We start from the raw sequence: 84,392 nt of genomic DNA, 5'->3' as shown, positions 1-84,392 counted from the left end.
GATTTCCCATAGCGCAAGCTAGTAAGAACCCTGAAAGATGATCAGGTTGATAGGTCAGAGGTGGAAGCGTGGTAACATGTGGAGCTGACTGATACTAATCGTTCGAGGACTTAACCATTTTTAAGGCTTTCTCGAGTTTACAACTTCTTCTGCATTATCTAGTTTTGAGGGAATGAAACCTCAAACCAAATAGTCTGGTAATTAAGGCGAGAAGGTCACACCCGTTCCCATACCGAACACGGAAGTTAAGCTTCTCAGCGCCGATGGTAGTTGGGACACGCGTCCCTGTGAGAGTAGGACGTTGCCAGGCACGAAAAAAACAACCTGAAAAGGTTGTTTTTTTGTATTCAATTTCTATATTCTAATCCCCTTTTTATGTATTAAACTCTAATAATCCCTGGGTTATAAGGAAGCCTCCATCATTGCCCGAGCTGTCGAATATTTTGGCAGCAAGGTAAATGAACCGCCTTTTCATTTACCGAGAAGACATAATATTGTACAACAAGGTAAATGAAACGTCTCTTCATTTACCGAGAGGGCAAATTTTTGTGTAACAAGGTAAATGAACCTCCTCTTCATTTACCGAGAGGGCAGATTTTTGTACGACAAAGTAAATGAACCGCTGCTTCATTTACCGAGATAGCAGATTTTTGTACGACAAGGTAAATGAACCGCCTCTACATATAACTAGAAGCTAAATTTTTGTGTAACACAGGAAATGAAGGCAACAAAAATTAGAAAAAAACCGTGAAAAATGACTCCAATGCGATGAACTTCAACAAAATAAGCCAATAAAAATAATAATACCTATAAACAAAAAAAGGGCAATGAATTCAAAAAGTTCATTGTCCTTTTCCACGTCCTTACATATTGATACTATCGCTTCAATCGTCTTAATACCTTATCTTCAAAATCATCATGATTGATATCCAATCCTATTACTTCATTTCGAAAGGTCTTGAACCGTCCATTTGCTACTTCAAGTGTGAAATATCCTCTTTCACTTAAAAGGTTAATATCCCCAATAATATTTTTCCTGAGTACAGGGTCAAATAAATTTACTAAATTAGGGTTACTTGGATGAGGTTTGAACATACATCCTTTTTCTATACATGTTCTTACAATGTTTTGGACCTTTGGATGTGCAATGCTTTCAATTTTTTTATTTACTTCGGTACTATACATAGTCATTTGGCTCCTTTCCCGTCTTAAAACGATATGCATATGCAAAGACAAATATGCAATATCCTCTTAGCAACATACTAGTATATGTGTATATTAGAAGAGTAATTGCATTTACGTGTTAAAATAGAGGAATGCAAGTAACATCTTTTTCTATTGAATGAAAACAAGAAAAGAGGTTTAAATATGATTCATCTAGTGAATGGGGATGTTGTGGGCAGTAAGCTTGGAAATCTTCCAGGAGATGTTCTCGTTTGGCGGGAAATGTATGATTTTGGTCCACTCTGCAATGACATTTCAGATGAAATTTGGATCAGACGCAGGGCCGATTTTTTTGAAAAAAAGGTAGCTATACCGGCTCCTTTATTCATTCAGAATTGTGAAAATCAAAATCGATTTCTAGCTGGGGTTCCAAGGGAAACAGAGATGATCCTCTGGTTTGAACATGATCGATATGATCAAACGATGTTAATGTATTTACTAAATGAACTATATAATAAAGAGTTTAAGAACTTATCAATGGTGACTATCAATGAGTATCCGGGGGTAGACACCTTTTATGGCCTGGGTCAATTATCCTCACAGCAATTAGAGGAACTTTTTTATACTAAAAAACAACCTATAACAAATGAGCAAATAAATGAAGCGATTACGTGCTGGGAGGCATATACCTCAAAGAATCCAACGGAGATAGAAAAATGGATTGCCGCTTCAAATACAAAATTACCTTTTTTAAGACAAGCATTACAATCTCACTTAAGCTACTTTCCTTCAGTACACACAGGGCTAAATGAGGTAGAAACTTTTGTAGTAAATTATCTTGAACGAAATACTTGCTCCTTTGTGGAACTGTTTCAAGCTATTGCCGAACAAAGAAGTAATGATGGTATGAGTGATCTTTATTTTGCAGCTATGTTAAACCAGCTGATGGATGCGTCATATCCATTGTTGGAGTGTGATAGTCCATTACCAAATTTTCATAATCCAGAACCGAAAGCCAAACTTTGGCTTTCGTCTAATGGTTTAGATATTTTAACTGGCCATAAAATTCATTTTGAATTTGATTCACGTGATTGGTGGATCGGAGGAATAAACATTAAAGAGGACCATTGGTTTTGGGATGGGAACAAACTTATTAATAATTTATAGGATTTGGGTCAGTCTCTCACACATTTGTAGTGGGGGGCTGACCCTTTATACGTCTTAGGGCTGAGTTAAAAATCAAGCTTAGGCTCAATTATGATAACTCAATAAAAAAGGTAAGATGATATCAAGAAATACAAAGGAGGAAAAACAAAATGAAAAAATTTGGATTACTTGTAGCAGGTGGAATTGCAGCCATCGTTCTACTTTCAACAATAGGTCCGATGGTAGGACTCGTACTAAGTGTGGCGTTGTTATATTTCATCTACAAAAAGTTCTTAAAAACAGAATCCACAGGCTGGAAAATTGGTTTAGGGATTATTGGTGGGATAGTCTTGATAGCTTCACTACACAATATTCCAGCAATTATTGGTGTCGCAGCTGCTTATGTTCTATACCTTGTTTATAAAAATTGGAATAGGAGCAAGCCGGTCATTGGGAAGGAAGAGTCAGATCCATTCATCAATTTTGAAAAGCAATGGAATGAATTACAAAAATAGAGAGTGATTTGGTGTTTATGACAAACCAAGCAATAAAAATACAATTTACCTAAAAAAGGAGAGAATAACATGACAAACTTATTTACAAGAATTAAAAACACAATTACAGCTGATTTACACGAGGCTCTTGATCATAAGGAAAAGAAAAATCCCATTGCCAATCTTAATCAATACCTTCGCCAATGTGAGTTGGAAACAGAAAAGGTTCGAAAGTTAGTAGAACGCCAATATACCTTGAAGGATGAATTTCAACGAGAATACCAACAGGCAGTTGAACTAGCTGAAAAAAGAACCTATCAAGCGAAAGTGGCTTCAAAAGCAGGGGAAACTGAGCTATATCAATTCGCATTGGCGGAGCAACAACAATATACCGAACGAGCAGAACGTTTACGTACTTCTCTTGAACAAGTTAATGCGCAGTTGGGTGAATTAGAAAGAAAATATGAAGAAATGAAGCATAAGGTAAAAGATATGCATCTGCGTCGGATGGAATTAATGGGTCGTGAAAATGTGACACGCGCGAATCTTCAAATTAACCAAGTGCTTGATTCCAATTCATACTCTGATAAATCTTATTCAAAGTTCAAGGAGATCGAAACCTATCTTGACCGCTTGGAGCATCATGTGAACAGCTCATTTTACCGCAGTACAATCGATGCCCGCGTAGCACAATTGGAAAAAGAAATGAAAAAAGAAACCATTTCATAATCGCTGACCTGAACAAAGAGCGAGGCATCATTGCCTCGCTCTTTGTTTAATTTCAATATAAACCATACTTATTCTTTGATGAATTCTATGCTACTTCTGACGGTATCAATCGGCCTAACCAATTTCTCGATTTGTGCTCGTTTTGGTTCTAAGAACGGTGGTAAAGATAATTTTTCACCGAGTGTTTCGTAAGGTTCGTCACCCATAAATCCTGGGCCGTCAGTGGCAAACTCAAAGAGAATCTGTGGTGCCACTCTAGTATATAAGGAACCGAAAAAGAAACGATCGACGAAACCGGACGTTTGGAAGCCGAAGCTTTCCATGTGCCCTATCCATTCTTCTAAAACTGAGCGATCATCGACACGGAAGGCGGCATGGTGGACAGTCCCGAAACCTTGTCGTGCTTGTGGGAGGATCGCATTATACTCAACAATTACTTGTGCGCCATTTCCGCCTGTACCTACTTCAAATAAATGAAACGAGCCTTCTTGTGCGATCTCTTTAAATAAAAGGACTTTTTCCATCATTTCTTTAAAGTAATCAAAATTGGCAACACGAACAAAGATTGGTCCTAATCCTGTAATCGCAAAGTCCAGTGGAACGGGGCCTTTTTGCCAAGGGGTCCCAGCTGCAACCCCTTGATTATGTTCATCTGAAATTAATTGGTATTGCTGGTCGTCAAAATCAACAAACGAGATTGTTTTTTTACCAAATTGTTCTTTAATGCCTGTATGTTTTATTTCTAAACGATCAAATCGTTTCTTCCAGTATTCAATCGCTGCATCACTTGGAACACGGAAGGATGTTTTTGAAATTTCATTGGTTCCATGGACGCCTTTAGGAATGCCGGGAAAATCAAAAAAGGTCATATCGGTTCCCGCGCTGCCAACATCATCGGCAAAGAATAAGTGATAGGTTTGAATATCATCTTGGTTAACGGTTTTCTTGACTAGGCGCATCCCTAAAACATAGGTGAAAAATTGATAATTTTTTTCTGCACTGCTCGTAATTGCTGTTACGTGATGTATGCCTTTTAATCCATTCATTGTAAATCCTCCCATTACCCTCAATAATGAACAATTATATAAATAAAGAATTCATAACTAGTATCTACTAAATTACATGAAACTATTGTCTTTAATTCATTTATCTTTAATTCGAGATAAATATACCATGAATTTATGATGTTGTCAAAAGTTATGGTAGAGTTTAAGGCTGATAAGAATTCAGACTTACTATTTCGTAAAAAAGGTAGAAGTCTCTTTGGATTTGATCTATTTTTATCTTCAGGAAGAGAAATGAAATAATATTCTGAAAAAAACAGGACTAATTACATACATTCAGAAGACAAAAAAGTAATAAAGGCCTATTCTTATCAAAATAATGATGATGAGATAATAACAAGAGGTAAGCGTTTTCTTTATTTAATTGCGCAAACGTTTGCTCAAAAAATATTACTTATAGGGGAGGAAAATGCATGAAAGGAAAAGTACGTAAGTCTATCAGTTATCTGGCACTTTTCATTTTGATTGTGCAAACGATTGCAGGAACGACTTTTTTTCACCCAATGCCAACCAGTGCGGAAGGGAGGGTTGTGACGCTAGTCGGTAACCTACAAGATGAACTCGGCGGTTCTAGTGAATGGAATCCTGCAGAATCCGCAACACAAATGAAGCTGCAGGAGAATGGGAGGTACATACTGTCAGGAACATTGCCTGCAGGAAACTATGAATATAAAATTGCCATAAACGGTTCATGGGATGAAAACTATGGAGTGAACGGCGCGCCTGGAGGCGATAATTACAAGTTGTCTCTTGAAAAAGAACAACAGGTTACGTTCCTCTATGATGATCGTACGCATCGCGTAACGATACCGATTGAACTGCCAGATGATCAAAAGCCAAGGATTGTCGGTGACATTCAGCCAGAGCTAAATGCTGGTGGAGAGTGGGCGCCTGATCAATCAACAGCGATTTTACAGGATGATGATCATGACAATCTATATACGTTAACTGCTCATGTTCCTAAAGGAAAGCATGAATTTAAGATCGTCCTTGGGAACAATTGGAGTGCACCAGCGTATCCAGACAATAATTTTGTATTAAATGTATTAAAAGACGCAACGGTTACGTTCTTTTATAACCATGATACAAAAGAAGTATACACTGATTATGACCCAGGTTTACCAGACGGAAATGTTCAGGGGGATAAGCTTTATCACAATACTTGGGATTCGGCATACCGTTCACCGTTTGGGGCCATTAAAGCTGGGGACATAGTTAAACTTCGTCTCCAAGCAAAGAAGGGTGACTTAACCGGGGCAAAGGTTCAGTTGAAGAACTACAACACGGGTAATACCGTAACAGTAGATATGGAGTATGCGGGCTGGCTTGAGCAAAAGGGAGGGCCAGTTGAGTTTTGGGAGGCAGAAGTAAAGCCTATAGAAAAGGGTGTTTATGGGTATAAATTTATAGCGCGTGACGGAGAGGGTCAGAAAGAGTACGGGGAAGACGTCCAAGAAGGGGGAAAAGGAACGGCCGCTGATTCTAATGCTTCATTATTTCAGTTAACTGTGTATGATCCAAACTATAAGACACCTGATTGGATGAAGGAAGCGGTTGTGTATCAGATTTTCCCAGATCGCTTTAACAATGGTAATAAAAACAATGATCATGCAAAAACCAATGCACGCGGTAACGAGCCAATCGAGGAAAAGGATTGGACCGATTTACCGGATAATCCTCGTCTAGAAAATACGGATGGATATGATGATGATGCAATTTTCTCAAATGATTTCTTTGGGGGAGATATTGCAGGAATTCAAAAGAAATTAGATTATATTCAATCTTTAGGTGTCAACACACTCTATTTAAATCCTATTGCTGAAGCAGCTTCAAACCATAAGTATGATGCAGCAGACTACAAATCGGTTGACCCAATGTTTGGATCTCCTGAGGAATTCCAAGCGTTTGCTAAAGAAGTAAAGAAACGCAAAATGCATTTAATCTTAGACGGCGTGTTTAATCATGTTGGTGACGATTCGATTTACTTTGACCGTTATGGAAAATATCCAACAGTTGGTGCGTATGAATATTGGTCAGCCATCTATGACCTTGTCAATAAAGGGGTAGCAGAGGAAGCAGCTAAAAAACAAGTGGAAGAAAAATTCATTGCGGAAGGACAAGTATTTAGCCCATACGGCTTCCAAAACTGGTTTAACATTCAAAATGAAAAGGTAGACGGTGTTTATAAATACCAAAGCTGGTGGGGCTATGATTCTCTTCCGGAAATCAAATCGATTCCTGGTGAAGCAGTGGATTATCCATCCGAGCTAAATAATAAGTCATTCGCGAATTATATTATGTATGATGACGATTCAGTGGCCAAAACATGGCTTAAAAACGGTTCATCAGGCTGGCGATTAGACGTTGCAAACGAAGTGGACCCTGAGTTTTGGCGTGAGTTTCGTAAGGAGCTGAAAACAGGCAAGAAAGACGAACCATTAATTTTAGGTGAAATCTGGGATGATGCTTCTGAATATTTCCTTGGGGACTTATATGATTCCGTCATGAATTACAGATTCCGCGGTGCAATGATTGATTACTTAAAAAGTGGAAATGCAGAAGGAGCAGAAAATCAGCTCAATGCCGTTTATGAAGACTATCCCAAGGAAGCATTTTATGCCCTTATGAACTTAATGGGCTCTCATGATACCGCCCGAGCTTCATTTATTTTGGGGAACGGTACAGATTCTTATGAAAGGGCCGAGTTTGATAAAAATTATAATCCGAAGCTTGGGAGTCAGCGCTTAAAGCTTGCTGCCATCCTGCAAATGGGTTATGCAGGTGCACCTACGATTTATTATGGCGATGAAGCTGGAGTAACTGGTTCAAAGGACCCGGATGACCGACGAACCTATCCATGGGGTAACGAGGATAAGGATTTGATCAAACATTATCAAACGATTGGAAAAGTAAGAACTGATTATCATGATTTGTTTAGTTATGGAGATTTGACCCATCTTTATGCCAAAGGCGATGTTCTTGCCTTTTCCCGTTCTGACAAAAAGAATGTCGGTGTTGTGATTACAAACCGAAGCAATGTAGAGAAAACAGTTGAGCTTAATGTTGAAGATTTATTGATTAATGGAATCAAGTTTACTGATCAGCTTGATCAAAAGTACACAGCTATATCTAAAGACGGACATCTTACCATTACTGTTCCGGCAATGAGCGGGCGCATGCTTGTATCCGATAAAGGCCAAAACTTAAAACGTCCGTCAGTGGTTACGGCATTAACAGCTAAAGAAGGAAGCCATACGGCAACGTTAAAGTGGGAAGGCGATGCGAAAAAGTATGCGATTTACCAAACGACGATTTCAGGAGCTTTTTATCAAAAAGTAAAAGAAACCTCTAGTAACTCAGTAACCATTGACGGCTTAGACAATGGTCGTAAATATTACTTTGCTGTTGTTGCGCTAGATAAAAATGGGAATAGTTCTGAAAAGATAGAAACCCAATCTGCTATTATTCCGCATGTGGAGTTAACAGAAGAAAATTACAAGATTGATAACGTTACAGCCCTAGAATCTAGTATTATCGACCTTTCCAAGCAGGAAACGATCACAGCCAATATATACATTAAGGGTGAAACAGAAGCAGGACAAATAGACGGCTTGCAGGCAAAGCTAGAAGTTAAAAGGCCAGGAAGTGATCTCTGGACCTCTTATAAGGCTAGTTATGTGAGTCAACAGGAAACGTCCAATGTCTTTAGTGCTAATTTCCTTCCATTTAAAGAAGGATCTTATGAGTATCGTTTTGCTTTCTCCAACGATTTGGGACGAAGCTGGGTAGCAAGTAAAACACAGTCAGTAAGCTTCACAAAAGGAGACGATACGAAAGCACCCGCTGAAAAAGTAACTCTAGAACAGCCGGAAAAGGAATCTGGTCAGGTCAATCTTTCTTGGAAGGTCGAAGGCGCGAATGACCCTTATATGATGGCGATAGTCCGCGATGGTGAAGTGATTGATCAATTGTTGGATATTTCAAAGCAATCATATCGAGATATCAACGTAACAAATGGAAAATCGTATACGTATGAAGTTCAGATTTATGACCGGGCTGGAAATATGGTGAAATCCAACTCGGTTACTGTCATCCCTGAGCTAGTAACCGTAAAGGTAACATTTAAAGTGAATGCACCAGCCTATACTCCGCAAGGCATATACATCACGATGCCTGGCAGTAAAAACGGCTGGAATACCGGTGCATGGCAGATGACACGCGGCGGAGCTGTCACCAATGATTATGAATATACGGTCGAAGCACAGGAAGGCGAAGTGCTAACTTACAAATACGTAAAAAATGGCACATGGGATCAAGAAGGCTTACCTGACCATACAGCAGCAAACACCAATGATGATGACGTCAGCTTTTATGGGTACGGAGCACAAGGTACTGACTTGTCAGTAGCCGTCACAAACCAAGGCGGCAATCAAATGGTGGTCCAGGATAAAATTCTCCGCTGGATTGATCAGCCGATTGTGGTGACATCTCATACAGACGGGCAGACAGTCTCTTCAGAGAGCATCACTTTACAAGGAAATGCAATTAAAGATGGAGTTCTTACCATCAATGGAGAGCCTGTAGCAATCAATAGTGATATGAGTTTCTCTCATACCATCAAGCTAAATACAGGTGAAAACAAACTTAGCATTCACATCGAACCATCAGAAACTAGTAAATCAACAATCTTTAAAAATGATGGCGGGGCAATTGCTAAAGCTACAAAGACGATTGATTTTATTATTAATAAAAACTAATAGAAGTGCCTCTTTCCTAGAGATAGGAGAGAGGCTTTTTATACTTTTTTATGCTAGAAGAAATTTCCTTTTCTTTGTTAAATAAATTCATTTTTCGTCCTAGAAGATTTCACCATTACCATGTACTAATGATGTAAATCACAAACAAACATTTTAGAAGGTGTTAAGTTATTAATGAGAACAAATATCAAAAGTATTATGCAACAGTGAAGGAGAATCCTGATATGAGTGAAATCATTAATAACCGTGAACAACTGACCAATAAAAATACAGAACGCTTAGCAATATTAAAAGAACTCTTTGTCGATCTTCATCATGGCAGAAACCTGGATGAGGTCAAAGCTCATTTTGATGCCTTTATTGGAAAAATAACCATCGATGAAATTACTCGACTCCAACATGAGTTTATCGAAGTGGGAAGTATTCCTTTAGCAGAACTACAACATATTTATCAACAGCATAGGGCTATTTTTCAAGGAGCGATTGACTTCGAATCACACGATAATGGCAAACAAGAAGACCAGCCAGGTCATCCAGTTCACACCTTTAAGCTTGAAAATCAAGAAATTGATAAATTGTTATCAACGAAACTTCAAGGCCATTTAGACGCGTTTGCAAAAGAAGATTCCGCTGAAAATATCTATCAGCTAATCGAAGATATCAATCTTTTGCTCGATATTGATAAGCACTATAGTCGAAAAGAGAATTTGATTTTTCCCTATTTAGAAAAGTATGGAATCTACGGTCCAACTACCAATATGTGGAGAATCGATGATTTCATCCGGGATGCCATTAAGGATGGCAGGCAACAACTTGCTAATTATCTCGGTGATAAGCAGGCTGTTATCAATGTATTAAATTTTGTGATTCATGAAGTGGCAGGGATGATCTATAAAGAAGAGAATATCCTTTTCCCGATGGCTTTAAATCATTTTACCGAAGATGAATGGGTGAAAATAGCCCATGAAAGTGATGAAATTGGTTATTGTCTGATTGCACCTGCCCAGTTATGGAAGCCGGAGAGAAAAGCATTAGAAGAAAAGGCAATTTCTGAAGGATTTATTAAGATGGAAACCGGTATTCTCTCATTAAAGCAGTTAGAGTTATTATTAAACCATTTACCGGTCGATATCACCTTTATTGACCAGGATGATGTGGTCCGTTATTTCTCTCACGGGAAGGAACGAATTTTTGCCCGGACGAAAGCTGTCATTGGCCGAACTGTTCAAAACTGTCATCCGCCAAGAAGTGTCCATGTTGTAGAGAAACTGTTGGCAGATTTTAAGTCCGGTAAAAAAGAGAGTGAGGATTTCTGGATCCAGTTTAAGGATAAATACGTTTATATTCGCTATTTTGCCGTTCGTGATGAGAACGGGAACTATATCGGTACCCTTGAATTTACCCAAAATATCGATCCTCTCAAAGCGATTGAAGGGGAAAAACGAATCTTATATTAGCATACGGTGACAAAATAAACTGCTATTTCAACGACGAAGATAATCGCCGAGAAATGGCAGTTTTTATTTAATTGGAAAAAGTTCTTTATCTAATATTACGACAATACTAGCTAATTTTAGAGTGAGCTTCCTTGTTAGTGTCGATAAAAAAGCTGGACATTTTCACAAAGGTGTAACAGGTTCAACGGAAAAATGGAAGAAAACGGAGATAATAAAAGTATAAGAAGTTGCAATAACGTGCACTCACGAAAGGACTAAATTTACGAGGAGGGAAACAATGAGAAAACAGAAATGGATTGCTTTGTTATTGGCAGGTGGAAAGGGAACAAGATTAAACCTGTTAACAAAATCACTAGTTAAGCCAGCGGTCCCATTTGGTGGGAAATACCGCATCATTGATTTTGCTTTAAGTAACTGCAAGAATTCTGGAATTGAGACGGTGGGCATTTTAACACAATACAGACCATATGTGTTGCATTCACATCTTGGTCATTACAGCTATTGGAATTTGTATAGTCGATACGGGGGCTTAACCATTCTCCCGCCATTTCAGCGCAATAACTCTGGAGTAGAATGGTATGAAGGTACTTCCCATGCTGTCTTTCAAAATATTGAATTTATCGAGCAGCAAAATCCTGAGTATGTGCTTATTCTATCAGCAGACCAAATCTATAAAATGGATTATTCTTTAATGCTTGAGCAGCATATTGAAACAAAAGCGGATTGTACCATAGCCGTAGTTGAAGTTCCCTGGGAGGACGCGAGCCGCTTTGGTCTCATAAAAATAGATAAGAATAGCTATAAAATTATCGATTTTGAAGAAAAACCGGAAAATCCGACGACAAATTTAGCATCCATGGGTATTTATATTTTTAAATGGGCCGTGTTAAAAGAGTATTTGCTACAAGAGGAGCAAAAAGAATTTACCAATCGAGATTTCGGCAGGGATATCATTCCTTCCATGCTTTGTGATGGTTTGCGGCTCTATGCCTACTATTTCGATGACTATTGGAAGGATGTAGGAACGGTCCGAAGTTATTGGGATGCAAATTTGGACCTTTTGGATCGAGAGAGTAACATCTTCCTTCACAATCCGGAGTGGCAGATCCATACCGTCGAACATAATGCACCCCCATTATTTATGGATGAGGGTGCAAAAACACAGCAGAGTTTACTGAGTGATGGCTGTGAAATATATGGAACGATTGAAAAATCAGTTCTGTTTAGCGGAGTGAAGGTGGGAAAGGGGGCACGAATCAAAAATGCCGTTATCTTGCCGAATACGATCGTGGAAGAGAACGCCTGGATTGAAAATGCTGTCATCGGCAGCCAAACGGTCGTCAAGAATGGTGTCATCATTGTCTCTATGGATTCCAAAGCGCATTTAATGGTTGTCGGAAATAATGTAACTGTGGACCCTGCCATCTACGATTTAACAGCCAAAAACAATGTGTTAACATTATCATCATAATTTTTTTATTGTAGCTGATCTTCGCTTTATAAAAAATAAAAAATTCAGAATCATATATTTTTAATTTTTAAAATGGTAAACTATTAAAATATATCTTTTGAACAAGGAGAAGATCACATGATTAAAGCGATTTTTTTTGATTTAGATGATACACTGCTTTGGGATCAAAAAAGTGTAAAGGAAGCTTTTGCAGCCACGTGTCAAGTGGCAAAGGAACGGTATGGAATTGACGTGGATCAATTAGAAGAGGCCGTTCGAGAGGCTGCGAGAGAATTATACTCTTCCTATGAATTTTATCCTTTCACGCAAATGATTGGGATCAATCCTTTTGAAGGTCTTTGGGGAAATTTTTTAGATGAACATGATGATTTTAGAAAAATGAAGGAAACGGTCCCTGCCTATCGGAAAGATGCCTGGACAGCGGGATTGAAGGCTCTTGGTGTGGATGACGCTGATTTTGGCTTGGAGTTAGCGGAACGGTTCCCACAAGAGCGCAGGAAATTACCGTTTGTATATGAGGAATCATTTAAAATTCTTGATAGATTAAAAGGGAATTTTCAACTGTTGCTGTTAACCAATGGTTCACCAGATCTTCAAAATACAAAATTAGAGATCACACCGGAGCTTGTTCCATATTTTGATCAAATTGTTATTTCAGGTAATTTTGGCAGAGGAAAACCAGATCCGACCATCTTTGAACACGCCCTGGAATTATTGTCGGTTCAAAAAGATGAGGTCATCATGGTAGGGGATAATCTCATGACCGATATCCTTGGTGCAAATCGGGCAGGGATCAAAACGGTCTGGATTAACCGTCACGACAAAGTCAGAAATGAAGTTATTCCAACTTATGAGATTAAACATTTGGAAGAACTTTTTCCTTTATTAGAGGAATTGCTGGCGAATTAGAATGTATTTTTCATTAAATTGCTGTAAATGTAGGGACTTTATCTATATTTATGGCAATTTTTTTATTTTTTGTGGAGCTAATCGAATTTAATTAATATTGAAAAACATGTAACTTTGTTCTCCATTTCGGCGACTATATGGCTAAGACCTACAAATTTCCTTTTGGAAAAGGGGAGAGAAAATGCGAAACAAGAAATGGTTCCCTATTATCGGTTCTGTATTGGTGATTGGCTTGTTGACGGGGTGTGGAATGGGGGATGCTCCAAAGGGCAGCTCAGAAGGTACTAAGAGAAAGGCTCCTGATCAAAGTGAAATCGCCGCTAAGTTTCATGCCACGATTGAAACGAAGCCTGAGAACCATTCGATGATTGTCCAATACACGGTAAAAAATCTTTCAGTCAAAGCACAGAAACTAACTTTTACTAGTGGTTTAGAGGCTGATTATATTGTCTACGATTTACAAGGAAAGAAAGTCAGACAATATTCGGATGAGGTCATGTCAACACAAGCGATCAAGATACTAGATTTAGGAAGTAATCAGGAAATAGCTAAGAAATTTACGATTTCAGATCTTCCCAATGGCCATTATAAAATCGAGGTGTTCTTAACAGCAAAAGAAGAGGAAGCCAAAGTGGTGACCGACTTACTCATTAAAAATTCGTTTAGCAAAGGATCCGGTGTTCTGGTAGGTCAAATGGATCCGCATACGATAGAAATCGATATAGAAGGTAAGAAAGTAGCCTTCCAGTTAACAGAGGAGGCGATAAGGCAATTATCATCACTGAAAGAAGGCAATCAAATTTCCTTTTTATACACGGAAAATGAAACTGGACAAAAGTTGATTTATAAGTTTGTCAATGAATAAATGTTAGTGTTTTTTCTAAGAGGCCCTTGCCGAAAAGTCGGACAAAGGTCTTTTTTTATTTTTCTAATCTTAATTATTAATTATATTAAAATAACATCGATTAGTTAGTAGGATACATGTATTTTTTTGTCTATTTAGGATAATTCCAGTAAATTGGTTGCGAACTAGTAGATTATTCCTTTCGAAATTATCAAATTAATCTCAAAAATAGGTTGATATTAAGTGTTGTGGATAGTAATATTATTGTCGGAATATATTGAATCCAAACGGATTAAACATGTAGGTAGGAGAAGCAAATATGCAAAATAAATTACCATTTTCAAGGTATTTCGTGATAGGAGTCATGTTGTTTGCCTTGTTTTTCGGAGCAGGGAATCTAATTTTTCCCGCAGCACTCGGTCAGAATGCAGGGTCAAATGTATGGATGGCCATCACTGGCTTTTTAATAACTGGAATTGGATTGCCGTTTCTAGGAATCCTGTCGATGGGGTTCTCAGGAAGTAAGAACTTAGAGGAACTTGCAAGCCGTGTCCACCCGCTCTATGGGGTAATCTTTACATCGCTTCTTTATTTGACGATTGGGCCATTTTTTGCAGCACCAAGGACAGGCGCTGTCGCCTATGATATCGGGATTGCACCGTTCGTAAGCGAAGGTTATGGACAAATTGGCTTGTTCGTGTTCACCTTGCTATTTTTTATCGTGACCCTTTGGTTTTCGTTAAACCCAGCCAAGCTAGTGGATCGGGTCGGGAAAATTCTTTCTCCTGCGATCATCGTCCTTATTTTTATCTTATTAGTAATGGTTATTGTCAAACCGCTTGGTTCGATACCAGCTCCGCAGGCGGCTTATGCAAACGGGGCGTTCTTAAAAGGTTTTATGGAGGGCTATAACACGATGGATGCCCTTGCATCGCTTGTCTTTGGGATCATCGTTATCAATTCGATTCGTTCGATGGGTGTAACATCAACAAGCGGTGTCCTATTAGCTTCAGCTAAATCTGGACTAATTGCGACCATTTTTCTTGGTATCATCTATGTGGGCGTTGCCTATTTAGGGGCAACGAGCACTGATGCATTCGGACTTTTTGATACGGGAGGTCCCGTCCTAGGGAAGGCATCTTCGTATTACTTTGGAACGTTTGGAACGGTAATGTTATCGGTTATTATCCTGCTTGCTTGTCTGACAACGAGCATCGGCTTGATGACTGCGTGTGGTGAATACTTTCATACACGGCTACCTAAAGTCAGTTACAAAATATGGGTGGTTTTCTTTTCACTCGTATCGTTTGTGATCGCAAACTTTGGTTTATCAAATATTATTAATTTTTCCATTCCTGTTTTAATGTTTCTTTATCCATTGGCGATTGCGTTAATGCTGTTGACATTTTTGTCAAAGCTGTTTAACCATTCACGGCTTGTTTATGTAGCTGCGATTTCTGTCACTTTCATGATCAGTATTATCGATGGCTTTAAAACATTATGTGACCTGCTTGGAATCGAATATTTCGGCTGGCTTGCTCATATTATCAGGGTTTATGAACAAATATTACCTTTCTATAACAATGGCCTCGGCTGGCTGATACCAGTTTTGGTTACGATCTTAATTACGGGAATATTCGCCAATGTACAGAATTTCTCTGGAGTCCGTGTTTAAAAAAACTGAAAGTGCCAAAATAGCATTTGAAATACATCTCCCACCCCTGTAGGAGATGTTTTTTTGAAATGATTTCATTTCTAGTAGATTTTAAAGCTTACTGTCGTAGCCTTTGTGGTGCCTGACACCAAAAAGAACACAAAGTAAAAAACAAATTTGCATTTCTATCAATTCTCTGTTATAGTTAGGAAGAATTATTTTTGTTAGTTGTAGGATAATAAGTGCTAAACTTTCTGTCTTGAAGAACTGAGCAAGGATAGTAACACAATGTGTGCAAAGCACACGAGGAGGAAACAACAATGGAACAAGGTAAAGTAAAATGGTTTAATGCAGAAAAAGGTTTCGGATTCATCGAACGCGAAGCAGGAGACGATGTATTCGTACACTTCTCAGCTATCCAAAGCGAAGGTTTCAAAACTTTAGACGAAGGTCAAGCTGTTACATTTGAAGTAGAACAAGGTCAACGTGGACCTCAAGCTACTAACGTTCGTAAAGCATAATTGAACCTAACTATCAAAAGACTCTCTTAGGGGAGTCTTTTTTTGTGCGTATAAATAGAAAAAATTCTACTCTGCAGTTGAGTAGGGCAGGCTTTTAAAATGTTCCCTCCTATATTAAATTGATAGAATTGCTTGAAAAGAATTATAATGGAAATATATCCAATTAAACCAGTTTAGCAGTTGATGTAACTGTCATTCTTTAGCATCCTAAAATAACCACTAGTAGAAAAAAGGAGACTTAATAAATTTGACTAATAATACTTTATTAGAAGCCTATAAACAAGCAAAATATAAGGTCCCTGGTCATGGTTCTAGGGACATTCATACGTTAAAGTCTGTTTTAGATACGATCGATGGACAACTTGAGAGTGACACCTACGGGAAGGGAAAGATTATTGAAGACTTTCAAGGAAAGATGGCAAAGTATTTAGGGAAAGAAGCAGCTGTTTTTTTTCCTAGTGGAACAATGGCCCAGCAAATTGCCTTAAGAATTTGGTGTGATCGAAAAGGAATAAGAAAAGTGGCCTATCATCCGTTGTGTCATTTAGAGATTCATGAAGAAGACGGCTTGAAAGAATTGCATCATATCGAAACGATTTTCCTGGCAGATAACGATCGTGTGATTCACTTGAAAGATGTTCAGGATATGAAGGATGAAATTTCCTGCTTATTGTTGGAATTACCACAACGTGAGATTGGCGGGCAACTACCAGATTACAAAACTTTAGAGGAGATATCAGCCTATTGTCGTGAAAAAGAAATTAAACTCCATTTGGATGGTGCGAGACTTTTTGAAATTCTTCCCTACTATGAGAAGTCTGCAGCTGAGATCTGTGCTCTATTTGATAGTGTTTATGTTTCTTTTTACAAAGGAATTGGCGGGATTGCGGGAGCTATTCTTGCAGGAGAGCAAACTTTTACAGATCAATCAATGGTTTGGAAACGGCGGCATGGCGGAGATTTGATCAGCCTTTATCCATATATTCTTAGTGCGGATTATTACTTTGATCAAAAAATCGGTAAAATGAAACAATATTTTGATGAAGCGAAGGAACTTGCAGGATACTATAATCACTGTCATGGAATAGCGACCAAACCGTTGGTACCTGTTTCTAATATGTTTCATGTTCATTTTCAAGGTTTAAAAGAGGACATCGAGTCAATTCTTGTCGATCTTTACAAGGAATCAGGGATTGGTTTAACTGGTAATATAAGAGAAGTTAACCATACATCATGTTACTCTGAAATAAGCGTAGGTGACTTGTTTTCTAAAATTCCGAAGACTGAGTTAGAAAAGGTCTTTAGACTTCTTAATGAGAAGATGAGGGAATACCAAGCTAGAGTTAATTGATCAGAGGTGTAAACTTTGGAATTTAGACAGTTACAACTATTTATTGAAGTCGCAAAGCATAAAAGTATCACAAAAGCAGCAGAGCATATACATCTCTCACAACCAGCTTTGAGTAAGTCTGTCCGGGCTTTGGAGGAAGAGTTAGGGATGACGTTGATTATTCGTACCAATAAGACAAGTGACCTGACTGATGCCGGAAAAATTGTTCTTGACTATGCACAGAAAATGGCTGGAATTCTAACTGAGATGAAAACCACTTTAAATGATATCACTAACTTGACTAGAGGGCAGATTAATATTGGGCTGCCCCCCTTTATAGGCAGTTTATTTTTTCCAAGAGTGATCGCGAAGTTTCATCATACCTATCCAAATATAAAACTGAATATTACTGAGTATGGTGGAGCAAGAGTGGTAAAGAGTGTCGAGGAAGGGGAGTTTGAGCTCGGTGTGGCCGTTCTCCCTATTGATGAGCAGGAATTTGATGTGTACCCCATTGTTGAAGAAGAAATGAAGCTATTGGTTTATAAAGATCATCGTTTGGCACATAAAGAAGTAGTCGATATTAAGGAATTAAAGGATGAAGAGTTTATTTTTTATCATGAGGAATTTGCCTTGAATCAAATCATGCGAAATCATTTCATTGCAGCTGGTTTTGAGCCTAACATTTTATTTATGAGTTCTCAATGGGACTTGATGACAGAAATGGTTGCTGCAAACCTCGGAATTACGATTCTGCCTCAATCGATTTGTAATCGGGCATTTAACACAGATATTAAGATTATCGATCTTGAACAACCGATTCTGTGGAGGCTGGCGGTCCTAACTAAAAAAGAACGCTATATTTCTAACGCCGCGCGAACTTTTATTGATTTTATTTTAAAAGATCCATTATAACTTTCAGTTATGAAAATCATTCGGAATATGTATTTTACGAATAGTGATAATCAGCGTACTATTACTCTATAGTTATTTTCGGAATGAAAAGGAGTCTTAAAGCTCCTTTTTTTTGCTTTGAGGAGGGGATTATTTCGATGAAACTTGGAGTAATTATCGTACAAGTACTATTAATACATGTGTTTTTATTTCTAGGAGCGGCACTGAAAGAGATGATTCCACTTCCAATCCCTGCTTCGATGTTCGGAATGTGCCTTCTGTTTCTTGCGCTTTATTTCAACATTGTTAAATTAGATTGGGTGGAAAAAGGTGCAAATTGGCTGTTAGCTGAGCTGTTGCTTTTCTTTGTGCCTTCAGCAGTTGGGATTGTAAATTATGATGAAATTCTAAGTGTACAGGGCGCAGAAATCGTCGGTTTGATTGGCATTAGCACGATCATTGTTATGGGAATCACGGCACTAATTGCCGAAAAAATAACGGGTGGGAATAGGGGTGAGCAGCATTGATGATGATTTTATTTACCATATTAACGTTCCTTATTTATCGTTTGTCCAAAAAGGCCCATGCAAAATGGAGCCTGTTCTTTTTCCATCCCTTATTGCTTGCACCGTTCCTATTAATAACCTTGATATCAGTGACTCATGTCTCAGCTGATCAATACCTCGAGGATTCCCAATGGCTGACACATATGCTCGAACCAGCAACAGTTGCATTTGCAGTACCGATTTATAAAAACTTAAGCATTGTAAAAAAATATGTGGGTACCATTATCATTAGTATTAGCACAGGATCACTAGTAGCGATTTTTTCTACATTTGGTTTGTCAAAATTGCTCCACTTGAAATATGACTTTATCACATCGATCCTTCCAAGGTCGATTACAACGCCGATTGCCATTGAGGTTTCAAAAGAAATTGGCGGTCTGCCAACATTGACAACTGTTTTCGTCATTTTAACAGGTATTATTGGGAGCATTGTTGGCCCATCGGTGATCAAAGGGCTATCGATTAAAACACCAATTGCCAAAGGCCTTGCACTAGGCATGGGCGCACATGGTGCAGGAACAAACAAAGCGTTTGAATACGGGAAACAAGAAGCAACATTCTCATCCCTGGCCATGATCTTCGCCGCATTGATTACCTTAATTTGGGGAGCACTCCTCATCCCGCCCCTAATGAACTTCAATATCCATCATCTTTTTTAAGACAAAAAAACTAAAAAGGTGTCAGGCACCATGTGAAGAATTCACATGGTGCCTGACACCTTTTCATGTATTTATAGGTATTGTTTTATGAGTTATTAGGGACACGATTTTGTTTTTGATAGCGCGTTTTAAACATGCCCGTTGGCTTTTCCCAAAAGTACGGTAAGTGATCTATATTCTGATTGCAAAGTTCAATTAATTCGTGAAAATTCTTCATTTCATATAGAGTAAAGGCAATGCCATTTTCTGTTTTTACCTGGAAATAACATGTGGTAGTATTATTTTCACCTGCAGATTCTTTCTCATAATAGAGAGTTTCGGTTACGTCCTCCCATGAATATTCATTAACAGATATACCTTCTCGCTTGTTTGCGATCGTGACAGTAAAACCATTTTCATGACAGATAACGGTGGTGTCATTGCCAAAGTAATACATAATTAGAAAGATGACAAGGGCAATAATAATGATAATCGACCCAATCAAGACATTAATGAACATGAATCCAATACCGATAAAACAGAAAATAAGTCCAAAAATACCGGAAGATTTTGAAGACGTTTTATTTGAGAATTCTCTGTTCATAAAAAATCCCTCCTTTAGTAAGAAGGGTATGCTCTCCACTATTTTAAATGACTTCACAAGTCTTCTAGACTATCTGAAATTAATCGACAAATTTTGCGGAGTTACATTCTATTATTGTATCTTCTCTTTGGTGTTTAATAACTGTAACAACTCCCGTACTGCATAGGAAAAACCATCTTCGTCATTAGTTTTAGTGATGATATCGGCCTTTTGTTGGACATGGACAGGTGCATTTCCCATTGCGACGGATGTGGTGGCCACTTCAAACTGGGCAAGATCATTACCGCCGTCACCAAAAGCGATAATTTCATCAAAAGTAAGATTCATCATTTGTTGATAACGTAATAATGCTTTACCTTTATGAGCTTCACTTGACGTTATTTCCACATTATTTGGAAAAGAGGAAGCCATTGAAATATCAAATTTTCCTGCTAAAGCTGTTTTAACCTCTTCAATCGTTTCTAATTCGTCCGGGTGTACCAAGGCAATAAGTTTATAGATTTTTAGATTGTCTTTTTCAAGAATGTCATCATAGTTAAATTCTTGAAAAAGGGTGTCAAGCTCTTGTTTACTTTTGCCATGTAATGGCGGCAATGTGGATGGAAAACCACCATAATTGGTGTAAACCAAAATGCCAACACCCAATCCTTTTAAAATCGTAAATATATTTTTGTACATAGAAGTGGTCACCGTTGCTTCGTACATCAGTTCTCTAGTTTCTGAATATAATACTGAACCATTGATACAAAATATCGGAATCTCCATATTTTGAACAGCTTTTAATTTAATGACATCTGCGTAAGCACGGCCCGTGTTCAAAATAAGGCAGTGACCTTGATCCTTTAATTCATTTAGGACAATCTCATTTTGCTCTGAAATTTCATGTTGAGAGTTTAATAAGGTACCGTCTAAATCAATTGAAATACATTTCATAGTCTTTATATTCCTTTCCATTCCATCATAATGACTACTATATCAGATTAATCCACGAAAAGGTGATTCCAAATTTATGATGAAGGGAGAAATTGCGGGCCTGACACCAATTGTCAGGAAAAGATGGTTGGATATTTAACATTTTGGTTGAAATAGCATTTTTTTCCTTCTATAATCAATACAATAACTTTATTAGTAAATGTAGTTTTTCCCTCTTCCTCACCGTACCTTTTTCATGCATTCTTTTTAAGAATTAGAGATCAGGAGTGAGTAGTGATGATATTAAGAATTAATGAAATATCTGGATTTCTTCATGACTTTGAAAGATATGCTCAACATGATGGTACGAAAAACTTTCTTACATTAAACACAGTCAGGCCTAATGGAACACTTACGATTATGAAGTATCCAAGTGGAAAATTTACTTACCATCGAAAAAATGAAAATTATTGGGACATTAAAGAAATCGATATTGAACTGGATATGTTATCCGATATCATTTGGGGATTTAGGAATACCATTAACGAAATGATCGTAAAGAGCACAATTGCACAATAGTTGTTTTTGGAAAACCTACGAGGCCTTTGCCTATACAAAGGCTTTTTTCTTGTTCATTTAAAGTATTTTACCGGAAAATTATGGACAATCTAATGTCGAGGTGATGGAATGGCAACGGCAAAAATTGGCGATGTAATTTCCTTTCAACGGGATGGAAAGAAATTAGAAGGTGTCGTTTCTGGGATTAGAGAAAATTCTGTTATGGTCCAATATGGTTTCTCGAAAGAAAAAGATGAACCACTGACAACCATTGTAAACCATAAAAATTACAAAATTAAGAAGTAGGATAATCGAGTGTGGGACTAATGTCTCCGCTCGATTTTTTTTAAGGCTATGTTAGAGCTTATTGTTGATTTTGGCACCCTGTTGATCTACGTTCCATGCGCGAAGACTCCTACGGGAGAACCGGACAAAAGGAGACCCCGCAGGAGCGCAGCGACGTGGAGGCTCCCCGGACCGCCCACGAACCGCACGCGCCTGGAGCGGAAATCAACAGGCAGGTTTAACAGGGCCTTTATTAAAAATTAATCCGATAAACATTTTCAGAAAAATCAATTTATTGATTGACAAACTGCTACTTTGGGACAAGAATAGACTTGTGATGTAAACATCAAAGGGAACAATACGCGAAAAAATTATCCATCACTCTCATTAAAAATAGAGGAGTTGGTGAAATGTTTTCCCCATTAACCCCATTAGACTGGAAACGCAGGGCGGTAAAGTATTATCCCAATAAAATAGCCGTCATCGATGGAGACAAAGAATTTACATATCAAGAATTTGGCAGGCGCGTCGATCAGCTCTCTGCTGCCTTGCACCAAGCAGGGATCGGCCAAAGTGATCATGTAGCAGTCATGCTGCCCAACACGCATTATATGCTTGAGTGCTTCTATGGTATCTGCCAACTTGGTGCTGTTATGGTACCACTAAATTACAGACTTTCAAGTGGTGATTTGGAGTATATCATTCGCCATAGTGATGCGAAAATGTTAATTGTCGATGAGGAATTTTGCGGCCCAATCGAAAAAATCATTGATAATCTTTCGCTCGAACAAATTATTACTGTTTCAGTCCCAGGACAGGAAACAGCGTTAGCTGGTGTGGATTATGAAGATTTTTTGCAACATAGTTTGGAAACGTTTACACTACCTGAAGTAGATATCGATGAAAATCAACTTCTGACTTTAAACTATACAAGCGGTACAACGTCAAAACCTAAGGGAGTCATGCTTACCCATCGTGGGAATTATCTGAATGCAGCTAATTTCATGTATCACTTGGGTGTCAATCATGATGATGTTTATCTTCATACGTTGCCAATGTTTCATGCCAATGGTTGGGGCGGTGTGTGGGCACTTACCGCAACAGGTGGGACTCATGTCTGTTTAAGAAAGGTTGACCCGCAGCTGATTCTTGATTTATTTGAAAAAAGGAAGATCACACTATTATGCGGTGCGCCTACCGTTGTCAATATGCTGGTCAATGAGCCAAAGGCCAATGAAATAAAGATTGAAACGAACCCTCGGATGGCAACAGCTGGGGCACCTCCAGCGGCTGCCTTGATTCAAAAAGCACAAGAGCTCCTTGGCTTAAATATGATCCATGTCTATGGGCTAACGGAAACCTCACCGTTTATACTATACTGTGAGTGGAAAAAAGAATTCGACTCAAAACCAGCCGAAGAACAAGCAGCAATCAAGGCACGACAAGGAATTGAACTTGCTTTTAATGGTGAAACAAAGGTTATTCATCCGGACGGGGAAGATGTAGCCTGGAACGGTGAGGAACTAGGAGAAATCATAACAAGGGGCAACGTTGTGATGGCAGGATATTACAAGGATCCCATTACGACAGCTGCGGCGATTAGGGATGGATGGTTCCATACGGGTGATTTGGCTGTTACCCATCCCGATGGGTTCATTGAAATACGAGACCGGGCGAAGGATTTGATCATTTCCGGGGGCGAAAATATTTCTTCCACAGAAGTGGAAGGAGTACTTTATAAGCATCCTGCTGTCTTAGAAACGGCTGTGATTGCGATTCCTGATGAAAAGTGGGGCGAGGTTCCAAAGGCAATTATTGTCTTACAGCCTGAGGCAAAAGTAACCGAAGAGGAGATTATTCAGTTCTGCCGTTCACAACTTGCACATTTTAAAGCACCGAAATCAGTTGAATTTGTAGAGGCTTTACCAAAAACAGCTACAGGTAAATTGCAAAAATTTCGATTAAGAGAAATGTACTGGGCAGGTCCGAAAAGAGTCAATTAACTAGCCTATATTTGGAGTTCTTTCCTCTTTAGTGGGGGAAGGGACTCCTTTTTTGTTTTCGACAACCAGATGGATAAGAGGTACTAACCTAATACGATAAGCATTTCATTAGCACTTAATGGATAAATCAGGTAATCTGTAAAAGTACGTTTTTAGCTTTGACTCATGGTGATAATCACCATCATGACGAAAATTGAAGGGGAATGGGGGATGGATTGATGGCGATATCAGGGAATAAGCATTCGACCATTATTGTGCTTTTGCTTGCAGGGACGTTTATTGCTATTCTAAATCAAACATTAATGATCACAGCGATACCTCCAATTATGGAAGAAATGCACATCACCGCCAACAGCGCGCAATGGCTGACAACGGTCTTTATGTTAGTAAATGGGATCATGATTCCGATTAGTGCATTTCTATTAGAGCGGTTTACCACAAGACAGCTGTTTCTCTCGGCAATGAGTATTTTTGCTATTGGTACACTTGTAGGGGGGATTGCTTCTAATTTTGAGTTACTGCTTTTAGGCAGGATCATCCAGTCTTGCGGCGCAGGAATTATGCTTCCATTAATGACAACAGTATTTTTGATGATTTTTCCAATCAATAAACGCGGTGCTGCAATGGGGTTGGTCGGTCTAGTCATATCTTTTGCACCAGCAATTGGTCCAGCCTTGTCGGGATGGGTGACATCACATTACTCTTGGAGAGTACTGTTTTTTATCATTTTACCAATTGCACTTATCGATATTCTTGTTGCTTTCATTGCTTTAAAAAATGTAACAGAGATATCAAAACCAAAAATGGATGTTTTTTCGATCATTTTATCGACCCTAGGTTTTGGCGGTCTGCTGTACGGATTTACTTGTGCAGGAAATTATGGATGGTCAAATACCACCACGCTGCTTAGTTTGGGGATTGGTGGAGTGGCACTTGCCCTGTTTATTACTAGGCAATTAAAACTGAAACATCCCATGCTTGAATTGGGTGTTTTTAAGTATTCAATTTTCCCATTTGCAATAATCATTGGTATGATCGGCTTTATGGGTCTTATAGGGGCGGAGACTATCATTCCTCTATTTATGCAGAGGATGAGGGAATTTACGGCAGTAGAGGCAGGCATTGCCCTTTTACCTGGTGCTCTAATAAGTGGATTGATGGCACCCATTATTGGGAGAGTCTTTGATAAAATCGGCGCGAGATGGTTAGTGATGATTGGTTTATCTATTATGACAGCTTCATCGTTTGCTTTTACTAATTTAGGTCCTTCTACTACGATGACCTATATTACGGTCTTATACGGGGTCAGAATGTTTGGTTTTTCGATGGTGATGATGCCGGTCGCAACATCTGCATTGAACCAGTTACCAAAACAATTAATACCTCACGGAGCTGCTGTCGATAATACGATGAAAATGATCGCTGCCTCTGTTGGTACTGCCATACTTGTCACAGTCATGACGACAACAGCAGAAAATGCGCAGGAGCGACCAGAGATTTCTCATCCGGATATGTATGGAGCCAATATTGCTTTCATGGTAGTTTCCTTCCTGTCATTGCTCGGTCTCGTACTTTCCTTTTTTATCAAAAAAGACCGTGCGTCAGAAGTCGAAGGGAAGCACCAAAGGAAGGTAAACGTTAAGTTGCAGGAGTAGACAATCTAAATAACATCAGTGAACTCTGAGAAACAAAGTTAATTTGTTTTTTGGAGTTCTTTTTTTTTAAAACTTTTTCGTGATCACAGATGTTGAAAGAATGAACCTTTTAGTTAGGTTCATAATAAAACCAAAAGGAGGGAGCAACATGGATAAAAAAGCCAATACAGGCGATGATGCTACTTTTGAATTAAAGAGGGCATTAAACAAAAGTCAACCCAGAAGCAACCCAAATATGAGCGAAGCTGAACGGAAACTGAAATTTCCAAATAAGCAAAGCTAAATAGTTTATTTTGTTAATGTGGGATTTGGGGGGAGGTGAGACAATGCCAAAGAATAATCCAATTGAATATACTGGGAAAGTTCTAGACCAAAGAAATGATCTTACCGGGCCCGATGCAGGAAAGGGTTCCTATCCAGAACGGCCACAGCATGTACAAATTCAGGACCCAACTATCAATAATAATAAATAATAGAGGAGGGAGATTTTTTGGAAGAGTCACTGAAAGTTGGTGACCTGACTCCAGACCTTTCTTTAACGGCAACGACAAAGGAAAAAATTGCCTTTGCCTTGTCTGATTATCGCGGGAAGAAAAATATAGTCGTTGTCTTTTATGGAATGGACTTTACGCCCGGCTGAATTAAGGAAATTTCCTCTTGGAAAGAGGATTACAAACGATTTGAGCAATTAGATTCAGAAGTACTGGGGATTAGTGTGGATCATATCCACTCCCATAGAGTCTTTGCTGCAAGTATGGGAACGCTGCCATATCCCTTATTATCAGATTGGTTTAAACAAACGGTAAAAAGCTATTATGTGTTCAACGAAAAAGGCGGGACGGCGATTCGTTCAGTCTTTGTGGTGGATAAAGCTGGCGTGATAACCTACATAAACACCTCATTTAAAGCAGATAAGAAAGAAGATTATGAAGCAGTTTTTAATACACTTGAAAAATTAACAAGTCAGTAATCGTTATTAAAATGGCTCTGTTAAACTTGCCTGTTGATTTCCGCTCCAGGCGCGTGCGGTTCGGGGGCGGTCCGGGGAGCCTCCTCGTCGCTTCGCTCCTGCGGGGTCTCCCCTGCCCCGTCCTCCCGCAGGAGTCTTCGCGCCTTCCGCTCCAATCAACAGGGTGCCAAAATCAACAATAAGCTTTAACATAGCCATAAAAAAAGGTGTCAGGCACTAATCGCGTGCCTGACACCTTTTTTTATTTAATAGTCGGTAACTATGAAACCTCTTTCAAGAAAATCTTCAATGACTTCACTAATTTGAAAGGAAATCTGCGGAGAATCATAATTTTCAAAGGCATGTTCACAGCTGTTTTTATAGTTCATGGTTTCATCATAATGGGCCATGTGGCGGGCAATGTCTTGATCATTATCTTGTCGTTCCTTTTGTCTCTCAATAACCGTATCGCGGTCGGCATAGATGAAGAAGCGCATGACACGATCACCGTACATTTGTTTTAATTTTTCGGTTCCTTCAGGATTTAATGTGAGGTAGACGAGGTTGTGGGATTCGAATGCTTTAACAATGTCCTCTTCGCGAATGCCATAATGGATTCCATCGATTTCGACGCATTCAAGAAATTCTTGTTTCTCTTCCATCTTTTTGAATGTTTCCTCGTTAATAAAATGGTAGTCTTCCCCATTCTTTTCATAATGACGAGGAGAACGAGTCGTGTAAGAGATAACTGTTTCCATATCAAACGCTGTCGCAACCATTTTGGCAATTGTTTTTCTTCCTGAACCATCTGGTCCTGTGTAAATGAAAAGTTTTTCTTTATTCTTGATTTTATACATAGATAACCTCCTGAAATGGATTATATAAAAAAGGATTTACATCATTACACCATAATATGGACGAATTGGAATAATTTAATTATAACAGATAGATACCGAAAGAGAAGGTTGACTTTTCTGCTTTTTGAAAGTCGATACTATAGTACTAAATCTATTCAAAAATTAATGGAAGCTCACACTCACTTGGGTGATCAAGACAGATTGTGAGCTTTTTTGATCTTTACAATTATCCTTTGCGGTACAGCCCCATTGCATCTACGTCTTAGGACTTAGTAGAAAATCAAGCTAAAGCGCAATTATGAAAAGAAGTGGAAAAAGGTAAGATGGAATTAAGATAAAGACAAAAGAGTGAAACGAAGGAGGAACATAACATGAAAAAATTTGGTTTGCTATTAGCGGGCGGTATTGCGGCATTTGTATTACTAAAAATGATTGGTCCGATGATTGCGTTACTTGTAAGCCTAGTGATTCTCTATTTAATTTATAAACAGTTTTTGAAGACTGAATCGATAGGGTGGAAAATTGGGTTAATCATCATCGGCTTAATGGTTCTTTCAGCAACGATTCACCATATCCCAGCTCTAATTGGTGTAGGTGCAGCTTATATCCTATTTCTAGTTTATAAACAGTGGAATAAGAACAAAAAGCCGCCTGTGAACAAGGAGTCAGATCCTTTTACAAATTTTGATAAACAATGGAATGAATTAAAAAAATAATAATTTCAAAGGGGAAATGAATAATGGCAAACTTATTAACAAAAATTAAAGATCTAATTATTGCTGATTTAAATGAATCGATGCAACACAAGGGACAACAAAATCCGATTGCCTTACTCAATCAATATCTTCGTGAGTGTGAGCAAGAGACAGAAAAGGTTGGCAGGCTTGTTGAACGTCAAGCTAGCTTGAAAGCGGAATTTACAAGAGAATATTTTCAGGCGACCGAGCGATCGGAAAAACGAAAGCATCAAGCAGAGATTGCCTTAAAAGCTGGAGAAACAGAACTTTATCAATTTGCTGCAGCAGAGCATCAGCAATATGCAGATCGTGCAGAGCGCTTGAATATTTCTCTTGCCAACGTAACGGATCAACTCATTGAATTAGAAAGAAAGCATGAAGAAATGAAGCAAAGGTTAAAGGATATGCATTTGCGCCGGATGGAATTAATGGGCCGTGAAAATGTAACACGGGCTAATCTAAAAATAAATCAGGTTTCAGAATCCAATTCATTGAGTGAACAATTTTCCTCGAAGTTTAAGGATATCGAGAACTATCTAGAACGATTAGAACAAAGGGTGAACCATTCCTTTATCCACAGCACATTTGATGCGCGCGTGGAGCAGTTAGAAAAAGAAATGGCTAAACAGGACGATCCATCTGTGAAGTTAACCAAAGAATAGCGTTAAGAGGGTAGTGATTTTGCGATCACTGCCTTTTGTTTTGAACTCATAGCATTCTGAAGAACAAAACTTACTTCAGGAGCAAGAGAATTGTCTATCATAAACGTGATGAAGGACAAAACTTACTTCAGGAGCAAGAGAATTGTCTATCATAAGCGGGATGAAGGACAAAACTTACCTCAGGAGCAAGAGAATTGTCTATCATGAGCGTGATGAAGGACAAAACTTACCTCAGGAGCAAGAGAATTGTCTATCATCAGCGGTATGAAGGACAAAAACTACCTCAGGAGTAAGAGAATTGTCTATCATAAGCGTGATGAAGGACAAAACTTACCTCAGGAGCAAGAGAATTGTCTATCATAAGCGGGGTGAAGGACAAAACTTACCTCAGGAGCAAGAGAATTGTCTATCATAAGCGGTATGAAGGACAAAACTTACCGCAAGAGCAAGAGAATTGTCAATCATAAGCGGTATGAAGGACAAAACTTAGCGAAGGAACAAGAGATTTGTCCTTCATAAACACAATAAAGAAAAATCCACAGCGATATTATCTTGCATACTTTATTAATCTCCACCTGAACTACTTGATGCAACAGTGGCAGCTGTAATGCTTGCCGTCATTGCAGCCTGTTGAGCCTGGATCAAAATTTCTATTGTAGTATTTAAGGTTGTTTTGGCCGCATCGCCCAATGTAGTCAAATGACTCATTAAAAACAGAACGCTCATCATAAAATTGATATCTTTATTCCATTTAAACATCTTATCTTTATTTAAACTTTCATTTATTTCATATAAGGTCTTGATCTTTTGTTCAATATGGTCCAAATAGGTCAGCATCCCAATATAGGGGTAATAGGCTTTTTTTGTTTTTAAATTGTTTTCTTTCAGCAGTTTTTGAATGTGGCTGCATTGATTCGCTTTTTCATTTGGATGATGTTTTGCATCTAATGCAAGGATGTGGCTTAAAAATTGGAGATCATTTCCGATTGAAAATCCTTCATCTTTGAGTGCATTGTAATAGTCTTCCACCTTGTTAATGATCTCCGCTGGTTCATAATTAGATAAGGCAAGGATGGCTGATAATGGGTAATCAGCTGAATTGGTAAGGAAGAAATGATGCTCCTTCATCCCTTTATAAATGATGCTTGTCTTTTTTGTGATTTCATCCACTTGCGTCTGCTCCACTTTTAAAAGGGTTCCAGCCGCTATATAGGTATAAATCTGACGGCTGAAGCCATTTTCAATAAGTTTTTCATAGAGCTTAATAAAATGGTTAAAGCTCGATTTAGGATCATCTGTCAGCGTATCGAGGGTGGCAGCCGTGGTATATCGTGTCACAGATTTTAATTGCGAAAAGAAGCCTACTTCGCTTTTAATATAGTCAGCAAGGTCCATGAATCTCTTGAAGTTAAATTCTTTTCCGTTTGTGACATACATCGCTGCAATTAGCATTAATGATCTCTTATCCGTTTTCCACTTTAATCCTTTATACAATTGTGAATAAATATCTTTATATATGTCGATTTTTACCATTCCTGCTTTTTCAATCACGTATGTACCCCTCTCCATGATCTTCTATTAAATAAAGACGAGAAAAAGTGAACTAAGTTTCAGGTGAACCAATTTCTATCGCTGGAAAATGGTCTTATTCTACAAAACCTACGTATATGTATCATGAATCCAGTTATGAGAAAGAGGGGAATGTATTATGTGGAATTATCCCAATCATCTAAATGGTCCATTAAATATTTATAGTTACTATGTAGGTTCAAACCCGATAACTACCCTAAATCCAACTCCCATTTTTCCAAAAATTAATAAAACGACTTTTTTAAGTCCGTTCACCTATATCGTCGGCGATGTCACGATTCGGAAAAATACGTTTGTCGGTCCTTTTGTCAGTATTCGTGCAGATGAAGGGACGCCATTTTATATTGGAAGCAACTGTAATCTACAAGATGGTGTAATCCTTCACGGCTTAAAAAACAAACATATCGAGATTAACCAAAAGAAATACTCAATCTATATTGATGACGAGGTTTCCTGTGCCCATGGGGCGCTGATCCATGGTCCCTGTCAGATTGATCAAAAAGCATTTATCGGGTTTAAGACAATTGTTTATCATGCCCATATCGGAGAAGGGAGCTTCATCGCCTCTGGAGCCGTTGTTACCGGTGGAGTTACTCTTAAGCCAGGTAGTTTTGTTCCACCAGGAGCACATATTGATAACCAGAAAAAGGCTGATTCCTTATCGCCTGTTCCTAAGAATGAAGTGGAGTTTGCACTTGAAGTCCAGCGAGTGAATCAAGAATTTCCTTCTGCCTATTCGATGTTATTCGGCAAAGACCGATGCACTTGCGGTTTATCTTGTTGAAGCCCACCCTTAAATTTTAACTGATGGAAATATTAACTTTTTAAAGGTTTTCAATCCTATTTTGTTGAAATTAGAATAAAGAATATTTGGGTGAGGTGGGAGAATGGACGATATCCAATTGGCGTTTATGGAAGAGTCTGGTGATTATAGTTTTGATTTTGAAAATAATGATGTCTCGACCCACTTTATTATCGTTGCTATTCTAGCAAAAGAGTCTAATAAAGAATGGCTAGAACGTGAAGTTGATAAGGTTAGACAAAAATACTTTCAAACCGAAGAAATGCAATCTGACAGAATCGACAACCCTCATCTTAGAATTCAACTATTAAATGAACTGAAGGAGTTACCGTTTAATATATATGCCTATGTCATCGACAAAAGAAAAATAAGAGAAGATAGCGGGATTACTTTTGAAAAGACGTTTATAAAATACATGAATCGATTGATCTATGCTGATTTAAAACGAACGTTTGACCAACTCGATCTTGTTTTAAATCAGCAGGGTACGAAGGAATTCATGACTGAATTTAAGACCTATATCACCGAAAAAAGTATTCCTGATTTATTTAATTATTCGTCTTTTGGATTTAACAATCGCACATCAGAAAACCTCCTTCAATTGGCGAATATAATCGCAGGGACGATTGCGATAGGTTATAATCAAACCCAGGATTCGGAACATTATCTTCTATTTAATAAAATCATCAAAAAGAAAATCATCGCGATTAATTTATGGCCGCAAAACTATAAAAATTATTTACATGATTACATATCCAGGAATCAGGACTCAGAGTTTGATGAGGTTATTTTTAAACAAACGGTGAATTTGACCCTTCAATACCTTGAAAAAAATAAAAAGAGTGAAGACCTGGATGAAAAAATCAGGATCGACTTACTCAAGTTTCTGTTATTTAATCTGCGAGAAAATCCAAATGAATATGTATATACACAAGAAATTCTCGATAATCTAAACGCGATCCGGGTGAACAAAATCAATCATCATTACTTTAGGTCGAACATCGTATCCAAGCTCCGGGATAACGGGCTGTTAATAGCCAGCAGTAATAAAGGGTATAAACTACCTGTTTGTTTAACTGACTTATATGATTTTGTAAATTTATCGAGCCTTACAATCCATCCGATGCTTCAAAGAATCTCGAAGTGTCGAAATCAAATTCTTCTCGCCACAAATAATGAAATCGATATTCTCGACAATAACGAATTTGAATATCTTAAAAGAATTATTGAGATGGAAAAATTAATGGTTACAGAATAAAAGGTCAGTCCTGGCAACATCTGGGACTGACCTTTTTTAATTGACCAGAAATGTAATCTTTGTTATTCTATAATTAACTTTTATTCTTATAAGAAAACTCTTGATAATAGCTTTTTTGAAATATAAATTTAACCAGAAGGTGAATATAATGATGCTGCAGACAGATGTTGTTATTGTGGGTGGCGGACCAGCAGGGACATTATTAGGTTTTCTATTGGCTAAAAATGGTGTATCAACCATTGTTCTTGAACGATCTTCTGGAGTAAATAGAAAATTTAGAGGGGAACATATTACTTCTGAAACGGAAGCAATTTTAAAAGAACACCAATTGTTTGAAAAGATTGAAGAACTAGGGCTTCTGAAAATGGAAAAAGTCCAATTTTTTGCCGGAAACCATCTTGTTAATACTATTACTCCTTCACTCGGAGAGGATCATGTAGGCATTCATGTTCCGCAAGCGAATTTATTAAGTGCAATCATTCAAGAGTCAAAGCAATTTGAAAATTATCGCCTCCTTTATAACACCACGGTATCGGAATTGATCCAGGATGATCGCGGGGTCTTTACGGGTGTAAAAGCAGTAAGGGACGGTCAAGAAATTATAATCGCAAGTTCAGTGGTTGTAGGGGCGGATGGCCGTTATTCCACAGTGAGAAAACTGGCGAATATCCCAACGTTTGAGATGAAGCATGGGTACGATGTATTATGGGCCAAAGTTCCTGCACCTCAGGGTTGGGAGCCAACAACAAGAATGGTTCTTGTCAATGGCCATCAATTAGCCTTGTTTACCCAAACTGGTGGATTCATTCAAATAGGCTGGAATATTGATGAAGGATCCTTTCCTTTATTAAGAAAACAAGCATTGCAGCCATTTCTAAAACCCTTAATCGAGTGCTTTCCAGAATTAAAACAGCTTGTCGAAAAGAACCTTCAATCGTGGAATGACTTTGTCCCTTTAAAGGTCCAAAGTTCACGTTCTGAAACTTGGGTAAAGGATGGATTAGTCATCATCGGTGATGCTGCACATACAATGACTCCAACTGGTGCAATCGGGATAAATTGTGGAATGAAAGACGCGCATGTCCTTGCGCCTCTCATAACCCAAGCATTAAGAGAAAATAACACCTCCACACAAAAATTGAAAAGATTTGAAACAAATAGAAAGTCGGAGATCAAAGAGCAACAAGAAATGCAGATGAAACAAGAAGCGACTTTTTCAGAAAAATTTGACCAGTTTGCGCTAAATTAGATAATGGACCTTTACCTATCTCTATTTATGGAGTAGGTGGAGGTCTATTTTTATTTGTGGGAGACTGCCAGAATGTTGATTAGAAGGACTGGTTTGTTTTACGATAAATTTAGAGCTTTGTGAGGAGTTGTTATATTATGGAAGATTTTATATCTATGGAAGTGCAAGCAGTTTATAAGAAGCTTATAGATGCGTGGAATGAACGCAGTGCCAAGGGAATGGCAGCGTTATTTACGGATGATGGCGAGAGTATAGGATTTGATGGAAGTCAAACGATTGGCAGACAAGAAATATTTTCGCATCTAAAACCAATCTTTGAACATCATCCAACCGCACGATTTGTAAGTAAAGTAAAAGAGGTCCGTCTTTTAAGTTCCGAGATTGCCATTTTACGAGCGATTGCAGGCATGGTTCCTCCTGGGCAAGCGGATATTAACGCAAACGTGAACACACATCATACACTTGTTGTTGTAAAAAGAGAAGGGGATTGGCGAATTCAACTGTTTCAAAATACTCCTGCTCAATATCATGGCCGACCTGAATTAGTGGAACAAATGACAGAAGAGTTAAGGGAGATATTAAAATAAAGTTGTTAAACTTTTTTTAAAAATTACAAAGACCTCCAGGGTGAGCATTTATTTTTGATTTCTGTATTCCTATTGTTACTATAGTAGTATTCTCTTTAGGGAAAGGAATGATAAAATGACAACCATTCATATACCTGTATCTGTCTTGAATTTAGCACCGATTCGGAAGGGGCAAAGTCCCAGGCAAGCGATTGAATCCATGGTTGAATTGGCGCAGGAAGTTGAAACGATGGGCTATCAACGCTATTGGATCGCAGAACATCATAATACAGCTACACTTGTTAGTTCAGCCACATCGATTTTAATCAAACATGTGTTAGAACATACAAATACTATTCAGGTAGGTTCTGGTGGAATCATGCTGCCAAACCATTCCCCGCTAGTGGTCGCAGAACAATTCGGAACTTTAGCGACCATTTATCCTAATCGCGTCGACTTAGGTCTCGGCCGGGCACCTGGAACAGATATGATGACGGCAAACGCCCTGCGACGCGCTAAAAATGATTCCGTTTATACTTTCCCGGATGATGTGAAGGCCTTGCTCACTTATTTTGGTTCAGCAGAGCAGCAAAGTTATGTGAAAGCCTATCCCGGTGTTGACACGAATATTCCGATTTATATCCTCGGTTCTTCCACCGATTCTGCCTATTTAGCAGCGAGTTTGGGTCTGCCTTATGTATTTGCGTCCCACTTTGCTCCAAGATTTATGGAAGAAGCGATCTCAATCTATCGGAGTCGTTTTCAGCCATCTGAATATTTAGCTAAACCGTATATGATGGTTTGCTTAAATGTCATTGCTGCTGAAACTGATGAAGAAGCTCAATACTTATCAACCACAATGCAGCAGTTTTTCCTTAATGTCGTGCGTGGTACACAAAATCCGTTACAACCGCCAGTTGAAAGCCTGGATGAGATTTGGACCCCGATGGAAAAGGAAATGGCCGCATCGAAGCAAAGTGTGACATTGATTGGAAGTAAGGAAACTGTCCGCCAACAATGGACGAAATTCCAGGAGTATTATCACGTTGATGAACTCATGGCGGTATCCTATATTTATGACACGGAAAAACAAAAACGTTCGTATGAAATATTGAAAGAAGTAGTCGACGGTCGATAAATAGAAAGATGAAAAAATCACCCTCTTAACAAAATGAGAGGGTGATTTTTCTTTAGCTATTTTCTGCTTGGAATTGAATCATAAATTCTTTAAATGCCTGGCAGGCTTCCACTGGTACAGCATTATACGCAGATACGCGGCATCCGCCGATTGAGCGGTGTCCGTTTACACCAACGAAGCCTTCTTGTTTCGCTTGCTCAAGGAATTTCTTTTCTAAGTCCTTCGAAGCTAAGTTAAAAGTAAGATTCATGAGAGATCTGCTTTCCGGTAACGCATGGCCAATGTAAAAACCATTACTAGCATCGATTGTATCGTAAATCAAGTTTGCTTTTTTTTCATTTAGCTCAGCAATGGCAGTCAAACCGCCCAATTCACGGGCCCAATTTAGAACCTCTCCGAGCATGTAAATGCCGAAAGTAGGTGGTGTGTTGTACAATGAATTATTTTTAGAATGGGTGCTGTATTTTAACATTGTTGGAATATTCGTGTTTGCTTGTTCAAGCAAATCCTTACGAATAATCACAACGGTTACGCCTGAAGGGCCAAGGTTTTTTTGGGCACCAGCATAAATAAGCGCAAACTTGCTAACATCAATTGGCTTAGACAGAATATCACTCGACATGTCTGCGATTAATGGAACATCACCAGTGTCTGGGAAGTCCTTCCATTGTGTACCATAAATTGTATTGTTTGAAGTTAGATGTACATATGCGTCAGATGAATCGTATTGTAATTGATCAAGCGCAGGAATACTACGATAGTTGCTCTCTTTCGTAGAAGCCGCATGGTAAACCTCACCAAAAAGTTTAGCCTCGGTAAAAGCTTTCTCTGACCAAGAACCAGTCATGACATATCCAGCCTTTTTTCCAGTTTGTAAAAAATTCATCGGAATCATTGAAAACTGAAGACTAGCACCACCTTGCAAGAAGAGTACTTCATGTGTATCCGGAATCGACAGCAGCTCTTTTAAGTTGTCAATTGCCTGATTATGTACTTCTTCATAAGCTTTGCTGCGGTGGCTAAGTTCCATGACCGACATTCCCGTACCTCGAAAATCAATCAGTTCTGCCTGAGCTTTTTCTAATACAGAAATGGGTAACGCGGATGGCCCCGCATTGAAATTATACGAACGGTGGACTTGCAATTTCATTTTTATCACTCCATTTTTTCTTTTCTATGACTATACCACACATATAAAATTCCGAAAATAAATTTAATTGTGAAATAGTGAATTTTTAAATATTTTTTTAAAAATAACAAAAAAAATAGGATGTCATTTCCAGAGATCCTATTTCTTCTACTTAGCTTTTTTCAGTTATTCTTTGATTGCTACGTGACCAGATAACGACTGGAATAAGGAGGAGGGAAAGAATTCCGCCAGCAAATGAGAGCCCTGCGTAACTCGTCTGCTCGACCACCATTCCGGATAGGGCTCCCCCAGAAGCACCTGCTAAAGCAATCAAGACATCTACCGTCCCTTGTGTTTTGGCACGGGTTGAGGGGTGAGTGGAATCGACGATCAGTGCGGTGCCACTTATTAAACCAAAATTCCAGCCAAGCCCGAGCAATGAAAGCGCGATGATGAGGGTAAACATGGAATCAGCAGGTGTACTACCAGCAAGAATACCTGCTGTAAGGAGAGTAGCACCTGAAGCAATGGCCATAGCGGTCCGTCCAATTTTATCCACGAGGATTCCAGTCACGAGAGAAGGAAGATACATGGCGCCAATATGGAAGCCGATGACCATTCCAACTTCTCTCAGACCATGTCCATGATGTTTCATGTAAACAGGTGTCATGGTCATAATTGAGGTCATGACAATTTGAGTTAACACCATGATGGTAGCTCCGACAACAATTCCTCGTTTATTGATTGCCAGATTACTAGATTGCTTCTCAATAGGATTACTCCTGTCGATGACCTGCCTATCTACAATGGCGTTGGCAACAATCAGAGGATCTGGGCGCAAAAAAGTTAATAGGACTAAACCTGCAAGAAGAAAGGCTGCCGCCCCTAGAATGAAGGGACCAGCAAGAGCAGGAACACCAATAGAGACTGCAAATTGACCCATGACATCCACCAAGTTTGGTCCTGCCACAGCCCCGAAGGTCGTTGAAACCATTGCGATGCTGACAGCTGTAGCTCGCTGTGTAGGTTTTGCTAAGTCAACTCCTGCATAGCGCGCTTGTAAGTTTGAGGCAGAGCCCGCACCGTAGACCAATAGTGAAGTAAATAGCAGAAATATATTACTAGTAATGGCAGAAACAATGACTCCAATTGCACCGATTCCGCCGGTCAAGAAACCTCCCGCAAGTCCTATCCGGCGTCCAAAACGTTGGGAGACGCGACCGATTAGCAGCGCTGCCCCAGCAGAGCCAAACGTTAATAATGCTGCTGGAATGCCTGCATACTGATCCGACCCTAACATATCTTGGGCAAGGAGTGCACCAACAGTAATACCAGCAGCAAGTCCAGCTCCACCGAAAATTTGTGAGATGACCACAATCAGCAATGTCCGCCGATACAACTGTTGCTGCTTTTCTGGTGAATCTATGTAACTCTGTATCCAAGCTGGTTTTGAATTTTTGGGAGTATGTGACACATTTAAACCTCTTTCTTTCTGAAGGATGAACCCCTTCTTCATTTGATTTTCATTTTATCAAGAAAGAATAGTAGTTTATATAGAATAATGTCGAAAAATTCAATATTTGTTCATATGAAGTAGGCAGTGATGGAGTTTTTTTATGATAGGATAATAGTGGATGTATTACTATATGTTTACAGCTAATAAATTAGAAAAAGGAGTTAGAAAATGGGACTGGATATGTATTTATTTTCTTTACCTAAGATCACTGGGATGAGCTATGACGAGATTGTTAAAGCGAGTGCAGAAATGGGTAAGCATAAAGCAGAGCAAGATGAAATCTATGAAAAGCTGAAGCCGCACATTAAACATTTTAAGGAGTATGATTCATCTTGGTCGAGTATTTATGAAGAAGTGGCCTACTGGCGAAAAGCCAATCAAATCCATAATTGGTTTGTTGAAAACCTCCATAATGGGGAAGATGAGCCTTGTTTCTCGCAAGAAGTGACCAAGGAAAATTTACAAGACCTAAACAACTTATGCCTCCAAGTTCTACAACAAAAAGAACCCCCTATAAATTTTTTACCAACAAGACCTGGTTGTTTTTTCGGAAACCTCTCATATGATTCCTATTATTACAGGGAAATAGAAGAGACCCAGGAGTTATTAGCAGCCCTCATTAAAAATTTCAATTTTGAAACCCACTATTTGTTGTACCAATGTTCTTGGTAAACCCACATTACTTATCAATTCCTTATGCATTTGTGGTGTAACTGCTTCATTTATTTTGTCTGCTAAAATAATCACTTCTCTTTTTTATTATTCCCAGATAGTAATAACAATATATTCCCATCTTGTACTTACTTCGTTAAGGGGACAATATTGATGAGGTGAGAGATAATGAAACGTGATGAACCACGTGATTATATAACGATTGAAGATGACCTCGGTAATCTTAAAGATTATGCTGTAGAAGCATTATTTGATATGGAGGATGAATCCTATGCGTTATTAAAGGCTAAGGATGAAACCATCGTCATGAAAATAGAAGGAGTGGAAGGGAATCAAGATTTAGTGGGTATTAATGATCCCTCCGAAAGTGAAGCGATATTGGATGCATACCAAATCGCTGTGGAACATGCTCCGGCAGAATAAGACAAAGAGCGAAAGGTAGTTCCAGTTAACAAAACGGGACAACCTTTCGCTCGATTTTTGCATCAATAGTAATTAAAGCCTAGATAGATGATATAAATTATGATAGCTGTCATTGCGATAATCCAGACAAGAAACACCGGATTTAGTAAATAAGGATGTCGTTGTGTGCCCTCATTGATTTGTGTATCGAATTCCCCCGATTTAGTACTAACCATTCTTCCTGTACCTAAAGTAACAACTAAACCAACGATTAAGATTAACAATACAGCTCCAGCTAAAATGAGATGCCAATTATTCATGAGTAACCCACCTTTTTCTTCATATAATTTGAGAAAATGTGGCCAAATATTCATAAATAGGATTAATTTTCTTCAGGAAAATATGATTGATTATTCATTCATTTTTCGATACAGTTATATTAAATATTCGGAAAATTAAAAAAAGAGAGGTGCAGGTCTCAATTATGATAAACGTGTTTACGAATGAAGAAGTTTTATGTATTGAGGGGAATGTTCAAAGCGCTGGTCTCAAATTAGGAACGGTTTATTCTTTTTTGGTTGATGGAATGCTAATTGATACAGGAACCCAATGTCTTGAATCAGAACTAATCCCAATTTATGAGCAGCAAAGTATTGATTTGGTCACGTTAACGCATAGCCATGAAGACCATTCCGGTCTAGCGCCATGGATTCAAAAGCATAAGCATGTTCCAATCTATGTCCATCCAAACGGTATTCCTATTTGTAATCAGCATTGTCCCTATCCAAAGTACCGACAACTTACCTGGGGAGTACGGACGCCCTTTGATGCCTTACCGCTTGGGGAAAAAGTTCAATCCCGCAATCAAGAATGGAAAGTGATCTATACACCTGGACATGCCGATGATCATGTCTCATTCTTTCATGAAGAATCAGGCCGATTATTTTCGGGTGATTTATTCGTAACAACACGAACGAAAGTCATTATGGACAGCGAATCGATCCCTGTGATTATCCATTCATTACGTACACTGCTCACCTATGATTTTCAGTCGCTGTACTGTGCGCATAGTGGGTATATTGAGGATGGTAAAAGCAGGATGAAGCAAAAGTTAGATTATCTTGAAAATCTTTCTGGCGAAGTGGAAAATCTCTACAATGAAGGGCGCTCCATAGATGAGATTACTCAAATGCTTTTTCCAAAAAAGTACCCCATTATTGCTTTTTCAGATGGGCAATGGGATTCTCGGCATATCATCTCTTCAATTGTATCAGCCTGTTAAATCAAAAAAAGCTGAAAAAGGTTAGATTACCTTTTCCAGCTTTTATTAGTTTAGGTCCGTTAATTCTGATGAATGAACCAATTGTATATTATGTAGACTATCTACTTCCTTAATTTCGCAATATCCCGAAGTGTACTTATAAAGAATTAAGTATTTCTTGCCATTGTAAAGAACATACTCCATTTTATCTCCATCCTTTTCCAATCTAAAATAATTGTATGGTTGCCATACATAGTAATCTATGAAGTTCGAATAAAGATTATGTAAATTTTTTTGAAGAAATTTGGATTTGAAGGATGGACACCTTCAAAAATAATAACTTATCGTATGAATGTGTTAGAATTATGATGATAGTGTTACAAAGTTTAAGGGGGAAGAAATTTGAACAAGAAACCAATTATTGGCATAACAGGTGCCTATGTGAAACATAACGAATTTATGGAAGGTGTCTATGTGCACCATGATTATCATAAAAGTGTTGCTGCCAATGGGGGAGTACCGATTATCCTTCCCTACATTAACCCTGAGATATCAATAGAAACGCTTGCATTATGCGACGGAATTATCCTCAGCGGGGGAGAGGACGTTGATCCAAACCTTTTTGGTCAGGAGCCACATCACAATTTAGGTCCAACAACACCGGAGAGGGACTTGGCAGAAATTGCAATCGTGAAATATGCACTTGAAAACAACATCCCACTGCTTGCCATTTGCAGAGGTGTTCAAATTTTGAATGTCGCCCTTGGCGGGACGTTAATCCAGGACATCCCGAGTCAAGTCAATGATTCAATTCAACATTCACAAAAAATAGAGAGAAGTAGGGATACACACTGGGTGACTCTCTCCACAAATAGTAAATTATTTGAAATCATTGGATCTGAACGAGTGCGTGTGAATAGTCTGCATCATCAAGCAATCGATAAAGTAGCCAATGATCTTTGTGTCGTTGCCCAATCATCTGACGGGATCGTTGAAGCGGTTGAGTATATCCATCCAACCACATTTACGGTCGGTGTTCAGTGGCATCCTGAATCAATGGCGAATAAAGACCTTGCCATGAACAATTTATTCAAAGAATTTATAAGCAGCAGTGCAAAGGTACCAGTTTCAATCTAAGGGGAAGGAAGGAGTCATAGGATGGAAAAAATTTATCTTGATTACAATGCCAGTACACCGATAGCACCTGAAGTAGCCGAAACGATGAAGCCGCTCCTGGAGCATTTTTATGGGAATCCGTCGGCCTTACATTGGGCAGGGTTACCGGTGAAAAATATATTACATCAAGCCCGAGTACAGGTGGCCGAATTAATTGACTGTTCCCCAAAAGAAGTTATTTTTACAAGCGGGGGAAGTGAAGCCAACAATCTTGCGATAAAGGGTTTTTATTTTAAAAATCGGCATAAAGGTAATCATATCATTACTTCTAAAATTGAACATCCTGCGATAATGAATCCTTGCAAATTTCTTGAACAATTTGGGGCAAAGGTCACATATGTAGACGTTGACCGGTATGGGAAGGTTACACTAGAAGAAATAAAAAAAGCTATTACAAAAGAAACCATTCTGATTTCGATTATGCACTCCAACAATGAAACAGGTACCCTGCAGCCGATCAAGGAAATTGGGGAGATAGCTAAAAAGCATGGGATCGTTTTTCATACGGATGCTTCCCAATCGGTTGGAAAAGTCCGTGTGAAGGTGGATGAATTGAATGTGGATATGCTTACAATTGCTGGCCATAAACTCTATGCACCAAAAGGAATTGGTGCGTTGTATATCAGAGAGGGAATTCAGCTCGAACCTCTCATCCATGGAGCGGGGCATGAATTTGGTCTTCGGGCAGGTACAGAAAATACTTTACTGGCGGTAGGTTTAGGTAAGGCCTGTGAACTAGCAGAGCAATATATAGGAAATTTTCTAGTAAAGGAATTGACCGAGTATTTTTGGTCGCGATTAAAAGATGCGTTCGGGGAACTAGTAGTATTGAATGGCCATCCGGAGGACCGTCTCCCGAATACATTGAATGTCAGTTTTGTTAGAAAAGTAGGTCAAGATCTGTTAAATGCGATTCCTCAACTAGCTGCATCCAATGGCTCAGCATGTCATGCCGGCAGTATTGAATTATCACCGGTTTTAAAGGTGATGGATGTTCCTGAAGAAATTGGAATGGGTGCTATTCGCTTTAGTTTAGGCAGGGATACGACTAAAGATGAAATTGATCAAGTGGTGGAACTGTTAAAAGGGATATTGTAAAACAAAGGCTAAGGGACTACTTATCGCAGGTAGTCCTTTTTTCTGTGGGGTAACTAGGCTTAGAGAGTGCGTCTATTTTACCGAAGCGAGTTGATTTGATGTGGTAGGGTAAGAAAGAGTCGTCTTATTTTACCGAAGCGAGTTGATTTGATGTGGTAGGGTAAGAAAGAGTCGTCTTATTTTATCGAAGCGAGCTGATTTGATGTGGTAGGGTAAGAAAGAGTCGTCTTATTTTAATGAAGCGAGCTGATTTGATGTGGTAAGGTAAGAAAGAGTCGGTTATCTTACCGAAGTTAGTTGATTTAATATGGTAGGGTAAAAAAGGGGCGTCTTATTTTACCGAAACGGAATAATTATTAGAGGGGGGTAATAAAAGAGCCTCTTATTTTACCGAAACCAGAAAATATAAAAGGTCCTAGACAGTGTTTTATTGAATTGATATTTGCACAACTTATAGGGAAAGAATGGGTGGTATTTATAGTAAAGCAATTTAAATTCTATATGGATGACCAAACTGTCGAAAAAATAATTCATAGGCTCCGTACCTCTGGTTGTGTCTTTGCAGAAGAAGAGGCTCTACTTCTTATTTCTGAAGCACAGACAATGGATGAACTTAAGAAAATGGTCGAAATGCGAGTCGGGGGATTACCAGTTGAACACGTTATTGGGTACACAGAATTCTGTGGTCTGAGGATAAAGATAGACTCGGAAGTCTTCGTGCCTCGCCAACGAACAGAGTTTCTTGTCCGCCAGGCACAAACGCTTACTTGTTTAGGGGATATCGTTGTTGATATGTGTTGCGGGTCAGGAGCTGTAGGTGCTGCACTTGCAGCAACTTTAGGCCAAGTAGTGTTATACTCTGTTGACCTCGACCCCGCTGCGGTACGCTGTGCTGGCGGCAACATATCAGCTTTCGGTGGCCACGTTTTTCAAGGAGATTTGTATAAAGCTCTACCCTGTTCCCTTCAAGGCCGTGTGAAAATCATAGTTGCAAATGCTCCTTACGTACCTACCGAGTCCATCAAGTTGCTTCCTCGGGAGGCTCGCATATATGAACCAAAACTGGCCCTTGACGGAGGAAAAGACGGACTTGACCTACAGCGTATGTTAGCGAAAGAAGCACCTCTCTGGTTAGCTCCAGGAGGGCACCTTTTGGTAGAAACGAGCGAACAACAAGCAACCCAAACCTTTGAAATTTTTTCTCATAACGGGCTGATCCCGAAAGCAACCAGAAATGATGAATTGGACGCCACGGTCATCATCGGCACTAATCCTGTCATCTAAAGTAAAGATACAACTAGTACAAACACAAAGAAGTGTCATTAAATTGAAAATGATTTTGCAGGGCCGGCTCGATGAAAATGGTAAAATAATCACATACAGAGAAAAGGAGACAGAAAGAAATGAACCAAGTAGAAATTATTGCTCGTAGAATACTAGGTTGGAAGTTAAATAGATGGGACAGATGGTTCGATTATGAAACGGGGACATTCATTCCTGTTGCTGATTTTCAACCAGAGCAAAATCTTGACCATGCGATGCTCATCGTTGAAAAGTTAAAGGATTTCGGGTTCACCTATACAACCAATGGGGACTCCGAAGTTCGCTTTAATAACATATGTGAGACAGGCGATACATTAGCACAAGCCATCACCAATGCAGCCTTCACGATTGCTGATAACAGCTCCATCGCTGAGGAATGGATGTGAAAATTAAAAAGACGTTCAATACATATAAAAAGCTTGTAGATATAAGTCCATATGGACATATCCTACAAGCTTTTATTATTGCTTTTTGCTTCGTAAAACAGTTATAAATCCATCCAAAATCTCATGGCTTACAGAAAATCCTTTGCGTTTATAAAATTCCAGCGCGTCATTATTTCCATTAGAGACAAATATAAAATAATCTTCAACCTCATCAAATTGATTTAACCATTCCATCGACATCTTGAAAAGTTTAGAACCAACCCCGTACTTGCGGTATTCTTCCTTAATATAAAATTGCGATAAACAACCTACATTCTGCCTTCCTACCGAAGAAAGGTCAAAAAAAGTGGCAAAGTCATTGGAATAGGCCTCTTTGGGAGAGATATTGGAATATACATACCCAACGCTTTGATCCCCGTCTTTTACGATCACAATATAATTGTGAATGGCGCTATTTATGGAAGGAACCATCCGGGTGTCAAAATTCATGCTATCAAACAATTCTGGTGTTATGTACGCTCTCGACTTTTGAAAAGCCATCAGTTCATTGCATAAATCTCGGCATTTTTCTATTTCTTCATCCGAGATCACTTCATAAGATAAATTCATTTTCTCCCACTCCTTATCTCCCAATTGCAATATTGAAATCAGAAAAGAGCACTCCGTTCAAATTAAACCGAGGCGCTCTAATCCATAGCGGACACCGTCTTCTTCTGCTGAGAGGGTCACCATATTGGCCACTTTTTTTAACTCTTCGCGGGCATTTCCCATTGCGACGCCCATTCCGACCAAAGACAGCATTTCCATATCATTTAATCCATCCCCAAAGGCAACTGCTTCATTAGGAGCAATCCCAAGCTTTTCTAATAGTTTACTGAGACCAACAGCCTTGTTTGAATTTGACAAATTCACATCACAGGTTCGAGCACCTGAACTCCATCGGCGGAAATCTAGTTCCGGAACCTTTGTTTGATAATGCTGTTCTTCCTCAACATCACAATGAAGAAACAATTGATAAATTTCTTGGTCAGTCCAAAATTGCGGCGGAGCAAGCTCAGGCTTCCATGGATCATGCTGGTAGGCTTCCAAAACAAATGGATGGCTTAGGTCGGTTGCTTTAAAACTTGTTTTGCTCAAATAGGTAAGAGGATGTTGAAAATCATTAGACAATTGATGAACTTTCTCTAATACAGGTTTCTCAATGGCACTTTTGTATATTTCTTTTCCTTCATGGTAGGCATAGGAACCATTAAAAAAGACCATCGAATCGACTCCGGTTTCTTGAAGAATCGACTCTGTAAAATATGGTGCTCTCCCAGTGGCAATTACCACTTTCATTTGTTTCTCCTTTAACCGCTGGATGGCATCCTTTGTGGCGTGACTAAGTGTTTTTCCATGCGGGAGGATGGTTCCGTCTATATCTAAGATGACAACTTTGTAATTCATAAAACACACTCCTATGATGCATTCTCACTTTATAAGCCATTATTCTATAGCACAGTATACCATGTTTGAACTTAAAGGGTATCTGAGTGGGTTTTCATTATACATGAAGGAATAATGATATGCATCTTTAACGCAGGTGAACGTTGAATTTTTTTTGCAAATTTCCTGTTGCCGCTCCGTATTTCAAACCATCGAACCAGTTTAGATCTGAAATAGTTCAAATGAATATGATAAATCATATTTATTTGACAATAACAATATTATGTAAACAGATTAAAGATATTTCCACCATCCCATTATAGGATGGCGGTTTTAATTTTTAATCCTCATCATTTTGCATACCAGTAAACATAAGAACAAAACGAAGTAACTCCGCAACGGCTACTACTGTTGCAGCCACATATGTTAAGGCAGCAGCATTGAGTACTTTCTTTGCACGATACTCTTCATCATTTCTGATCAGACCCGAACCAACCATTACATTCAGCGCTCTAGAACTCGCATTGAATTCAACAGGCAAGGTAACCACCTGAAATAGTACGGCCGCGCCCATAGCTATGATTCCAAGTAATAAAAGGTTGGCAGATGATAGGAGGACACCAATTAAAATTAAGATAAATGAAAAATTCGAGCCGATATTCGCCACAGGTACTAATGCATGTCTAACACGTAATGGGACATATCCATCTTTTTGCTGGAGACAGTGTCCAACCTCGTGAATCGCAACAGAAATTGCTGCAATGGAAGTGCCATGGTAATTCGTCGAGGAAAGTCTAACACAACGACTTCTTGGATCATAGTGGTCCGATAAGTGACCTCTGACTTCTTCGACGGAAACATCGTACAAACCGTGTTCATTTAAGATTCTTCTAGCTGCTTGGGCTCCTGTTAATCCTGCAGAGGCTCCCACTTTTAAAAATTTCGAATAGGTATTTCTTAAATACATCTGCACAAATATTGGAATTATCATGATTAGAATAAAATAAACAATATAACCCATGATGTATGCTCCTTCTCAAGATGCTAATATATACATTATTATACTTTAAGGTCTACTTTTTTAGTAATAAAGTGCTTTTGAAAAAAAGGACATTTTACGAAAGGTTGGTTTTTTCTCCTGTTTTATTTATATATTTCATTCATCAGTTATAAACCTTTTAATAACATCCGGAGCTTCCTCGTTATAAACTAACTTCCAAGCATCAAGAACATTCTCTTTTGTTACTCTTAAAGGGGGAACAGCTACATAAGCTGGAGCCTGTTTTCCAATCAGTGCATAACCTGCCAAGATGGCTTCCGCCACTCCTTGTTGGTAAGGCAGCTGGGCACCCAATCCCTTAATAAGTCCATCTTTAACCATTTCTAATACAACATTAACCCCCATATCAATCGTTGTGATAACTAGATGATCAGCACCTGCCTTACGTGCTGCAGCTATGACTCCTTCGGCAGGATCACTCCATACAACAAAGATTCCGGCCAAATCTTTATTTTTCGTTAACATACTAGTTGCTGCAATTTCTCCTTCATATGGACCTACAATCCCTCTACGGTCCACAATTTTTATGTTTGGATAATGTTTCATTATCATATTTTCAAATGATTCTGTCCTTTGTTTTGTGGCGAAGAAGTCGGCAGCATGATAAATAACCCCAATCTTGCCTTTGTAAGATAATTTCTCGGCCATAATATGTGCTGCCTCACTACCGTTTCCATAATTGTCAGCAGATACAATGCTAACATAATCCCTTCTAGGCAGTAATCCCTTTGGTACATTGTCTATAAAGACCAGATGAACCCCAGTTCTCGACGCAACTTGGAAGGTGTTTGACGTTTTTTCCGGATCAACAGGAATCCCTACTATAATATCTGGCTTTAATTCTAAGATGTTTTCAATATCTACCACTTGCTTCTCCCATTTAAAATGTGCATCTGTCACCGCAACTACCTCAATACCTATTTTCTTAAAAGTGGCTTTTAGCCCTTCCACTTGAGACCTGGACCAATCATTATCTGTATAGTGCATGGAAATGGCAGCTTTATATTTTTTATCCTTCAGTTGCTTTAGATCCTTTACCGATAACTGTAGTGTTTTAGCAGAAACAGCTTCCTCACCGTATGGACCTGTACTTAAAATTTTACGTTCGGGAATATTTTGATTGATCGTACTCGTTAGAGTCTCGTTTACCGTTGTTAAGAATCCCTTTACATTAATGGGTTTTATCACATAATTATCAAACCCTTTGTTTAATGTATGCTGGATGTCATGGGGCAAAGCATTGGCACTTACCGCAATAATCGCGATATCTTTCGTATTCTCATCCTTTTTTAAACGGTCAAATAATTCGAAACCATGGATATCCGGGAGGTTAAGATCCAGCAGAATTAAATCGACTTTTTCAGTCCTAGCCAGTTCTAATCCTTCTTTTCCGGAACGTGCCGTTAAGATGGTATAGGAGGGTTCCGATTTCAGGATGCTTATGACCAAATTTAAATTAGATTGATTATCTTCCACATATAGCAAACAGTAGTGATCAGTCTTGCCATTCTTAGCTGGAAGATCGATCACTTCTTCACCCCATTGCATCGCAGCCTTTAATTCATAGGGAAGAGGGAGTCGAAAGCAAAAATCACTGCCTATTCCTTTTTTGCTAGTCACACTGATTTTTCCGCCCATCACCTGGACAAGCTGCTTGACCAAAGACAATCCAATGCCCGTACCTTCCTCTTGTGTCCCTTCAATCCGATAAAATGGGACAAACACTTTCTGATATTCTTCAACTGAAAGCCCGACTCCTGTATCGGCGATATGAATAACAGCCTCGTTTTGTTTCATATAAGAGAAAATCATGACTTTGCCGTCTTCCCGGTTATATTTGATGGCATTATCGAGAAGATTAAGAAGGATTTGTTTCAGACGGATAGCATCGGCAAGAACGACTATTGTTTGCGATTGATCCAATTGGTTATGAATCGTAATTCTCTTCTTCTTGACAAGCGGCTGGACGATATTGATACATTCACTGATAATGGTCGGAAGGTCTACCTCTTCTATCGAAACTTTTAATTGGCCTGTATCGATTCTTGAAAGATCTAAAATATCATTAATTAAACTTAATAGATGCTTTCCTCCGCTTAAGATCTCTTGGACAAAGTCCTGCTGCTCCTCATTTAAGGTTTCATCTATTTCTAATAGCTGGGCAAAACCAAGGATTCCGTTCAAAGGGGTCCGGAGTTCATGACTCATTTTGGAAAGAAAGTCCGATTTGGTTAGGTTTGCTTTTTCCGCCGCTTCTTTTGCCTGAATGATTGTTTGTTCCATCTTTTTTCGTTCGGTAATATCCGATATGGTCACAAGCGCGGCTTGTTCCCCGTCTTTATGTAATTTAAGTGGTTTTGAAGTAATGGAAAGCCATTTAGTCCCATTATTTCGATCGCTTACTCCCAAGACATAATCATGGAAAGGAATCCCCTGTTCGAGGGTGATGATTCCAGGCAATTCTGAATAGGGTAGGGAGGATCCGTCTTCTTTTACATAATCTAATTTGCTTACATTTGCTTCCGTTAATAAATCGGATTTAATACCAAGTACTTTTTCAACATTTTCATTAAGCGCAATCATTCTACCCGACTTTTTATGAATAATGACGCATTCAGACATGGTTTGTAAAACTTCTTTATATAAATTTTCGTTAGGGGTGATTTCCATTTTTATACCCTGCCTTCCGAAAGAATAGTCATGCATTTTCCCGAAGCCGTAGCTTTAGTATAGTCCACAGTAATTCTTCTTTATAACTGCAAAAAACCGCCATACCTAATTAATATTAAAATACTTCCTATCCTGCTTAAACTGCCTTATACTGAGAGTAGTTAGTTTGACAGCGATTTCAAATAGTAGTATGTTATCTATTAATTTTTATATTAATGTTCCAATTAAATAGAAGCTTTTAATATGAGGTGATCTTTTGAGAGTTTTAATTGCAGAGGACCATGCACCATCCAGAAAACTATTGAAGCATCTCATTAAACCTTTGCAGAGTTATGAAATGGTTGGAGAAGCAGTTAATGGTGAGGATTTAATTTGCAAGGTGATTGTTGAAAAGCCAGACATCATTTTGGTTGATATTAATATGCCATTGTTGAATGGGATGGAAGCGGTGAAATCTTGTAAAAAAGTAGTCCCTTCATTGCAAGTTATCTTTATCACCGGGCATGATGAGTTTGCCTTAGAAGCTTTTAGTGTAAATGCAATCGATTACATTGTCAAACCTATTGACCGTGACCGTCTTTATGCAGCGTTAGGACGAGCAGCTGCACTTGCTAAGACTCCAGCCGAAAGCGAGCGCCCAACCGTTAAGAAGGATTTAATGGTTAAACAGTCCAATCAGTTTTCTTTTATACCGTTAGATGACATTATTTTTATTGAACGAGCGGACCGAAAGGCCGTCATCCATACAATTGATCAAAAAATAGAGGTAAATGAGGCGTTAACGAATCTTGAAGAACTCCTTGATTCCCGTTTTGTAGCCTCCCATCGTTCCTATATTATTAATTTGCAATATTTAAAGAGGATTGAAACGGCAGGGCAAACGTACAAAGCATATTTTAAAAATTATGAGGAGACAGCAAAGGTTTCCAAGAATAAGTTAGCAGAATTACAAAAAAATAAATCGTTGTGAGGTCCGGGTTTACCGGACCTCAATTTTTTTGTTTTTTTAAAAAATTTATGATTTTATTGTCCGAATGAACGATGATTGTGTCCAAAAGGATAGAAAACGATTTCAGTTGGAAAAAAACCTTGTCGGAAGATGATTAGACGACAATTTTGTAATCGATTACAATCCAAATATAGAAACAAGAAAGGACAAATAACAAAGATGGTAGGGATTGTAGATGTAGCAAAGAAGGAAATTGTTTCTGCTAAAACCATTCTAGTTGTTGTGCCTGACATTACAAATCCGTTTTTTTCAAAGGTGTTTAGGGGGATTGAAGCAGTAGCGGTTACAAATGGATATCAAGTTATACTCGGCGATACAGGCAATGATCTGGAACGAGAAAAGTGGTTTTTAAACCTTTTGCATCAAAAAAAAGCAGATGGAATGGCTTTATTAACTGCTCAAACGGATGCAGCAACCGTTGAAGAGGCGGCCCAAAGATTTCCGTTGGTCCTTGCGTGTGAGTATTTGGAAGGTTCCAACATCACAACTGTTTCGATTGATAACATAAGCGGTGCCAGAAATGCAACGGAATATTTAATCGATTTGGGACACGAAAGAATTGGATGCATTATTGGACCTCTCAATAGTGTCTTGAACCGAGACCGTCTCAAAGGATTTTATCAAGCAATGTCAAGCAACAACCTTATCGTGGATCCTGTGTTAGTCCAGGAAGGTGATTTCTCTTTTGAAAGCGGTTTTAACCTTATGATGAAGTTTTTTGCCATTGGTCAACTCCCATCTGCGATTTTCGCTGCCAATGATGAAATGGCAATGGGAGTCATTAAAGCCATTAAATCTAAGGGGCTTAAGGTGCCAGAGGATATTTCGGTTCTCGGTTTTGATAATCTGAAATTCTCGTCCATATTCGAACCAGGTCTGACAACGATTGCCCAGCCCGCGTTTGAAATTGGTGAGAAAGTGGCGGAATTATTATTGAGGCTCATCAACAAAGAGGAAATCAAACACGAGCAAATGTTTTTAGCTAACCAGTTGATTGTAAGAAAGTCTTGTCAGCAGTATGTGAAAATTTTTTAGGAAAAAATGTAATCAATTACATTTTTTGAAGTCCATAGAAGCCTGGTTTTATAACTTAAATGAATGTAATCCATTACTAGTAATATTCTATTAAGCTTACATTTATGAAAAGGGGGTGGTGCCACACTTATAGATTGTAAGGTGGTACCGACAAATAACGGGCTTCAACTAAATAACTACTATAGTGGGGGTAATCAAATGAAAAAGAGTTTTTCTATTACAGTTTTACTGTTACTTGTTTTAAGTGTTTTTCTTGCAGGGTGTGCCGGAAAAAAATCTACATCTGAACAAGCGAGCACGAAAAAGAATGAAAACTACTCAGAAACAGCTTCAGGTCCATTAACGATCAATCCAAAGATTCCTGATTTAGCGGTACAAGATAAAGGGCCGAACGGAGAACAGGCCGTTTCAGCTAAGACATTGCAGCTTACGGAAGATGAGCTAAAGAAGATTAAAGAAGGTAATTATAAAGCAGCGATTGTTATGCACTACTCTGGTACTGACTATATGAATGCCGCAGTTGGTGCGATGAAGGATACATTTAAGAAGATGGGCATCAAGATCGTTGCTGTAACAGATGCACAGTTCAAAGCGGAAAAGCAAGTAAATGATATCGAAACCGTTTTAGCGAAAAAGCCGGACATTATGATTTCTGTTCCAGTTGATGCCGTATCTACCGCACCAGCTTATAAAAAGGCTGTTGCCCAAGGCGTAAAGTTAGTATTCATGGATGGTGCTGCACAAGGTTTAGTTGCAGGTAAAGATTACATCAGTATTGTGTCTGGTGACAACATGGGTAACGGAGCAACCGCAGCAGACATTATGGCTGAAAAACTTGGCGGAAAGGGTAAAGTTGGCATTGTGTATCACGATGTAAACTTCTTTGTAACCAAAAACCGTTCTGATGCTTTTGAAAAAAGAATCAAAGAAAAATATCCAAATATTGAGATTGTCGCAAAAAGTGGGATTACTGGTCCAAATCAGGCAGAAGAAGTAGCATCTGCTATGTTGACAAGACACCATGATATTGATGGTATCTTCGCTCCATGGGATGTACCGGCTGAAGGTGTAATGGCTGCAGCAAGAACGGCTGGCAGGGATGACCTAGTTGTTACAACAGTTGACTTAGGTACAAACGTAGCAATCTCCATTGCACAAGATGGAATTGTTAAAGGTCTTGGAGCACAGCTGCCATATGACCAAGGTGTAGCACAAGCGATCCTTGCCGGCTATGCCTTATTAGGAAAAGAAGCACCAGCGTATGTTGCTTCACCATCCATCAAAGTTACGAAAGAGAATGTATTAGATGAATGGAAGTTAATCTACGGAACAGAGGCTCCTGACACAGTAAAAAATGCGATGAAATAATTTTAAAAAAAGGATAGAGGCTGCTTTTGAAAGCAGCCTATAACATAAAAAGAAGGTGAACTTGGATGGAACAACCGATTCTCGAAATGAGAGGTATTAATAAAGCTTTTAATGGGATTACCGTTTTAAACGATGTCCATTTTTCCGTCAAAAAAGGTGAAGTTCACGCCTTGATGGGGGGAAATGGTGCCGGGAAATCGACGTTAATGAAAATCCTCACAGGCGTATACTCTGCAGACAGCGGCGAGATTTTAATTGAAGGAAAACCGGTAAGCATTAAAAGTTATGATGATGCTCAAAAGAATAATATATCGATGATTTTCCAAGAGTTTAGTTTAATTCCTACCCTTACCGTCGCCCAAAACATCTATCTTACTCGTGAGAAGAAAACATCATTAGGGCTGCTCGATGATAAGGATTGTGAGAAGAAAACAGAAAAATTGCTAGAAGAATTAGGCGTAGATATTAGACCGAATGATGTAGTTCAAAACTTGGGGGTTGGCTATTGGCAGATGACGGAAATTGCCAAAGCACTTTCCCAAGAAGCAAAGATTCTGATTATGGATGAGCCAACCTCGTCCTTAACCAAAAATGAAACGAAAGTACTCTTTAGTTTTATTAACAAATTGAAAGCAAAAGGTTATTCCATCATCTATATTTCTCACCGGATGGATGAAATCTTTGAAATATGTGACCGAATCACGATTATGCGTGATGGCCGATATATCACAACAGAAAAATGCAGTGAAACCGATCTTGATACTGTAATTTCACATATTGTCGGTATGCAATTTGACCAAGCGTTTGAATGGAAAGAACGTTTCTACGCAACGGACGTGCCGCCGATTTTTGAAGTAAGAAACTTAAATGCCGAACATGTCCAGGATATTAATCTAAAAATTCAGCCGGGTGAAATCGTCGGAATTGCCGGGTTAATGGGAAGCGGCCGGACGGAATTACTTCGAAATCTCTTTGGGATTGACCCAATTAAGAGTGGAGACATCTACATCAATGGTCAAAAACAATCCATTAAGAACCCAAAGAATGCCATAGAAGCCGGACTTGCACTGATTCCGGAGGACCGCCGGATGCAAGGATTGGTCCTTGAACATAGTGTCAAGGATAATATGATTCTTCCAATTCTTTCGAAGGTGAAAAAAGGAGCTTTTATTGATAGTAAGAAATCCAATGAGATTAGTAATGAATTTGTTAGGAAGTTAAATATTAAAACAGATAATATTTTTAAAAAGGCCGGGTTGTTATCGGGCGGTAATCAGCAAAAAATCGTTCTAGCCAAATGGCTGGCGAACGACCCTACTGTCTTGATGTTGGATGAACCAACAATTGGTGTGGATATAGGTGCAAAAACAGAAATTGTTGAAATTATTCGAGCTATGGCCGAAAACGGCAAGGCGATCCTTGTGGTTTCCTCCGAGCTCCCAGAACTGCTTGCTTTGAGTGACCGTGTGATCGTCATGCATGATGGGAAAATCAAAAAGGAAATGACCCGCAGGGAGATTAAATCAGAGGAGGAATTACAATATGCAATCCAAGGTTTCTAGTATTCAAAAGGCAGCAACTCCTTCATTGAAAGGATTCGAGTGGCGTAATTATATTGTCTATTTTGCCTTCGTGGGCGTATTAATCTATTTTTCTATCAGCTTAAGTGATGAAGGTTTTTTAACTTCAGGGAACTTATTAAACATTGTTAGACAAACAGCGACGATTTCTTTGATGGCGTTGGCAATGACATTTGTTATTAGTACAGGGGAGATTGACCTTTCTGTTGGTTCCATTGCTGCCCTTTCTTCTCTAGTCGGTGCATTAGCCATCCAAGCGGGTTATGGCATTATTGGTGGACTCATCGGCGGTGTAGGTACTGGACTTGTGGTTGGATTAATCAATGGTTTGCTAGTAACAAAAGTAGCGATTCCTTCCTTCTTGGTAACACTGGGAACGATGGGAGCCATTAAAGGTGCTGCGATGTGGGTTACAGATACTGCTCCAGTTCCTATTGTAGACGCAAATTTCAATTTCATCTTTGGTTCAGGGGACATTGGTCCAATTCCAGTTTTACTTATTTGGACTCTAGTATTTACAGTGATTGCCCATATATTACTTCGTAAGACATCATTTGGCCGTCAGGTATTGGCGACAGGTGGTAACGAAAATGCGGCAAGATTCTCTGGCGTAAAGACAATGAAGATCAAGCTAATGGTTTTTCTTGCAACTGGTTTAATGGCTGGGTTAGCTGGTCTTCTCTATGCGGGCCGTATGAATGCCGGACGTTTTTCCTTCGGTGAAGGGGATGAGCTTTCTGTTATTGCTGCGGTTATCCTTGGTGGAACAAGCTTGTTTGGCGGTGTAGGAACAATCATCGGAACGATTGTTGGTTCCCTAATGATTGGTACGATCAACAATGGTTTGATTATTATGGGTCTTGATGTCAGCCAGCAAATGATTATCAAAGGAATTATCATTATCTTGGCGGTGGCATTTGGTAAGAAAGCGATGAAACGATAATTTTAATAGAGAATTCCGCGGAATAATATTAAGTTCCGCCGAATTCCTCCACAAATAGACGGAATTAATGATAAAACATACGGAATTGCACCAGAAATTGGCGGGATTATTGCCTAAACAGGCTTCAAAATCTCTTCAAAAAGCGCGGAATTAAAAGTTCACCCTTGAACAACAAGATTAACTTTGAACAGGAGGAAGAAAGGTGGAGAAGATTAAAGTTGGTATCATTGGTACTGGTTTTATCGGGCCAACTCACATTGAAGCCATCAGAAGGCTTGGTTTTGTAGAAGTATGCGGTTTGGCGGAAACCAGTCAAGAAATGGCTGAAAAACAGGCAGCTGAGCTTGGAATTCCGAAGGCCTTTGGTGATTACCGAGAAATGCTGAGAGACAGCGAAATCCAGGTCGTGCACAATTGCACACCAAATCATCTTCATTTTGCCATTAATAAAGAGATTATTTTAGCTGGAAAGCATGTTGTCTCAGAGAAACCACTGGCTATGAACAGTGATGAATCAGCAGAATTGTTGGAGTTAGCAGAAAAACAAGGCGTCATCCATGCGGTGAACTTTAATTACAGACAGCATGCGAGTGTACAAAACTTAAAAGCGAAAATCACTGAAGGTGATCTTGGGAAAGTGAACTTGGTTCACGGAAGCTACTTGCAGGACTGGTTATTATATGAAACAGACTACAACTGGCGTTTGGCGCCGGAAGTAGGCGGAAAGTCACGCGCAGTAGCGGACATTGGTTCCCATTGGTGTGATACCGTCCAATTTGTAACAGGCAAAAGGATTGTCGAAGTTTTTGCCGATTTAGCAACTGTTGTTCCATTAAGAAAGAAACCGACAGGAAACGTAGCTACTTTTGGGGCACAGACGGCGGAACATATGCAATATGAAGATGTACCAATTAATACAGAAGACTATGCATCCGTTCTTGTCCGGTTTGAAGATGGAGCACGAGGAGTCTTTACGGTATCTCAAGTAAGTGCTGGACGGAAAAATAGATTAAGCTTTGAGATTAATGGAAGTCAAGCTTCAGTATTTTGGAATCAGGAAGAGCCTGAGAAGCTATGGATTGGGCACCGGGATAAAGCAAATGAAGTTCTATTAGCTGATCCGGCGTTGTTTTCACCAGAGGCAAAGTCTGCTATCCATCATCCAGGAGGGCATTATGAGGGCTGGCCGGATGCTTTGAAAAATATGATGTTGAATTTCTACTCGTTTGTTCGTGACGGCAAAAGCCTGAAAACAGACAAGCCAAATTTTGCGACATTTGCAGATGGACACCTTTCGATGTGTATCACAGACGCAATCTTAGAAAGTAACCAGCAGCAGAAATGGGTGAAGGTTCAGGCTAGCAAGGAGGTACTTGCGTGAAATTAGGTGTATTTACCCCGCTGTATCAGAATCTGCCATTTGAAGAAATGCTGGATAAACTGGCAGGCATGGGTGTTGAGGCCGTTGAATTGGGGACAGGAAATTATCCCGGCAACCATCACTGTAATCCGGATGAATTGCTTGCCTCACCTGAAAAAACCAGAGCATTCCTGCGAGCGCTTGAAAAAAGGGGAATAACCATCAGTGGTTTAAGCTGCCACGGGAATCCGCTGCATCCGAATGTAACAATAGCCAAAGAGTCACATGACGTTTGGCGAAAAACCGTTTTACTGGCAGAACATTTAGAAGTTCCTGTTATCAATGGTTTTTCCGGCTGTCCGGGTGATCATCTAAGCAGCAAGAATCCAAATTGGGTTACATGTTCATGGCCGCCGGAATATTTAGACGTGTTGAACTGGCAATGGAACGAAGTCGTGATTCCTTATTGGAAAGAGGAAGCGAAATTCGCAAAACAGCACGGCATTAATCAAATTGCTTTTGAAATGCATCCCGGCTTTGTGGTCTATAATCCAGAAACATTACTGAAGTTAAGGGAGCATGCCGGAGAAAATATTGGCGCCAACTTTGATCCAAGCCACCTAATCTGGCAAGGAATTAACCCGGTCGAGGCGATTAAGAACCTTGGCCGTGAAAAAGCGATTTTCCATTTTCATGCGAAAGACACTTATTTAGATCAAACCAATATTAGTGTGAATGGTGTTTTAGATACAAAGCATTACAGCGAAATTTTAGACCGTTCATGGACATTTAGATCTGTAGGATATGGCTCGGATGAAAAAATGTGGAAAGACATTGTGAGTGCCTTAAGAGCGGTTGGTTATGATTATGTCATTTCCATTGAACATGAAGACATGCTGGCTTCAACGGACGAGGGATTAAAGAAAGCGATATCTCTATTAAAAGGCGCCATATTTAAGGAACAAGTAACTGATATGTGGTGGGCTTAATTTTTGTGATTCAAACTAACTTATTGGAGGCAGTACGATGACAACAATGCAAGCTGTATTTTTTCCAGGAGACAAAAAGGTAGAAATTCGTCAGGTTGAAATCCCAACACCAGGTCAAGGAGAAGTATTAATTCAATTAAAAGCTTCAGCAATTTGCCGAAGTGATATGAGCTTGTACTATGGAACATCTGTTTTTGAAGGAACAAAATGTGGATGCACGGTTCCTGGACATGAGCCTGCTGGAGTTATTACGGAAATAGGTAATGGTGTATCTAATTTCAAGTCGGGCGACCGTGTTGCCGTTTACTTAGCATTAGGCTGTGGTGAATGTGCTCATTGTAAGAGCGGCTACAAAATGTTCTGTAAAGAATTTAAGTGCATTGGTTTTGATTCTCATGGCGGCGACGCTGAGTATATGGTAGTTCCGGCTGAAAACTGCATGAGACTTCCAGATAGCATGAGCTTCGTAACTGCTGCCGTTTCTACAGACGCAGTGGGAACTCTTTATCATGCTCAAAAGAGATTAGGAATTTCTGGTAGAGACTACCTTGTAATCTTTGGAATGGGTCCTATGGGCGGAGCTGGTGTTATGATCGCCAAAGGCTTAGGCGCTACGGTTATTGCGGTTGACATGCTGGATGAGCGTTTAAAGCTTGCGAAGGAATTAGGTGCAGATTACACGATTAACGGAAGCGCAATGAATGTGCAAGAAGAAATTGCCCGCATTACAAACGGGGCTGGCGCAGACGCAGCGATTGATTGTTCTGGAAGCCCTTATGCTGAAAATGATGCACTAGATTGTGTAAGAGCGCATGGTCGCGTAGCATTTATTGGCGAAAGCAAAGAAACAACAATCAAACCAAGTCAGCAGTTAATTCGTAAACAAATTTCAGTAATGGGTTCATGGTACTTCCCAATTCAAGAGTTCGACGAAATTACAGAATTCATTGTGAGAAAAAATCTGCCTGTTGAAAAATTAGTGACACACCAATTTAAACTAGAAGAAGCTGAAACAGCGTTCCGTTTGTTTGATGAAAGAAAAACTGAAAAAGCTGTTTTCGTTTGGGAATAGGAAAAGCGGAAGCGCCCCGTTTAGCGGCGTAGGGAGATAAGTGAAGTCCAATAGCCGCGGGGCGCTGTAGCTAGACAGTTATCTAAGTAAAAAACATTAAAAGGAGCTGTTCAAAATGAAAGGTATTTCATTCAATACATGGGTGTATAGTAGTTTTCCAAACTGGCTTTCTTCTTATCCATTAGAGGAAGTTATCAATCGTCTTTCTTCTTTTGGTTACGATGCGATTGAAATTGGCTGTGCTGCTCCACATGCCTGGCCAGACTATCTATCACCTGAAAGAAGACAAGAAATCAAAAAATTATTAAAAGAAAAGAACTTAAAGGTTTCATCCATGCTACCAGCACCAGGCGGCGGTCCAGGGATGAACCCAAGCTCTCCTTTAAAGGAAGAAAGAGAATTTACCATCAATCACTATAAGGAAGTTGTTCGTTTAGCGCATGAATGGGAATGCCCGACGGTCATGTGGATTGCCGGCTGGGTTGTGTTTGGAACTTCGCAGCAAGAAGCATGGAACTACAGCTTGGAAGGCTTAATTGAAGTAGCCAAATATGCAAAGGATCTTGGTGTGACACTTGTGGTTGAACCAACTCCTGCAGACAGCAACCTAATTGAAACAGCTGATGATGCCTTGCTTTTAGCAGAGCAGTCAGGTATGGATAATGTCAAGGTCATGTTTGACACGTTCCATGCATTATATCGAAATGAAGTAGCCAGTGACTATGTTTACCGCATGAAGGACAAGCTTCATCATGTTCATATCGCTGACAGCGACCGCCTCCCTCCTGGACAAGGAAAATGTGATTATGATGCTGTATTAAGAGCATTAAAAGATATTAATTACGAAGGATATCTAGCAATGGAAGTCGGATTCCATGCCAGACAGTCCGAACCAGATTGGTATGCGAAAACATCGATTGCTTATTTGAAAGAAAAATTAAAAGAAATTGGCTGGGAGTAAGCATTAACCTCATATTTTTAAGATGAAATTAAAACGAGAGCTAACCTTGATAGCTAATATTCTACAAGGTTGGCTCTCTTGTTCTAGAAATTTTTACATTGTAAGTACATTTATATACTAGTAATTTGATTTCCATATTAATGCAAAAATTACATAGTATAAAAAGAATATTAAATGTAATCGATTATATCTTTAGTGCTACGTTTCTACTAAAAATCAAGAAAAATAAGGAGGCAAAAAAATGAAAAAGTTTTTATCCATTCTTACTATGATTCTATTAATGGCTAGTATCGCACTTGTCGGCTGCAGCAAGGGAAGCAGCGGAAGTAAAGAAAAAGAGGGTACAAAAACAGAAGAAACAACCGCAGTTTCAGGTCCGATAACCATAAATCAGGATATCCCTGAACAAGAAATATTAAGTAAAGGTCCTAGTGGAGAAGCGGCTGTTTCAGCAAAAACATTACAGCTCACAGAAGAAGAAGTGCAAAAGATCAAAGAAGGAAAATACAAAGCGGCTCTAGTTATGCACTATGCTGGAAACGACTGGGCCACAGCACAAATCGATGGCCTAAAAGCAACCTTTAAAAGAATGGGAATTGAAGTGGTAGCCGTTACGGATGCCCAATTTAAGGCTGAAAAACAAGTATCTGATATCGAAACTGTTTTAGCGAAAATGCCGGATATTATCGTAGGGATCCCGGTTGACCCTGTTTCAACTGCATCTGCTTTTAAGAAAGCGACAGATGCGGGGGTGAAGGTAGTATTTATGGATAATAAACCCAACGGATTGGAAGCAGGCAAGGATTATGTAAGTGTTGTGTCTGCTGACAACTATGGCAATGGTGTTCAAGCAGCGGACATTATGGCAGAAAAGCTTGGTGGAAAAGGAAAAATCGGTGTGATTTATCATGATGCAGATTACTTCGTCACAAAACAGCGCACAGAAGCATTTGAAAAAACAATTAAGGAAAAATATCCGAAAATAAAAATAGTGGCAAGAGGTGGTATCATTGGCCCTAACGATGGTGAGAAAGTTGCATCAGGAATGCTGACCAAAAATCGTGATCTCGATGGAATGTTTGTCGTTTGGGACGTTCCGGCTGAAGGTGCTTTAGCGGCAGCGCGTACCGCAGGAAAGAAAGATTTTGTCATTACGACGATTGATTTAGGGACAAATGTTGCTTTGGATATTGCCTCAGGCGGTATGATTAAGGGACTCGGTGCTCAGCTGCCATATGACCAGGGAATTTCAGAAGCGATTTTAGCCGGTTATGCCTTACTTGGTAAAGAAGCACCAGCATATGTAGCTGTCCCTGCGTTAAATGTATCTAAAGAAAATGTATTAGATGCATGGAAACTTGTTTACCATCAAGAGGCACCTGAATCTATTCAAGGTGCGGCAAAATAACAAAAATATCGCAACCATTCGTTGAAGATATATAAGTTTCACTCTAACTCAATGATGGATATAGTATCGAGTTTATGGAATCTTTGAAATAGCTAACAAGCTAGTCGGTAATTCTTGAAAATACGGTTACGGATGAAAGAAATGAAAAGAGGCTCGGATTTAGGGAGCCTCTTTTATTAATAAAAGCTCCTAAAGTAAAGATGAATGCTTTCGGAGTGTATCTCAGGTCATAGAGGCACTTCTAGGGGGCCCCTTTTATTAATCTCAATTATTATTCTTAAATCATTTGTTACTATAGGGGGAGATACAGCGTGGGAAAATCCTCTATTATATTAAATTCTCCTCGATTTATTACCATAACAGAAATAAATGAAAATAGTCCTAATTGGTTTAAACAACATTGCGATACAGAATATACAGAGATTATATATATACATCAGGGGAGTGGAGAGTTTATTTTTGAACAAAAACCTTATATCGGACAAGATGGAGATCTTATTATTTTTAATCCTTTCAGTCCTATCGAAGGAAAATCTTGTATCGCTGATCCTCTTAAAGCGATTTCTATATGTTTTTCAAATCTGCATATCAATGGTAAAGATAAAGGTTGGTTAACAAATTCTACGGAACTTCCTATTATTCATTTGCTAGAAGAAAAAAATGAGATTCATAACTACTTTCATGCTTTATTACGTGAATATGACTTGAAACATTCTGGATATCAAGATGTAATCACCTCTATATTACAAACCATAATAATTAAAATTACTCGTCTTTTGAAAAATACGAATCATCATTCCGTTTCTCCAGTCTGCCTTGAAGTAAAAAAATATATAGAAGAAAATTTTAGACGTGAGCTGACGTTAAACGATTTAGCTAACATAGTTTATGTAAGTCCCTACCATTTAGCGCATCTTTTTAAAGAAGAAGTGGGCTTGCCGCCTATCCAATATCTAATTTATTGCCGTATAGAAGAAGCCAAACGATTACTTAAACATTCAAATCTTTCCGTAAGAGAGATTGCGGCTATCATAGGATATGAAAACCCTAATTATTTTAATTTACTATTTAAAAAAATGACAGGAAACCCACCAGGGAAATATAGAAGAATTAGTACATAAAGCTGTAATCTTTCCAAAAACATAGGGAATATTACAGCTTTATGTATTCGATTAAATTCGTTTATTATGTTTATAAAAAATGATGCCGTTTTATAAGGCAATAATATATAGTTTTACCGCAATATTTTTAATTATTTTTTTTATAACATCATATAAACTATTAGATATAAATAAGTATTGTTTGGTAGGTGGATATATGCTTCTAGAATTGAAAAATATTCATAAGTCTTTTTTTGGTACGAAAGTGTTAGATGGAATAGACTTTGAATTAAAATCAGGCGAAGTCCATGCGATTATCGGAGAAAATGGCGCTGGTAAGAGCACATTAATTAAGATTATTGCAGGCATTTATACACCTTATGAAGGAGAAATTTATATAGATGATGAAAAAGTCAAAATTTCTTCTACTAATGAAGCTCAAAAATTAGGGGTTTCAACTATTTACCAAGAACCAATGTTAGTTCGAAGTATGAGCATTGCTGAAAATATCTTTTTAGGCAATTACCCTAAACTATTAGGATTTATTCCTAATTTTTTAAAGATGAAGAATGAAGCAAAGCGCTTATTAGAACTCCTTGGATGTCCAATGAACCCCAATGCACTTGTTTCTTCGATTGATCCTGGTGAACGAAATATCGTTTCCATTGCTAGAGCGCTTAGTAAACAGTCAAAAATTTTAATAATGGACGAAACAACGGCAAACTTAAATGAAGTAGAACGTAATCGATTGTACAAACTAATCAAAGAATTTAAAAAGCAAGGAATAGGAATTATCTTTATTTCCCATCAATTGGATGAAGTCATAAAAATCAGTGACCGGGTGACTATTTTAAGAGATGGCCGGCATATCAGTACGAACGATATTAAAACCGTAAATAAACGTGAAATTGTTAAACAAATGATCGGAAAGGATATTCATCATTATTTCCCACCTATTTTCGATCATAACGGTGAAGAGATGTTAAGGGTTGAGAATTTGTCCCGGTTGCCGTTATTAAAGAATATTAACCTCTCATTATATGAAGGAGAAATACTTGGAATAGCGGGTTTATCAAGGTCTGGCCGAACGGAGTTATCAAAAATTATCATAGGACAGGTGACAAAAGATTCTGGCAATGTTTTTTGGCGGGGTAAAGAAATTGAATTAGAGCATCCCTACGAGGCTGTAGGAGAGCGTATTGGATACGTTAGCGAAAATCGTCTCGAAGAAGGGCTTTTAACGAATATGGATATATCGCAAAATCTTACCATATCCAGTTTAGATAAATTCAATAAATGGCAATTTATTAGACTAAATGATGAGAGGGATACTGCATTAGAAAAGGTAATGGAACTAGATATCAAATTAAAACATATCCATGATCAAATTAAGTATTTGAGCGGAGGAAATCAACAAAAAGTTATTCTGGGAAAATGGTTAGTCGCCGATAGTGAATTGTTTTTATTAAATGAACCTACTCGAGGAATTGATATTGGTTCAAGATGTGAACTTTATTTAGCCATTCATGAACTTGCCCAGAAAGGAAAGGGGGTAATGGTCATCTCCTCCGACATTTCTGAACTAATCGGGTTGTGCCATAGAATCTTAGTGTTGCGTGATGGGCAAATTGTAGATGAAATTCATCATAGCCAAGCTTCTGAAGAAAGAATTAGGAGAGTTGCAATTCAATAAAAAACTTTTTAGTCTTTCCAATTAAATGAGGGAAGGCTATTTTTTTGTGGAAGCGTTAACAATAATATGTACTTTTATTCGCAATTTTATTAATTTTTTTGCAATTCAAATCCATGTACTATTGAAATTGTAAGAAAGATTATTCTTGATCAGGGGGGAAGGTATAAGAATGAAGAAAAGCAAAAGATTATTTTCAATTTTAGCAAGCTCATTAATGGTTGCTAGTTTGTTAGCAGGATGCGGAGCAAATCAGGAAGCTGCGAAAGGTACTCCAGCAACTGAAAAGGAAGCTAAAAATGGGTTAGCAGCTTTACCACCATTAAAAGAAGAAAAGGTGTTAGGAAAGGCTGCAGGTGTAGAATCTCTTGAATTAACACCTGAGGAAACCGAAAAAATTAAACAGATGAAACCATTTATTGGCTATTCCGTTCATTTTGGTGATATTGCATCGGAGAAGGTGATTGGCAAAGCGATAAAAGAAACAGTTGAATCATTTGGCGGAAAATATGTTCAAACCGATGCACAAAGAAATTTAAATAAACAAATGAGTGACGTTGAGTCCTTAATCCTGCAAAAGGTAAATGGAGTTGTAGCTATTGGGGTAGATACAGCTGCATTTGGACCAGCGGTAAAGAAATTAAATGAGTCCAATATTCCGGTTGTCCTTGGCGGCGGTCCTCCGAATCAAGGTAAATTTACTAGTTTAGTAGATCCAGATGGCTACGGCGGTGGATTTGCAGCAGGTAAGGCATTGGTAGAAAAACTGAAGGAAAAAGGAATTAAAAGTAAATCGTTAGCAACGATGGGTTTAAGAGCCTATATTCTAACATGTGAACAAAGGGTTAGAGGGTTCGAAGATGCTGTTCGTGAAGAAGGGTATAAAATTGTTGCCAGGGGTCAGGCTGATACAGCAGACCAGGCTCAGCAAGAATTTGAAAATATCTTAACTGCACACCCGGATGTAGTCGGAGGATTTGGCGTTTATGAAACACCGGCATTAGGGATGGAGGCAGCGGTAAGAACATCTGGACGTGATGATGTATTTGTTGTAACGCATGACTTAAGTGACCATTTAGCGCAAGGTATGGCAAAAGGAAATCAAATCGTTGTTTTCACTTCTTCTCAAGACTTGTATGCAGAAGGAAAATATAAGACTTTAGCCGTGCTGAAAAAACTTGCAGGCGGCGAAGTTCCTAAATATGTAACAGTGCCAACATTACCTACTTCACCAGAAAACGTTAAAGAACAATATAAGACTGTATTTCAAAAGACTTTAGCCAATTAATATGTTAAAACTTTTGTTTCTGGGTTAGATTCAATTTAACCCAGAGACATTTCTAGGGGGGGTAATCTTGGTTTGTAATGTTCTTGAAATGAAACAAATAACTAAAGTTTTTTCGGGTTTTAAGGCAGTCGATAACGTAGACTTTGACCTGAGAAAAGGAGAAGTTCACGCTTTGCTGGGCGGGAATGGGGCCGGAAAAACAACCTTAATGAAGATTCTTGCTGGAGTGTATCGCCCTGAAAATGGCAGTATTCTGATAGATGGGAATCAAGTACAAATTAACTCAAGAAGTTCATCCCAGGAACAGGGGATTGCTATGATCTTTCAGGAGTTAAGTATATTGCCGAACTTAAGTGTAGCTGGAAATTTATTTCTTTCACGAGAAAAGAAAAAGGGTATTCGCTTAGATGATAAACAGATGGAAAAAGAGGCACAAACGCTGCTTGATAGTTTAGGAATGAATTTATCCCCATCCCAAATTGTCAAAAATTTAAGTATTGGGGAAAGGCAGCTTATCGAAATTGCAAGAGCCATCACAAGTGATGCGAAAATTATTGTCATGGATGAACCAACCACAGCGTTAACGCAGGATGAACAGGCAAAACTTTTTGAAATCATTAGAACGTTAACCTTTAGAGGGACAGCCATTATTTATGTATCGCATCGTATGGATGAAATCTTTGAAATCTCCAATCGGATCACCGTACTGAGAGATGGCAAAAAAATTGAAACACTTCAAACACAAGAGACAAACACGAAACAAATTATTAATATGATGATTGGCGATAATGAGTTGTTGTACGATTCATCCATAAAAAGGAAAAAGGCGGGTAAAAAAGCTAGTCCTCTTTTACAGGTAAAGAATCTGACAGGACAAAAATTCAGCAATCTAAGTTTTGAACTTTTTGAAGGTGAAATCTTAGGAATTTCAGGGTTACTTGGCAGTGGTAGGACAGAGATTCTAAGGTCTATCTCAGGAATTGATCCAATAATCTCAGGAACAATCCAAATAAATGGTGAAGTTGTAAAGATAAAATCTATTCATGATGCTATTCGATTAGGGATTATTATGGTCCCTGAAGATCGTAGGAATGAAGGAATCATCCCTGGTATGTCAATAAAAGAAAATGTTACTTTAACGAATCTGCCTCAGTTATTCCCCAAAGGCCTTCTTAAATCTAAGGATGAGGACAGGATTGCCAAAGAAAATATTGAACATTTAAACATCCGTCCAGGTGATCCAAAAAAGAAAGTTGGGAAGCTAAGCGGTGGAAATGCCCAAAAGGTTGTAATTTCCAGATGTTTAAATCTTAAACCTAAAATTCTATTACTTGATGAACCTACTCAAGGAATTGATATAGTAGCCAAAACGGAACTACAAATGTTATTTCGCCAATTAACAGAACAAGGGATGGCCATTATCGTTGTTTCTTCAGAATTACCTGAACTTGTATCACTCGCAGATCGTACGATTGTTCTCTATGATGGAAAGATTAAAAAAGTACTTGAAGGCACTGAAATTACGGATAAAAATATTTTATATTTTGCAACTGGGGGGGTTTAAATGAGTTTAGGAGTTGAAAGACAGGCGATCAATTCAAAACAAAATAACAATAAGAATTTACAGATAGGAAAAATATTAACCTCATCACAAGCCATTATTTTTATAGGGCTAGTTATATTAGCATTTGTTTTTAGCTATCTTTCACCATATTTTTTGACCTTTAGTAATTTTATGAATATCATTCGCCAAATGGCTATGATTGCAATTGTGGCTTTTGGAATGACGTATGTCATCATCGCTGGGGAAATTGATTTATCGGTTGGATCCATTATTGGGATTACTGGTATGTTTGCTGCGATAACCATCGAAAAGGGTATGAATCCTATTCTAGTTATCTCATTATCTCTCATGTTAGGTGCCTTGATTGGATTATTTAATGGAATTATGGTCGTAAAGGTAAGAGTCACAGCCTTTTTAGCAACATTGGTGACCATGTCTGTAATAAGGGGGCTGTCGTTAGCATCAAGCCCTGGTTCAGCACCAATCACGATTGACTCATCGACTTATGTTGATTTAACAACGATGAATATTGGACCTATTCCAATTGTTCTTATTTATTTAGCAGCGATTTTATTTATGGCACACTTTACATTAAACAGAACTGTCTTTGGAAGACATATTTATGCAACGGGCGGCGGTCCCATTGCTGCTTCATTAGCTGGAGTGAATGTTGGCCGAGTTAAAATCATGGTTTTCGTTATTTGTGGTTTCCTTTCGGCTTTCAGTGGAGTTGTTTTATCAGGACGTCTATCTGCTGGTCTTCCTGATTCCGGAACAGGCTGGGAATTAGATGCAATTGCTGCAGTCGTACTAGGAGGAACAAAGTTTAGCGGCGGTCAAGGTACTGTTCTTGGTACGATTGGCGGGGCGCTTATCATTGGCGTTCTTAGTAATGGATTAACTCTATTAGGTATGACCTATGCTTATCAATTGATGATTAAAGGTGCCATCATTGGACTTGCGGTTATCCTAGATATTTGGGTTCGTAGAGAAGAAGCTTAAGAGCTTAGTAATTTACTAATTGGAGGAACATTATGAGTAACTTTGATTATCTATTTACACCATTTAACATTGGAAACGTTACCGTGAAAAATAGAATCGTCTTCTTGCCGCATTTTAATGCTCTATGTAATGAAGACGGAATGCCATCAGAACGGGATGCGTATTATTTTGCTGAACGCGCGAAGGGTGGAGCCGGATTAATTATTATGTATGCGATTGCCGCCACTCGTTCAGGGAAAATGTCAGAACGATTTATCCACGGATGGGATCCGAAAATTGTGCCTGCATTAAGTAAATATGCGGAATTAGTCCACGAACATGGATCGAAAATTTTTGGGCAAATCAACCATGGCGGGCACACGACTTTAGTGAATCCGCCGCAAATCTTAATGGCTCCTACGCAAATGCCAGAGCCATCCAGCCCATTTAATACAAAAGAAATGGAATTGGAAGATATTCAGGAAGTCATAGAAGGCTTTGCGAAAACAGCTTTCCATTTTAAACAGGCGGGTTTTGATGGAGTGGAAATAAAAGTTGCTCATGATGGGCTGCTAAGGTCGTTTGTGTCTGAGTATTTTAACCAGCGTACGGATCAATACGGCGGTTCGTTTGAAAATCGATTAAGGTTACCGATGGAGATCATCCAGGCGATTAGAAATGAAATAGGAGATGACTATCCGATTGGCATCCGCCTTTGCCTTGATGAATTTACCGCTTGGGGGTATGACCTTGAGTATGGTATTGAACTGGCGAAAGCATTTGAGGAAACGGGCCAGGTTACATACATCAATACGGATGCGGGTACTTTCTCCAGTTTTTACATGGAAATTCCTCCTGCTTCTGTTCCGGCTGGATTTGCAGTTTATATGGGGGCAGCCCTTAAAGAAGTGATTAATCTGCCGATTATTGCTTTCGGCCGAATTAATGACCCGATTCAAGCAGAAAAGGTTTTAGCAGACGGACATGCCGATTTGGTCGGTATGGCCCGGGCATTAATTGCCGATCCCGAACTTCCTAATAAAGCTATGCAAGGTGAGGTAGAAGACATTCGAAACTGTATTGCTTGTAATGATGGATGTATCTACCAAGTCATGCAGGACAAGGCCATTCGTTGTATTCATAATCCGGCAGTCGGCAAGGAACGGGAACTTGGAATTGGAACGTTGCTTCAAGCGGATAAGAAAAAATCGATCGTGGTTGTCGGAGGCGGTGCAGCCGGCTTGAAGGTCAGTGAAATTGCAGCGCTAAGAGGCCATAAGGTCACGCTCCTTGAGAAAAATGACAAATTGGGCGGGCAAGTGCTTTTAGGAAGTAAGCTTCCATTTCGAGATCAATTCCAAGGGGTTACCTCTCATTTAATCAAGCGTGTTCAGTCACTTGGTGTGGAGATTTTGTACAATAATGAAGCAGATGAAAATACAGTAATGAATCTAAATCCTGATGCCGTCATCATTGCGACTGGTTCACGTCCATTGGGTTTAGATATACCTGGATCGGACCAAGAAAATGTCTACAATGTATATGATGTGATTGAAGGTAATGCTGAAGTAGGCGAAAGAGTATTATTTATCGATTATAACGGACATTACAAAGGGGCTGGGGTAGTAGAACTGCTGGCAACACAAGACAAACATGTAAATGTTGTCACACCAATGGACTTAGTTGGTGAAAATTTAGAACCAGGCAACCGGGTTATGCTTTATCAACGTATTATGGCAATGGATGTTGAAATGACCCCGCACTATGAAGTGACAGCCATCGAAGGTGATAGTGCAACCATTAAAAACTGTTATACAGAAGAAGAAGTGACGATTGATGGGTATGATACATTCGTTTATGCGAACCATAATTCTTCTATTGCTGAGTTGTATTTTGCTCTTAAAGGGAAATGCCCAGAAGTTTACCGTGTTGGTGATAGTGTAGCTCCAAGGATGATTGAACAAGTAATTTGGGAAGCAGAAGAACTGGGCCGCGCACTGTAAATGGACTTCATGAGGGGAGATTACGATGATGAATAATGTCCTGGTTTTTCTTGAAGGTCAAGAAGGAAAATTAACGGAAGATAGTAAAAATGTGCTGAAGGATGCTAAAAAATTAGCAAATCAAATGGGAGGTACCTTAATTGGTACCTCCTACCGGGAAAGTGTATCACAACTGCAATTAAACACTGCAGGGTTGGATGAGTATTGGGAGATTCCATTGACAAAAAATGAAGATCCCTGTGGGCAACTGGCAGGCGAAGTAGTAAAAGAAATAGGAATTAACTCAAAAGTTGGGCTCATCTTAGCCATCAATAATTTGCTTGGAGAAAGTATACTGGGAACGGCAGCGGCCTCCTTAAATGGTGTATTTTTTCATTCTTGCAGACAAGTATCTCTTGATAAAAATGTCTTTAAAATGCATCAGACCACCTATGCTGGAAAGGTTGATGAAATCCGCTCATTTTATAAAGGAACAAACGTGTGCTTAGCGACCATTATCCCAAGTGGGACGGGTAGAAGCAGCAGTTCCGGGCGTAATAAAAAGGTTGAGAATCAACAAGTAGAAGAGCTGATTAAAGCAATAGCCCCTAAAATTATGGATGTGTTTAAGGCGAGCCCTGAAGAAATTAATTTAACGGAAGCAGAATTAATTGTTGCGATGGGTGATGGAATCGCTACTGAAAAAGGATATAAGTTGGTATCTAGGTTTGCCCAGCTTATTGGGGCCACTCTTGGAGCAAGCCGGGTAGTGGTGGACAATGGCTTTTTCCCGCATAGCGGTCTCATTGGTTTAACAGGAAGTATTGTCGCACCCAAAATTTATATTGGGATTGGTGTTTCAGGAGCACCGCACCATCTCATTGGGATTAAGGAATCGGGTGTCATTGTTGGGATTAATGCAAATGCAAACGCTCCTTTAATAAAAGCAGCAGACATTGCTATTGTAGGTGATGCTTATGAAATATTACCTGCATTAATCGACGGACTAGGAGGAGAACAAGTTGTCTAATAAATTCGATGTCATCATAGTAGGCGCTGGTATGGCAGGTACTGCAGCAGCTTTAGAGATTGCCCGCGAAGGCTTAAATGTTTGTATAATCGAACGGGCCATTATCCCTGGCGAAAAGAATGTCACTGGCGGCGTACTATTTTCTAGTGTACTTGATGACTTTATTCCGGGTTGGAAAAATGAAGCCCCGATTGAACGATGGGTGGCAAAAAAAGGAATTGGGATAGTTTCGGAAAAATCTCTCTCCTTAATGCAGTTTGAAGTTGAAAAAGAATTGGAAGATAAAAAAGCTTTTACAGTAAATAGAAATGCATTTGATAGTTGGTTTGCCCAAAAGGCAGAAGAAGCAGGAGCCGTTTTATTAACAAATACATTGGTTGAAGATCTCATTATTGAAGAAGGTTTTGTAAAAGGAGTTAAGACACACCACTCTGATGGTTACTTAGAAGCTGACATTGTTATCTGTGCGGATGGGGTTAATTCCTTGCTTGCAAAAAAGGCGGGGTTAAGAAAACGAGATGTATTACCAAAGGAAATTGGTTTAGGGATTAAGGAGATTGTGTCATTGCCTGTTAATACTATTAATGAACGTTTTGGAATCAGGGAAAACGAAGGATGCGCCTACGAATTTGTTGGTAATTTTTTAAATGGAGTGTTTGGAGGGGCCTTCCTCTATACCAATAGAGATACTCTATCTATTGGAGTTGTGGTGAATTTAGGCTCTGTTGGCGATACTTCAACAAATGCCAGGTCTATTTTAGAAAATTTTAAGAGTCAGCCGCAAATTAAAAAATTAATTGATGGGTCAAGTTTGGTAGAATACAGTGCACACTTGGTACCTGAGATTGGCTTAGATATGGTTCCTGATTTATATGGTAATGGGATTTTAGTAGCGGGAGATGCAGCAGGCTTTGTCGTTAATAATGGTTTCAGCATTCAGGGAATGAACTATGCGATTGCTTCTGGAATAGAGGCTGGGAAAGCGGCTGTAGCTGCCATTAGAATTGGGGATGTATCTACGAAACAATTAGTCTCTTATAAAAATAAAATCGATCAGTCATTCGTCGGTAAAAATCTTAAAAAGTATCGAAAAACGCATAAGGTCTTAGAGAACCCGCGGTTGAGCAATCAGTATCCGGCCATTATGGATGGAATAGCTAAAAAGCTGTTTGGCTTTGATGATGAAATTCAACCTAATATAGGAGAAGCTGTCAAAAGTACGCTTCGTGGAAATAATGTTTCGCCTTGGCAATTAATGAAAGACGGATTCGATGTTTGGAGGTATATGTAAGATGGAGATAACCGAAAAACTATTGCGTGTTAATTTTTCACCAGATGAAAACCCGCATATTAAAGTGAACACCACTATTTGTGATTCATCCTGCAGTACAAAAGTTTGTCTCAATATTTGTCCTGCAGAACGGTTTACATTAGAATCAGAAAAATTAAGATTTGTAGTGGATGGCTGTTTAGAATGTGGGGCTTGTCGAATATCGTGTGACACAGGAGCAGTATCCTGGTCATATCCCCTTGGTGGGGCTGGGGTTCGTTTCCGCCTAGGATAATTATCATTCCATAGAGAAAGGACGATAAGGTTTGAATATCGCTGTCTTAATTCGGGAAAAAATAGAACCGGTTGGAAATCCTATTTTTTCAGAAGCTAATAAAAAATTAAGCGATTTAAATACGATTTTATCTATTGATAACTCTGATCTTTCGGCTATGAAGGCTGCAGCGAAAATTAAAAAACAAATTCCTGATTCTACTATTCACGTATTTTATATAGGTAATAACCAATTTATGCTGCGGAGTGTATTAGCTTTAGGTGCCGATAAAGCTGAACTGGTAAAACTAAAAGACGGTCAACATATGTTTGACATTATTCCAATGGTTGATCAAATCATGAGTGAGAATAAATTTGATCTTATTTTAACGGGCCAACAGGGCGCAGGGGCAAATGGCGCAGGGGCAACTCTTGCCTCATTATCAGGTTCAACCCTCATAACAGCAGCTATTTTCCTTGAGCTTTTAATGGATGGAACCGGTGTTGCTACCCGCACTCTTGGCAGGGGTCAACGACAAAAGGTTGCCTTTCCATTCCCAGCATTTGTGTTATGCGATCGTACCATGCACATTGAGGAACAATCCACGGTTCCCGCTTTACTTAGTGGATCTAAAATCAGGATTAAAGAACATGAGATAAAAATTCCTAATAAGTCTGAACGGTTAATGCTTCAAATTCCAAGTCCAAGACCGAAAAAAATCTTTATGCCGGATAGTAAGGCAGGGGCTAGCAACAGACTTAAACAGATATTATCTGGCGGAGTAAAGCAGCGGACGATGGATCGTTTAGAAGGAGAACCGAAAGAAATTGCCCAGCAATTTATCAGCTTCTTAAAAAAGGAAAATATCATAGCAAAATAAACTCAAAAAATATATCTCTAGCTTCCAAAGATATTCTTTTTTGCTGATAGGAAAGTATAACTTTCCTATCAGGCATAAGGGCAACTACGCCTCTGTCTTCGCCCTTAGGGGCTCGCCAATTGGCGAGCTTTCTAAAAATCAGATATAATAAACATCCTCACCTTTAGTAAACTTTTCTAATTCATGCTTTTTTATACAATATAGATGTTTATGTTACGAAAGCCCAATTCTAAAGGGCTTTTTTACATTTAATTTAAATTTCAAAAATTATTGTATTTCCACATGTAATCGATTACAATAAATGTAAACGAACACTGAAGGGGAAAGCAATACATGGTCAGAATTGCGGATGTTGCAAAAATGGCAAATGTTTCAACGGCCACAGTATCCCGAGTCATTAGTAATGCAGGGACTGTAAAAAAAGAAACAGCTGAAAAAGTTTTAGAAGCCATAAAAGAATTAAATTACCAGCCTAATATGCTGGCAAGACAATTAAGAAGATCTGAAACCAAAACAATTCTTGTGGTGGTTCCTGATATAACCAATACTTTCTTTTCTGCGGTGCTGCGCGGAATTGAATCCGTTGCCATCGAAAACGGATATCAAGTACTTCTAGGAGATGCGCGAAACGATGTCGAAAGCGAAACTAGTTTTTTAACGATATTAGGTCAGAAAAAAGCAGATGGGTTGATATTATTAACGGCAAGGACAGATCAAAAAATATTAGAAGATTTATCCCAGGATTACCCTGTAGTATTGGCGTGTGAATACTATGAGGGTTCCAAGCTGCCTACGGTCTCCATTGATAATGTTAGCAGTGCAAGAAAGGCAACTGAATATTTAATTAGCTTAAACCACAAGAGAATTGGACATATTTCCGGACCCTTGAATATTGTCGTTGGACGAGATCGATGTAGGGGGTTTTATCAAGCAATGGCTCAACACGGCTTGTCTGTGGATCCAAGTTTGGTACAGGAAGGCGAATTCTCTTTTGAAAGTGGATTTAATTTAATGATGAAATTTTTGTCACTAGAGAATCCTCCTACAGCCCTTTTTGCCGGTAATGATGAAATGGCTATGGGTGCCATTAAAGCCGCTAAATCTAAAGGTTTAAGAGTTCCAGAAGATTTATCTGTTGTGGGCTTTGATGATATTCAATTTGCATCGATTTTTGAACCTGCTCTAACAACCGTGGCACAACCAACGTTTGATATGGGTCAAAAAGCGATGCGTTTACTGTTAAAATTAATTAAAGATGAAGAAATAGAGAAAGATCAATTTATTCTTCCTGATAAACTCATTGTCCGTGAATCATGCAAAGAACTTACCATAGAAGAGTAGTTTAGCCTATTCCTGTTAGAATTAAAATAATAAAAAACAAAAGGGGAGTGAACTTAATAATGGTTCACTCCCTTTTATCATTATTAGGGGACCAGCGATTCGATTGGTTCCAGATCAGTTTTTATCATTCTGATTAAAAAAGAATCGAGGAAGTTTTAAAAAAAATATTGAATTCTATACTGTAATCGATTACAATGAGGGTGTCGAAAAAAAGAGTAAAATATTTTAGTGCTAAGTGAAAAGGTATTTTATTCTGAAAGGTTATTTCTTAATATAAAAGTATGAATAAATTCAAATTTTTTTCGACGAAAATGTAATCCATTACATTTATTGAGGTTTGAAGGATTAGGTAAATTATTTATTTTCTAGGAATAAACACATATTTTTTGCAAGGTATTGTAATCGATTACATTAAATGACTTCTACTCATTCTTGGGTGAATCGAAAAGTTCGATTGGAGGACGGAAAACAAATGGAAAAAATAAAAGTAGGAATCATCGGGACAGGTTTCATTGGCCCGACACATATTGAAGCAATCAGAAGACTTGGATTCGTGGAAGTCGTAGCATTAGCCGAGACGAGTCAAGAACAAGCGGAAAGAAAGGCAGCTGAACTTGGAATTCCGAAAGCATACGGAGATTACCTTGAAATGCTGCGTGACAACGAAATTCAGGTAGTTCATAATTGTACCCCAAACCATGTGCACTTTACGATCAATAAAGAAATTATTTTAGCAGGTAAACATGTGATCTCAGAGAAACCGCTTGCGATGAATAGTGAAGAATCAGCGGAATTGTTGTCATTGGCTCAAAAACAGGGTGTTGTACATGGTGTGAACTTTAATTACAGACAGCATGCGAGTGTGCAAAACCTGCGAGCTAAAATTGCTAACGGTGACCTTGGGAAAGTGAATTTGGTTCACGGAAGCTATTTGCAGGATTGGTTACTATATGAAAAGGATTTTAACTGGCGTTTAGCACCGGAAGTCGGCGGAAAATCTCGCGCAGTAGCAGATATCGGGTCTCATTGGTGTGACACCGTTCAATTTGTTACCGGTAAAAAGATTGTAGAAGTATTTGCTGATTTAGCAACGGTCATTCCAGTTAGAAAGAAAGCAATTGGAAGTGTGGCCACTTTCAGCACACAAAGTACTGAAGATGTAGAATATGAAGATGTTTCAATCAATACAGAAGACTATGCATCCGTACTAGTTCGTTTTGAAGATGGATCAAGAGGAGTCTTCACTGTTTCACAAGTAAGTGCAGGCCGAAAAAATCGTTTAAGCTTTGAAATCGATGGCAGCAAGAGCTCTGCTTACTGGAATCAAGAAGAGCCAGAAAAATTATGGATGGGGCACAGAGATAAGCCGAATGAGATCCTTCTTGCCGATCCGGCACTGTTCGCACCTGAAGCAAGATCAGCGATTCATCATCCAGGAGGTCATAACGAAGGCTGGCCAGATGCACTGAAAAATATGATGTTAAATTATTATACGTTCATTCGTGATGGTAAAGATCCTTTAAATGATCAAGCTAATTTTGCTACATTCGAAGACGGTCATATTTCGATGGCTATTACCGATGCCATTTTAGAAAGCCATGAACAGCAAAAATGGGTGAAGGTTCGTGCAAATAAGGAGGCTTTAGTGTGAAACTAGGTGTGTTTACAGTTCTATATCAAAATCTTCCTTTCGAAGCCATGTTAGATAAATTAGCCCAAATAGGAGTAGAGGCCGTTGAGTTAGGAACCGGTAACTATCCGGGGAATAGTCATTGTAATCCTGATGAATTGTTAGGGAATCCAGATAAAATCAAATCGTTCCGACGGGCGATTGAAAGCAGGGGACTAACCATCAGTGGACTAAGCTGCCATGGCAACCCTCTACATCCTAATGTAAAGGCTGCCAAAGAGGCGCATGATGTATGGAGAAAAACGGTTTTACTGGCTGAACAGTTAGAAGTACCAGTTATCAATGGTTTTGCTGGATGTCCAGGGGATCATCCGGGTGCCAAGTTTCCAAATTGGGTGACCTGCTCTTGGCCTCCAGAATATGCAGAAGTCTTAGAATGGCAATGGAATGATATCGTTATTCCGTACTGGAAAGAAGAAGCGAAATTCGCTGAAAGACATGGGATTCATCAAATTGCTTTCGAAATGCATCCGGGATTTGTTGTTTATAATCCGGAAACACTATTAAAACTAAGAGAACAAGCAGGAGAGAACATCGGAGCCAACTTCGATCCAAGCCATTTGGTATGGCAAGGAATCGACCCAGTCGAAGCTATTAAAAAATTAGGCCGTGAAAATGCGATCTTCCATTTCCATGCAAAAGATACCTATTTAGACCAAGCCAATATCAAGGTGAATGGTGTTCTCGATACGAAGCATTACAGTCAAGTATTGGATCGCTCATGGACCTTCCGCTCAGTGGGCTATGGCCATAACGAAAAAATGTGGAAAGATATGATCAGTACACTTCGTGCAGTAGGGTATGATTACGTGGTTTCCATTGAACATGAAGATATGTTGGCGTCTATCGATGAAGGCTTAATGAAAGCAATCACATTGTTAAAAGGAACGTTGTTTAAAGAGCAAGTATCGGAAATGTGGTGGGCTTAAGGAAGCACAGGGACGGGTTCACATGCTTCCGAAGAATGAGAACCGTCCCCCCTGCACCCAATTAATAAAAATAGAGGTGTTAAAAATGAAAACGCTTGTAGGTCAAGAACGTACTTTAGGCGGACTTCCAATGGGAGTCGTTTGGGGATTTGTTGCAACTTTAATTTTTATGGCCGGTGACGGTCTCGAGCACGCATGGTTGTCTCCCTATCTTATTGAAAAGGGATTGACCGTTCAACAATCAGCCACTCTTTTTGCGGTTTATGGAGCCATCTTGGCTATCGCATCTTATTTTTCTGGTGTACTCACCGAGATGTGGGGACCAAGGAGAGTAATGGTTATCGGTCTTGTTACTTGGTTAATCGGTCAAGTTCTATTTATTGAATATGGTTTAAAGTTAAACAATTTCGCTATTATGCTCCCCACTTATGGGATTCGTGGTTTAGGTTATCCTTTATTCTGTTACTCTTTCTTAGTGTGGGTTACTTATCGCAGTCCAGAGCGGATTTTGGCGACAGCTGTAGGATTGTTTTGGGCAGCGTGGAGCGGCGGGCTCTATGTTGTAGGAAGTTATTTCCCTGCTTACATGCTTCCGAAGATTGGATATATCGGGTTGTTGTGGAGTGCAGTAGCTTGGGTATTAGTTGGAGGAATTGTTGGTCTTATCGTGGTAAAAGGTGATGTAAGAACGGAACAAAAGGGAAATCCGAAGGAAAAGCTAAAGAGCTTAATGAGTGGATTCACCATTTGTATCGAACAGCCGAAAGTGGCGATCGGTGGCGTGGTCCGGATTATCAATTCAACGGGGATCGGTTCCCTGCCAATCTTTTTCCCGATGTACTTGAAGTCAAATTACGGATTTACCACTGAACAGTTTCTGCAAATGTGGGGAACGATGTGGTTTGCAAATATTATCTTTAACCTAATCATTCCTTACATCAGTGATAAATGGTTAGGCTGGCAAAAAACGATTCAATGGCTTGGCAGCTTCGGTATGGGCGTCATGTTACTTGTCTTGCTTTACACGCCTGAAGTATTTGGCAGCAGTTTCTTGGCCTTGAATATTGCAGGTATTTTAATGGGAATTGTGCTTTGTGGTTTCGTGCCACTTTCAGCTCTAGTAGCATCTCTTGCTCCTGAGAAAAAAGGATCAGCGATGGCGATTGTAAGCTTTGGTGCAGGAATGTCCTACTTTATCGCTCCAGCAATCGTTGGGTTATTTATTGGACTTATCGGTGCAAAAGGGGTTATTTGGATCTTCGCAGGCACGTATTTCTTTGGTGCGTATTTAATGAAATTTATGAAGCTTCCTTCCGAAAAGGATAATAAAAAAGAGATTTTATTAGAAAAACATGCAGGTTAATTATTTTTAAAAAAATTCGCTCATTAAGGGGGAAGAACAATGATTATCATTCACGCAAAAATGAAGGTGAATGCGCCTTATCGTGAAATATTCTTGGAAGAGGCAAGGCTTGTAACAAAACCGTCTCAAGCGGAGTCCGGAAATATTAGTTATCAATATTATGAAAATCCAGAAGAGGCGAACAGCTTTATCTTTGTTGAGAAATGGAAGGATGAAGAAGCGATTCAACTCCATGAGGAAACCCCTCACTTTAAAAGATTCATAAAAGCTGTTGAACCCATAGTTGCTGAACCTATCCATGCAGAATTATTTGAGGCTTCAGTGAAAAATTAATATTAGACAAAAATAAGGATTAACTCCGAGCTGTGTATCAGCTAGAGTTAATCCTTATTTGGTAACTACAATTTTATCAGGTTAGTATAGAAAGGAATGGATGAAAAAATGAATCTGGAATTAAAAAATAAAACCGCACTTGTGACTGGCAGCAGTAAAGGTATTGGGAAAGCAATTGCCATGGCGTTTGCGGAAGAAGGTGCCAACGTTGTAATTTGTGCACGCGGCGCGGAATCGTTAAATGAGGCGTCGGCTGAAATCGAAAAAACCGGAGGAAGTGTTCTTGCTATTCAAGCCGATTTAACAAAACAAGCAGACGTCGACCATCTTGTTGCTTCTGCTATTGATCGTTTTAAAACCGTCGACATCCTCGTTAATAATGCGGGGATTGCAAGTGGATTTGATGACTTTGAATCATTGGATATAGACGAATGGCAGCATATTTTTGACGTCAATCTTTTTGGAACTGTACGTGTAACTAAAGCAATTATTCCTTTTATGAAAAGAACAGGATTTGGCCGCATTATTAACATTTCATCAGAATCCGGCATTCAACCAGACGCATTCATGCCTCATTACAATGCCTCTAAAGCAGCACTGATTAATTTTACAAAAAGCTTATCCAAGGCATATGCCGCAGAAGGAATACTTGTCAATACGGTATCGCCTGCGTTTATCATGACACCTATGCTTGAGGACCTGTTGAAGGATAATGCCAAAAAGCTAAACATCAGTCCTGATGAAGCAATCCAGCAATTTCTTAAGGAAAATCGTCCGAATGTTGAAGTGAAACGGCCAGGGACGGTGGAGGAAGTTGCTTCAGCTGTTGTGTACCTTGCTTCAAACAAGGCTTCTTTTATAAACGGTGTCAACCTTCGAGTTGATGGTGGCTCCGTTGCAAGCCTCTAATCTGAATGCTTTAACTATGGATCATCGTCAACATCTTGAAAAGCTGGCAGTAGGTATCGCTCACGAAATTCGTAACCAATTGAAGGTTGTAAAGGGATTTATTCATGTTGATAGTATAAAAGCAAAGGGAACAACTTTTACGATTTCCTTTCCTCCTAAGCTTATGGTGAACAAATTGTGACATTTTGTGACAATTTAAAATTATAGGTTGCATATTCAGGTGTAATCGATTACAATAATTCATGTAAGCGACACAACATCTATTATTCTTGTCTGATGATAGTATTGACTAGAAATAAATAGAGATTAATTCATTACTTCCTTTTAAAAAACAGCAGTTCATCTGCACATAAAAATGTAATGGATTACATTATGCTAAACCGTAAATAATGGATTAAATCTTAATATTATTGAAAGTTTAGAGAAATTTTTAAAAAGAAAATGTAATCGATTACTATAATTGAAGGTGAGTTGCTTCGGTTTTTATAGGATGAAATATGGCACACTAAATTCCAAAAGATATGGAGGTAATCAAATGAAATTAGGTTATCAAACAAATACTTGGGGCGGCGTAGTTGGTCATCCAGCGGGTGTTACTTCTGTTAAGGATTCTTACTACCTTGCTTACGGATCAACAGAAGAGGCATTAAAGGATATTTCCGAAGCTGGCTATAATGGCTTTGAAATCTTCGATGGCAACTTGATGGAATACAAAGATAAAAAAGATGAGTTTTTAAAATTGATGAACGAGCATTCTTTAACTTTGGTTGGTGTTTATACAGGCGGGAACTTTATTTTCCCTGATATTTTAGAAGAAGAATTAATAAAAATCGAAAGTGTAGCGGCATTCGCATCAGAAGTAGGTGCAGAGCATCTTGTGATCGGCGGCGGAGCAGTACGTGCAAACGGGATTCTTGAAAGTGATTATACCGCCCTTGGTAATGCGCTTAATAAAGTAGTAGAAATTGCTGAAAAATATAATCTTGTTGCAAGTTATCACCCTCATTTAGGAACGAATGTTCAGGCTCCTGAACAACTAGATAAATTAATGCCATTAACAAAAATTAATCTTTGCCCAGACACAGCTCATATCGAAGCAGGCGGTGGAGATCCTGTGGCTGTCATCAGAAAATATGTGGATCGTGTCAAGTATGTGCATTTCAAAGATTATGCCAATGGAGATTTTTTACCATTAGGTGAAGGGCATCAAAAATTTGATGAAATGGTTAAAGCATTAGAAGAGGCAAACTATGATGGCTGGATTACGGTTGAGTTAGACAGCTACCCAGATCCAAAACATGGGGCTAAAATCAGCCGTAGCTATTTAAATCAATTTGATAAAGTAAATCAAGCATAAACGTTTCATCCATTAGGAATATCAAACTTTTTAAAAATAAGAAGATAATAGTGGGAGGATACTAAGATGAAAAAATTAAACGTAGGTATGATCGGCGGAGGATTTATGGGTAAGGCGCATTCACTTGCATATGCAGGAATGCCAATGTTTTTCTGGCCAGCACCAGCAATTCCTCATCGCCATACAGTAGTTGACGTTAATGAAGGATTGGCTAAAGATGCGGCAGCAAGATTAGGCTTTGACAACTATGCGACCGATTGGAGAGAAGTTGTTAACAATCCAGAAATCGATGTCATTGATATCGTAACTCCAAATAATACTCACGCAGAGATTGCGATTGCAGCTGCAAAAGCTGGTAAACATATTATCTGCGAAAAGCCTTTGGCATTAGGCGCAGAACAAGCGAAGGAAATGCTAGAAGCTGTAAAAGCAGCAGGTGTAAAACACGCGGTTGCTTTCAACTACAGGAGAACACCAGCTGTTGCACTTGCGAAAAAATATATTGAAGAAGGAAGAATTGGTAAAGTTCTAAGCTTCCGTGGAACGTACTTACAAGACTGGTCAGCTGATCCGAACTCTCCATTATCATGGCGCTTCCAAAAGAAAATCGCTGGGTCAGGTGCTCTAGGTGATATTGGTACACACGTAGTTGATTATGCTCGTTACCTTGTTGGCGAAATCACAGATGTAAATGCGATCACAAAAACATGGATTCCTGAAAGACCAATTCAAACTGGCGGCATCGACAAGTTAGGTACTGTGAAGGCCGGTAGCGACGATGTACCTAAAGCAGCTGTAGACGTGGATGATGAATTTATTACGATGGTTAAGTTTGATAATGGTGCAATCGGAACGATTGAAGCAACACGTAATGCGCATGGCCGCAACAACTTCCTAACTTTTGAAATTCATGGTGAAAAAGGTTCTTTATACTTTAACTATGAGCGCCGTGACGAACTTCAAGTTTGCTTCGCTGATGATCCAAGTGATGCAAAAGGATTTAGAACGGTTTACTCAGGACCAGCAACTCCTTACGGTGAAGGACTATGGCCAATCCCTGCTCTAGGTATTGGTTACGGTGAAACAAAGATCATTGAAACATATGATTTCTTTAAAGCAATCAGTGAGGGTACTGAATTCTCACCTAACTTCAATGATGGCTACCAGATTGAATTAATCGCTGATGCGATTCTTGAATCTGCTGAAAAAGGTCAATGGGTTAATCTTGAAAAAACAGCTGCAGCTGTAAAATAATGAGAAAGGCAGAAGCTCCCGTTAGTCACTGGGCGTTGGAGCTAGACAATTCTCAAACTTGACAAGAGGCTTCTCAATCGAGGAGCCTCTTTTGTAAAAATGGCGCTTTTCGGAGTGGGAAAACATGAAGGAAATGAGTGAATGGTTATGGAAGAAAGATGGTTAGTTGGTGTTGATATAGGCGGGACCACGATTAAAATGGCTTTTATCAGTTTGCAGGGTGACATCATTTATAGCTGGGAGATCGATACTGATATAAGTAATAAGGGCAAACACATACCTGCATCGATTGCAAGATCGATTGATCAAAAGTTAGAAGAATTAAATCAAACAAAAAATCAGTTAGTTGGAATCGGAATCGGTGCGCCGGGCCCTGTAAATTCGAAGGATGGTTCAGTTGAAGTGGCGGTTAACCTAGGCTGGGAACGATTCCTTTTACAAACCATTCTTGAGAGGGAAACATCCCTGCCGGTTGTTGTGGACAATGATGCTAATATTGCGGCAATCGGTGAAATGTGGAAAGGTGCCGGCAAGGGTGCTAAAAACTTAATCTGTGTCACATTAGGCACAGGTGTAGGAGGTGGAATTATCGTCAATGGCGAGGTTGTGAATGGTGTAAATGGAGCCGGTGGTGAAATAGGTCATATATCATCCGTTCCTAAAGATGGTTCACCTTGTAATTGTGGGAAATCAGGATGTCTGGAAACGGTAGCATCCGCAACAGGAGTTGTCCGTTTGGCAATGGAGGAATTAGCTTCTACCAACGAGACTAGTATATTACGAGATTATTATGATGGACAGCCCCTGTCTGCCAAGCGTGTTTTTGACGCTGCAAACGAAGGGGATGAACTCGCCAACAGAGTCATAGGTGAGGTTGCCTACCATTTAGGATTGGCCCTTGCTAATTTAGCCAATGGCATAAATCCTGAAAAAATCGTTATTGGAGGCGGAGTCTCAAAAGCTGGTGATACATTGCTGAGACCTCTGAAAGAGGAATTTATTCAATTCGCTTTTCCGAGAGTTGCACATGGTGTCAAGATTGTTATTGCCACACTAGGCAATAACGCAGGGGTCATTGGAGGAGCTTGGCTGGCGAAAGAGAAGCTAATTAATAAGTTAGTACTTCAATAATGTACAATAGGTTTTTTCTAATTCAAAAAAGATTAAAGGCGAAAAACTACTGTTTTTCGCCTTTGTCCTTTTTAGGCTGTATCATTGTTTCTTAACGTGCGAGATATTATATGAAGTGGTGCAACTCACACATCAATGTGTTCATGGTTATTGAATAGCAACCTTTTTAGAGCTTGTCGGCCAAAAATACCCGATAACCGCACCCTCTAAGGCAGGTAAAATCCATCCAAGACCAATATTGTAAAGCGGTAAATACTCAATATAAGCAGCCTTAATCGATTCGAAAAAAGAGTTTGTCACGCTTGGGTAAGCTGCTGGCTTATGAGCTGTATTCATAGAAGAAACTTACACAAAAAGTAAAGAACGTCGACGCAGCATAGACACTTTGCTTATGCTTGAATAATGGTGAGCTGAGCGCTAATAAAATCAGAACGATTGCTAACGGATACAGCAACAAGCTCAACATAATTTATTAAAGGCAGAAAATGAACTTTTAAAAAAGATACGATTTGCAGAAAGGGGCTGAAGAAAAAGAAATAACTTTATCAGCTGACCAAAAGTTTATCCTTATTCGTTCCGTTATTGAGAAGTATGAATTGAAAAATATGGTGAGCTATTTATGTGATGTCGCTGGAGTCTCACGTTCTGGCTACTATAATTATTTCTCTGCAAAATCTCAAGAACGAAGAAAACAAAAAGATGAACAGGACGAAATCGTAA

82 protein-coding genes, 2 rRNA genes and 1 pseudogene are annotated in these 84,392 nt (G+C 39.0%); 69 read left to right on the top strand and 16 right to left on the bottom strand.

Annotated elements, in window-relative coordinates; all coding sequences use genetic code 11:
- Together KW850_RS25035 and rrf are read left to right on the top strand one after the other, a co-directional pair.
- A 23S ribosomal RNA gene (locus tag KW850_RS25035) occupies positions 1–118 on the top strand; the annotation flags it as partial.
- Positions 119–193: 75 nt separating this feature from the next.
- Positions 194–310: ribosomal RNA gene (gene rrf, locus KW850_RS25030) — 5S ribosomal RNA — on the top strand.
- A 566-nt stretch (positions 311–876) separates the two neighbouring features.
- On the opposite strand, the gene KW850_RS25025 is transcribed toward rrf, so the two are convergent.
- Entirely contained in the window at positions 877–1,191 is a 315-nt protein-coding gene (locus tag KW850_RS25025) for a hypothetical protein (protein ID WP_218350478.1), read from the bottom strand.
- A gap of 177 nt (positions 1,192–1,368) precedes the next feature.
- Here KW850_RS25025 and KW850_RS25020 point away from each other — a divergent pair, with 177 nt between their 5' ends.
- The 3 genes from KW850_RS25020 to KW850_RS25010 all read left to right on the top strand — a co-directional run bounded on the left by KW850_RS25020 (position 1,369) and on the right by KW850_RS25010 (position 3,533).
- Positions 1,369–2,331, top strand: coding sequence for a DUF1835 domain-containing protein (locus KW850_RS25020; protein WP_218350477.1), 963 nt, complete (start codon positions 1,369–1,371; stop codon positions 2,329–2,331).
- A gap of 149 nt (positions 2,332–2,480) precedes the next feature.
- Positions 2,481–2,825 (top strand): lmo0954 family membrane protein, encoded by a 345-nt coding sequence (locus KW850_RS25015; protein ID WP_218350476.1) that lies wholly within the window; start codon positions 2,481–2,483, stop codon positions 2,823–2,825.
- 69 nt (positions 2,826–2,894) lie between these two features.
- Positions 2,895–3,533 carry a PspA/IM30 family protein gene (locus KW850_RS25010; RefSeq protein ID WP_218350475.1) on the top strand — a complete coding sequence of 213 codons (639 nt, stop codon included), beginning with the start codon at positions 2,895–2,897 and terminating at the stop codon, positions 3,531–3,533.
- Positions 3,534–3,601: 68 nt separating this feature from the next.
- Here the strand turns inward: KW850_RS25010 and KW850_RS25005 are convergent, their stop codons facing one another.
- On the bottom strand, positions 3,602–4,579 hold the full coding sequence (locus KW850_RS25005) for a ring-cleaving dioxygenase (RefSeq protein ID WP_218350474.1): 978 nt from the start codon (positions 4,577–4,579) through the stop codon (positions 3,602–3,604).
- Between the two features lie 431 nt (positions 4,580–5,010).
- Here KW850_RS25005 and KW850_RS25000 point away from each other — a divergent pair, with 431 nt between their 5' ends.
- The 11 genes from KW850_RS25000 (at position 5,011) to KW850_RS24950 (ending at position 19,659) form a co-directional block, all read left to right on the top strand.
- Positions 5,011–9,354, top strand: coding sequence for a pullulanase X25 domain-containing protein (locus tag KW850_RS25000; protein ID WP_218350473.1), 4,344 nt, complete (start codon positions 5,011–5,013; stop codon positions 9,352–9,354).
- Positions 9,355–9,578: 224 nt separating this feature from the next.
- Positions 9,579–10,811 carry a DUF438 domain-containing protein gene (locus KW850_RS24995; protein WP_218350472.1) on the top strand — a complete coding sequence of 411 codons (1,233 nt, stop codon included), beginning with the start codon at positions 9,579–9,581 and terminating at the stop codon, positions 10,809–10,811.
- 277 nt (positions 10,812–11,088) lie between these two features.
- On the top strand, positions 11,089–12,282 hold the full coding sequence (locus KW850_RS24990; protein ID WP_218350471.1) for a glucose-1-phosphate adenylyltransferase: 1,194 nt from the start codon (positions 11,089–11,091) through the stop codon (positions 12,280–12,282).
- 117 nt (positions 12,283–12,399) lie between these two features.
- On the top strand, positions 12,400–13,191 hold the full coding sequence (locus KW850_RS24985; RefSeq protein ID WP_218350470.1) for an HAD family hydrolase: 792 nt from the start codon (positions 12,400–12,402) through the stop codon (positions 13,189–13,191).
- 181 nt (positions 13,192–13,372) lie between these two features.
- Positions 13,373–14,056 (top strand): BsuPI-related putative proteinase inhibitor, encoded by a 684-nt coding sequence (locus tag KW850_RS24980; RefSeq protein WP_218350469.1) that lies wholly within the window; start codon positions 13,373–13,375, stop codon positions 14,054–14,056.
- Between the two features lie 298 nt (positions 14,057–14,354).
- Positions 14,355–15,710, top strand: coding sequence for a branched-chain amino acid transport system II carrier protein (gene brnQ, locus KW850_RS24975; RefSeq protein WP_218350468.1), 1,356 nt, complete (start codon positions 14,355–14,357; stop codon positions 15,708–15,710).
- A 299-nt stretch (positions 15,711–16,009) separates the two neighbouring features.
- On the top strand, positions 16,010–16,210 hold the full coding sequence (locus KW850_RS24970) for a cold-shock protein (protein WP_026568674.1): 201 nt from the start codon (positions 16,010–16,012) through the stop codon (positions 16,208–16,210).
- Between the two features lie 247 nt (positions 16,211–16,457).
- Positions 16,458–17,561, top strand: a complete 1,104-nt coding sequence (locus tag KW850_RS24965; protein ID WP_256358437.1) for a threonine aldolase family protein — start codon at positions 16,458–16,460, stop codon at positions 17,559–17,561.
- Between the two features lie 15 nt (positions 17,562–17,576).
- Positions 17,577–18,455 (top strand): LysR family transcriptional regulator, encoded by an 879-nt coding sequence (locus KW850_RS24960; protein WP_218350467.1) that lies wholly within the window; start codon positions 17,577–17,579, stop codon positions 18,453–18,455.
- A 137-nt stretch (positions 18,456–18,592) separates the two neighbouring features.
- Complete coding sequence (locus KW850_RS24955; RefSeq protein WP_218350466.1) at positions 18,593–18,961, top strand: CidA/LrgA family protein; 369 nt, start codon at positions 18,593–18,595, stop codon at positions 18,959–18,961.
- Complete coding sequence (locus KW850_RS24950; protein ID WP_308128848.1) at positions 18,961–19,659, top strand: LrgB family protein; 699 nt, start codon at positions 18,961–18,963, stop codon at positions 19,657–19,659. Before KW850_RS24955 ends, KW850_RS24950 begins: the two co-directional genes overlap by 1 nt.
- A gap of 85 nt (positions 19,660–19,744) precedes the next feature.
- Here KW850_RS24950 and KW850_RS24945 read toward each other — a convergent pair whose 3' ends face one another.
- Both KW850_RS24945 and KW850_RS24940 read right to left on the bottom strand, forming a co-directional pair.
- Positions 19,745–20,242 carry a hypothetical protein gene (locus KW850_RS24945; protein WP_218350464.1) on the bottom strand — a complete coding sequence of 166 codons (498 nt, stop codon included), beginning with the start codon at positions 20,240–20,242 and terminating at the stop codon, positions 19,745–19,747.
- A 111-nt stretch (positions 20,243–20,353) separates the two neighbouring features.
- On the bottom strand, positions 20,354–21,175 hold the full coding sequence (locus KW850_RS24940) for an HAD family hydrolase (RefSeq protein WP_218350463.1): 822 nt from the start codon (positions 21,173–21,175) through the stop codon (positions 20,354–20,356).
- A gap of 276 nt (positions 21,176–21,451) precedes the next feature.
- Between KW850_RS24940 and KW850_RS24935 the strand changes: the two genes are divergently transcribed.
- From KW850_RS24935 to KW850_RS24905, 8 genes are all read left to right on the top strand, one after another.
- Positions 21,452–21,733 carry a hypothetical protein gene (locus KW850_RS24935; protein WP_218350462.1) on the top strand — a complete coding sequence of 94 codons (282 nt, stop codon included), beginning with the start codon at positions 21,452–21,454 and terminating at the stop codon, positions 21,731–21,733.
- Positions 21,734–21,841: 108 nt separating this feature from the next.
- A complete protein-coding gene (locus KW850_RS24930; protein WP_218350461.1) occupies positions 21,842–22,018 on the top strand; it encodes a DUF2187 family protein in 177 nt (58 codons plus the stop codon).
- Positions 22,019–22,407: 389 nt separating this feature from the next.
- The gene (locus KW850_RS24925; protein WP_218350460.1) at positions 22,408–24,000 is read left to right on the top strand and encodes a long-chain-fatty-acid--CoA ligase; all 1,593 of its coding nucleotides are present in this window, start codon (positions 22,408–22,410) and stop codon (positions 23,998–24,000) included.
- A 218-nt stretch (positions 24,001–24,218) separates the two neighbouring features.
- Positions 24,219–25,655 carry an MDR family MFS transporter gene (locus KW850_RS24920; RefSeq protein ID WP_218350459.1) on the top strand — a complete coding sequence of 479 codons (1,437 nt, stop codon included), beginning with the start codon at positions 24,219–24,221 and terminating at the stop codon, positions 25,653–25,655.
- A gap of 148 nt (positions 25,656–25,803) precedes the next feature.
- Entirely contained in the window at positions 25,804–25,938 is a 135-nt protein-coding gene (locus KW850_RS33540) for a hypothetical protein (protein WP_256358436.1), read from the top strand.
- A gap of 43 nt (positions 25,939–25,981) precedes the next feature.
- Positions 25,982–26,128: a hypothetical protein gene (locus tag KW850_RS24915; protein ID WP_218350458.1), complete on the top strand. Its 147-nt coding sequence runs from the start codon at positions 25,982–25,984 to the stop codon at positions 26,126–26,128.
- A gap of 17 nt (positions 26,129–26,145) precedes the next feature.
- Positions 26,146–26,295 carry a thioredoxin domain-containing protein gene (locus KW850_RS34085; RefSeq protein ID WP_218350457.1) on the top strand — a complete coding sequence of 50 codons (150 nt, stop codon included), beginning with the start codon at positions 26,146–26,148 and terminating at the stop codon, positions 26,293–26,295.
- Complete coding sequence (locus KW850_RS24905) at positions 26,296–26,625, top strand: redoxin domain-containing protein (protein ID WP_218350481.1); 330 nt, start codon at positions 26,296–26,298, stop codon at positions 26,623–26,625.
- A gap of 6 nt (positions 26,626–26,631) precedes the next feature.
- Here KW850_RS24905 and KW850_RS24900 read toward each other — a convergent pair whose 3' ends face one another.
- Both KW850_RS24900 and KW850_RS24895 read right to left on the bottom strand, forming a co-directional pair.
- The gene (locus tag KW850_RS24900; protein WP_218350456.1) at positions 26,632–26,823 is read right to left on the bottom strand and encodes a hypothetical protein; all 192 of its coding nucleotides are present in this window, start codon (positions 26,821–26,823) and stop codon (positions 26,632–26,634) included.
- A gap of 47 nt (positions 26,824–26,870) precedes the next feature.
- On the bottom strand, positions 26,871–27,461 hold the full coding sequence (locus tag KW850_RS24895) for a guanylate kinase (protein WP_218350455.1): 591 nt from the start codon (positions 27,459–27,461) through the stop codon (positions 26,871–26,873).
- Positions 27,462–27,832: 371 nt separating this feature from the next.
- Between KW850_RS24895 and KW850_RS24890 the strand changes: the two genes are divergently transcribed.
- Both KW850_RS24890 and KW850_RS24885 read left to right on the top strand, forming a co-directional pair.
- Positions 27,833–28,177, top strand: coding sequence for a lmo0954 family membrane protein (locus KW850_RS24890; protein ID WP_218350454.1), 345 nt, complete (start codon positions 27,833–27,835; stop codon positions 28,175–28,177).
- A 23-nt stretch (positions 28,178–28,200) separates the two neighbouring features.
- A complete protein-coding gene (locus KW850_RS24885; RefSeq protein WP_218350453.1) occupies positions 28,201–28,860 on the top strand; it encodes a PspA/IM30 family protein in 660 nt (219 codons plus the stop codon).
- 564 nt (positions 28,861–29,424) lie between these two features.
- Here the strand turns inward: KW850_RS24885 and KW850_RS24880 are convergent.
- Positions 29,425–30,411, bottom strand: a complete 987-nt coding sequence (locus KW850_RS24880; protein WP_218350452.1) for a DUF4003 family protein — start codon at positions 30,409–30,411, stop codon at positions 29,425–29,427.
- A gap of 157 nt (positions 30,412–30,568) precedes the next feature.
- Here KW850_RS24880 and KW850_RS24875 point away from each other — a divergent pair, with 157 nt between their 5' ends.
- From KW850_RS24875 to KW850_RS24855, 5 genes are all read left to right on the top strand, one after another.
- Positions 30,569–31,234, top strand: coding sequence for an LbetaH domain-containing protein (locus KW850_RS24875; protein ID WP_218350451.1), 666 nt, complete (start codon positions 30,569–30,571; stop codon positions 31,232–31,234).
- A gap of 103 nt (positions 31,235–31,337) precedes the next feature.
- Entirely contained in the window at positions 31,338–32,510 is a 1,173-nt protein-coding gene (locus KW850_RS24870; protein ID WP_218350450.1) for a DUF3800 domain-containing protein, read from the top strand.
- A gap of 148 nt (positions 32,511–32,658) precedes the next feature.
- On the top strand, positions 32,659–33,759 hold the full coding sequence (locus KW850_RS24865) for an FAD-dependent monooxygenase (RefSeq protein WP_218350449.1): 1,101 nt from the start codon (positions 32,659–32,661) through the stop codon (positions 33,757–33,759).
- Between the two features lie 137 nt (positions 33,760–33,896).
- Positions 33,897–34,346 carry an SgcJ/EcaC family oxidoreductase gene (locus tag KW850_RS24860; RefSeq protein WP_218350448.1) on the top strand — a complete coding sequence of 150 codons (450 nt, stop codon included), beginning with the start codon at positions 33,897–33,899 and terminating at the stop codon, positions 34,344–34,346.
- 115 nt (positions 34,347–34,461) lie between these two features.
- A complete protein-coding gene (locus KW850_RS24855; RefSeq protein ID WP_218350447.1) occupies positions 34,462–35,463 on the top strand; it encodes an LLM class flavin-dependent oxidoreductase in 1,002 nt (333 codons plus the stop codon).
- A gap of 52 nt (positions 35,464–35,515) precedes the next feature.
- Here KW850_RS24855 and serC read toward each other — a convergent pair whose 3' ends face one another.
- Together serC and KW850_RS24845 are read right to left on the bottom strand one after the other, a co-directional pair.
- Complete coding sequence (serC, locus tag KW850_RS24850; protein WP_218350446.1) at positions 35,516–36,613, bottom strand: 3-phosphoserine/phosphohydroxythreonine transaminase; 1,098 nt, start codon at positions 36,611–36,613, stop codon at positions 35,516–35,518.
- Between the two features lie 151 nt (positions 36,614–36,764).
- Entirely contained in the window at positions 36,765–38,093 is a 1,329-nt protein-coding gene (locus tag KW850_RS24845) for an MFS transporter (protein WP_308128847.1), read from the bottom strand.
- A gap of 183 nt (positions 38,094–38,276) precedes the next feature.
- Here KW850_RS24845 and KW850_RS24840 point away from each other — a divergent pair, with 183 nt between their 5' ends.
- On the top strand, positions 38,277–38,780 hold the full coding sequence (locus KW850_RS24840; RefSeq protein WP_218350444.1) for a hypothetical protein: 504 nt from the start codon (positions 38,277–38,279) through the stop codon (positions 38,778–38,780).
- A 168-nt stretch (positions 38,781–38,948) separates the two neighbouring features.
- Entirely contained in the window at positions 38,949–39,203 is a 255-nt protein-coding gene (locus tag KW850_RS24835; RefSeq protein ID WP_218350443.1) for a DUF1292 domain-containing protein, read from the top strand.
- A 62-nt stretch (positions 39,204–39,265) separates the two neighbouring features.
- Here the strand turns inward: KW850_RS24835 and KW850_RS24830 are convergent, their stop codons facing one another.
- Complete coding sequence (locus KW850_RS24830; protein ID WP_218350442.1) at positions 39,266–39,502, bottom strand: hypothetical protein; 237 nt, start codon at positions 39,500–39,502, stop codon at positions 39,266–39,268.
- Between the two features lie 164 nt (positions 39,503–39,666).
- On the opposite strand from KW850_RS24830, the gene KW850_RS24825 reads away from it, so the two are divergent.
- From KW850_RS24825 to KW850_RS24805, 5 genes are all read left to right on the top strand, one after another.
- Positions 39,667–40,464: an MBL fold metallo-hydrolase gene (locus tag KW850_RS24825; protein ID WP_218350441.1), complete on the top strand. Its 798-nt coding sequence runs from the start codon at positions 39,667–39,669 to the stop codon at positions 40,462–40,464.
- Positions 40,465–40,845: 381 nt separating this feature from the next.
- Entirely contained in the window at positions 40,846–41,580 is a 735-nt protein-coding gene (locus KW850_RS24820; protein WP_218350440.1) for a gamma-glutamyl-gamma-aminobutyrate hydrolase family protein, read from the top strand.
- A 21-nt stretch (positions 41,581–41,601) separates the two neighbouring features.
- Positions 41,602–42,717 carry a cysteine desulfurase family protein gene (locus KW850_RS24815; protein WP_218350439.1) on the top strand — a complete coding sequence of 372 codons (1,116 nt, stop codon included), beginning with the start codon at positions 41,602–41,604 and terminating at the stop codon, positions 42,715–42,717.
- Between the two features lie 501 nt (positions 42,718–43,218).
- Positions 43,219–44,001 carry a putative protein N(5)-glutamine methyltransferase gene (locus KW850_RS24810; protein ID WP_218350480.1) on the top strand — a complete coding sequence of 261 codons (783 nt, stop codon included), beginning with the start codon at positions 43,219–43,221 and terminating at the stop codon, positions 43,999–44,001.
- A gap of 119 nt (positions 44,002–44,120) precedes the next feature.
- On the top strand, positions 44,121–44,426 hold the full coding sequence (locus tag KW850_RS24805; RefSeq protein WP_218350438.1) for a BC1872 family protein: 306 nt from the start codon (positions 44,121–44,123) through the stop codon (positions 44,424–44,426).
- Positions 44,427–44,501: 75 nt separating this feature from the next.
- On the opposite strand, the gene KW850_RS24800 is transcribed toward KW850_RS24805, so the two are convergent.
- From KW850_RS24800 to KW850_RS24785, 4 genes are all read right to left on the bottom strand, one after another.
- A complete protein-coding gene (locus KW850_RS24800; RefSeq protein ID WP_218350437.1) occupies positions 44,502–45,035 on the bottom strand; it encodes a GNAT family N-acetyltransferase in 534 nt (177 codons plus the stop codon).
- A gap of 57 nt (positions 45,036–45,092) precedes the next feature.
- Complete coding sequence (locus KW850_RS24795) at positions 45,093–45,872, bottom strand: Cof-type HAD-IIB family hydrolase (RefSeq protein WP_218350436.1); 780 nt, start codon at positions 45,870–45,872, stop codon at positions 45,093–45,095.
- Between the two features lie 319 nt (positions 45,873–46,191).
- Positions 46,192–46,872, bottom strand: coding sequence for a zinc metallopeptidase (locus KW850_RS24790; RefSeq protein WP_218350435.1), 681 nt, complete (start codon positions 46,870–46,872; stop codon positions 46,192–46,194).
- A gap of 135 nt (positions 46,873–47,007) precedes the next feature.
- On the bottom strand, positions 47,008–49,581 hold the full coding sequence (locus KW850_RS24785; RefSeq protein WP_256358434.1) for a substrate-binding domain-containing protein: 2,574 nt from the start codon (positions 49,579–49,581) through the stop codon (positions 47,008–47,010).
- A 256-nt stretch (positions 49,582–49,837) separates the two neighbouring features.
- Between KW850_RS24785 and KW850_RS24780 the strand changes: the two genes are divergently transcribed.
- From KW850_RS24780 to KW850_RS24635, 30 genes are all read left to right on the top strand, one after another.
- Positions 49,838–50,551, top strand: coding sequence for a LytR/AlgR family response regulator transcription factor (locus KW850_RS24780; protein WP_218350433.1), 714 nt, complete (start codon positions 49,838–49,840; stop codon positions 50,549–50,551).
- Between the two features lie 198 nt (positions 50,552–50,749).
- Positions 50,750–51,625 (top strand): substrate-binding domain-containing protein, encoded by an 876-nt coding sequence (locus KW850_RS24775; protein ID WP_218350432.1) that lies wholly within the window; start codon positions 50,750–50,752, stop codon positions 51,623–51,625.
- 198 nt (positions 51,626–51,823) lie between these two features.
- Positions 51,824–52,993 (top strand): substrate-binding domain-containing protein, encoded by a 1,170-nt coding sequence (locus tag KW850_RS24770; RefSeq protein ID WP_218350431.1) that lies wholly within the window; start codon positions 51,824–51,826, stop codon positions 52,991–52,993.
- A 65-nt stretch (positions 52,994–53,058) separates the two neighbouring features.
- Positions 53,059–54,555: a sugar ABC transporter ATP-binding protein gene (locus KW850_RS24765; RefSeq protein WP_218350430.1), complete on the top strand. Its 1,497-nt coding sequence runs from the start codon at positions 53,059–53,061 to the stop codon at positions 54,553–54,555.
- Entirely contained in the window at positions 54,536–55,516 is a 981-nt protein-coding gene (locus KW850_RS24760) for an ABC transporter permease (RefSeq protein WP_218350429.1), read from the top strand. The genes KW850_RS24765 and KW850_RS24760 overlap by 20 nt, the downstream gene beginning before the upstream one ends.
- A gap of 202 nt (positions 55,517–55,718) precedes the next feature.
- Complete coding sequence (locus tag KW850_RS24755; protein WP_218350428.1) at positions 55,719–56,897, top strand: Gfo/Idh/MocA family protein; 1,179 nt, start codon at positions 55,719–55,721, stop codon at positions 56,895–56,897.
- Positions 56,894–57,865, top strand: a complete 972-nt coding sequence (locus KW850_RS24750) for a sugar phosphate isomerase/epimerase family protein (RefSeq protein ID WP_218350427.1) — start codon at positions 56,894–56,896, stop codon at positions 57,863–57,865. Before KW850_RS24755 ends, KW850_RS24750 begins: the two co-directional genes overlap by 4 nt.
- A 37-nt stretch (positions 57,866–57,902) precedes the next feature.
- Entirely contained in the window at positions 57,903–58,937 is a 1,035-nt protein-coding gene (locus KW850_RS24745; RefSeq protein ID WP_256358433.1) for a zinc-dependent alcohol dehydrogenase family protein, read from the top strand.
- Positions 58,938–59,052: 115 nt separating this feature from the next.
- Positions 59,053–59,898, top strand: coding sequence for a sugar phosphate isomerase/epimerase family protein (locus tag KW850_RS24740; protein ID WP_218350426.1), 846 nt, complete (start codon positions 59,053–59,055; stop codon positions 59,896–59,898).
- 241 nt (positions 59,899–60,139) lie between these two features.
- Positions 60,140–61,306 (top strand): substrate-binding domain-containing protein, encoded by a 1,167-nt coding sequence (locus tag KW850_RS24735; RefSeq protein ID WP_218350425.1) that lies wholly within the window; start codon positions 60,140–60,142, stop codon positions 61,304–61,306.
- Between the two features lie 311 nt (positions 61,307–61,617).
- Positions 61,618–62,427 (top strand): AraC family transcriptional regulator, encoded by an 810-nt coding sequence (locus tag KW850_RS34080; RefSeq protein WP_218350424.1) that lies wholly within the window; start codon positions 61,618–61,620, stop codon positions 62,425–62,427.
- Between the two features lie 79 nt (positions 62,428–62,506).
- On the top strand, positions 62,507–64,099 hold the full coding sequence (locus KW850_RS24725) for a sugar ABC transporter ATP-binding protein (RefSeq protein WP_218350423.1): 1,593 nt from the start codon (positions 62,507–62,509) through the stop codon (positions 64,097–64,099).
- A 169-nt stretch (positions 64,100–64,268) separates the two neighbouring features.
- A complete protein-coding gene (locus KW850_RS24720) occupies positions 64,269–65,384 on the top strand; it encodes a substrate-binding domain-containing protein (protein WP_218350422.1) in 1,116 nt (371 codons plus the stop codon).
- 67 nt (positions 65,385–65,451) lie between these two features.
- Positions 65,452–66,948, top strand: coding sequence for a sugar ABC transporter ATP-binding protein (locus KW850_RS24715; protein WP_218350421.1), 1,497 nt, complete (start codon positions 65,452–65,454; stop codon positions 66,946–66,948).
- On the top strand, positions 66,949–67,950 hold the full coding sequence (locus tag KW850_RS24710; RefSeq protein WP_218350420.1) for an ABC transporter permease: 1,002 nt from the start codon (positions 66,949–66,951) through the stop codon (positions 67,948–67,950). It begins immediately after the preceding gene.
- Between the two features lie 32 nt (positions 67,951–67,982).
- Complete coding sequence (locus KW850_RS24705) at positions 67,983–69,932, top strand: oxidoreductase (protein WP_218350419.1); 1,950 nt, start codon at positions 67,983–67,985, stop codon at positions 69,930–69,932.
- A 25-nt stretch (positions 69,933–69,957) separates the two neighbouring features.
- A complete protein-coding gene (locus tag KW850_RS24700) occupies positions 69,958–70,941 on the top strand; it encodes an electron transfer flavoprotein subunit alpha/FixB family protein (RefSeq protein WP_218350418.1) in 984 nt (327 codons plus the stop codon).
- The gene (locus KW850_RS24695; protein ID WP_218350417.1) at positions 70,934–72,232 is read left to right on the top strand and encodes an FAD-dependent oxidoreductase; all 1,299 of its coding nucleotides are present in this window, start codon (positions 70,934–70,936) and stop codon (positions 72,230–72,232) included. Before KW850_RS24700 ends, KW850_RS24695 begins: the two co-directional genes overlap by 8 nt.
- 1 nt (position 72,233) lies before the next feature.
- Entirely contained in the window at positions 72,234–72,506 is a 273-nt protein-coding gene (locus tag KW850_RS24690) for a ferredoxin family protein (RefSeq protein WP_218350416.1), read from the top strand.
- Positions 72,507–72,537: 31 nt separating this feature from the next.
- Positions 72,538–73,365 carry a hypothetical protein gene (locus tag KW850_RS24685; protein ID WP_218350415.1) on the top strand — a complete coding sequence of 276 codons (828 nt, stop codon included), beginning with the start codon at positions 72,538–72,540 and terminating at the stop codon, positions 73,363–73,365.
- A gap of 333 nt (positions 73,366–73,698) precedes the next feature.
- Entirely contained in the window at positions 73,699–74,706 is a 1,008-nt protein-coding gene (locus tag KW850_RS24680) for a LacI family DNA-binding transcriptional regulator (protein ID WP_218350414.1), read from the top strand.
- Between the two features lie 472 nt (positions 74,707–75,178).
- Entirely contained in the window at positions 75,179–76,357 is a 1,179-nt protein-coding gene (locus KW850_RS24675) for a Gfo/Idh/MocA family protein (protein ID WP_218350413.1), read from the top strand.
- Positions 76,354–77,325, top strand: a complete 972-nt coding sequence (locus KW850_RS24670) for a sugar phosphate isomerase/epimerase family protein (RefSeq protein ID WP_218350412.1) — start codon at positions 76,354–76,356, stop codon at positions 77,323–77,325. The genes KW850_RS24675 and KW850_RS24670 overlap by 4 nt, the downstream gene beginning before the upstream one ends.
- Before the next feature lie 85 nt (positions 77,326–77,410).
- Positions 77,411–78,688: an MFS transporter gene (locus KW850_RS24665; protein WP_218350411.1), complete on the top strand. Its 1,278-nt coding sequence runs from the start codon at positions 77,411–77,413 to the stop codon at positions 78,686–78,688.
- A 39-nt stretch (positions 78,689–78,727) separates the two neighbouring features.
- Positions 78,728–79,021 carry a putative quinol monooxygenase gene (locus tag KW850_RS24660; protein WP_218350410.1) on the top strand — a complete coding sequence of 98 codons (294 nt, stop codon included), beginning with the start codon at positions 78,728–78,730 and terminating at the stop codon, positions 79,019–79,021.
- A 108-nt stretch (positions 79,022–79,129) separates the two neighbouring features.
- Positions 79,130–79,930 carry an SDR family NAD(P)-dependent oxidoreductase gene (locus KW850_RS24655; RefSeq protein ID WP_218350409.1) on the top strand — a complete coding sequence of 267 codons (801 nt, stop codon included), beginning with the start codon at positions 79,130–79,132 and terminating at the stop codon, positions 79,928–79,930.
- Between the two features lie 16 nt (positions 79,931–79,946).
- Entirely contained in the window at positions 79,947–80,111 is a 165-nt protein-coding gene (locus KW850_RS24650; RefSeq protein ID WP_218350408.1) for a hypothetical protein, read from the top strand.
- 354 nt (positions 80,112–80,465) lie between these two features.
- Positions 80,466–81,287, top strand: a complete 822-nt coding sequence (locus KW850_RS24645) for a sugar phosphate isomerase/epimerase family protein (protein ID WP_218350407.1) — start codon at positions 80,466–80,468, stop codon at positions 81,285–81,287.
- 66 nt (positions 81,288–81,353) lie between these two features.
- Positions 81,354–82,541: a levoglucosan dehydrogenase gene (locus KW850_RS24640; RefSeq protein WP_218350406.1), complete on the top strand. Its 1,188-nt coding sequence runs from the start codon at positions 81,354–81,356 to the stop codon at positions 82,539–82,541.
- 147 nt (positions 82,542–82,688) lie between these two features.
- Positions 82,689–83,672: an ROK family glucokinase gene (locus KW850_RS24635; RefSeq protein ID WP_218350405.1), complete on the top strand. Its 984-nt coding sequence runs from the start codon at positions 82,689–82,691 to the stop codon at positions 83,670–83,672.
- A gap of 147 nt (positions 83,673–83,819) precedes the next feature.
- On the opposite strand, the gene KW850_RS33525 is transcribed toward KW850_RS24635, so the two are convergent.
- Both KW850_RS33525 and KW850_RS33520 read right to left on the bottom strand, forming a co-directional pair.
- The gene (locus KW850_RS33525; protein ID WP_256358432.1) at positions 83,820–84,008 is read right to left on the bottom strand and encodes a branched-chain amino acid transport system II carrier protein; all 189 of its coding nucleotides are present in this window, start codon (positions 84,006–84,008) and stop codon (positions 83,820–83,822) included.
- The gene (locus KW850_RS33520) at positions 83,992–84,138 is read right to left on the bottom strand and encodes a branched-chain amino acid transport system II carrier protein (RefSeq protein ID WP_256358431.1); all 147 of its coding nucleotides are present in this window, start codon (positions 84,136–84,138) and stop codon (positions 83,992–83,994) included. Before KW850_RS33520 ends, KW850_RS33525 begins: the two co-directional genes overlap by 17 nt.
- Between KW850_RS33520 and KW850_RS24625 the strand changes: the two are divergent.
- A pseudogene (locus KW850_RS24625) lies at positions 84,127–84,392 on the top strand (IS3 family transposase); the annotation flags it as partial. The gene KW850_RS33520 and the pseudogene KW850_RS24625 overlap by 12 nt on opposite strands.

Source organism: Bacillus sp. sid0103 (genome assembly GCF_019219025.1).
Note: the sequence above shows the minus strand (reverse complement) of the source record. Positions and strands in the feature narration are given on the sequence as shown.

Coding starts and splice junctions, on each gene's coding strand:
- KW850_RS24725 (WP_218350423.1), top strand. CDS start 62,507: ATGATGCCGTTTTATAAGGCAATAATATATAGTTTTACCGCAATATTT.
- KW850_RS24785 (WP_256358434.1), bottom strand. CDS start 49,581: ATGGAAATCACCCCTAACGAAAATTTATATAAAGAAGTTTTACAAACC.
- KW850_RS24915 (WP_218350458.1), top strand. CDS start 25,982: ATGCCAAAGAATAATCCAATTGAATATACTGGGAAAGTTCTAGACCAA.
- KW850_RS24655 (WP_218350409.1), top strand. CDS start 79,130: ATGAATCTGGAATTAAAAAATAAAACCGCACTTGTGACTGGCAGCAGT.
- KW850_RS33520 (WP_256358431.1), bottom strand. CDS start 84,138: ATGTTGAGCTTGTTGCTGTATCCGTTAGCAATCGTTCTGATTTTATTA.
- KW850_RS24800 (WP_218350437.1), bottom strand. CDS start 45,035: ATGAATTTATCTTATGAAGTGATCTCGGATGAAGAAATAGAAAAATGC.
- KW850_RS25015 (WP_218350476.1), top strand. CDS start 2,481: ATGAAAAAATTTGGATTACTTGTAGCAGGTGGAATTGCAGCCATCGTT.
- KW850_RS24680 (WP_218350414.1), top strand. CDS start 73,699: ATGGTCAGAATTGCGGATGTTGCAAAAATGGCAAATGTTTCAACGGCC.
- KW850_RS24990 (WP_218350471.1), top strand. CDS start 11,089: ATGAGAAAACAGAAATGGATTGCTTTGTTATTGGCAGGTGGAAAGGGA.
- KW850_RS25010 (WP_218350475.1), top strand. CDS start 2,895: ATGACAAACTTATTTACAAGAATTAAAAACACAATTACAGCTGATTTA.
- KW850_RS24830 (WP_218350442.1), bottom strand. CDS start 39,502: ATGAATAATTGGCATCTCATTTTAGCTGGAGCTGTATTGTTAATCTTA.
- KW850_RS24775 (WP_218350432.1), top strand. CDS start 50,750: ATGGTAGGGATTGTAGATGTAGCAAAGAAGGAAATTGTTTCTGCTAAA.
- KW850_RS24710 (WP_218350420.1), top strand. CDS start 66,949: ATGAGTTTAGGAGTTGAAAGACAGGCGATCAATTCAAAACAAAATAAC.
- KW850_RS24720 (WP_218350422.1), top strand. CDS start 64,269: ATGAAGAAAAGCAAAAGATTATTTTCAATTTTAGCAAGCTCATTAATG.
- KW850_RS24940 (WP_218350463.1), bottom strand. CDS start 21,175: ATGAAATGTATTTCAATTGATTTAGACGGTACCTTATTAAACTCTCAA.
- KW850_RS25020 (WP_218350477.1), top strand. CDS start 1,369: ATGATTCATCTAGTGAATGGGGATGTTGTGGGCAGTAAGCTTGGAAAT.
- KW850_RS24865 (WP_218350449.1), top strand. CDS start 32,659: ATGATGCTGCAGACAGATGTTGTTATTGTGGGTGGCGGACCAGCAGGG.
- KW850_RS24660 (WP_218350410.1), top strand. CDS start 78,728: ATGATTATCATTCACGCAAAAATGAAGGTGAATGCGCCTTATCGTGAA.
- KW850_RS24790 (WP_218350435.1), bottom strand. CDS start 46,872: ATGGGTTATATTGTTTATTTTATTCTAATCATGATAATTCCAATATTT.
- KW850_RS24835 (WP_218350443.1), top strand. CDS start 38,949: ATGAAACGTGATGAACCACGTGATTATATAACGATTGAAGATGACCTC.
- KW850_RS25000 (WP_218350473.1), top strand. CDS start 5,011: ATGAAAGGAAAAGTACGTAAGTCTATCAGTTATCTGGCACTTTTCATT.
- KW850_RS24980 (WP_218350469.1), top strand. CDS start 13,373: ATGCGAAACAAGAAATGGTTCCCTATTATCGGTTCTGTATTGGTGATT.
- KW850_RS24890 (WP_218350454.1), top strand. CDS start 27,833: ATGAAAAAATTTGGTTTGCTATTAGCGGGCGGTATTGCGGCATTTGTA.
- KW850_RS24950 (WP_308128848.1), top strand. CDS start 18,961: ATGATGATTTTATTTACCATATTAACGTTCCTTATTTATCGTTTGTCC.
- KW850_RS24635 (WP_218350405.1), top strand. CDS start 82,689: ATGGAAGAAAGATGGTTAGTTGGTGTTGATATAGGCGGGACCACGATT.
- KW850_RS24740 (WP_218350426.1), top strand. CDS start 59,053: ATGAAAGGTATTTCATTCAATACATGGGTGTATAGTAGTTTTCCAAAC.
- KW850_RS24770 (WP_218350431.1), top strand. CDS start 51,824: ATGAAAAAGAGTTTTTCTATTACAGTTTTACTGTTACTTGTTTTAAGT.
- KW850_RS24805 (WP_218350438.1), top strand. CDS start 44,121: ATGAACCAAGTAGAAATTATTGCTCGTAGAATACTAGGTTGGAAGTTA.
- KW850_RS24810 (WP_218350480.1), top strand. CDS start 43,219: ATGGATGACCAAACTGTCGAAAAAATAATTCATAGGCTCCGTACCTCT.
- KW850_RS24895 (WP_218350455.1), bottom strand. CDS start 27,461: ATGTATAAAATCAAGAATAAAGAAAAACTTTTCATTTACACAGGACCA.
- brnQ (WP_218350468.1), top strand. CDS start 14,355: ATGCAAAATAAATTACCATTTTCAAGGTATTTCGTGATAGGAGTCATG.
- KW850_RS24665 (WP_218350411.1), top strand. CDS start 77,411: ATGAAAACGCTTGTAGGTCAAGAACGTACTTTAGGCGGACTTCCAATG.
- KW850_RS24840 (WP_218350444.1), top strand. CDS start 38,277: ATGGGACTGGATATGTATTTATTTTCTTTACCTAAGATCACTGGGATG.
- KW850_RS24935 (WP_218350462.1), top strand. CDS start 21,452: ATGATATTAAGAATTAATGAAATATCTGGATTTCTTCATGACTTTGAA.
- KW850_RS24945 (WP_218350464.1), bottom strand. CDS start 20,242: ATGAACAGAGAATTCTCAAATAAAACGTCTTCAAAATCTTCCGGTATT.
- KW850_RS24995 (WP_218350472.1), top strand. CDS start 9,579: ATGAGTGAAATCATTAATAACCGTGAACAACTGACCAATAAAAATACA.
- KW850_RS24970 (WP_026568674.1), top strand. CDS start 16,010: ATGGAACAAGGTAAAGTAAAATGGTTTAATGCAGAAAAAGGTTTCGGA.
- KW850_RS24825 (WP_218350441.1), top strand. CDS start 39,667: ATGATAAACGTGTTTACGAATGAAGAAGTTTTATGTATTGAGGGGAAT.
- KW850_RS25025 (WP_218350478.1), bottom strand. CDS start 1,191: ATGACTATGTATAGTACCGAAGTAAATAAAAAAATTGAAAGCATTGCA.
- KW850_RS24885 (WP_218350453.1), top strand. CDS start 28,201: ATGGCAAACTTATTAACAAAAATTAAAGATCTAATTATTGCTGATTTA.
- KW850_RS24795 (WP_218350436.1), bottom strand. CDS start 45,872: ATGAATTACAAAGTTGTCATCTTAGATATAGACGGAACCATCCTCCCG.
- KW850_RS24640 (WP_218350406.1), top strand. CDS start 81,354: ATGAAAAAATTAAACGTAGGTATGATCGGCGGAGGATTTATGGGTAAG.
- KW850_RS25005 (WP_218350474.1), bottom strand. CDS start 4,579: ATGAATGGATTAAAAGGCATACATCACGTAACAGCAATTACGAGCAGT.
- KW850_RS24700 (WP_218350418.1), top strand. CDS start 69,958: ATGATGAATAATGTCCTGGTTTTTCTTGAAGGTCAAGAAGGAAAATTA.
- KW850_RS24925 (WP_218350460.1), top strand. CDS start 22,408: ATGTTTTCCCCATTAACCCCATTAGACTGGAAACGCAGGGCGGTAAAG.
- KW850_RS24930 (WP_218350461.1), top strand. CDS start 21,842: ATGGCAACGGCAAAAATTGGCGATGTAATTTCCTTTCAACGGGATGGA.
- KW850_RS24855 (WP_218350447.1), top strand. CDS start 34,462: ATGACAACCATTCATATACCTGTATCTGTCTTGAATTTAGCACCGATT.
- KW850_RS24760 (WP_218350429.1), top strand. CDS start 54,536: ATGCAATCCAAGGTTTCTAGTATTCAAAAGGCAGCAACTCCTTCATTG.
- KW850_RS24955 (WP_218350466.1), top strand. CDS start 18,593: ATGAAACTTGGAGTAATTATCGTACAAGTACTATTAATACATGTGTTT.
- KW850_RS24875 (WP_218350451.1), top strand. CDS start 30,569: ATGTGGAATTATCCCAATCATCTAAATGGTCCATTAAATATTTATAGT.
- KW850_RS24735 (WP_218350425.1), top strand. CDS start 60,140: ATGAAAAAGTTTTTATCCATTCTTACTATGATTCTATTAATGGCTAGT.
- KW850_RS24860 (WP_218350448.1), top strand. CDS start 33,897: ATGGAAGATTTTATATCTATGGAAGTGCAAGCAGTTTATAAGAAGCTT.
- KW850_RS24650 (WP_218350408.1), top strand. CDS start 79,947: ATGGATCATCGTCAACATCTTGAAAAGCTGGCAGTAGGTATCGCTCAC.
- serC (WP_218350446.1), bottom strand. CDS start 36,613: ATGAAATTGCAAGTCCACCGTTCGTATAATTTCAATGCGGGGCCATCC.
- KW850_RS24705 (WP_218350419.1), top strand. CDS start 67,983: ATGAGTAACTTTGATTATCTATTTACACCATTTAACATTGGAAACGTT.
- KW850_RS33525 (WP_256358432.1), bottom strand. CDS start 84,008: ATGAATACAGCTCATAAGCCAGCAGCTTACCCAAGCGTGACAAACTCT.
- KW850_RS24765 (WP_218350430.1), top strand. CDS start 53,059: ATGGAACAACCGATTCTCGAAATGAGAGGTATTAATAAAGCTTTTAAT.
- KW850_RS24745 (WP_256358433.1), top strand. CDS start 57,903: ATGACAACAATGCAAGCTGTATTTTTTCCAGGAGACAAAAAGGTAGAA.
- KW850_RS24645 (WP_218350407.1), top strand. CDS start 80,466: ATGAAATTAGGTTATCAAACAAATACTTGGGGCGGCGTAGTTGGTCAT.
- KW850_RS24870 (WP_218350450.1), top strand. CDS start 31,338: ATGGACGATATCCAATTGGCGTTTATGGAAGAGTCTGGTGATTATAGT.
- KW850_RS24985 (WP_218350470.1), top strand. CDS start 12,400: ATGATTAAAGCGATTTTTTTTGATTTAGATGATACACTGCTTTGGGAT.
- KW850_RS24690 (WP_218350416.1), top strand. CDS start 72,234: ATGGAGATAACCGAAAAACTATTGCGTGTTAATTTTTCACCAGATGAA.
- KW850_RS33540 (WP_256358436.1), top strand. CDS start 25,804: ATGGATAAAAAAGCCAATACAGGCGATGATGCTACTTTTGAATTAAAG.
- KW850_RS24815 (WP_218350439.1), top strand. CDS start 41,602: ATGGAAAAAATTTATCTTGATTACAATGCCAGTACACCGATAGCACCT.
- KW850_RS24920 (WP_218350459.1), top strand. CDS start 24,219: ATGGCGATATCAGGGAATAAGCATTCGACCATTATTGTGCTTTTGCTT.
- KW850_RS24900 (WP_218350456.1), bottom strand. CDS start 26,823: ATGGCTATGTTAAAGCTTATTGTTGATTTTGGCACCCTGTTGATTGGA.
- KW850_RS24675 (WP_218350413.1), top strand. CDS start 75,179: ATGGAAAAAATAAAAGTAGGAATCATCGGGACAGGTTTCATTGGCCCG.